Here is a 115,343-nt window from a genome sequence, read left to right on the forward strand (position 1 = left end):
CACACCGCCTTCCCGTAATGGGTTTCCCGGCGGGTGAAGTTGTGGTGGCAGTTGATCCGTTCCCGTTCCTGAACCTTTCCGCCTGTCCAGGTGCCGAACTGGCTGATCACGCGGTCCATCATTTCCTCACGGTTCAGCAGGGCGAACCGCTGGGCCCAGTGCAGCTCGTCGATGTACCGGCTGAACTCGGCCGTGCCCTCTTCCAGGTAGGCGAGGTCGTCGTCGGGAAGCGCGATCCGTTTCTCCCGCGTCATGCGCTGCGCGACGCTGATGTGGTGCTGCGCGATCTTGTTGCCAATACCTCGGGAGCCGGAGTGCAGGAACAACCAAATGGCATCCGTCTCGTCCGCGCAGACCTCGATGAAATGGTTGCCTGATCCGAGCGAGCCAAGCTGGAGCTCCCACTTCGCTACGTACTGGCCCGGATCAAACCTGGCCTTGGCGGCCAGCCTCCCCAGCTCGGCGATTCGCGCTTCGGCCGTGGCCGTGATCCTGCGGTTGTTGTGTCCGGCCGACAGCGGGATAACGCGTTCAATGGCCTCCCGCAGCCGTTTCCGGTCCGGCGGCAGATCCGTGAGGAAGTACTGCGTCCTGACTGCAATCATGCCGCAGCCGATGTCCACGCCCACCGCCGCCGGAATCACCGCGCCCAGGGTGGGGATGACGGACCCCACCGTGGCGCCCTTTCCCAGATGGGCGTCCGGCATCAGCGCCAGATGCGGATAAATGAAGGGCAGCCGGGACGTTCTGACGGCCTGCTCCCGCGTCTCGGCGTCCAGGATGGAAGCCCAGTTGATGAGCCGGCTGTTGATGCGTTCCACGATCTGCCCTCCCGCCGGGATAGGGCGAAAGTAAGGCCGCAGGGCTGCCGTGTCAACACCCCGCGGCAGCCATGCGGAACCCGGCAGCCATTGCTGACCGGGCGGCGGACTGCCATCCTTGCTGGACCGGCGCCCCCGGCACACCCACCACCAGTCACCGGGCCACCAGCCCCACCAAGAGGAAAGGACGAGGCGATGCCGCTCTACCTGTCGAGGTTCAGCTACACACCGGACACCTGGGCCAAACTGATCAGCAATCCCGAAGACCGCAGGAAGGCCGCCCAGACCTACATTGAATCCGTCGGCGGCAAGCTCCACGGCTTCTGGTACGCCTTCGGCTCGCACGACGGCTATAACTTGTGGGAGGCACCGGACAACGTGTCCATGGCCGCGGTTGCACTCGCGATCAGCGGAGGCGGCGCACTCAGCTCATTCGAAACGACGGTGCTCCTGAGCGTCGACGAAACACTGGAGGCGCTTCGCAAGGCCGATCAAATCAAGTACCGGCGTCCCGGCACCTGAGGAATGGATCCATAAAGGGCCTCAGTCCTGCATGCGCTCCAGCCGGTACGTCAGCTTCGCTTCCCGTTTGGGGTCGTCCCCCAAGGATTTGGTGCGCGCAATGTAGTCCACGCCCCACGTCTTCAGCAGGAAGTCGTCGGCAATGCGGACGTGGCCGGCGGGGAATTTGTAGTCCATCCGCTTGGCCACGCCGGACCAGTCGGCGGCACCGAAGAGTTCCTCGGCGTCGGCCACGGTCCGCACGCCGTTTGCCGCCAGCAGGTCCCCCAGCCAGCCGTATTGCCGGGCCTGGCTCCTGGGGTGTTCGGACAGCAACCGGGCGAGCATGTCCTGGAGGATGTCCCCGGTGAGCTCGGTAGCGGCAGGGTTCGCCGCGAACTCGGCTGTGCTTTCGGCCTGGCGGCGCTTGACGATGTCGTTGATGGCGGAGAACTGGGCGTCCGCGAGTTCGATCAGGGTTGACGCCATGGTGAACGCGCGGTCCACTTCCGCGTTGGCCTCGGCCAGGCCCTTGTAGCGGATGTCATGTTCGAAGGCGGCCCACGCGTGCTGCAGCACAGTCCGGATCTGGACCTCGAAGCGCTCCCCGATGAACGTCTGGCAGCCCACGGGAACGTTCTCGGCAGGGACTTCCAGGACCAGGTGCCGGCCGGCGTAGCCGATCTGGCCGTTCCGCCGCTGGGAGCTCGTTTTGTCGTCGTCCTCGCGGCACTGAATTGCCCCTTCAGGGCTGTTGCAACGTCGGCAATATCGGGCTCCAGGAACATGATGACCCTGACGCCGATGAGGTCGTCGAGCTGTTCGAGTCCACGTTCATACTTGAATCTGCCATCGGCGGTGAGCCGGTCCAGCTTTCCTTTGACCGAGCCGGGATCCTTGACCCGGGCCTGGACGGTGTGATGGTTGAGGCCGTCGTCGCGGAGCCGGGCACGGATGGCGTGCCCGATGGCGTCCGATGCCGCATTCAGCCGGGGCAGCAGCGCACTGTATTGCTCCAGGGAGCTGGCTACAACTGACTCATGATCTTCCAACCGGTCCCCCTCAGATCATCGCGCAGCGCATCTACCAGCAGGGTATCCAAGCCGGCCGCTTTCAGCTACTGCCGGATCTTCAGGTGCTACCGAAAAAACCGCGGCCTGTTCGCCGAACCGGTCGGTGAAGGTCCGGATCTGCGAACAAGCCGCGGTTTCGTAGTGCAGGGATCAGATGCTGTAGCGCTCGTCCTCGTGGTCGCCCGGGTGGTCATTGACCAGGCCGGCGGCCAGGGTGTTGCCGTCGAGCGGATCGATCACCAGGAACGCGCCGGTACGGCGGTGGTGGAGGTAGTTTTCCAGCGGCAGCGGGGCGGCGAGCCGGAGCTGCGCGTGGCCGATGTCGTTGAGCTCCAGGCTGGACGCGCCCTCAAGCTTGAAGGTGGCGAGGTCCAGTTTCCCGCTGACGCTGCGGACCAGCGCCTGCACGGTGCGCGTGCCGTGCTTGACCAGCACCTTGGCGCCCTCGCGGAGCGGCTTTGGGGACAGCCAGCAAAGCGCGGCGTAGAGGTCGGCGGAGGCTTCACGGACGGTGCCTGCGGCGGCGATCGTGTCACCGCGAGCCACATCGAATTCGTCAGCGAGGCGGATTGCCACCGACTGCGGTGCCACGGCTTCGGTGAGCTCGGCGCCCGCGAAGTCGATGCCCGTCACCGTGGTGGTGCGCGGGTCCTGGCCGGGGGTCAGCACGCTGACCTTGTCCCCCACCTGCACCGAGCCTTCGGTGATCTGCCCGGCGTAGGCACGGTAGTCACGGTATTTCTCGACGTCGAGTCCGCCGGCAACCGCGTCGGGAGCCAGCGCGCCCTGCGGCCGGATGACGAGCTGCACCGGGAAACGGAAGCTCTCCAGGTGGCTTTCCAGTTCGTCCGCGGCAGGAAGGGTTTCGAGGACTTCGAGCAGTGCCGGGCCCGTGTACCAGGGGGTGCGCTCCGAGCGCTCCACCACGTTGTCGCCGTCGAGCGCGGAAACCGGAACCACCAGCAGGTCGGTGATGCCATCGGCTCCGAGGCCCAGTTCGCGGCCAACCTTCTGCACGTCGGCCTCGATCCCGCGGAACACGTCCTCGCTGAAGTCCACCAGGTCGATCTTGTTCACGGCCACGATCACGTGGGCCACGCGCAGCAGCTGCAGCACGGAGAGGTGCCGGCGGGTCTGCTCCAGGACACCCTTGCGGGCGTCAATGAGTACGACGACGGCATCCGCGGTGGACGCGCCGGTCACCGTGTTCTTGGTGTACTGCACGTGCCCGGGGCAGTCAGCCAGGATGAAGCTGCGGCGGTCGGTGGCGAAGTAGCGGTAGGCGACGTCGATGGTGATGCCCTGCTCGCGCTCGGCACGCAGGCCGTCGGTCAGGAGGGCGAGGTCGATCGCTTTCGTGCCGGTGGCCCCGGCGCCGCCAAATCCGCGGTCCGCGGAGGTGCGGGCGACGGCGTCGAGCTGGTCGGCGAGGATTGCCTTGGAGTCGTGCAGGAGGCGGCCCACCAAAGTGGACTTGCCGTCGTCGACCGATCCTGCGGTGGCGAAGCGGAACAGCGACGCGTGCGCGAGGGGGGCCTCGTCAAGAAGGGCGGCCGCGCGGGCTGTATCGATTTCGGTGCTCATTAGAAATAGCCATCCTTCTTGCGGTCTTCCATGGCTGCCTCGGAGATGCGGTCATCCGCACGGGTGGCGCCACGTTCGGTGATGGTGGAGGCGGCAACTTCAATGACGACGTCGCGCACCGTGGCGGCGGCCGACTCAACGGCGCCGGTGCAGGACATGTCGCCGACGGTCCGGTAGCGGACGGTCTTGGTGATGACTTCCTCGTCGGGGCGGGGCTGGGAGACCTCGCCCACGGCGCGCCACATGCCGTCGCGGGCAAAGACCTCGCGGTCGTGGGCGTAGTACAGGCCGGGCAGTTCAATGTTTTCGCGCTCGATGTAGCGCCACACATCCAGCTCGGTCCAGTTGCTGATGGGGAACGCGCGGACGTGCTGGCCCACGGTGTGGCGGCCGTTGTACAGGTTCCAGAGCTCGGGGCGCTGGTTGCGCGGGTCCCACTGGCCGAATTCGTCGCGGAGGCTCAGGATGCGCTCCTTGGCGCGGGCCTTGTCCTCGTCGCGGCGGCCGCCGCCGAAGACGGCGTCGAACTTGTTGCGCTGGATCGCGTCCAGCAGCGGGACGGTCTGCAGCGGGTTGCGGGTGCCGTCGGCACGCTCGGCCAGTTCGCCGCTGTCGATGAACTCCTGCACGGAGCCGACAACCAGCTTCAGGCCCAGGCGTTCGACCGTGCGGTCTCGGAAGTCGATGACCTCGGGAAAGTTGTGGCCGGTGTCCACGTGCAGCACGGGGAAGGGGACCTTGCCCGGCCAGAACGCCTTGGTGGCAAGGTGCAGCATCACCACGGAGTCCTTGCCGCCGGAGAACAGCAGCGCAGGCTTCTCGAACTCGGCCACGACTTCGCGGATGATGTGGATGGCCTCGGACTCAAGGGTGTCCAGGCTGGAGAGGCGCGTGGAGGCAGCAGCGTCAGTCACCTGGGTGGGCTCCTCAGTTAGGAAAGTGCTCATACGTGTAGTCCGCATTCTGTCTTGTCGGTTCCTGCCCAGCGGCCGGCGCGGGGGTCATCGCCGGGCGCTACCTTGCGTGTGCAGGGCTGGCAGCCAATGGACGGGTAGCCCTGTGAAAGCAGCGGGTTGACGGGAAGGAGGTTGTCGTCGGAGTACTGCACCAGCTGGTCGAAACTCCACGCTGCCACCGGGTTGACCTTGACCAGGCCGTTGGCCTCGTCCCAGGTGATCAGCGGGGTGTTGGTGCGCGTGGGGGCTTCGTCGCGGCGCACGCCGGTGAACCACAGTTCATAGCGGGCCAGGGTGCGGCGCAGCGGGGCCACCTTGCGGAGGGCGCAGCACTGGGCGGCGTCGCGGGCGAACAGGTCCTTGCCCAGGAGCCGGTCCTGCTGCTCCACGGTGTTCTCAGGAAGCACGTCCACCACGTTGACGCGGAGGTTCGCGGCCACCTCGTCGCGCGTGGCGTAGGTCTCCGGGAAGTGGTATCCCGTCTCCAGGAACAGGACGTCGACGCCGGGAAGCTGGTCAGCCACGAGTGCCGGCAGGACGGCGTCGGCCATGGAGCAGGCGACGGCGACGGCGGGCAGCTCGAAGTTCCGCTCCACCCAGGCGATGACATCGCGGGCGGGCGCGTCCCACCCGAGCTCGGCGGCACCGGCTTCGGCGATGGCCTTCAGCTCGTCGTGCGAGCGGAGCTTGGGAGCGGCGGTCGCCACCGTCTCCTCAACCTGCGCGGCGGCCTCAGCCGGTGCAACCACGGGGTCTACCCCAAGGGCGTGCTTACTCACTGGAGGTCCTCCTCATCGGCCGCGTGGGCCCATTCGGCGAAGGTCTGGCCTTCGGCGTGTTCCGCCACGAACTTCCGGACCACGCGTTCCACGTAGTCGGGCAGGTCCTCGACGTAGACCTTCAAACCGCGGACGGTACGTCCGAGGCCGGCTTCTTCGCGCTCGTGGGAAGCCAGCCCGCCGCCCAGGTGGACCTGGAAGCCGGGGCTGGGATCGCCGTCGGGCGTTGGCAGCATCATGCCCTTGAGTCCGATGTCCGCGGTCTGGATGCGGGCGCAGGAGTTGGGGCAGCCGTTGATGTGCAGCGACAGGGCCTGCGGCAGTTGGCCGCTCTCGACGAGGTCGGCGAGGCGGCGTTCCAGCTCGGCCACGGCGGTTGCGGCGGTGACCTTGGTTTCCACGATGGCCAGCTTGCAGTATTCGATGCCGGTGCAGGCGATGGTGCCGCGGCGGAACACGGACGGCCGGGCGGAGAGGCCCAGGGCGTCGAGCTCGGCCACCAGCAGTTCAACCTCGTCCTTGGGGACGTCCAGCACAACCAGCTTCTGGTGCGGAGTGGTGCGCAGGCGGTAGGAACCGCGGGCTTCGAGGGTGTCTGCCAGCTTCACCAGCTGTGCGCCGGAGAGGCGGCCCGCAATCGGGGTGGCGCCGATGAAGAACTTGCCGTCCTTCTGTTCGTGCACGCCCACGTGGTCGCCCGGGGTGGACGGCTTGGGTGCCGCGGGACCGTCGGCCAGCTTGTAGCCAAGGTATTCGTCCTCGAGGATCTGGCGGAACTTCTCCGGGCCCCAGTCGGCCATCAGGAACTTCAGGCGTGCCTTGGTGCGCATCCGGCGGTAACCGTAGTCACGGAAGATGCTGGTGACGCCGAGCCACACGTCGGCTGCCTGCTCAGGCGTGACGAAGGCGCCCAGGCGCTTGCCGAGCATCGGGTTGGTGGACAGTGCGCCGCCGGCCCAGAGGTCATAGCCGATGCCGAGTTCGGGGTGTTTGACGCCCACCAGGGCGAAGTCGTTGATCTCGTGCACCACGTCCTGGCTGGGGTGGCCGGTGATGGCGGTCTTGTACTTGCGCGGCAGGTTGGACAGCAGCGGGTTGCCGATGAACCGCTCCCCCAGCTCTTCGATCAGGGGCGTGGGGTCGATGATCTCGTCCTTGGCGATGCCGGCCACGGGCGAACCGAGGATGACGCGGGGGACGTCGCCGCAGGCTTCGGTGGTGGACAGGCCCACGCCTTCCAGCCGGTTCCAGATCTCGGGGATATCCTCCACGCGGATCCAGTGCAGCTGGATGTTCTGGCGGTCGGTGAGGTCGGCCGAATCCCGGGCGAAATCCACGGAGATGTTGCCGATCACGCGCAGCTGCTCGGTGGTGAGCGCACCGCCGTCGATCCTTACCCGGAGCATGAAGTACTTGTCCTCAAGCTCGTGCGGCTCCAGCGTAGCGGTCTTGCCGCCGTCGATCCCGGGCTTGCGCTGCGTGTAGAGGCCCCACCAGCGGAAGCGGCCGTGCAGGTCCTGGCCGGGGATGGAGTCGAAGCCGTCCTTGGAGTAGATGGACTCGATACGCTCGCGGACGTTGAGGCCGTCGTCCTCCTGCTTCCAGGTTTCGTTGGCGTTGAGCGGGGTGGTGCCGTCAACCTTCCACTGGCCGTGCGGCTTCGCTGCCGGTCGGTTGGTGCGTGCGGGTCGCTTGGGGGCAGCGGAGTCCGCGGACGCTCCGGCTAGAGCTATATCAGTCATGCATCGACTGTAGGTGCCACCGGAAAGCCGTCACAAAGGGTCAGAAACGCGAGGTCACCTAGGGAAATATTTCGTCATGAATCGCCGGAAAGCCTTGAAGAAGCCCTTGGGCTGTGCATGGTTCGGGGTGGCTTCGGGGGCTGGTGCCGGGGTCTTTGCAGGCGCAGCGGCAGGCGCGTCGGCAGGCGCACTGGCAGGCGCAGCGGCAGGCGCGTCGGCAGGCGCAGCCGCGCTTTCGGCTGCGGCTTCGCCTGCCGCGCTCTCGGCTGCGGCTTCGCGGCCTCGGGCCACGGCGGCGTCGTAGCGGTCAAGCGCGATCTCCGCCATTAGCCGGGACGGCAGCAGCGGTTCCGTGACGACGTCCGCTCCTGCCTTGGCAAGCTGGTCGTGGAAGAACCCGTGGGCCAGGAGATAGGAGGCGATGATGACCCTCCCCTGCCCTTCCCCGCCGGGGTATTCGGCACGGAGGGAGGCGACGGCGTCGGGCACTGACGGCTTGGCGGCCGCACCGTAGGCGGGAACGATCCGGTTGCCCCGCAGCGCCCGGAGGTGTTCGGCGAGCTCTTCGACGCTGACCGCGGCCTTGGGATTGGTGGATCCGGCGGCCGCCAGCACCACGGCGTCGTGCTCGGTGGCGCCGGCCTCGCGCAGCCGCTGGTCGAGGATCTCCGCCAGCCGCGGGTCCGGGCCCAGCGGTTCGGAGGCAGTAGAACCTTCCCTGCTGCGCGCCGCCTTCGCGATGTCCACCTTGGTGTGGAAGCCAACACTGAGCAGCAGCGGGACGATGACGGCCTGCTCCCCTTCCGGCAGTCCGGCCATAACGTCCACCAGGTCCGGGTCCTGGACATCCACGTAGGCTTCCCGGACGTCAAGGCCGGGGCGCAGGGCGCTAATCTCGGCGCGCAGGCCGTTGACCTCGGCCCCGCCCAGCGGGCTGGACGTTCCGTGGGCACAGGCGATCATGATGGGGCTATTCATAGGGGCTAGCGTAACGTTGGAGCAGCCCCATCCGCCCCTTCCACCTTGACCGGGACGCCCATTGACCATCTCATTCGACGCCGTTCAGGTCTGGCTGGATCTGGCCGGCATCTTCTTCTTCGCGGTCTCCGGATCCCTGCTGGCGGCGCGGAAGCAGTTCGACATCCTCGGGTCCCTTCTCCTGGCCTCCCTGGTGTCCCTGGGCGGCGGCGTCATCCGCGACATCATCCTCAACAGCGGCCCTCCCGCGGCGTTCACCAACCCGGCCTACCTGGCTCCCCCGCTGCTGGCCACCGTACTGGTGTACTTCCTGTTTTCCAGCGTCCAGCGCTACACGTCGCTGCTCATCCTGTTCGACGCCGGCGGCCTGGCGCTGTTCTGCATCACCGGCACGCTCAAGGCCCTGGCTGCCGGGATGAACCCGGTGGCGGCGGTGCTGCTGGGGGTCACGACGGCGGTGGGCGGCGGCCTCCTGCGCGACATCACTGCCAATGAGGTGCCCCAGCTCTTCGACCCCAAGGACCTCTATGCCCTCCCCGCGTTCACCGGGGCAGCCCTCACCACCATCCTGTGGGTTTCGGGTTCCTTCAACGCGCTCACGGCCGGCGCCGTTGCCGCCGTCGTATTCGCCTTCCGGGTGACGGCCTGGCGCCGTTCCTGGTACGTTCCCCTGGCCGTCCGGGGGTGGCACCGGCTGGGCCTGGACACGGCGGATGGCGGGGCCAAGGATTAGCTAGGATAAGAACCATGACTGACATGTTCCTCGAGAAGTTCCGCGCGCTTGTTCCGAAGTATCTCGAAGACGAATGGCAGGAAGAGGACGGGCTGTCCCCCGAGGAACTCGACGAAGCCCTTTCCGAACACCAGTTCCAGATCCCGTTGGTGCTCCGGGAGTTCTACCAGGCACTGGGTGGCTGCGAGGACCTCATGGAGGCGTACCACTACTTCTGGGACCCCGAGGAACTCGAAGTTGATGACGAAGGCTTCCTCATGTTCCTTGAGGACGAGGAAGAACAGTTCACCTGGGGTTTCCGCGTGGGCGATCTTGGCGTCCCGGATCCCATTGTGTACCGCCGCAACAACGCCCGCGGCCAGTGGAAGAGCGAAGAAGGCACGTTCTCCGAGTTCGTGTTCGACATGTTCGAGTGGGCGTTCAACGACGAAGAGGACTAGGGTCCTCATGGGCCTCGGCGGCTCCCCGGCCTAAACGGGGCACTTCGACACGGACACGCCGCGGGCTGAGCCCGGTTCCGCGGTTCCTTCGCCCAATGTGCCCCACGACGGCGGTCAAAGTACGACGGCGGCAGTCACCTCGAGCCGAAAGCTCCCCGCCGGCGTAGCTCCAGTACCGCCACCACCTCGGCGACCATCCGCTCGGGGTGATTGACGACGTCGTCATAGCCGAACCTGAGCCCCAGGCGTCCGCCGATGACGGTGGCATTGTTGCGCTTCCGATCCTTCTTGGCCTGGCGCGGCTCCAGATGCGAACCGCCGTCGGTTTCCACCACCAGGCAGTCCTCAACGAGGAAGTCCACCTCGCCGACGCCCGGCAGCTCCACATGCCTGCGGACATGCAGCCCCGCCCTCCGGAAGTGGTAGTTGGCCAGGACCTCAAGGATGGAGTCCGCCCTAGGGATCACACTGTCCAGGACGGCCCGGGCGCGGGCATTGCGGTTTCCGGGAAGCTTACGGCGCAGGAATTCCACGGTGATGTCTCCTCTTTGGGCTGCGCACTGGACCATGACCAGCGATTCCACCTCAGGCAGGCAGCGCAGCGCGTGAATCAGTACGTCGGCCAGGCCGGCGACAGGCAGCCATGGGTGCCGCGGATGGACACATCTGCCGTGCGCAAGCGTTCCTGGCGGCGTCCTTTTGTGCGAGGGGGAAAGGTGCACGGTCCCCGCATCAAGCACGGTCCATAGCGCGTAAGTGGGCGCGGCCGAGAGACACGTCAGCAGGGCGTTGTGGTTTAGCGCCATCCCAACTGCCCCGGCCTCCGCGGGCAGGCTGTAGATGCCCCGTCGGATCCGCACAATGCGCCCCTCTGCCAGTGCTTTGTCCCGGGCAGTGTGCGTAAATCCCGCCGCGCGGAGCGCCGACGCCTTTGTTACGCCGGACCGGGCACGGAGGAAGGTCTCGATGTCCATGTTCCCAAGCTGCCCCTTGGCCGGCGGGGTGGGCAGACCCGGGCTGCGTCATGTGGACAACCCGTCCGCCCCGGGGCACTTCGACACGGACACGCCGACTCCCCAGCCCTGGAAGGCCCTTCCCAGGGCTCAATGTGCCCCACGACGGACGAGCTCCGACATCAAAGACCGGCCAAGGAACTGTGACATGCCGATTAACACACCGGCTCGCGTTTATGACAAAGCTGTCATAGACTGTTTCTCGGATCCACTAAATGCCTCCGGTGGATCTGATGCGAACGGAGAAACGGCCCCGGTTCGATGCAGCGTATGACTCGTATTGCTGCAAAGAACCGGGGCCGTTCCGTTTAAGCAGGACTTTAGATCCTTACTGCGGCCGCCCGAGGGCAGCCAAAAACTAGCTCGCGCGGTCCACCACGGCCAGCGCAAAGCTGGTGAGCGAGGACTTGACCACGCCTTCGGGCAGCGGCGCCAGTGCTGCGATGGCTTCATCGGCCCAGGCACGGGCCACGACCCACGACTCCGCGGTGACCCGGTGGTCGCGCAGGCCCGCCACGGCGGCGGCAAGTGCCTCGTCCGAGGAGAGGTCGCCGTCGATCAGTTTGAGGAGTTCGACGGCGGACTGGTCACCATCGGCTGCTGCATTGCGGAGGAGCAGCACCGGCAGGGTGGGCACGCCTTCACGCAAATCCGTTCCAGGGGACTTGCCGGACTTGACCTTGATGCCGGTGACGTCGATGACGTCGTCGGCCAGCTGGAAGGCTACGCCGATCTTCTCGCCGTACTCCACCAGGAGCGGCTCGTAGGCTTCATCGGCGCCGGCGAAGATGGCACCGAGCTGGCCGGAAGCGGCCACCAGGGAGCCGGTCTTGTCCGCGATGACGGACAGGTAGTGCTCCACGGGGTCCTCGTCGGGGCGGGGGCCCACGGTCTCATGCAGCTGGCCCAGGCAGAGCCGCTCGAACGTGCGGGCCTGGATCCCCAGCGCGCGGGAGCCGAGCTCGGACACCAGGATGGATGCGCGGGCGAAAATCAGGTCCCCGGTGAGCACGGCCACCGAGTTGCCCCAGACCTCGTGCGCGGTGGGGGCGCCGCGGCGGAACGGGGCCGAGTCCATGACGTCGTCGTGGTACAGCGTGGCGAGGTGGGTCAGCTCAACCACCACTGCAGCCTGCACCACGGCCGGACGCGAGGCGTCCCCGAGGTGGGCGCAGAGCAGGGCCAGCAGCGGGCGGATCCGCTTTCCGCCGGCTTCCACCAGGTGACGCGACGTTGCATCGGCCAGCGGATCGGAGTTGGCGATGGCCTCGCGGAGCTTCTTTTCCACCCGGGCAAGATTGGTGGTGATGGCGGGGCCCAGCTCGGGGTCGTCCGCGATGGCCGCGAAACCTGCCGGCAGCTGGAGTCCCGTGGCGATGGCGGTGGTGTTGGGCTCGGGCTCCCTGGCGTCCGGCAGGCCGTGTCCGGCGTGGGTCCAGCTGTGCTTGGCAGAGTTCGTCACGGGTTAACCCTAACTTTTTGTTGCGGAAACCGCGGATGTGTAGCTGGACGGGGACAGGGAGGTGTTGGAGGTGGCAGGCACCAGGGCCTCCAGAAGCCTGATCACCCTGTCCTCGAATCCCTTGGCTGATTCATCCGTGACGTTGGCCATCAGCCGGACTACGAACTTCATGAGTGCGGGCAACGGCATGCCGGTGCGGAGCGCGAGCTTCATCACGGACGGCTTGCCGATCACCGAGGCGAACGCGCGGCCCAGGGTGAAGTGGCTCCCCCACTGGCCGCGTACATAGTCCGCGTACCCCTTGAAGTGGAGGTCGGCGTCGTCGTGCGTCCACTTGGCGTAGCGGCTCTGCCAGGTGTTGGCGTCGATGATGTATTCGGCCGCAAAGCGGGCGGATTCCATGGCGTAGGAGATGCCCTCGCCGTTGAACGGGGACACCATGCCGCCGGCGTCGCCCAGGAGCAGCAGGCCCGGGTAGTAATGCGGGGTGCGGTTGAAGCCCATGGGCAGCGCGGCGCCGCGGATCTCGCCCACCTGGTTTTCCGGCGTGAAGCCCCATTCGGCGGGCATGCCGGCGGTCCATTCGCGGAGGACCTGCTTGTAGTCGAGCCTGCCGAATTCCTTGGAGGAGTTCAGGATGCCCAGGCCAACGTTGGAGGTGCCGTCACCCACGCCGAAGACCCAGCCGTAGCCGGGGAGCAGTCCGCCGTCGCGGCCGGGAAGTTCCAGCCAGCCCTCCATCCAGTCGTCGTCGTGGCGGGGGCTCCGGAAGTAGGTGCGAACGGCGACGCCGAGCGGGCGGTCGTCGCGCTTCTGGATACCGACTGACACGGCAGTCCGGGACGAATTTCCGTCTGCTGCGAGGACGACGTCGGCATGGAAGTCGCGCGTCTCCCCCGTCTTGCGTCCGGACTCGTCCAGCAGGGCGGCGCGGGCACCGATGACACGGCCGTCCGGCGCGCGGAGGGCTTCGGTGACGCTGTGGCCTTCGAGAATGGTGGCACCGGCGGCCTCGGCGTGCCGGGCCAGCTCCTCGTCGAAGCCGAGGCGCGTGCGGATCAGGCCGTAAGTGGGGAAATCGGAGACTTCCGGCCAGGGCAGCTCGATGGTGCGGCCGCCGGCGATCAGCCGAAGGCCCTTGTTGCGCCGCCAGCCACCCTCTTCGGAATGCGGCAGGCCAAGCTTTTGGATCTCGCGGACGGCACGCGGAGTGAGGCCGTCGCCGCAGACCTTTTCGCGCGGGAACCTGGTTTTTTCCAGCACCGTAACGGGGATGCCGGCCTTGGCGAGGTAGTAGGCGGCAGTGGACCCTGCAGGGCCGGCGCCGACGATCAGTACGTTCACGGCAGTTTCGGCTAGCCCGCGGGCCGGGTGATGTTGCGGCGGAGCTTGGCCACGGGGCCGGTGTGGTTGGCGATGGCCGCGGCGCTGCCGGACAGGGGCTTGTGCGCGCGGTGGACGGCCACGATGCCGCCGCTGAGGTTGCGGTAGGTGACCTTTTCCCAGCCGGATTCCTGCAGCCAGCCGGCCAGGTGGTCCTGGTCCGGCCACGCGCGGATGGACTCGGCGAGGTAGACGTAGGCGTCCGGGTTGGAGGAGACCTTCACGGCAATGGCCGGCAAGGCGCGCATGAGGTATTCGGTGTACATGGTGCGCCACAGCGGCACCACGGGCTGGGAGAACTCGGCGATGACGAGTTTTCCGCCGGGCTTAGTGACGCGCAGCATTTCGGCCAGGGCCTTCTTGGGCTCGTTGACGTTGCGGAGCCCGAAGGAGATGGTGGTGGCATCGAAGCTGTTGTCCGCGAACGGCAGGCGCGTGGCGTCACCAGCGATGAAGTTGATATCCGGGCGGCGGCGCTTGCCCACCTTGAGCATCCCCAGGGAGAAATCGCAGGCGATGACGTCGATCCCCGCATCCGCGTAGGGCTCGCTGGATGTACCCGTTCCGGCAGCGAGGTCCAGCACGCGCTGGCCCGCCTTCACGTCCATCGCTTCGACGACCACCCGGCGCCAGCGGCGCGTCTGTCCCATGGACAGGACATCATTCACGACGTCGTATTTGGGGGCGACGTCGTCAAACATCGTGGCTACTTCGTCCGGACGCTTATCCAAGGATGCTCGGTTCACCATGTCATTGTCTCAAATGTTGGGCGGACCCACGAACCACGGCGATTCTTTGGGCTGTGGGCTGAAAGCTGCACTGCGGCGTTTGCCCCAACAAGGTGCCGGCCGCTCTCGGGAGTACTGTTATCTCATCATGACGAGTACGTTCCGCACCTTGACAGTCCCTCTGGATGGAAGATCATTCTCCGGGGGGCTGCCGTCATTTCTGGTCCGGGACGATGTTCTCTGCTGGACCCGCCGCGAGGCCGGGCTGGTGGGCTTCGGCGAGATCGCCCGCTTCACCGCCACAGGGCCCGACCGCTTCCTGGAGGCCGACATCTGGTGGCGGCACCTGGTCCTCGAGGCGGACGTCACCGACTCCGTGGAGTGCCCCGGCACCGGTCCAGTGGCCTTCGGCTCCTTCGCCTTCTCCAAGGTCTCCACCCACCGCTCACGGCTGATTGTTCCGGAAATCGTTGTGGGGGTCAGGGACGGCCGCGCCTGGCTCACCCAGTTAACGTTCGACGACGGCGAACTCACCGAGGCGGGCGCCCTCGCCGCCCTGCAGCGCTGGCTCGAGACCGACCCGCTGGACGTGGACCCTGTATACGACACCGAACCCCGGGACACCGCCGTCGTGCTTTCACCGGGTGCGCGCCCCGGCGGCGGCATGACCGCAGATCCCGGCGCCGACGTCGTACCTAAACTTGAAACCGGATCGCTCAGCGAGCACGACTGGATGGCAGCGGTAGCCGCAGGCGTCGAGGAAATCCGGACCGGCAAGCTGGAGAAGCTGGTGCTGGCCCGGGACATCGTGGCCACGATTCCGGAGGGCGTGAACGCGGCGGAAATCCTGCGCCAGCTGGCCGTCCGCTACCGCGAATGCTGGACCTACGGCGTGGACGGCCTGGTGGGGTCGACCCCGGAAATGCTGATCCAGGTCGAGGGGCGGACCGCCCAGGCCCGCGTCCTGGCCGGAACCCTTGACCGGCGCGATGCCGAAGGGATGGACGGGCCGCCGCTGGAGTTCGCCGAGCGCGTGCTGGCCGGGTCCGAGAAGCAGCGGCACGAGCACGAGATCGCGATCCAGTCGCTCACCACCCAGCTGGCGCCGTTTTCCGAGGCCATGAACGCGCACAGCGAACCGTTCATCCTGGAGCTGCCAAACGTGTGGCACCTGGCGTCGGACGTGAAGGCCGAACTGACCGAGGTGGAGGGGCACGTGCCCACGTGCCTTGCGTTGATCAACGCGCTCCATCCCACGGCCGCCGTGTGCGGAACGCCCACCACCGTGGCCGGTGCGCTCATCCGCAAGCTGGAGCACATGGACCGCGGTCCCTACGCGGGACCGGTGGGCTGGCTGGATGCGGCGGGGAACGGCGAATGGGGCATCGCGCTGCGCGGCGCCGTCGTCGAGGCGCCGGACACGGTGCGGCTCTACGCCGGCTGCGGCATCGTGGAGGGCTCGCACCCTGAAGCTGAGCTCGCCGAGACCTGGGCGAAGTTCCGTCCGATGCTCGAGTCGCTGGGCATCAAGAGCTAGAGCCGCGGCCCACCGGCGTGGCCGGCGTGCCCGTTCGTGGCCGGCGGCGTGCCCGTCCGGGCCGGCGGCGTGCCCGGGCCGAGCGGGCCTGTCCGGGCCGAGGTGGCCACCTGGGCCGAGAGTCCCGAGCGGACCGCCTGGGCCGAGCGGGCAGCCTGGGCCGAGAGTCCGGAGCGGGCCGCCTGGGCCGAGAGTGCCGAGCGGGCCACCTGGGCCGAGAGTCCGGAGCGGGCCGCCTGGACCGAGAGTCCGGGATTTCAGACAATCCTCCGGCGCGGGGTCTTGCGCTAGCCTCGATATTAGTTATCCAATAGTGAAACTAAGTTTTCTGTGATGCACATCTCTTATTCGGCGATACACTATAAGCCGTTTTAGTCACGCATACCCCTGCAACAAAAGGTAAGAAACTATGCAGCCCATGTCCTCCGCCACGGCAAAGCTGGCCGCCAAGGCAGCCGCAATCCTCGCCGTCGGCGCCCTGTCCCTCACGGCCTGCGGCGGCAGCTCCACCCCCGCTGCGTCCTCCGCGGGCGGCGTCCAGCTCATCAACGCCGGCAAGCTGACCGTTTGCTCCGACGTCCCCTACGAGCCGTTCGAGTTCCAGAAGGACGGCAAGATTGTCGGCTTCGACATGGACATCGCCGCCGAGGTCGCCAAGGACCTGAAGGCCGAGCTCAGCGTGGTGGACAGCTCCTTCGAGGCCATCGAAACCGGCACCGCCCTCACCGGCTGCGACGTTTCCATCTCCTCGGTCTCCATCACGGACACCCGCAAGGCTGTCATGGATTTCTCCAACCCGTACATGGACGACGACCTCACCCTCGTGGCCAGCGAAGCGTCCGGCATCAAGGACATCGACAGCGCCAAGGGCAAGAAGGTGGGCGTGCAGCAGGCCACCACCGGCGCCAAGTACGCGCAGGAAAAGGGCATCGACGCCCAGCAGTTCGAAGATTCCGGACTCCTGGTCCAGGCTCTCCAGGCCGGCACCATCGACGCCGCCCTCGGCAACCAGTCCGTCCTGGCCTACGCCATCAAGGACGACCCCAAGTACAAGCGCGTGGAGAACTACGCCACGGGCGAGAAGCTGGGCATCTCCATCAAAAAGGGCAACACCGCCATGGCTGACCAGGTCAACTCCACGCTCAAGCGCCTGACCGACGACGGCTCCTTGAAGAAGTACGAGACCACCTGGTTCGGCGAAGCCGCCAAGTAGCACACGCTCCAGAGACCTACGCAGCCGGGGCCCCGTTCAGCACCTGTTCATCAGCCTGTACGGGGCCCTCACTGCGCAAACGAATGTGAGAACACCATGGCAATGACCGCACGTCAACGAGCCAAAGTCAGCCTGTACGTCCAGGCCGGAATCTTCGTTGTGGCTGTGGCCGCGCTGGTTCTGGCCACGGACTGGAAGACCATCGGCACCAGCGTCTTCAACTTCGCCAAGATCGGCCCGATGTTCCCGGACATCTTCTTCTCCGGCCTCAAGAACACCCTCATCTACACGGCCCTCGGCTTCATTGTGGGCCTGTCCGGCGGCCTGCTGCTGGCACTCATGAAGCTCTCCAGCTTCCCGCTGTACCGCTGGCTTGCCACCGGCTACATCGAGTTCTTCCGCGGCATCCCCGCCCTGCTGGTGTTCATCGCTTTCGGTTACGGCGTGCCCCTCGCATTCGGCGTGCAGTGGAACGTGACCATTGTGGTGATGATTTCCTTGGGCATGGTGGCCGCGGCCTACATCGCCGAAACGCTCCGTGCCGGCCTGCAGGCGGTGCCCAAGGGCCAGCTGGAAGCCGCCCGGTCGCTCGGCATGCCGCAGTGGCGCGCCATGGTGTCCATCGTGATCCCGCAGGCGTTCCGGATCGTGCTGCCGCCGCTGACCAACGAGGTCATCCTCCTGACCAAGGACTCCTCGCTGATCTACGTGCTGGGCCTCACCGCCTCGCAGTATGAGCTCACCAAGTTCGGCCGCGACGGCATCTCCAGCCTGGGCGCAGGGCTCACCCCGCTCCTCGTGGCCGGTGCCTTCTACCTGGTGATCACCATCCCGCTGAGCCTTTTGGCCCGGAAGTTCGAAAGCCGCTCCGCGCGGACGAAGCGATAGGCAGGATAGTCATGAACGACGTCGTACACTCCTCCGGCAGCGCCGGTACCAGCGGATCCGTCCATGCGGCCGGAGTTTCCCTGAAGGACCTCCGCAAGTCCTACGGCTCCAACGAAGTCCTCAAGGGCATCAGCCTGGACGTTGCCCCCGGCGAGGTTGTCTGCCTGATCGGCCCGTCCGGCTCCGGCAAGTCCACCCTGCTGCGGTGCGTGAACCTGCTCGAGCAGCCCAACGAGGGCACCATCCACGTGGGCGGCTTCGAGGCCACCGACCCGGACGTGGACATCGACAAGATGCGCCGCAAGGTGGGCATGGTGTTCCAGCAGTTCAACCTGTTCCCGCACTTGAACGCCCGGCAGAACTGCACCATCGCGCAGACCAAGGTGCTCAAGCGCGGGCAGGCCGAGGCGGACAAGGTGGCGCAGGCCAACCTGGACCGCGTGGGCCTTGGCCACCTGGCCGACCGCTTCCCGGACCAGCTCTCCGGCGGCCAGCAGCAGCGCGTGGCCATCGCCCGCGCGCTGAGCATGGACCCCGAGCTCATGCTTTTCGACGAGCCCACGTCGGCCCTCGACCCGGAGACCGTGGGCGACGTCCTGTCGGTCATGCGAAACCTTGCCAAGGAGGGCATGACCATGCTGGTGGTGACCCACGAGATGGGCTTCGCCCGCGAAGTGGCCGACCGCGTGGTCTTCATGGACGGCGGCGTTGTGGTCGAGGAAGGCATAGCCGAACAGGTCATCAGCGCCCCCACGCAGTCCCGCACCAAGGAATTCCTCAAGCGCGTCCTGGACCCGACGCACATCGACATCTCTAGTTAGGCTCCTGCTTTCGACGCGTAAGTGCCCCGGCGCTACGCAAATGCCCTGGCGCACCTGGAATCCCGGGTGCGCCAGGGCATTTGCGCGTCATGGGGCATTTCGCGCGTCGAGAATCGCTGAACGGGCACGACGGCGGGGCACGCCACCCGCTGCCAACATGCGTTCCAGCCTGCCGGGTTCCATCAGGTCGGCCCAGTCCCACCGCACCACCTTGAAGCCGGCGGCGCGGATACGGTTCTCACGGTACTTTTCGTCCACCACCGCCTGGGACGGCGTGCGCCCCTTGAGGTACTCCGGTTTGAGGTACTTGGCCACGCCGTCGAACTCCCCCACCACCTTTGCCTGTTTCCAATAGAAGTCCGCGTAGCCCACCAGGCCGTCAGAGTCGTAGACCGCCTGCTGCAGGACCGGTGGTTCGAAACCGGCCACGTGCATCAGCGAGCGGCTGTAGGACTCCCCCGCCGACCCGGAAAGAGGATCCGCGAACGACAGCGCCGCGCGGATCCTCCTTTGCGCTGCGCCGGTGTAATTCGACCCGATGCCGGCCGTCAGGTTATCCAAGGTCAGGGCCCGCAACCCGCCAGTGCGGTCCGGCTTGAGCACATGGTCCAAGGGCACGGCAGCCTCGGTGAACGGGGTGAACGCGGCAAGATCCAGAACGGTCCGGATGCGGTCCGTGACCAGCAGGCCCTCCCGCCGGACAACTGTCAGCCCTGACGGATCAGCGAAGTAGCGGCGGACACCGGCGCGGGACCGGCCGCCGTCGTTCTTCAGCGTCAGTGCCTGAACGGGATGGCGCACACCCATCGTGGGAATCTTCCACACGCTTGCCGCGGAGTGCCGGGCAAAAACGGTGGGGCTGTGGTGCGTTTCCGCAGCAGCCTGGACACGGAGCCGGTACTGTTCCCAGGGCACGAGTTCACGCCAGGCCGGCCCGTCTACGTACACCCCGTGCCGGATTCTCACGAGCGCACCCGACGCTGCACGCCGAGCCAGGTCCTTCGCTGTCAGTCCGTGCAGGAGGCGGTCACGGGCGAGGAGGAGCGTTGGGAGATCGTTCATACGTTCAAGATGCCAACGGCGCGGCCCGGGTGACAGCTGCGGACGCCAGCATGTGGATAAGGCGCCCATTTTCGACGCGTAAGTGCCCCTGCGCTACGCAAATGCCCTGGCGCACCAGGAATTCCGGGTGCGCCAGGGCATTTGCGCGTCGCCAGGGCATTTGCGCGTCGCCAGGCGTGAAGCGCGTCGCCAGGCAGTGTGCGCGTCGCCAGGCAGTGCGCCGCGGCGGGGTCAGCCTGCGAGCACGCTACGCGCGGCTTCCCCCACCGCGGCCTTGATGCGGCCGTGCAGCTTCCGGAGGCCTGCCCGGTCCGTGCGGACCTCAATAATGCTGCGCCCCGACGACGGCGCGGCGAGCGCCTTGGCGAGCTCCGCCGTCGTACTTACCGCGCAATGTTCGACGCCGTATGCTGCGGCGAGCGACGAAATGTCCACTTTGTGCGGGGTACCGAAGAGGCGTTCGACGGCGTTCCCGTACGTTCCGGATTCCTGCACGGCGCCGTGCTCCAGGAGGTTGAAGATGGCGCCCCCGGCGTCGTTCAGGACGACGATGCGCAGCAGCGGGTCGTTCTCGGCGAAGCCCAGGAGGAGGCCGCCGGCGTCGTGCAGGAACGTGACGTCGCCGAGCAGCAGCGTGGTTTCCTGCCGGCCGCCCCACGCGATGCCAGTCGCGGTGGAGATGGTGCCGTCGATCCCGGCGAGGCCGCGGTTGGCGAAGATGGTGGCGTGCGGCTCGGGTGCGGGCTGGCCGGCGAGGTCCACGTCGCGGATGCCGTTGGAGGAGCCCAGCATCAGCTGCCCGCGTGCGTGCTTCCACACCAGTGCCCCGACGGTCGGGCCCGTCGCGGCCGGTTCCTCGGACAGCGCCTGGTCGAGCGCATGCTGGGCGGCGGCACCGGCCAGCAGCCAGGCATCCAGCCACCCCGACGAGCCGCGGCCCGAGAAGTCGGCGAGGTCACTGAGGTTGTCCAGCGGAAGCTCGGTCCTGCGGCCCGGCTCGTACCAGGCCACGGGAAGCGGCTGGTAGAGGGCCGAGGGGACGTCGGCGCGGGCCAGCAGCGCAGAGACCGGGCGGGACAGGGTTGGCCGGCCGAACAGGACCACGCGCTCGATCGGCTGGGCGGAGTCCGGGCCGAAATGCTCCAGCAGTAGCCGGTAGGGACCCACGGCATTGGGCCCGAAGCGCGAGTTGGAGGATGGTTCGGCCAGTAGCGGCAGGCCGTGGGCGCGGGCGAAGGCCTCGGCGACCGGGCCGGCGTCGTGCCCTGCCAGCACCACGGTGCGCCGTTCCGCCAGCGTGGCCGGTGCGGGCGCGAGGGTGAGCGGCTCCGGTCCGCGTCCGATCTGCCACGTCCTTCGGCCGGTTGCCTCCGGCAGGTGGTCGGCAGGCGGCGGGACCAGCGGATCGCGGAAGGCCAGGTTCAGCTGCACCGGCCCGGGCGGGGTGTCCTCGAAGACTCCCGTCGCCGCGCTCAGCGCGGTCTCCACAGCACGCTGCGGGTTTGTGCCGGCGGGGACGTCGACGGCGAACCGGACGTGCTCGCCGAAGAGGTCCAGTTGGTCCGTGGTCTGGTTGGCGCCGGTCCCCCGCAGCTCGTCGGGCCGGTCGGCGGAGAGCACCACCAGCGGAACAGCGGCGTGGTTGGCCTCCATCACGGCCGGCAGCAGGTTCCCGACGGCGGTGCCGGACGTGGTGAGCACGGCCACCGGCGCCCCCGTGGACAGGGCCAGGCCCAGGGCTGTGAACCCGGCCGAGCGCTCGTCGATCCGGACCAGGAGTTCCACGCGGCCGGCAGCGTCGGCTTCGGCGAGCGCGTAGGCCATGGGCGCGGAACGGGAACCTGGCGAGACCACCACGTAGCGGACGCCGCCGTCGAGCAGGGTTTTGACAGCGACCCGGGCGGCCTGGATTGCAGTCAGGGTGTCGGATCCTGAGTCGGCCGGAGCACCCGTGGGGTCGCCTTCGGACAGCGGGGCATCATCGGCGGCGGCATAGGCGTTGTTCGGGTCCAGCGGGTTCTCAGAAGTCACCAATCAAGTCTCCCACCAACCCAAACGCTCTCTCACATCCTGCCGCCTCAACCCCAACGCTCTCTCACATCCTGCCGCCTCAACCCAAACGCTCTCTCACATCCTGCCGCCTCAACCCCAACGCTCTCTCACTGTCTTCGACGCAGTGAGAGAGCGTTCCAGGAAAACCGACCAGAAATGGGAGAGCGTCCCAGGAAAACCGACCAGAAGTGAGAGAGCGTCGCCACAAGGAGGGCGGGGCTCACACGAGTTAGGTAAACTGCAGCAAAGCAGTGATTACCCACCCGGAGGATCAGCCCATGAACCGCAAGGCCACCGCACTGGACGTCGCCAAGCTGGCGGGCGTCTCGCGCAGCGCAGTGTCGCTCGTGCTCAACGGGCGGGGCGACGGCAACGTGGCCCTCGAAAGCCAGCAGCGCATCCGGGAAGCCGCGGCAGCGCTGAACTACACGCCAAACGCCATCGCCCTGAGCCTGCGCAACCAGCGGTCGCGGGTCATCGGGATTGTCTCGGACGAAGTGGTCACCAGCCCGTTCGACGGCAACATCATCGCCGGAGCGGATGCCGTGGCCCGGTCCCAGGGCTTTGTGACTGTAGTGATGGATACGGAATCGGACGAGGCCCGGGACGAGGGCGCCGTGGCCACCCTTCTGGACCGCCAGGTGGACGGGCTGATGTACGTCACGGTGGGACTGCGCCCCCTGCACGTCCCGCTCAACATGTTGCAGGTGCCGTCGATCCTGGCCAACTGCTTTGATGACCGCCCAGGGGCCGGTGTTCCCGCCGTCATCCCCGATGAGGTCCGCGGCGGGCGGGAAGCCGCCGAACACGTGATGTCGCTGGGACATCGGGACATCGCCTTCCTCGCCGGCGACTCCCTTACCCCTGCGGCGCCCCGCCGGATCGAGGGCTACCGCGAAGCGTTTGGCGCCGCGGACATGCCCGTCAACGGGGACCGCGTCCTCCAGGTGGGCTGGGATATCGATGCCGGTTTCCACGGCGCCATTAAGCTCCTCGACGGCGTGGAGCCGGCCGCCCGTCCCACCGCGATCCTGTGCGCCAACGACCGCCTGGCCATCGGCGTCGTACTGGCCTGCTACCGGCTGGGGCTCAGCGTTCCGCATGACGTGTCGGTCATGGGTTACGACGACGAATTCCGCATCGCCAAGAACATGGTCCCGGCGCTCAGCACCATGGCCCTCCCGCTCCGGGAGATGGGCGCGGCAGCCATGACGGCGCTGCTCGCCGACGTGGGGTCCGCACCGAACGGAAAGCACGACGGCGGCGGCCCGGCTGCCGCCGCCGGCTCCGGTACCGGCGCTGGGACCGACGCCGTCCACCACGCGGTGACGATGGTTCCGTGCCGGCTGGTGGTCCGGGATTCCACGGGCCCCGTCCCGGCCGGCCGCTAAGGCCCGGCCGGGACGGCCAGACGCTAGGAAGGCTGCCCGAGTTCCCAGACCTCGGCCGTCGCACCGGCGGGAAGCAACAGCTGCCACTCTTCACCGGCAGCCGGGTAGGCGCGGAGCGTTGTGGCCACGGAACCGCTCCTGTACACCTCCACCAGTGAGGCATCCACGAACACGCGCAGTTCCTCCCCCGGCTCGACGGTTCCGCTGAACACGGTCTGGCGGGTACCGTCCCCCACAAGCAGGAGTTCGACGGCGGTGTCCCCGCCGCCTGCGCCGGACTCGCCCGGGCCTGCTGTCACCAGGGCCTCGGCAAACGGCGGCAGCTGGACGGTTCCTCCGGCCCGGCTGGCCGTATGCGCTCCGCGGTAGGCATCGATTTCGGGGGCGGGGCTGACCACCAGGGCGCCGTCCACGACTGAGAGCTCACGCGGGAACGTCAGGACCCCGGCCCAGCCGGCGGCGTCGATGTCGTCCTGGCTGCGGCCGCGGCGTCCGTCCCGGCCCGGGCCCTCGTTGGCCCAGCCCCACAGCAGGGCCCGGTCCTCCAGGGCCACCACCTGCGGAGCGTAGAAGTCGCGTCCGTGGTCTGACTTGCCGCCGCCCCGGGGCGTGAAGACGGGCAGCCCGGTAACCGGGTCCTCGGTCAGCGAACCGATCAGGTGGCCCACACCATTGGCGTGTTCGTGTGCGTCGCCGGAGAGCCACAGCGAGAACATCATCAGCCAGGTTCCGGAATCCCCGAACGAGTCAGCCGAGTCCCCCGCGGCGGCGAAAGACTCAGGCACGCGCACCAGCTGCGGGCACTCCCAGATCTCGGCCGGCGTGAACTTCGAGGCCACGGGGTTCTCCGAGGTCAGCCAGATGCCCTGGTATTTCCAGTCGGTCAAGTCCTCCACCGTGTACAGGAGCAGCGCGGCGTGCCCGTTGGCGAGGCCGGCACCCTGCATGGCGTACCGCTTGCCGTTGAACCTGAAGATGAACGGATCCCGCACCGCGGTCACCTGACCGTCGGCGGGCATCGTTGCCGCAACATGGCCGGTCTGCTCCCAGTAGACCAGGTCTGCCGAACCGCGGGCGATGACCACCTCTGAGTGGCCGCCGTCGCTGCGGACGCCGGAGTACGCGGCGGTGGGAACACCGCCGTCGTCCGTCACCACCCCGGTCCAGCAGCCGTACTCGTCCGGGCCGCCGCGTTGCGGGCGCAGCGCCACCGGGTGCTCCTCCCAGCGCACCAGGTCGGCGGAGCTGACGTGGCCCCAGGCGATCCGGTGGTGCCGGGCGGAGTCCGGGTTGTACTGGAAGAACACGTGGTAGCGGCCGTTGATGAAGCTGACGCCGTTGGGGTCGTTGATCCAGCCCTGTGCGGGACGCGGGTGGAACCGCGGGAAGGCGGGGTCGGGGTGGTGGGCGGCGACGTCGTCGAAACGGACGGCGGCGAGGTCCGGGGAGGGCATGGCGGGGCCTTTCGGTGGGTAGGTTATTTCCCGGTGCCGGCCGTGAGGCCGTCCTGGAGTGCGCGCTGGCCGAACATAAAGACCACCAGCGCCGGAATCATGGACAGGACAACGCCCGCGAGCACCACGGAGATGCTGCCGGTTCCCAGGTTGCCCTGGAGCGAGACGAGTCCCAGCGGGAGCGTGAAGTTTTGCTCGGAGATGGTCAGGATGAGCGGCCGGAAGAACTCGTTCCAGTGGAAGTTGAATGCGAGGATTCCCACGATCGCCATGCCGGGCATCGCCAGCGGCGCATACACGGAACGGAATGTACGCCAGGGCGAGGCGCCGTCGATCGAAGCCGCTTCGGCCAGCTCTGCCGGCAGCCCCATGAAGTACTGGCGCATCAGGAAGGTGCCGAACGCCGTCGGAATGGCCGGCAGGATCAGCGCGAGCAACGTGTCAGACAGGCCCATACCGCGGATCAGCATAAAGACCGGGACGATCGTGACCTGCACCGGCACCATCATGGTGGCGAGCACAATCGAGAAGAGGGCGCCGCGGCCGCGGAACTTCAGGTGCGCGAACGCATAGCCTGCCAGCGCCGCGGACACCATCTGGCCCACCGCGATCAGTCCCGTCACCAGGGCGCTGTTGAGGACGAGCAGGAAAATATTTAGCTGCTGGAATACTTCCCCGTAGGACGTGAAGTCGGGGTTCCAGGGGATGAACGACGGCGGGAGCTTGAAGGATTCCGACGGCGACCGCAGCGAGGTGGACAGGGTCCACAGCACCGGGCCCAGCGTCAGGGCGGCCGCGATCACCAGCAGGGCGATGCGGATGATAAAGGCCCAGTTGAACCGGCGCCGGTTGGCTGGCGTTGCCGGGAGGCCTTCGGACAGCCGGGGGGAATGTCCGGCCAGGCCGTGGTCTGTTGTGGTTGTCATGGCTGGCCTTACTGGTAGAAGACGAATCGTTTGCTGAGCCGGAACTGCGCGGCTGTGATGGCCATGATGATCAGGGTGAGCAGCACCCCGATGGCGGACGCCTGACCGAATTCGAGCCGCTGGAAGGCCGATTCGAAGATGACCATGACGGCTGTGCGGGTGGAGTCACCGGGGCCGCCGCGGGTCAGCACATAGGGCTGGTCGAACACCTGCAGGGCGCTGATGATGGCCATCACCGAGGCCACCAGCGTCGTGGGGCTCAGCAGCGGAAGCGTCACATGCAGGTGCTTGCGCCAGCCCGTGGCGCCGTCGATCGCTGCCGCTTCGTATGTCTCCACCGGAATGGAGGCCAGGCCGCCGATAAACAGCAGGAAGGAAAACCCGAAGTTCTGCCATACATAAACCAGAATCACGACGGCGGCGGACCCGCCCGGCGTGGTCAGCCACGGCACGGCGGGGATGCCCGCGAGGGACAGGAACCAGTTGACCACGCCGAACTGTTCGTTGAAGAGGTACCGCATGAAGATGGACACGGAGGCCGCCGACAGGATCAACGGGAAGAAGAAGGCGGAGCGGAAGAACACGCGCAGCCAGGCCGGCATTTTCTCCTGCACCATGATGGCCAGTGCCAGGGCGAGCCCCAACTGGAGGGCTACGGCCACCACCACGAACACGATGGTGTTCAGGAAGGACACCCGGACGGTGGGGTCCTGGACCACTTCGGAGAAGTTGTCGAAGCCCACGAACGTCGGCGCGGAAATGATGTCCCAGCGGAAGAAGGCGAGGACCACCGACGCCACAATCGGGATCAGGGTGAACAGGCCCATGCCGAGGATCGTGGGGCCCAGGAAGACCCAGGCCAGCCAGCGCTGGGTGTGCCTAGAGCCGGCGCCCGGTGCCGTGGCGTCTTTGGCGGACGGGGCATCCTGCGCTGCCGGCCCGGCGGCCCGCTTCGGCCGCTCCCGGTGCGGGGTGGTGGTGCTCATGACTGCCTCCTCAGGGCCAGTTCAAGGTCGCGCTGCATGGAGGCGAGGGCCTGTTTGAGCTGGCGCTCGTCGCCGCTGACTGCGAGCGATACGTTCTTCATCAGGGCCGTTTCGACGGCCGCCTGCTGGGGTGGTGCCGGAATGGGGCCGGTGGTGGGGAAACGGTCCAGGGTGTCGTAGAAGACCTTCCAATGGGCGGGCCCCTTGCCCGCGTAAAGCTGCTCGTTCACCATGGAGCGGCGCGCCGGCGTCGTAATCGGGTTGGGGAAAATCAGTTCCATGGCCTCGCGGCTGGAACTGAACTTGATCCATTCCCAGGCGGCGTCCTTGTCCTTCGCGGTCTTCATGATCGCGTAGCCCGCGGTGCCGAACTGGTGGCGCTGGCTCTTCCAGCGCGGGAAGAACTGCACGTCGAAATCGCTTTCGCCCATCCCGGCTTCGTGCAGGCCCTGCACCCAGTAGCCGCCGGCGGGGGTGGTCCCGATGCGGTTGGATGCGAACAGTCCCACCAGTGAGCTGCCGCCGCCTTCCTCGGGGCGGACGCCCAGCCCGTCCTTGACCAGTCCGCGGAGGTAGTCGAAGGACTCGAACACGCGGTCGTCATTGGCGTTGGGTTCCAGCCACTGGTAGCCGCCGGAGCGGAGGCCGCGGGAGGGATCGTTGGCGTAGAAGCCGTCCCAAAGCCACTCTCCACCGGCGGACCTGGTCTCCTTCAGGAAGCTGGTGTCGTTCGCGTAGAGCCACGGCACCACTCCGCCGAAGAGCCGGTTGGTCCAGTAGTAGGGCGTGAAGTCCGAGGTCCGGGCTTTCCGCATGGCGGCGAGGCTGTTGCGGAAGTCCATGTGGGTCCAGTCATCCGCCGGGCGCTCCAATCCTGCCTGCGCGAACGCGGTGGTGTTGTAGTACATGTTGGCGGCGTTCCAGTCCATCGGGAGCTGATACAGGCTGCCCTTGTACATGAAGGCCTCCACCAGGCTGGGGTGGACGTCGTCGAAGAACTCGGCCATGTCCGCGGCGTCGCGGCGCACGTACTCGTCCAGCGGGTGGGCAAGCTTTTCAGCGAACAGCTGGGCGCCTTCAGTGGCCACGTAGACCACATCCGGCGGGGTGCCCGCGGCCACCATGGTGAGGATCTTGGTGAAGAAGTCCTTCCAGTCGACGGCCTGGATGGCCTGGACTTTGACCCTGATCTCCGGGTGGAGGCGGGTGAAGGCGTCGATGGCGCGCTGGCGGGCGGCGGCGTCCGCGGCGGTGCCCATGATGGCGATACTGAGGCTGTTGTCCCCTCGGCCCGGAATGTCCGATCCGGAGAGCCGCGGCCAGGACGCCACGGTTGCTCCGATGATTCCCGCGCCCAGGGCACCAAGGGCGGTACGACGGGTGATTTCCCGCAGGTGCCCGTTTGTGGCTCCGGTCATGTCAATTTCCTTCCTAACACGTGTTAGGAACTGTAGATTGCCGACCTAACACGTGTCAAGCGTCACAATGCCACGATGCGTAATGCGACGCTCTCTCACTTCCGGCCGCTTTTCCCCGGACGCTCTCTCACTTCCCGCCTATCCAGCAAATGAGAGGTCCTGGAATCCTCGCGCACTCCACAGCGGGAGGCTAAGCGCATAGACTCGAGGGAAAGGAGAGATTGACATGGCAAAGGGTCCTACGGTTTATCACGTTGCTGAGCGGGCAGGCGTCTCCATCGCCACAGTGTCATTCACCTTCAGGCAGCCCGAGAAGGTAAAGGCATCTACGCGTGAGCTGGTCCTCGCCGCCGCCAAAGAACTTGGCTACGTGCCCAGCGCCAGCGCGCGGGGCCTGGCCCGCGGCCGGACGGGTGCGCTGGGGCTATTTGCCTACGACTTCCTGCTGGACCCGGCCGACAGCATCAGAGGACGGGACCCGCAGGGCCACGACCCCGCACAGGCAGACTCGGAACGCCAGAACGAGGATCTTCGGCTGTTTCCGCTGTATGTGGACGAGGTCCAGCGGGGAGTTGAGCTCGAATGCTGGCGCCGCGGGCAGGCACTGCTGGTCGGCGGCGGCAATCCGGAAAACAACGAGGCCGTGCTGTCCGACATCGCCGGCCGGGTCGACGGGCTGGCCGTTTTCCCCCGGTCGGTGCCCAGCGAAGCACTGGCGCGGATCGCCGGGCGCATTCCAGTCGTCGAAGTCTCTGAGAGTGCGCTTCACCCGGAGTTGGATCACGTCACCGTGGACAACGCTTCGGGCACGCGGGCGATTACCGAGCACCTAGTCACCGAGCACGGCATGAAGAGGCTGATGTTCCTGGGCGGGATGCCGTCCTCGGACAACGATGAACGGCTCGCGGCATTCCTCGCGGCGCTGCGCGATGCCGGGCTGACACCCGCACGCGAGCCGGACTATCCGTGCGGTGGCGAGCAGGCCGTTGCAGAGGTTATCGCGGCGGTATGCCGGGAAAACGCAGTGCCTGACGCCATCGTGTGCGCCACCGATCAGGACGCGCTTGTGGTGCTGGACGCGCTGGCAGCTGCCGGCGTCAAGGTCCCGATGGACGTTGCCGTGACCGGATTTGACGGCATCGCCGCCGGCAGGGTGGTCCGGCCTTCCCTGACCACCGTCCGGCAGCCCATGGAACAGATGGGCCGCGCCATGGTCGAACTGCTGCTGGACCGCCTGGACCACCCGGACAAGCCCCCGGCTTCGTTGCGACTGCCCGTCCGCGTCGTGCTGCGCGAGAGCTGCGGCTGCCGGCCGGACTAAGCCGGACACAGCCCAAACAAAGGGCGTAGTGGCGGCCGCCGCGCGCGGCCGCCGCGCGGGGCCGCCGGCCGCCGCGCGGGGCCGCCGGGTCCGCTGCGCCGCCGCGCGGCACTCCCCGCCGTCGCTTTGCTTTCTGAAGAACCATGCGCGGCGCCGCTTACTGCACCGCGGCGGGCGCCGCGGTTATGCCCCCTGCACCGGACTGTGCATCAAATTTCTTCGGCCAACTGTTGCCAAGGTCACATTCAATGCGCTTAGATTGACCCAGTAATAGAAATCAAAGCGCTTAGATGTTTGTATGGGTGGCCTCGCAGCCCCTGCCAGCACACAGCCCGCCGCGACGACAGTTCACGCGGGACCCACGAAAGGAACAATGATGATCCGTCCGAACGCAACGAAGGCAGCCGCCATAGGCCTCGCCGCAGCGCTGCTGATGACCGGCTGCGGCAGGGACACCGCGGGTTCGTCCCCAGCGTCATCGGCCAAGCCCATTGCCTCAGGCCAGGCATCCGGCACCATTACCCTGTGGGCCCAGGGCAGCGAAGGCGAAGCCCTTCCGGCACTGCTCAAGGAGTTCGAGGCCGAGAATCCCGGCGTCAAGGTCAACGTCACAGCCATCCCCTGGGACGCGGCCCTCAGTAAGTACCAGACCGCCATCGCCGGCGGGACGACGCCGGACGTCGCCCAGATGGGCACCACCTGGATGGGCGATTTCGCCAACTCGTTCGATGCCACGCCCAAAGAGATCGACGCAAGCGACTTCTTCCCCGGCTCGGTGAAGTCAACCGAAGTCGAAGGAACCACCTACGGGGTGCCGTGGTACGTCGACACCCGCGTGGTCTACTACCGCAGCGACCTCGCGGAGAAGGCCGGCATCACCAAGGCGCCCGAAACCTGGGATGACTTCAAGGCCCTTGCCAAGGGCCTTCAAGAGAAGGCCGGGGCAAAATACGGGGTTCAACTGCCTGCCGGGGTCGCCGGCTCCTACCTCGACACCCTCCCGTTCCAGTGGTCCAACGGAGCGAAGTTGATGAACGACGACGGCACCAAGTGGACCCTCGACACTCCGGAAGCGGCAGAGGCCCTGAAGTATTACTCCAGCTTCTTCGCTGATGGGCTCGCGTCCAAGGCTGTCTCCACGGGAACCACTGCCGAGGCGTCCTTCGTGGACGGTTCCGCCCCCATGATGATCAGCGGTCCCTGGCACGTCGGCCTGCTCAACAAGGCCGGCGGGGCAGGATTCGAGGACAAGTACAAGGTTGCCCCGATGCCCAAGGCGAAGACCTCAACGTCCTTCGTCGGCGGCTCCAACATGGTGGTGTTCAAGAAGTCAGAGAACCGCGATTCTTCCTGGAAGCTCCTGCAGTGGCTGTCCAAGCCCGAGGTCCAGCTCAAGTGGTACAAGGCCACCGGCGACCTCCCTTCGCAGCAGGGTGCCTGGAAGGACCAGTCCCTGGCAGGAGACAGCAAGCTCTCGGTCTTCGGCGACCAGCTCAAGACCACCAACAACCCGCCGGCCGTTTCCACCTGGACCCAGGTTGCCGCCGCCGCCGACAGCGAAATCGAACAGATCGTCAAGGCCGGCAAGGACCCCGCGGAGGCACTGAAGTCCCTGCAGCAGGCCGCAGATTCGATCGGCACCGGGAAGTAACAGTGGCCACCACGACAAACGCGATGCCTGCCGGCACCAAAAATGCCGGCAGGCCTCCGGCCCGTGCCAGGGTCCGTGCTGGGCAGACGCGGCGCCGCCGGAACGCGCTCACGGCGTGGCTGTTCGCGCTGCCGTTCGTGCTCATCTTCGGTGTGTTCATGCTGGGTCCGCTGGTCTCGTCGTTCCTGATGTCGTTCACGGACTTCACCAGCCGCGACATCGAAAACCCCTTCGCGGTGGGATTCGTCGGGCTCGAGCAGTATGCCGCCCTCTTCCGGAATCCGCAGTTCCTGCACTCGGTGCTCAACACGGCCTATTTCGTCGCTGCCGGGATCCCACTCACCACGGTCCTTGCCCTCGCGCTGGCAGTGGCCCTGAACAACGGCATCACCCGCTTCCGCACGGCCTTCCGTGTTGGCTTCTACACGCCCGTGGTCACCAGCATTGTGGCCGTCGCCGTCGTATGGCGGTTCATCCTCCAGCCTGACGGACTGCTGAACGTCATTCTCGGCTGGGTGGGCATCGCCGGCCCGGACTGGCTGAACAGCACCACGTGGTCCATGCCGGCCCTGATCCTGCTGGCCGTCTGGCGGAACCTGGGCACGCTCATGATCATCTTCCTGGCCGGGCTGCAGGCCGTCTCGGGCGACATCCTCGAGGCCGCCGAAGTGGACGGCGCCAACGCCTGGCAGCGGTTCATGCGGATCACCTTGCCCATGCTGCGCCCCACGCTCCTGCTGGGAACCGTCCTGCTTTCGGTCGGCTTCCTGCAGTTCTTCGAAGAACCGTTCGTGATGACAAAGGGCGGCCCGCTGGATTCGACCCTGTCCGTCAGCTACTTCACGTACAACCAGTTCGGGTTCGGCAAATACGGACTGGCCTCCGCGGCCAGCTATGTGCTCTTCGTGGCCATCGCGCTGTTGAGCCTGCTGCAATTCCGAGCCCTGCGATCCAAGGACTGAGGACCGATCCCCATGACGATCCCTGACACATCAGCACCGCTTCCCGTCACCGCAGCACCCGTTACGCCGGACCCGGAAAATGCGCCGCCCGCCAGTACCAAATCGAACGCACGACGGCGGTCCGGCCGCCGCGCGCCGGCGCGCCGCACGCTGACCTACGCCGTCCTGGTGGTCGGCGTGTCCGCCACCCTCCTGCCGTTCGCCTGGATGTTCCTCGGCGCGTTCAAGACCCAGGGCGAACTGCTCCGCCGGCCCATCACCTGGTGGCCCGAGCAGCCCACGCTGGACAACTTCCTGATGTGGTTTAACGAGCTGCACATCGGCACGTTCTTCCTGAACAGTGTGGTGGTGGCCGTGTTCACCGTCCTCGGCAACCTGCTGTTCTGCTCCATGGTGGGTTACGCATTGGCCAAGATGGACTTCCCGGGCAAGCGCTTCCTGTTCCTGCTGGTCATGGTCATGCTCATGGTCCCGGGCGTTGTCACGTTTGTGCCGCTGTTCGTGATGGTGAGCAAGCTGGGCCTGGTCAGCACCTACCCGGCACTGATCCTGCCGTTCCTGGCGGCCCCGATGGGCGTGTTCCTGATGCGCCAGTTCATCATGGGCATCCCGGACTCCCTGATCGAAGCTGCCCGGATCGACGGAGCCGGCGAACTCCGCACGTTCCTGCGGATCGTCATGCCCCTGTGCGGGCCGCCGCTGGCCACCCTCGGCATCCTGACCTTCCTCGGGTCCTGGAACAACTTCCTGTGGCCGCTGGTGGTGGCGCAGACCGAGGACATGTACACCCTGCCTGTGGCGCTGTCCCTGTATTCCACCGGCCAGAACGCCACCGACTACGGCCTGCTCCTGGCCGGATCGGTCCTGGTGATCACGCCCATCATCCTGCTGTTCGTTTCCCTGCAGCGCTACTTCATCCAGGGCGTCGCAGCCACCGGCATCAAGTAGGCCGCCTTCTCCCCTGCCCTTCCAGACTTCACCTGACGCAAGAGAGCACCCATTGACTTCACAGACCCGCACCAGCCCGCGCCCCGGAAACCCGCGCCCCGGAAACCCCCGTCCCGGAAACTCCGGCAACAGCACCCAAACCGCCGGCACCGGCCCCGCCACCTCCGTGGCGGCCGACGGCACACGGTACCGGGACCTCAACGGCAACGGGATCATGGATCCCTTCGAGAACCCTGGACTCAGCCCGCACGAACGCGCAGCCGACCTCGTGGCCCGGCTCAGCCTCGAAGAAAAGGCCGGGCTGATGTTCCACACCGTGATTGAGACCGGACCGGGCGGATCCCTGCTCGAGACTCCCGGAAACATCAGCAAGTCGCCCACCAGCACGGTGATCCTGGGCAAGTTCATGAACCACTTCAACATTCACGCCTTGGGCACTGCCCGGGAGGCCGCGATGTGGAGCAACGCCCTGCAACAGCTTGCGGCACAGACCCCGCACGGCATTCCGGTCACGATCTCCACGGACCCCCGCCACGCCTTCATCGAGAACTCCGGCGTATCGTTCACCGCCGCCCACTTTTCCCAGTGGCCCGAGCCGATCGGCCTGGCCGCCGTCGGCAGTGCCGAGCTAATCCGCCGCTTCGCCGAGATCGCCCGCACGGAGTACACCGCCGTCGGCATCCGTGCCGCCCTGCACCCGACCGTCGACCTCGCCACAGAGCCACGCTGGTGCCGGCAGGCCGGAACCTTCGGGCAGGACTCCGAGCTCAGCTCGAAGTACGTCGTCGAGTACCTTCAAGGATTCCAGGGCGACGAGCTGGGTCCGGACAGCGTTGCCTGCACCACCAAGCACTTCCCGGGCGGCGGTCCGCAGCGCGACGGCGAAGACGCACACTTCCCCTACGGCCGGGAACAGGTCTACCCCGGCGGCCGCTTCGACGAGCACCTGGCTCCGTTCCGGGCGGCCATCGCGGAAAAGACCAGCGCCATCATGCCCTATTACGGCATGCCGATCGGCGTCGAGCTGGACGGCGAGCCGGTGGAGGAAGTCGGCTTCGGCTACAACAGGCAGATCATCACCAACCTGCTCCGGGACAAGCTCGGCTACGACGGCGTGGTCCTCAGCGACTGGGAGCTGGTCAACGACAACATCGTTGGCGAGCAGGTGCTGCCGGCGAGGGCCTGGGGCGTTGAAGAGCTCACCGCGCCCGAGCGGATGCTGAAGATCCTCAACGCGGGCGTGGACCAGTTCGGCGGCGAGGAATGCACCGAGCTGCTCCTTGGCCTGGTCCGGGACGGCCTGGTCAGCGAGGAACGAATCGATGAGTCCGCGCGCCGCCTGCTGCTGGTCAAGTTCCAGCTCGGCCTGTTCGACAACCCCTTCGTGGACGAGGACGCAGCGGCCGAAATCGTTGGCAACCCCGAGTTCCGGCGGGAGGGCCACCGCGCGCAGGCAACGTCCGTCACGGTGCTGGCCAACGGAACGCACGACGGCGGGACGGCCCTGCCGCTGACCGGCTCACCCGCCGTCTACGTCGAAGGAATGGACCCGCTGAGTTTCGACGGTTTCGGGACTGTGGTGCAGGACCCGGATCAGGCCGATGTTGCCGTGATCCGGCTGCACTCCCCCTGGGACCACCGCGACGACCTGTTCCTGGAACAGCACTTCCACGCCGGAAGCCTGGACTTCCCGCCCGGGCTGGTCTCCCGGCTCCGGACCCTGGCCGCGAAGGTTCCGCTGATCATCGACGTGCGGTTGGACCGTCCAGCCATCCTCACCCCGTTGGCGGGGTTCGCTGCGGCCCTGGTGGGCACCTTCGGCGTCTCGGACACCGCCCTGCTCGATGCCCTGTTCGGACGCATTGAGCCGCAGGGCAGCCTTCCCTTCGATATTCCCAGGTCCATGGACGCCGTACGTGGTTCACGCTCGGATGTCCCCGGAGACACCGCCGATCCCCTCTTCCGGTTCGGGCACGGCCTGCGGCTACCCGCGGCGCCCAACGCCGGAACCGCCGCTGCTATCCAGTCAGGACTGAGCTCATGAACAAGCGCTTTGATGCCACCCCGGGATTCTCCATCGCCACCCGGCGCCAACTCCTCGCCGGTGCGGCTGCCTTTGCCGTCACCGGGCTCGCCGCCGCCACGGCGCAACCCGGCCTGGCAGCGCCCGGCGCGCAGTCGCCGTCGTACTTTTCACGCGCACGAAACCTGGGCGGAGTGGACCGCAAGGTCATCAAGCGGTGGGCGCAGGACACCTGGAAGTCCCTTGTGGCGATGACCGATCCAGCGACCGGACTGCCGGCCGACTACATCGGTGAGTCCATCACCGCACCGAAGCGGAGCGGCTTCACCTCGCCGACGAACATCGGCGGTTATATGTGGAGCACCGTGGTGGCCAGGGAGCTGAACATCATCAGCGCCAGCGAATGCCGAGAACGGCTGACACGAACCCTCACCACACTGGCCGGGCTCAAGCACCACGAGCCCAGCGGCATGCTCTACAACTGGTACGACGAAGCCACCGGTGAAGTCATCACTGTGTGGCCCGAGAACGGAAACCCCGTGGCGCCGTTCATGTCCAGCGTGGACAACGGCTGGTTCGCAGCGGCGCTCATGGTGGTCCGCAACGCCGAGCCGAAGGTCGCCGCCCTGGCCAACACCATCCTGGGCCGGATGGACTTCGGGATCTTCTACAACAAGGATGCCCGGCCCGGCGTGGCGGCCGGCCTGCTGCGCGGCGGCTTCTACGACGTCAAGCCACCGGTGGAAACGGTCCAGGGCAACTATCTGGGCAAGGGCGCAGACGTCTACTACACGATGAACCATTACGACGTCACCAACTCCGAGCCGCGGATCGCAACGTATATCGGTATCGCGTTGGGCCAGCTGCCGCCGGCGCATTATTTCGCCACCATGCGGGTCTTCCCGGACACGTGCGACTGGTCCTGGCAGGAGCAGAAGCCGGTGGGCGAGCACCGTATGTACATGGGCATCGATGTTTTCGAGGGCGCCTACACCTATCGCGGAATGCGGATCGTGCCCAGCTGGGGCGGGGACATGTTCGAGTCCCTGATGCCGGACCTGTTCGTTCCGGAGTCCGACTGGGCGCCGAAGGCGTGGGGCATCAACCACCCGCTCACCGTCCGTGCCCAGCGGGAGTTCGGCATGGACGACGCGAAGTACGGCTACTGGGGCTTCTCGCCCGCCAGCCACCCGAACGGCGGCTACTCCGAGTGGGGCGTCGACGCCCTGGGCATGAGCAGCGACGGTTACCCGTCCGACGTCGAACGCACCAGCGTGGACACCGGCTTCGACGGCTGCCGCCCGGCCGGCAACCCAACGCCAAGTTGGGGCGACGGCGTGGTGACTCCCCACGCCGCGTTCCTCGCGATGGAATACGAGCCCCGCGAAGCGTACGACAACCTGGTGAAGATCGAACGCGACCTCGCCGCCTATGGCGCCGGCGGCTTCTTCGACGCGGTTGCTGTGAAATCCGGCACCGTGGCCAGGAGGTACCTCTCGCTGGACCAGGCCATGGTCCTCGGAGCGATCGGCAACGTGTTCGGCGACAACGTGATCCGCCGCAACTTCGTGCAGGGCGACGTCGAGAGGGTCATCAAACCGCTCATCGCGGTGGAGGAGTTCGGCGCCGGACTCGTCGGCTAGGGCTCTCCCACCTCCCGCTGCAACTAGTGTGAGGGCGTCTCAGCTGGGGGGCGGGCTACATGTTCTCCGGCGTCTCGATGCCCAGCAGGTCCAGGCCCTCGGAGAGCCTGTGGAGGACGAGTGCGCACAGGGCGAGCCGTGACTGGCGGACGGATTCGTCCGCCTTCAGCACCGGGCACTGGTCGTAGAACGAGGTGAACAGCTGCGAGAGTTCGAACAGGTAGGCGCACAGCCGGTGAGGCTCCAGCAGTTCCCCGACCTTTCGGAGGGTCGCACCGTACTCCAGCAGGTGGAGCGCCAGGGCCCGCTCGGCAGGTTCGACGACGGCGATACTCACTGCCGCCGTCGGCTCCCCCGCCGCTTCGCCAGGCTCGCCCGCCGGCGAAGCCGCTGCTTCCGCCTTCCGCAGGATGGAGCGGATCCGGGCCGCAGCATACTGCACGTAAGGGCCCGTGTTGCCACTGAGGGCCAGCATCCGGTCGAAGTCGAAGACGTACTCGGTGTCGTGCCCCACGGCGAGGTCGGCGTACTTCACGGCGCCGATGCCCACCTGCCGGGCAGTCACAGCCCGTTCCTCATCCGAGAGGTCGGGGCGGCTCGAGTCCACCACGGCGCGGGCACGGTCCACTGCCTCCTCCAGCAGGGCCATAAGCTTCACCGGGGTGCCCGAGCGGGACTTCAGGATCTTGCCGTCTTCGCCCAGCACGTTGCCGATCTGCACGTGGGTGGCTTCCACTGTGTCCGGGAGCCACCCGGCCTCCCGCGCGGTCTCAAAGACCATCCGGAGGTGCACGTTCTGCGGGGCGCCCACCACGTAGAGGATGCGGTCGGCATGGAGTTCCTGGACCCGGTACCGGATGGTGGCAAGGTCGGTCGTGGCGTACCCGTAGCCGCCGTCGGATTTGCGGATGATCAGCGGCAGCGGTTCTCCGTCCCTGCCCTTGAAGCCCGCCGGGAAGGTGCACAGTGCCCCTTCGCTGACGCGGGCCAGGCCGCGCTCCTCCAGTTCCTGGCACAGTTGTGCTAGATGGGGATCGTAGGAGCTCTCGCCGGCGATGTGGTCGTCCTCGAGGCTGACTCCCAGCGTGGCGTAGATGGCATTGAAGTAGACCTTCGAGTGGTCCACTAGCCGCTGCCACACCTCCAGCGTTTCCTCGTGGGCCGACTGGAGGGACACCACGCGAAGGCGGGCCCGCGTCGCAAAGCTGTCAGGGCTGCCGTCGGAGCTGTCGAACTTTGCCCGTGCTGCCTGGTAGAACGCACTGGGGTCCTCCACCAGCAGGGCGGCTTCGGGCGAATCCTCGCCGATCTCCAGCCAGTGTTCAATCAGCATTCCGAACGGCGTGCCCCAATCGCCGATGTGGTTCTGCCGGATCACCGTATGGCCCAGCGCCTCAAGGACGCGGACCAGGCTGTCCCCCACCACGGTGGTGCGGAGGTGCCCCACGTGCATTTCCTTCGCAACGTTTGGGGAGGAATAGTCGACGACGACGCGACGGGCCTGCGTCTCCGGGCCGCCCTGCGGCTGGGACGCCTGGGCGTTGAGAAGCTCCTCGATCCAGGTGCCGTCGAACGTGAGGTTGATGAAGCCGGGGCCGGAAATTTCGACGGCGGTGCAGAGTCCGTCGAGCTCCAGCGCCTCGACGATCCGGGCGGCAGCATCGCGTGGCGGCAGGCCGACCTTCTTGGCGAGCGCCATGGCGGCGTTGACCTGGATGTCGGCGAACTGCGACGGCCGGACAACCGGGTCGGTGTCCCGGAACTCTTCGCCGAACGCTTGGGCAATAGCTGCCTGGACTCTGGGGACAACCATCTCGGCCGGATTATTCACAAACTCAAAATTATCAGTCCCCGCCCCTTCCGACGCTCTCTCACTTCCTGCACTTAAATCCGGAACGCTCTCTCACCTCCCTGCCATGGGGCCGTGAAGGTGAGAGAGCGTTGCCTGAAAAGCCGCCAAAAGGGAGAGAGCGTCCCGAAAAAACCCGCCAAAGGTGAGAGAGCGTCCCTACCGGGTGGGGCTAACCATGACTACGCGTCCGTGCGGAAGACCTGGACCACGGACGGGCGCGGGGCGCGGGCCTGGCCGCGCGCCGGCGTCGTGCCTGCCGGAACGTAGTCCGGGAAGTACGAGTTGGGCGCGTCGAACGTGCCATCTTCGCCCGGGTGCTGCACGGAGACGAAAACGGTGCGCTCGTCGTCGTGCACGATCGGTCCGCAGGTCTCGGCGTCGCGCGGCACGGCGAGGAACTGCTCCACCTTGCCGCGCTCGGCGCCGTCGAGCGTCACCTTGAACAGGCCGTCCGCGCGGCCGATGCCGGACGGGGCGCCGTCGGTGGAGATCCAGAGGTTGCCCACGGAGTCGAACGCGAGGTTGTCCGGGCAGGAGATCGGCGAGACCTGGTCCACCGGGAAGCCGGAGAAGTAGGTGACGTCGCCCTGGCCCGGGTCGCCGCAGACCATCAGCAGGTTCCACGCGAACTTGGTGGAGGTCTGGCCGCCGGTTTCGGTGATTTCCACGATGTGGCCGTCGCGGTTGGCGTTGCGCGGGTTGATCTCGGTGGCGCCTTCCTTGCCCGCCTTGCCGCGGTCCGAGTTGTTGGTGCAGGCCACGTAGATCTTGCCGGTGTGCAGGCTCGGCTGAACGTCCTCGCAGCGGTCCATCTTGGTGGGTCCCACCTTGTCCGCGGCCAGGCGGGTGTAGACCAGCACCTGTTCCACGGACATGCCGTCGACCTTGGAGACGCCGTCCACCACCAGGGGCAGCCATTCGCCGGTACCGTCGAACGAACCGTCGGCCGGCACGGCGCCGGTGCCGGTGATCTCGGCGGCCGGGGAGTTGCCGGTGAACTTGGCGACGTAGAGGTTGCCGGCGGAGAGGAGGGTCATGTTGTGCTTGCGGTCGCCCTCCCGGTACTTCTCGGCCGAGACAAACTTGTAGAGGTAGTCGAAGCGCTCGTCGTCGCCCATGTAGGCCACCACGTGACCGGATTCCGCCACGATCACGTTGGCGCCCTCGTGCTTGAAGCGGCCCAGGGAGGAGTGCTTCTTCGGCGTGGAGGTGGGGTCGAAGGGGTCCACTTCGACGATCCAGCCGAAGCGGTTGGCCTCGTTCTCATAGCCGGACTTGCGGGTGTCGAAGCGGTCGTCGTCCAGTTCCCACTGGCGGGCGGTGGCCTTGGAAGTCAGCCCGTAGCGGAGGTCCGAAGCGGACGTGCCCGGCGAGACAAAGTAGCCGTTGAAGTTCTCTTCGCCGGAGAGGATGGTGCCCCACGGGGTGGTGCCGCCGGCGCAGTTGCCCAGCGTGCCCTTGATGGCGCGGCCGGACGGGTCGTCGATGGTCTTCACCAGCGAGGATCCGGCAACCGGCCCGGTGAGTTCGTAAACCGTGCTGTTCAGGTAGCGGCGGTTGAGTCCCGCGCCCTTGACGTAGCTCCACGGCTTGTTCTTGTTCTTCCGCTCCAGCTCCACCACGGACAGGCCGTGTGCCGCCTGGCCCACAGCGCGGACCTCCGCGGCCGGCATGGTGGCCGGGAACATGATGTTCTCGTTGGTGTACTCGTGGTTCGCGAACAGCACGGCGCGGCGGCCCTTGCTGCCGGGAATCTCCAGGATGTCCGAGTAGTCGTTGTTGTAGCCGAACTGCTGTTCCTGGGCGGCGGCCGTCTGGTTGTTCAGGTCGAAGTCCGGAGCAGTGTTGAAGATGGGGTCGCCCCAGCGGATGACCGGCTGCCAGGTGAACCCTGCGGGCACGGTCAGCTTGTCCACGTCCGCTGCAACGGACGGGATAGCCGTGAACTGCAGCTTGGACTTGCCGAAGCCGTCCTTCGCGGCGGCGGCGAGGCCGGTGCCGCCGTCGGCCACTGCAGTTCCGGCGGACGTTACCGCGCTTCCGAGCACGACGGCGAGCGCACCGGCGGCGCCGAAGCCCAGGGCGGCGCGGCGGGACATCGTGGCAGAGGCGATGTCGCGGAAGTAGCTGTTGGAGCTCGTGTTGCAGACCTCGCCCGAGCAGGCGTTGTCGCACTTCAGCGCGCAGGTGACGGGGCTGCGCTTGCCTTTGGTGTGGCCAAGCATGGGGAGTAGGGCAAACTTGCGTCCGGTCGTTTCAGACATGGGGGCCTTCCAAGGGATGTGATGCGGTCCCGCCCACCCTTTCAGCCGATTCCAACCGGCAGCGGTCAGCCAGGTGAAGATCCGGTGAACAGCACTGCGTGGACGCGGCGGAGCCGGTCCAGCCACCAGTCCCGGCGCTCGGCGGGTGCCGCATATCGCTCCAGCAGCCCGGCGTCGGCGGTGACGTCGCGGACGCGGATGGCGCCGTCGTCGGCCACCAGCGGATCCAGCGTGATGTCCTGCTCAAACAGCGAGACTGTCCCCAGCCCGCACGCGTAGGGCAGTTCCGGGAGCGCCGCCGCCAGGGCCAGCCCGGCGCGGATCCCAACTGAGGTGTCCAGCGCGGAACTGACGACGGCGGGCAGTCCGGCCTGCGCCACGATGTCCAGGGCACGCCGCACTCCCCCGAGCGGCGCCACTTTCACCACGATGAGATCGGCCGCGCCTGCCCGCGCGACGCGGAGGGGGTCGTCTTCCTTGCGCACGCTTTCATCCGCAGCGATCAGCACGGGGATGCCGGCGGCCTGCAGCCGGCGGCGGACCTCGGCCAGGCCTTCGATGTCCGGGACCGGCTGTTCGGCGTATTCGAGCCCGACGGCGGACAGCCGGGTCAGTGCCTCGACGGCGGCGGGCACGTCCCAGCCGCCGTTCGCGTCCACCCGAATGGCGGCGTCCGGGAGGGCGCGGCGCACGGCCGCAACCCGGGCGGCGTCGTCGTCGAGCGTCTGGCCGCGTTCGGCCACCTTGATTTTGACGGCGTCCACGCGGCCAAAGCGGGCCAGGACTTCCGGAACCCGCTCCGCGGGGATGGCAGGAACGGTGGCGTTGACCGGAATCACTGACCGCAGCGGAGGCGGAAATCCTTGCCAGCCGGCTTCGACGGCGGAGGCAAGCCAGCGGGACGCCTCGGCGTCCCCGTACTCGGGGAAGGGGCAGAATTCCCCCCAGCCCAGCGTGCCGTCCAGCAGCAGGGCTTCGCGCTGTGTAATGCCGCGGAACTTGACGCGCATGGGCAGGCTCACCACGTGCGCGGAGGCCACAAGCTGCTCCACGGAAGGAAGGTTCACCGCAGGGAGGTTCACCGCAGGAAGGTTCCGGGGCTGGCGGGGTGCGTCGGCGGGCATGTTTTCACTCTACCGGCCACGTCTGACAGTCCTCCGGCCGGCCACTCCCCTGGTAGGGCCGACGGCGACTGGGGGCGAGCTTCACGTTTATGAGACTCGTCGCCGCCGGCCCAGCTCAAGGAGCCCGGGCATGCACTCCCTGCGGTTGCCGCAGGGAATGCTGCGGGGTTCGGCCGGTCCGCAACCCGGCCGTTAGTAAAATGCTAGGGTCCGGAAGACGGTGCCGCATGAGTACCTGCTACTCGTTTTTACCCCCGGAACGTACTCACGGAAGCGGCCACCACGCGCCGCAATCAGCGCATGATGGCCTGCTGGTTTCCGTCCGTTTACCGGTGCCCGTGATCGTCATCCTTGGCCCGGTCCAGCATCTTGCAGATGTCCTTCGCGTGCCGGACGCTGTTGTGCGTGATCTCGCCGGACACTACTTCCTTCTGGTCGGTGGAGGCGTACACCACGTTGCCTGCCAGCCGTCCTTCGGTGAAGTAGAACGCCTTGGGCAGGCCCTCGTCTTCAAAGGCCTTCTCCTCAGCAGCTCCCATGGCATAGATCAGGGCTGGCCCCCGGCCGGACAGGTGGGCGCTCAGCCCGTCCTCGGCAAGCCGCATGGTGAACGGCCCGGAGACGTCCAGCTCGTCGATCGTGGCGCCGTCGGAGGCGCGGGTCAGGTCGATCGTGGCGTCGCCGCGGTACTTGATCACCAGGGTCCCGTCATCCTTCTTCTCGCCCTTGTACGTGACTTCGCGCTCGTCCCCGGCAGACACCTTGATGGTGGTGTCGCAGGCTTCGAACTCGTAGTCGGCGTAGTACGCGTCGGGAACGGAAACGTACTTCCCGTCCGTGTCCTCCGGGGGCCATGGCCCCACCGCGCTTCCCCCGCCGTCGGACCCCGCAAACGCAGGGGCCGAAACTCCCGTTAGCAGCGCCAGCGACAGGGCGGCAGGCAGGCACAGGTTCCTCATTTTTCGGTTCATGGCAGCACTCCTGAAATGTGGCAGGAGGGGACGCATACGGACCTGTCCTGCCGATGTTAAACATCAAATACCCGCAAGGGGCGAACGAGACCAGATGTGATGCGGTGATATTGCGGCCCGTGTGTCCAGGGCGGCAATACGATCAAGCTAGCGCCGCCGTCGCCGGGGTGTCAACGGGTTTTTTGCGGATGCCAATGCCCTGCGTGTCACCGTCCGGGGACATTGGCATCCGCCACGGTCGCCGGCTTAGTGCTGATCGGCTGACGGCCGCTGTGCCAAGCGTAAGAAAAACGACCGCCGGCGGGCACGAGTATTTGCTACCTGTTTTGGCGCAGGATTGCCGCCAGTGGCGCCCGCCGTTACGGTGCCGAAAAGGCGGTATTCAGCCCCTGCAGCGCGGCCGGTGCCCGCAGACGGCTCCCAGCATTCTGTGGGACGCTGATGGTGATGAGTTCTCACCTTAAAGATTCCCGACGACGGCGGCCCGCCGGGCAGGTGCGTGGCGCAGTAGCACTGGCTGCCTTGTGCGTTCTCGCAACGCTGGCCTGTGTGGCAGGTTTGATGGCCACGTACTACTTCTTCGTGCGGACCACCACGGGACAGTACATTGACGAATCCGCCCTCGTGGAGGCCGTGGCCATCCACGGCCCGGCCGGCAAGGCCGCCACCAGGTTCCTGGACTGGCTGCCCACCGTCTCCCTGGTGGTTGCCGCCGTCGTGGTCCTGTTTGTCACGGTGATCCGGAAACGCTGGCGCGCCGCGGGCATTGCCGTGTCCGCGTGCATCGCCGCGAACATCGCCACACAGGTCCTGAAGGAGCTGCTGCCGGAGCGGCCGTTCCGCGGCGTGGAGACCCTGGAGCTGAATTCGCTGCCGTCCGGCCACACCACGCTGGCCGCCTCTGCCGCCGCGGCCGTGTTCCTTATGGCATCGCCGCGCTGGCGGCCGTTCGCAGGGTTCGCAGGCGGCAGCTTCGCCATAGTGTCCGGGATTTCGACGGTGGTGAACCAATGGCACCGCCCGGCCGACGTCATCGCAGCCTTCCTGCTGGTGGGCGCGTTCGCCATCCCTGCCGGCTGGCTGATCATCCGCACCGGCAACACCTGGAACGTATGGGACGGCTTCGGCGGGCACTGGGCGTCCTCACGCTGGTGGATCCGGCTGCCGGGCCTCCTCTGCCTGGCGTTCGCCGCCGCGGCCGCGTTCCTGCTTACCCGTTACGTCCCCGGTCAGGGCGGCAGCACCACGAGCTATTTTTGGGGCGGAATCTCGCTGATTGTGGTGGCCGGGTACCTGGCCACCGTGGCAACCACTGCTCTGTTTGCGTTTGCCGCACGACGGCGGGTGGCCGGCCGGGGCTAACGGCCCGCCGTCCAGTGGCGCATGGCGTATGACGCCATCTCATGGCTGCCCAGCCCTACTTCAGGAACGCGGCGTCGAAGGAATTCAGATCCACCGGGACGCCGTTGAGGCTGTGCTCGAACTTCTGTTGGATGCCGATCCGCATGGTGGCGGCCGTGTTCCAGCCGCCGTACTGCACCGGGGCGGGCGCGAGGTAGTCGGCCGTCCAGGTGGAGTAGGTGAGGTTGCTGGTGTTGGTGTCCCAGAGCGGAACGTCGGCGAAGGCCGTGCTGTTGCCCATCAGGTCCGGCCACATGCCGCTGCCGCTGTAAATCACGGGCCGCACACCCATGCTGCGGACTCCCTCCACCATGTCGCGGGTCACCGGAGGGCTGCCCGGTTCCACGTCCAGGGCGAAGAACTGGAGCTGCGCGGCGTAGGGACCCGCCGCGCTGATGCCGCCCTGCCAGCAGCTGGCGTCGCGTGTGTACACGGCAATCTTCAGGCCGGCGTCCAGCGCCATCTTGAGCTGGGGCTGGGTGCGGTACCAGGGCTCACAGGTACCCCACGCTGTGGAGTGCATGACGTACAGCCTGATCCCGGCGTCGTACGTTTTTTTGAACCACGCGGGGTCAGTGATCGCTGCGGTGGTGTCCACCACCTTGACCGAGGAGCTTGCTGTTGGCGGGAGGGCTTTCTTGGACTGCACCTTCGCCTCCTGAACTGGGATTTGCTGAGCCGGGTTGGGCAGCGCCGGCTTGGCTGCGGCCTGGTTGGCTGCGGCCGGATTCACTGACGCTGGCGCCGGCGCCGGTGCGGACGCCGGTGCGGTGCCGAGGCTCAGCAGCAGGGGTAGGGCGGCAAGGGCGGCGACAAGGTTGATCTGAAGCAAACGATACTCCTGGGTCTGGCCCGCCCGGAGTGGTCGGGGGCAGGCATGGCGCAGCTATGGCTGCGTTCGAGGGGGTGCGGAGTTGATCGAGCCCAGTTCCCGGTCAACCCGTGGGACGCGCACACGTAGTGCAGAGGTCCGCAGCCCACTTTACGGGTGTTGCGGCGGGTAGCGAAAACCGCAAAGACGAGTGTTGACTATCGAGGCCCGTGAATCTAGGGGGCTGTGGAAGGCGCATCCCATTTACATTGCTGCCGGCGAGGGCCAGAATAAATCGCACAACAGCCCCACTGGCTCAGCAGCGAGCTGACTTCCATGCTGCTTCAAACAGGGGGTTGCTCTGATGGCCGGTATCTATGATTCCAAGCTCTCCGCAAGGGTGGATTTCCCGGCGAGGGCACGGGCTGTTGCTTCCATTCCATCGCTGCTCAGGGTCCAGGGATTCCTGCGCACGCATGCCGGCCGCCAGGACAAGCCGGGGATCTGCGACTTCACCCTCGGGAACCCCCATCAAATGCCGCAGGAGGCATATGTTGCGGCGTTGCGGGACCAGCTCGAACCCAGGAACGAAGGCTGGTTCGCTTACAAGACCAACGGCGTCGAGGCGCAGAATGCCGCTGCGGTATCACTGCAACGCCTGTTGGAGATGCCGTTCGAACCCGATGACATCCACCTCACCACGGGCGGTTTCACGGCCATCGCGATGGCGTTGAAGGCGGTGGCCGATCCGGGCGACGAGGTGATCTACAGCCTGCCGCCCTGGTTCCTTTATGAACCGATCATCGTTGAAGCCGGGCTGGTACCGGTCAAGGTGCGCATCAACCCCGAGACGTTCGACCTGGACCTCATGGCCATTGCCTCGGCCGTCACGCCCCGGACCCGGGTGGTGATCGTCAACAGCCCCAACAACCCCACGGGCCGGATCTACCCGGAGACGCTGCTGGTGAAGCTGGCCGCCATGCTGGAGCTCGCCTCGGAAAGGAACGGACGCCGGATCTACTTGTTGTCCGATGAGGCATATAACCGGATTGTGTACGACGGTGCACGTTTCCACAGCCCGGCCGAGTACTACCCGTACACACTTCTCGCTTACTCCTACGGGAAAACACACCTGGCGCCGGGCCAGCGCATTGGGTATCTGGCGTTGCCGCCCACCATGCCGGACCGCGACGCCATGCGGGACATCCTGGGCGGACTGCAGGTTGCCATGGGCTGGATCTACCCCAACGCCCTGCTCCAGTACGCGTTGCCCGCGCTGGAAACGTTCAGCATCGACGTGGGGCAGCTGCAGCGGAAGAGGGACCGCCTCTTCGAGGAGCTCACCGGGATGGGCTACCAGCTGCACCGGCCGGAGGGCTCGTTCTACCTCTTCGTCCGCTCGCCAGTGGACGACGACGAAGCGTTCACCGAGTCCCTGGTTACCCATGACGTCTTTGTGTTACCGGGCGTCCTGTTCGAAACACCCGGGTTCTTCCGGATGTCGCTGACTGCCAACGAGGACATGGTAGAACGCAGCCTGCCCGCGTTCGCTGAGGCGATCCGGCTGGCGGGGATCGGGTAGGACGGGGCCGGCGCGCCGGACGCGGGGGCGGGGCCGGCGCGCTACCTGTTGCCCTGTCCGAGCCTGGCCACAATGGACGGGTGCACCAGCATGTTCCCGGACTTGGCATGGCGGAGCGTGTCCAGCAGGGTTGCCAGCGGACCTTCATTGGGTAGGAAGGCGCAGACTCCCATTGCCGCTGCTTCGCACAGCGCTTCCGCGGTGCAGCCGGCGGCGAGCATCACTATCCGCGCCGCCGGCAACACCTGCAGGATCTGCCGTGCAGCATCCAGTCCGGTCCCGTCGGGCAGCCGGTAAGCCACGACCAGGGCATCGGGCTTCAGGTCGCGCGACATGGCTATGGCCGAGTGAACGGATGTGGCCGCTCCGACGCTGCGCAGGCCCGGTTCGCGGTCCAGCGCATCAGTGAACTGGTCGACGAACTGCGCGGTGTGCCCGACCGTCAGGACCAGCCGCTCGGCCGCCCCGGACTCCGGCTGTATTGGTTCCGGGCGTGCCCCGACTGCCGAACGTCCCGCTGGTGCGCTCCCCGCAATCTCCAGCACCGACTCCGGTTGGTCCCCGGCGGCCGTGCCCTGCAGGAGGCGGGCGTGGGCCGCTTGCAGGACCGGGCCGGGCACGCATCCCATTTCCTGGTCCATCACGTACCGGCAGCGGTCGAACGCCCGGAGTGCCTCGGTCAGCTGTCCGGAGCGCTCAAGTCCAAGGACCAGCACCGTCCAGGCACGCTCGGCCAGGATGTCGTCCTCCAAAGCCGAGGTTGCCCATGCCATGGCGACCTCGGATTTCCCCTGCGCGCAGGCCGCCTGGGCCGCCAGGACTTTTGCCTCCACCACGCGTGCAGCGTGCATTGACCGTTCCTCCTCCGCCCAGGCGGGCAGGAGTTCCCCGCCCAACAAAGGCGCAGAAGCCAGTGCGAGTGCATCGGTCAGGAAACCGAGGGCCCTCCGGGGTTCCGCCTGCGCGGCCAAGCGGAACAGGGCATCGAACCGGTCCAGGTCCAGGTCCACGAGGGCCCGGTCCATGAGGTAGCCGCCCGTCACTGTTTTCAGTGGGCCGGCCTTTCCCGTGCCGGGTTGCAGGTGGCGGCGCAGCACGCTGACGTGGCTTTCCAGGGTCGGAAGCGCCAATACCGGGGCCCGCCCCTCCCATAGCAGGTCGACCAGCCGGCACTTGGACACCGGGGCACCCAGATGGAGCAGTAGGATTTCGAGGATCTGGCGCGGCTTGGGTCCGCCCAGGTCGTGCGCGCCCAGCGTCTGATTCCCCCGGCGGATTGTCAGCGGGCCCAGAATGCTGACGTCCAGCTTGGCGGACTGCACCCTGGACTTCGAGGCCGACGGCGCCCGGTGCGGTTCTGAAACCACCTCCACTTCCAGCATGCGGGTTACCCCCCAATTCCACACCGACGGCGATTAGGGACAATCTTTGCTCAGCAAGCTGATCATCCGCCTGAGTAGTCACTACTTGTTAATCGGCCGGGGCCCCCTCATGAACGATGCCCAGCTACGCATTGCGCTTCTGTCCCGTCAAAACGCCGTCACATGTGTTGACTCGCCGCAGGTCGCGGAGGAATATCGCAGTTGTCCGCACCGGCGCTGTAAGGGCTCTCCGCCGCCGTGCAGCGTGGGTGGCCCCAGCCGGAAGAAGGATCCCCCATGTCCATATTCGCCACCACTCCCGAAAGCCAGGCGTTCGGCCTGAAGGCGAAGATTTACGACGACGAACTGCGCTCCCGCGGTTATGTCGCCAAATTCACCAAGGACCTGTCGGTGAACCCGGAGGCGTACGTGGCGTTTGAAGCGCTCATCAGCGCCATCACCCAGAACATGGATCTGCGCCGCTACGAACTGGTCACCCTGGCCGCCGCGCAGGCGCTCGGATCGGCGCACTGCCGGCTTGCCCATGGAGTGAAAGCCCTGCGGGCAATTGACGAGGAGGAGCTGGTCCAGATCGCCCGGGACTACCACAATGCGGGATTGTCACCGGCGGAGGTGGCCATGATGGAGTACGCCGAGAGGCTCAGTACCGACGCCGTGACCATGACGGACGCGGACACGCTCGACCTGCGGGACCACGGCTTCACCGACCGTGAAATCCTGGACATCACGCTCGCGGCCGGTGCACGGAATTACATGAGCCGCGTGTTGCAGGCCATCGCGTCCGAAGTGGACGTCCCCACCAAGCTCTCCCCTCAACTCCGGAGCGCACTTCTGGCGCCCCTGGCACAGTACGGAGCAGAAGCGAAGCCGCGCCACCGCGGCGCCTGACCCCAGCCCAAACCCTCTCTCACTTCCGACAACAAAAGCCCAAACCCTCTCTCACTTTTTCAAGAAGAGTGAGAGAGGGTTTCAAAAGAACCTGCAGGTAGTGAGAGAGGGTCCAGCAGGCGGCGAGCGCGCGCTCCTAAACCAAAGCGGCGGCGAGCGCCTTGAGGATCCACTCCCGGTAGGCTTCGGGGGTCCATCCGGCGTCGTTCACCAGGGTGCGGTAGGCCTGCGGATGGCCGAGGGACCAGATGGCTGCGGCGGCGTCTTCGTCGGACATGCCCGAGGTCAGGCCGCCGCGCTCCCTGACCGCCGCGGCCGCTTCGTGATACCGCGTCAGCCGCTGCAGGGCGCGGGCCTTTTCCAGTTTCGCCACATCGGCATCCACGGCGGCCGCCTGTGCGATCACGCCCAACACTGTGGCGGTCCGCTGGTGCACCTCGGCGAACCAGTCCGCCAGCATGGCCAGCAGCGCTTCAAGATCGGGAGCCTGGCGGGTGCGTTCGCGCATGAACTCCAGCACCTGCGCCGGCGCGTTCGGCCCTGAGGCGGCGTCATCCAGCGCTGCCGAGAGCAGCGCCGCCTTGTTTCCTACGGAGTTGTAGACGGTCTGCACGGCCACGCCGCTCTCGGCTGCAACGCCTTCGATGGTGGTGCGCACGTAGCCGTTGGTAGCGAAGAGCCTGCTGGCAGTCGCCACGATGTGCAGCCGGGTGTCCGCCGCCTGGGCCGTCCTCCGCGTGATTCTGGGAGCTGTTGTTTTTGGTGCTGGCGCCATGAACTTAGACTATCCCTCCACTCACTGGAATGATATTCTAACGACATCGAAATACCGCAGTTGTTGGTCAAAGGAGCCAGTCATGGACCAGGGCATGCAGCAGTTTGATGTGGTGGTGCTCGGTGCCGGGCAGGCTGGCCTTGCCGCCGGATATCACCTTTCCAAGGCGGGGATGCGGTTCGTCATCCTGGAGCAAACACCCCGGATCGGGGACGTCTGGCGGGCCAGGTGGGATTCCCTCCGCCTCTTCACTCCGGCCCAGCACGACGCCCTCCCCGGCATTGCCTTCCCGGCGGCCCGGAACACGTTCCCCTCCACGGACGAGTTCGCGGATTACCTTGAGTGCTACGCCCAAAAGTTCAGCCTTCCCGTCCGCACCGGCGTGCAGGTGGCCAGCGTGGGCACAACCGGAAGCGGCTTTGCCGTGACCACCAGCGGTGGCGTGCTTCACTCGCGCAACGTGATTGCCGCCGTCGGCGCCAACGCTCTCCCCCGGATCCCGGCCGCGGCCGCGGGCCTGGATGCCGGGATCCTGCAACTCCACAGTTCGCAGTACAGGCGTCCGTCGGGCATCCCGGACGGAGACGTGCTGGTGGTGGGCGCCGGGACCTCTGGTGCCGAGATTGCGCTGGAGCTCGCCGCTACCCACCGCACATTTATCGCCGGCCGCCCCACTCCCCACGTTCCCGATCCCGTGTTGCGCTGGGCAGACCCGCTCTACTGGCGGTTCATCCATCTCGTCCTGACAACGGCCAACCCGCTGGGGCGGAAGGTGTCCGCCAACTTCCACCGGCGCGGGGCGCCGCTGATCCGAATCTCCGTCAAGGACCTGGACAGGGCGGGTGTGGTCCGGCTGCCGCGGTTTAGTGCCGCTGTGGGCGGACAGCCCGCGTTCGACGACGGCACGTCCCGGAACGTACGCACCGTCATCTGGGCGACGGGCTACAAACCAGCATTGGACTGGATTGAGGGCCTGCCCGTGACGGACTGGGGTTGGCCGAAAACCCGCCGCGGGGTCGTGCCGGAGCTGCCCGGGCTGTACTTTGTGGGCATGCCGTTCCAGTACTCGCTCACGTCGGGGCTGATCGGCGGGGTCGGCCGGGACGCGGCCTACGTCGTGGACGGCATCCTGGAGCGCAGCAAGAGCGGAGTCCCCGCGCCAACGAAGTAGTGCCCGCCCCAACCGGTACTGAGAGAGCGTCCCAGAAAAACGCGCCGGTAGTGAGAGAGCGTCCCCACAGGCTGCTGTTTAGTCGGGCGGGCCCGGGAGGGGGTGGTGCGCGGCGGGGTCGAACGCGTCGAACCTGGACGAGCCCATCATGAAGATCCCGCGCTGGGGAATCCAGAAGTCGCCCAGCCGGGTCTGCACCGGAAGTGCCCGCAGGGAGCCCAGGTTCTCGCCCTGCAATGTGGCGGTGCTGCCGGAGATGAACCACATCCGTTTCGGGTTGGCCCGGAAACCCTGGCCGTTCGGGACCCGGCCAACCAGCCCGATCCTGCCGGCCTGCAGCGCCGGCCCGGCCACGGCTCCCATGACCCGTAAGAAGGCCGGGCTCCCCCACAGTTTTGCCGGCAGCGCGGAGGCGAGCGCGGACATCGCACGGGTGACCGGTGTGGCGGCGAGGGTGACCTCCCAGTGGAGGCCGACGTCGTCCGCTATGTCCACCGTGAAGCGGTGGTCGTCGGCCCACGCGACGTCGATCCGGTGGACCGACGTGGACTCCAGGGCGCTGCCGAAGTAGCGGGGGCAGGACACCTCCGCGGGCACGTCCGTGTACATAATCCAGGAGCCCGAGGGGCGGCGCATCCATACGGCGGTGTAGCCGGGCCCCACTGAGGTGGTGGGAAACCGGCGCAGCGCGAGGAGGTAGCCGGAGCTGAACGGCTGGCCCATGATGCCGTAGCCGGTGAACCGTTCGTCCGCTCCTTCGGGGAGCCGGGAGTCGCGTTCCGCGGCGGCGATGAGTGACCTGATGGATTCCATGGCGCGCTCCTAGGCCTGCCTGCGGTAGGCGGCTTCGACCACCTGGTACGGATCGTGGCCCGGCACCACGTTGTGCATGGTGATGCGCCCGCCGTTGCCGTCGCCGGGTTCGATGTGGATCTGCCAGCCCCAGTCGGGTCCCTCCGGAGCCGGATAGGAGCCGGTCAGCCGGACCACGCCGTCGTCGCCGATGGTCCCGGTAAGGGTGAGCCACTCCGGCCCGGAGTGGAACGAATCCACCCACACCGCCGTGGCGTTTGTTCCGGAAGAAGCGTCCGACGGCGGTGCGTCGCCCGCCGCCCTAGCCCCACCTTCCGCGTCACCACGAGTGGCCGGCCCAGAGCCCAGGAGCAGCAGGCCGTTCTGCGGCTGGCCCTCGTGCGCCCATGTGTAGTCGATGGTCACGAAGTCCTTTGCCGTCACTGCCACCGTCGCGGCGGACACTGATTCCTGGTATTCGTCCGTGGGCATGATCCGCATCCGGTTGTGGCCCTGCCAGGTGCCCGTGAACGGTGCCAAACATTCGACAATTTTCATACCGGCAGTCTGGCCCTGATCCGCCCGCGCCGCCAGTGGGGGCGCCACCGGTACGGCCCGCCGATACCGCGCGGCTAGTAGTTCCGGCGGTGTTTGAGCCGCGGAATCGTGATGGCGAAGACGACGGCGGCGGCGAACCCCAGCACGCCGGTGGCCCACACGCCGGCCCCCAGTGAGACGGCGGCGGTGACGCCGGAGAGGAGCACCGGGCCGCCCGTGGCGCCGGCGTCGGCAATGAACCGCCAGAGTCCCAGGAACTGGCCGCGGCCGCGGTCCGGGGAGAAGTCCGCGCCGAGGGTCATGATCAGGCCGGAGCTGATGCCGTTGCCGAACCCGATCAGCAGCGCCGCCAGCAGCAGGCCCACGAAGGTGCCCGTGATCGGGATGAGCATCAGGGCGGTGCCCATGATTACCGTGGACGGGATGGCCACCCATTGCCGGCCCTTGCGGTCCATGAGCTTGCCGGCCGGGTAGAACACCAGCATGTCGATTGCCCCGGAGAGTCCGTAGATCAGCGAGGCGTGCGTGGCGTCCATGCCCAGGTTGTCCGCCCACAGCGGGATGACCACCTGGCGGGAGGCGCGCAGGGCGCTGAGCAGCAGGATCCCGGCGCCCACGGTAAGGAACACGCCGGCGTGGGACACGGCAATGCCCCGCATGGTGGGCTCCGGTCCGCGGTTCCCGTCGGCGGATCCCGGCGCGGGCGGCAGGTCCGGGATGGTGACGGACAGGATGGCGGCCGCTGCCATGGCCGCAACGCCCACCCAGTACGCGCCGCTGATCCCGGCAAACTGCATGACGCCGGCGCCCACGAACGGGCCGATGAAGATGCCGATCCTGCTCACGCCGCCCAGCGTGGACAGGGCGCGGGCGCGGAAGGCCACGGGCACCGCCTCGGTCAGGTATTTCTGCCGGGCCAGGCTGAAGACGCTGGCGGCCATCCCGACGACGACCATCGCCGCCGCGAGCAGCCACAGTCCGTCGGGAATCACCGAGGACAGCGCTGCCGCCGCCAGCGCCAGGGCACCGGCCGCGGCGGCCCCGACGATGGACCAGCGTTCGCCGAATTTGAGGGTGATCAGGGAGGCCGGCAGGTTGAAGAACCATGAGCCCAGGCCGATCAGAGTGACGATCAGCGCGGCCACCGCCACGGACGCGCCGAGGTCGCGCGCGGAAAGCGCCACTACCGGAAGCACCGCCCCTTCGCCGATGCAGAACAGCAGCGCCGGTCCGAACGCGGGGACGGCAATGCTGCGGAGGCTGAAGGGTTTGGTGGCTTGTGCGGAGGTCATCCCTTTCATCCTATGCAGGCCCGGGCAATACCGTTTTCCGTGGCGAAAATGGAAAGTGATTGTTTGACCGCATTTGCTGTGGCATTCTTTGGATGTCGCTGCGCTTCCGGGGCCGGCGAATACTGGGGGCTACCGGAGGTCTCATCGCTGCATCTTTTCCCCCGGGTCACATGTCCAAATGGGGGAACAATTGCATATCTTTCGCGGCGCTTTGTACCGCTCTCGTGAGCTCGTTTCAAGAGGAGCCAAATCAGCGCTTGGCGCGCTGATCTGCCTGTCATTGTTGTCAGCATCGTTGCTGGCGGGAATGCCGGCAGCGCAAGCTGCGGAGCTGGTGGGTGGCGAGACAATCGACCGGACCAATCAGGCCAAAATCGTCGAAGTTTTCAATGGCATCAACGACTTCCGGGCCTCCCAAGGGCTCAATCCGGTGAATTTCAATGCCACTGTCTCGGAGATGGCCGAAGACTGGTCCGACCATATGGCGGCTTCCGGTAATTTTGTCCACAACCCGAATTTCTACACCGATGCCAGGGTCACGGGCCGCTTCGCCGGCGCGGCCGAAATCATCGCAGCCCGTTCGGATGACTGGGCGCAGGGACTGGTGGAGCAGTGGATCGACTCACCCGGACACAACGCCGTCATGAGCGATCCCAAGCTCACCACCGTGGGCGTAGGGATCACCTATTTGGAGGGCAAACGCAGCGGCGAGCTGACGTTGTATGGCACGGTGAATTTCTTCACGTTCTGGAATCCGCCGGTTGGGATGTACACCACCGCCCAGGACTTCTTCGACGGCAAGCCCTCCATCGACACGGCACAGATAATCACCGTCGATACTGAAGATCCCGTCTTTGACGACGGGCTCAATAAAGTGACCATCCCTGATGCCCAGGGAGTGGACTACTTTGTGAACCAGGTTCCGACGCCGCCCGGAACCTACGACGCCGTGGTGGGCCGCATGCAGGTCACTGCGACCGCCAAGGCGGGCTACCGCGTCTTCGGGACACTGCGTTGGGAGCATGAGTTCCTGGCACCGCCCACGGAAATCGTCCCGATCGCTCCGACGTTTGATGGCGTAACCGGCCGGTTCACTGTTCCTTACATGGAAGGGGTCCAGTACTGGGTCAACGATTCCCTCTGGGGCTCCTCAACCTTCAGCAGCGAGTGGGACACAACGGTCTATATCCGGGCCGAGGCCCTCAAGGGCTACAAGCTCAGCGGCACCACGTCCTGGCAGTACTACTTCGCCAAGCCGGACCAGCCGGCTGATCCAGGCCCGGAGACGCCCGCAGAGCCGTCCGGCAGCTTTACCGATGTCCCTGCAGGAACGCAGTTCGCCACCGAGATCAACTGGCTCGCCAGCCGTGGCATCAGCACCGGCTGGGTAGAAGGCGACGGCTCTGCAACGTACCGGCCGCTGACTCCGGTCAACCGGGACGCCATGGCCGCCTTCATGTACCGCCTGCTGGGCGAGCCGCCCTTCAACGCCCCGGCCGCGTCTCCGTTCGCGGACATGTCCAGCAGCACCAAGTTCTACAAGGAGATCACCTGGCTCGCGGACAAGCGCATTTCCACTGGCTGGGAAGTCAACGGGGCGCGGACGTACCGCCCTGTGACGCCCGTCAACCGGGACGCCATGGCCGCCTTCCTTTACCGGCTCGCCGGCCAGCCCAGCTTCACGCCCCCGCTCGCCTCGCCGTTCATGGATGTGGATACGAGCAACCAGTTCTACAAGGAAATCACGTGGCTGGCCGCGCAGGGCATCTCCTCGGGCTGGAACGAAGGCAACGGCAAAGCCAGCTATCGGCCCTGGTCTGCCGTCAACCGCGACGCCATGGCCGCCTTCATGTACCGCTGGAACACAAAATTCGGCCGGCCATGAGGCCGCTCGCGTACCGCTCATCAACCTTCAGGGGGAACCAATTGCACCTACTCGTTACAAGCCTGCGCTCGTTGCGGAGTCCACGGACCGCACGGAAGGCGGCAGCCGCTCTCACCTGCACCATGCTGCTTTCCGCAACGTTCTTTGTTGGCGGTCCGGCCGCCACCGCGGCTCCCGTGGCGCCCGCAACCGAAGCGTCGGATACCCGCCAGGGTGAGCAAGTGGGAACTCCAGCGGTCGTACCGGCGCCCGCCGCCGCCCAGGCTCCGGCAGCCGGACCACTGCCCGGCGCGCCCACCACCGGAAGCGGACCCGTCACCGAAGGCACCACGACCGCCGGCGGAACCATCAACAGGGCCAACAGCCAGCAGCTCACCGATGTCTTCAACGCCATCAATGCCTTCCGGGCCACGAAGGGGCTGCAGGCCGTGACATTCAATGCCACGGTGTCCGAGATGGCCGAGGACTGGTCCGACTACATGGCCAGCAGCGGCAAATTCGAGCACAATCCCGGCTTCCACACCGATCCGCGTGTGGAAGGCCGCTGGACCTATGCAGGCGAAATCATCGCCGGCCGCCCGGACCACTCCGGAGCCGGTCTGGTGGACCAGTGGATCGCCTCGCCCGGCCACAACGCAATCATGAGTGACCCCAACTACACCACCATCGGCATCGGCATCGCCCGGCTTTCCGATCCCGACTACCTCCTGGGCACCGTGAACTTCTTCAATTTCGCGATGCCCCCGGCCGGCTCGTACGCCACAGCTGCGGAGTTCCTGAACGGTTCAGCAGAATCGACCCCGTTCGCGGATGTCCCTTCCGGCACCCAGTTCGCGGATGAGATCAACTGGCTCGCCAGCCAGGGCATCAGCACGGGCTGGAAGGAAGCGAACGGAACCACCACCTACCGTCCCGTGACGCCGGTCAACCGCGATGCCATGGCAGCGTTTATGTACCGCTTGGTGGGCGAACCCCCGTACAGCGCGCCGTACTACTCCTGGTTCGCAGACATCGCTCCCGGGACGCAGTTCTACAAGGAGATCAACTGGCTGGCGGAATACGGCATCTCCGGCGGCTGGGATGAAGGCAACGGCCAGTACACGTACCGTCCGCTGACGCCGGTGAAGCGCGACGCCATGGCCGCGTTCCTGTACCGGCTCATGGGCCAGCCCGCGTTCACCCCCCCGGCCACTTCGCCCTTCGTAGATGTGTCCACCAGCAACCAGTTCTACAAGGAGATCACCTGGCTGGCCTCCCTGAAGATCTCCACCGGCTGGGATGAAGGAAACGGAAAGTTCTCCTACCGGCCGCTGAACTCGGTCAACCGCGATGCCATGGCCGCCTTCATGTACCGCCTGGTCACCAGCCCGGCGAACGGCTAGCCGCATGGCTTTAATAAAACGCCCCGCCCGCACCCGCTACCTCGTTGTGGCAGCCCTCGTGGCCGGGGCGTCAACTCTGGCCGGTCCGGCAGTTCCGGCGCAGGCGTCAGAAGCCTGCGTCCTCGTTCCCAACGGGGCTTACACATGTTTCGACCGCGGCGACGAAGGTGCCGGCGAATGTCCCGGTGGCGCGTGGGTCGGCCCGGACAACGTGGTGCACTACGGTCCTCAACCGGAGCGGTTCCAGAACTGGCTGTTCGCCCCGTCACCGCTGATTGCGGGCCGTCCCGCCGTCGGAAGGACGCTTACGGTCCAGCCCTGCAACTGGGTTCCGGACCCCGTCACGCTGCACGTCCAGTGGAAGCGGAACGGGCGTGCCATTCCCGGAGCGACCGGACAGTCCTACACGCTGACCGAGTCGGACCAGGGCAAAGCCATAACGGTGACCGTGACCGGATCGAAGGCAGCCTTCGCCAGTCTGGCGCGGACCAGCGCACCCACGGCCGTTATTGCTCTCGCTGAGTCATACGTCGATCCGCCGGCGCCGGAAATCGTCGTCGGAAACTCCGTCACGAGCGTCGGCACGCGGCTGTACGCGACCAATACTTGGCGGTACACCGAGCTGTCATATTCCCACCAGTGGAAGCGCGACGGTGCAGCTGTGGACGGAGCCACTGGCGAAGAGTACGTCCTGACGACGGCGGACATCGGCCACAAAATGACGGTGACCCGGACGGGCTGGCGCCCTGGATGGGCCACGGTGACAAAGTCCAGCGCCCAGTCCGACGTCGTGGTGGCGGGTCCCCCGCCGTCGTTCACCCTGCCGCCGGACACCACGGCACCGGTGGTGGCTCCCTCCCTTGCCCAGGGAACGTACCTCTACGGCCAGGCACTTTCCCTCGCGGCAGATGAGACCGCTGACATCTTCTACACAACAGACGGTTCGACGCCGACGCAAAGCAGCGGCCGTTACAGCGGCCCCTTCTCCCTGGACAGGACCACCGAGCTTCGTTTCATCGGCATTGATCTGGCGGGAAATGTCTCGGCGGCCGCCACCCAGGTTTACTCGATCAAGCCCGAGCCGGTCGTGGACTCCGCCGCCCCCTCAATGTCCATGTCCCTCCAGAACGGGACCTACCTGACCGGGCAGCGGCTGGAGATTTCGACTGACGAGGTGGCAGCCGTCTACTACACCACTGATGGAAGCACTCCGACAACCGCCTCCTCCGAGTATTCGTCGCCGCTCAAATTGGAAGCAAGCGCGGCCTACCGGTTCATTGCCGTTGACACCAGCGGCAACTCGTCCGTTCCGGTGAGCCGAAGCTTCGTAGTACAAACGCCGGTGTTTGACGACATCGGGCCGGGAACCCAGTTCTTCGCCGAGATCAGCTGGCTCGCCAAGGAAGGCATTTCAACGGGCTGGGACGAACGGGGCTCCCGCACATACCGGCCCGTGCAGCCCGTGAACCGGGACGCGATGGCGGCGTTCATGTACCGGCTGGCCGGGTACCCGCCGTTTATCCCTCCGGCCGCATCCCCGTTTACTGACATCGCACCCGGGAACCAGTTCTACAAGGAAATTACCTGGCTGGCCTCAACGGGAATCTCCACCGGGTGGGACGAAGGCAACGGACGCCGGAGCTACCGTCCCCTGCAGCCCGTCAACCGGGATGCGATGGCAGCCTTCATGTACAGGTTCGCCGGCAGCCCCGATTTTGGCGCGTCACCCCTTTCGCAATTCACGGATGTCGCCGGCTCACCGTTCTACAAGGAGATCAGCTGGTTCGCTGACAAAGGCATATCCACGGGATACACGGAACCGAACTGGACGCGGACCTACCGCCCGCTGAAGCCGGTCAACCGCGACGCCATGGCTGCTTTCATGTACCGCCTCCACAGCGCCTTCGGCACTAAGTAGCCTTCATGGATGACGAGACAGCGGCGTCCGGCCAGCCGGTTCCCCCGGATGACCGGGCGCCGCTGTCGCCCCGCCAGCGGGTGCTCCTGTACTTCAACACCACCCGGCGGAAGTTCTGGGCCGGCGCCACCCTTGTGGCCGTCTGGCTGCTGCTGGAGTTTCTGCTCGACGGCCGGCCATACCTGGGGCCTGTTCCCAACCTGTTCCTGTACGCCGGCATCGCCGTGCTGTGGATCCTGTTCACACATGGAGCCGGGCTCGCCAAACCGCCGCCCATGCCTGCGGAGATCATGCGCCAGGATGCTCCGGGACGGTTTCCAATAAGGAGGAATGGGACTCGCCGCTGCCGCCGGACCAGGCGCTCGAAGCCCTGCAGGACACCTTCGAGCAGCCCGGAGTGCGCACCGAGGTGATGGACCGCAGCCTGTGGATTCAACTGGGCAAGGAATGGCAGGCCGCCGAATGGTGGCACCGTGACGCCGCCCGGGACATGAAGCGCCGGCCGGCGCTGCAGTTCTTCGTCGAAGCGGCCGACGCCGGGTCCCGTGTCTCCGCCTACAGCGTGGACCGCACACTCATGGGGCTGTACGACGTCGTGAAACTGTCGGACGAAATGTCCGGCACCGCCGTCGAACTCGCCCGGAAAGCCACCGGCGCACCGCCCAAAAGCAAGCCGCCGAAAGGCAAGCGGAACTAGCCATTGTTCGACTTGTTTATCCGGCCGGAATAGACTTCGCTCACTTGCACTTTTCCGGTGCCGTTTTGGATTCATTATCTGGGGGAACAATTGACACTGCTGGCGCGGCCCAAAACACTGGGTCCGGTAATCCTCGCGGCCGTTCTGTCGCTGCTGTTTATGACGGCGGCGCCGGCGGCCACAGCGGCAGCCGGAGCCACCATTAGCGGCACGGTATCAGTGCCCGCGGGCGCGGATGTAAAGAATGCGTTCGTCGCAATTTCGGGCACGAATTACTCCCGCCAGATCGGCGTTTCCGCGGACGGTTCCTACCGCTTTGATGAATTGGCTGCCGGGTCCTACACGGTCCGCTTTGATTACCAGTCCTGGCCCAGCCCGGACAGTATCCGCCCCGCACCGCAGTGGTACAAGGGCGGTGCCCGTTTCAGCCAGGCCACCAGCGTCACGCTTGCCGCCGGCCAGAGCCTCGCCGGCATCTCGGGAACGCTCGACGCCGGAGCCTTCATCAGCGGCCGGCTCACCCTGCCGTCCGGGGTGGACGCTGCGAAGGTCAGGATCGTTGCCAGCGAAACCGGCAATGCCAGCTACCTGCATTCCGCCACGGTGTACGCGCGGGCTGACGGCAGCTATGTGCTGAACGGGCTTCCGCCGGGCCGGTACCAGCTGTCCTTCTCCTCGCAGGACCGGGCCGGCGGCGGAATCGTCAGCAGCTATTACGGCGGTGCCACGGAGGCAGCCGCCACCGTCCTGGACGTGCCGCACCTTGGCGGGATCAACAATGTGGATCAGACGCTCACCGCCGCCGGGGCAGTCGGCGGGACGGTCACGGTTCCCGAGGGCATCTCGCCGGCCGGGATCTTCGTCAGCGCCTACCCGCAGGACGGGTCCACCAGCGTGCCCAGCGCCCGGACGGACGCCGGCGGCAACTTCGACATCGGCCATGTGAAGCCGGGCACCTACAAGCTCGCCTTTGAAGCATCCGGCCTCGAGCCGCAGTGGTACGGCCAGACCGGCAGCCCCGATGACTCGCCCGTGCTGACGGTTGACGCCGGTCAGGCGGTCGGAGGGCTGCAGCAGACCATCCAGCTCACTGCCTCCGCGTCGCCGCTGGTGTTCGCCGATGTTCCCCCGGGCACCCAGTTCGAGGCCGAGATCAACTGGCTGGCCGGCCAGGGCATCAGCACCGGCTGGGTTGAACCGAACGGCACCAAGACGTACCGCCCGCTGTGGCCCGTGAACCGCGACGCGATGGCGGCGTTTATGTACCGGCTGTCCGGCAAGCCGGATTTCTGGCCGCCGCCCGTCTCGCCGTTCGCGGACCTGGCCCCGAGCGACATGTACTTCAAGGAGATCATCTGGCTCACGGCCCGCAACGTTTCCACGGGCTGGGTTGACGGCAACGGCACCAGGACGTTCCGGCCCAGCCAGCCGGTCAATCGTGACGCGATGGCAGCGTTTATGTACCGCCTGGCAGGAAGGCCGGCCTTCGATCCGCCCGCCGTTTCCCCATTCGCAGATGTGACCACGGACAACGTCTATTATCACGAGATCACATGGCTGGCCGCGCAGGATATTTCCACGGGCTGGAAGGAAACGGACGGGACCAGGACGTTCCGGCCCTACCAGGCAGTGAACCGCGACGCCATGGCAGCCTTCATGTACCGCTTCGCTTCAAAGTTCACCCCGGTGTAGCGGCCGCCCGCGGTTCACCCGGTTCAACGGTCCGGGTCAGGGCGGGAACTTCCAGCAGCCCCTCACGCATCGCCCCGCCACGGGGCTAGGATCAGGTATCGCCGAAAAGCTTTCGTAACCCGGTTAGGGACAAGCCATGACATCGAAGTCCGCCAGCACTCGCGAACCTCTTGAACAGCCCCGGGCGGCCAGCGCCGGACTGGCTGGCCAGCTCAGCGATCTTGCCCGGGACCTGCAGCAGGAACAGGACACCGAAGTCATCCTGAAGATCATTGTCCACGCCGCCCTGGAACTGATCCCGCACGTCTCGGAGGCCTCCATCAGCCTGGTGACCGGCCGCCGCACGATCGAGTCCCGGGCTGCCTCGGGTGAACTTCCCGTCAAAATAGACGCGCTGCAAAGTGAGATGGGTCAGGGCCCCTGCCTGGAAGCAGCCTATGACGAACGCGTGGTGCGGGTTCCCGACCTGGCCAACGACAACCGATGGCCAGGCTTCGCGCAGGCGGCTTACAACCTTGGCGCCCGCAGCATGCTCTCCATCCAGCTCTTCGTGGAGGGAGACAAACTGGGTGCCTTGAACCTTTATGGCCAGGACGTGAACGTCTTCGACGACGAATCGGAACAGATCGCACTCCTGGTAGCTGCCCACGCCGCCATCGCCTTCTCCGACGCCAAGGAAATCGCGCAGCTGACCCAGGCCCTGGACACCCGGGACCTGATCGGCCAGGCCAAGGGAATTCTGATGGAGAGGTTCAAGATCACGCCCCAGCAGGCCTTCCTGGTACTGACCAAGGCGAGCTCGGAATCGAACATGAAGCTCAGGGACGTGGCCGAACATCTGGCCAGCAGCGGGGAGATTGTCACCCGCCGGAAGTGATCGGAGGCCCTGCAAGAACGCAGTCCCGGAGCAGGGACAGTCCCGGGGAGGGTTATGCTGGTTACGGACCCTTCCCGGTCCCGGCTCAGCAGGGGGCTTTTATCAGGACGTTCCGTACGTCCTGTGTAGAGAGCCCGTACGCATGCCCCAGGAACTCCCGCTTGATGAAATAACGCTCACCTTTGCCCGTATCAAGGGCCTGCTCCTGACCCGGGGGAAGGTGGACCGCGCCGTGCAGCTGCTCGCCGAAGGCATCCGCGACGCTTTTCCGGGGTGCTCCGGGGTGGGAGTTTCCCTGGTGGACGAAGACGGCGGCCTGTCCAGCGCGGGGTCCACGGACACCGTGGTGATCAACGCGGACGCGGCACAGTACGAACTCGGCCAGGGACCCTGCCTGCGCGCCTGGGAGTCCCAGCGCACCGTCCTGGTCAACGACGCCGGATCCGATGAGCGCTGGCCGCTCTGGTCCCGGGCCGCCAGGGATCTCTCCATAAAGTCCGTGGTCAGCTCTCCCCTTGTTGTGGCCAGCAGGTGCCTGGGGGCGTTGAAGGTCTACTCATCGCTACCCGGGGCTTTCGATAATGCCGCGGCCCTGTCGCTGGAAAAATTCGCGGTTCCCGCAGCCACGCTGTTGGACCACATTCAAGGTCCCGACACTCCGCGCCGCTTCACGGAAGTGGTTACCGCGGCCCTGCACAGCCGGGACACCACCCACCGTGCGCAGGGGATTCTGATGCAGCGGCACGGATTCACCCCGGAGCGCGCCCTTGAGGAACTGATGCACCTGTCCAGGACCAGCAAGCAGTCACTTGCCAGCGTCAGCGCGGAAATCCTTAAGATCTCCGCACGTCAGGGGCCGGCAGGCCCGTACTGGCGGTAGCCCGCAGCGCCTAGACGTACCCGTCCACAATCGCGGCAGCGATCTCTTTGTAGGCGCGCCGGGTCTCCGGCTTGAGCACATCCAGGGTGACCAGGTCGCCGTCGGCCACTCCGCGGTCGTGCGGAACGGCGATCAGCTGCCGGCAGATGCCGGAGAGGTGGTCCTCAATAGCGTCCTTGTCCACGCGGGAGGAGACCTCGTCCTTGTCCGTGATCACCACGATGGCGTTGCGGGCCAGGTCCTCGTAGCCGTGGCTGGCGAGCCACTGCAGGGTGCTGCGGGCGCGCTTGGCGCCACTCACCGCGTAGCCGGCGGCGATCACCAGGTTGTCCGCGGACTGCAGGATCCCGCTCATCGCATTGTGCGTGACGCCGGTGCCGCAGTCGGTCAGGGCCACGGAGTAATAGCCGGAGATGAGCTTGCGGATGCGGAGGTATTCCTCGGCCGTGAGCGAGTCGGACACTTCCGGGTCCTGCTCCCCCGCGATCAGGTGCAGGCGGCCGGCGTGGTGCATGTAGCGGGCCAGCGCCGTGAGGGAGTCCACGGAGTCGATGTTCTTGAGCAGGTCCGTGATGGTGCGCGGGCTGGACTGCTGGTAGATGCCTTCGCCCAGTGCCCGCTCCACGAGGTCGCCCGAGTCCGGGTTGGCGTCGATGGCGCAGGGGGCGTCGCCGCGGAATTCGGCGAGGGTCAGGCCCACGCCCACGGTGGTGGAGGTCTTGCCGATGCCGCCCTTGAGGCTGAGCACGGCGGTGTTGTAGCTGCCCTGCAACTGGCGGGAGATGCGCCGGCCCAGTTCGTCCTCTTCGCGCTGCCGGGGGCCGGGGCCCAAGTTGATGGCTCCGCCGGTCATGGCGTAGAGGGCGCCGCGGAACCCGCCGCGCGGGCGCGGCTTCTGTTCACGGACAAACGAACCCGGCGCGGTGATGAAGTCGGAGATGGGCGCGTCCGCTGCTGCCAGTTTGGCGGCCTGGCGGGAAACGTTCGACGGCGGCGCGCTGGGTTCCGCAGGGACGGCGCCCCTGCGGGAGGTGGCCGGGTTTGCCGCCGGCTGCACGGCTGGCCGGTCGGCCGGCTGCGCGGGAACCGAGGCAGGAACAGCGGCCGGCACCGGGGCGGGGGCCGCCGCCGGGGCCTCGGGAGTTGCTCCGGCTTGTGCCTGTGCGTCGGCGACGGCTGCCGCTTCGGCCCAGGAACTCCGCCGGGTGGGTGCGGTGCGGCTGTTGTTCGGGGTGGCAGCGGCGGGCATGGTTCCTGTCCGGGCGTCCGGAGACGCACCGGCCGGGCGACGGAGGTCGCGGCGGCGGCGCGGCTGGGGCTGCCCTGCATTGTGTGCAGTGGCGCGTGCGTTCTTATCGGCCGATTCGGGCATGTTCGTCCCCCCAGGACATTCGGCAAAGCGTGCAACGGCTCTTTACGGCTTCGGTCAAAGAGCAATTCTAGGCGCAATAGGCCAAAAGTCCCCCACGTACCCCGGAGAGAAAGCGCACACAGTTGCTCCGGCGGGGCGTGCGCTTTACATTGAGGCATGGCCAACTCTCCCGAGCACGAACGCGTCCTGGAACTTCAGGACATTATTGTGGGCACCCAGAATGTTGCCGAGTTCCTGGAGCGGCTGTCCGTCATGGCGGCTGGTGCCCTGAGCCGTGACACCTCAGCAAAGGTCGAATGCGGCGTGACCCTGAAACGGCGGCGCCGGACTTTTACCGTGGCCGGGAGCAGCCCGAAGGCGGTCCTCCTGGACGAGATCGAACAGCGCATCGGGGACGGCCCGTGCATCGAGGCGCTCAGGGTCAAGGAGCCGGTGCTGCTGGCCGATGTGGACAAGGATCCTCGCTGGCCGGAATACCGGAAAGCACTGGCGGACGAGGGCTGCCGCGCCACCCTGGGCGTGCCGCTGGAACTCGGCGAGGATGCCGCCGCAGCGCTGAACTTCTTCGCCTTCGAATCGGGCGTCTTCACCCCTGCCGTCATCCGGGAGGCCGTGGAGTTCGCGGACCTCGCCGGCGGTGCCGTGCGGCTGTCGGTGAAGCTGGGCACGGCGCAGTCGCTGGCGGATGACCTTGCCGCCGCCATGGAGAGCCGCACGTCCATCGACCTGGCGTGCGGTGTCATCATGGGCCAGAACCGCTGCACCCAGGCCGAGGCGATGGCCATCCTCACCAAGGTGTCCAGCAACCGCAACCAGAAACTCCGCACCGTGGCCGAGGAGATGCTGGCCAACCTCGCCGGCGGCGACGTCCGGACCCACTTCGACGCCTAGCCGGCCGGCGCTGCCTAGCCGACCGGTGCTGCCTTGCCTGACAGTCTCTCGGCGAGCCCGGAGAGCAGGATGCTGATGCCTTCGTCGAGTTCCGCCTCGCCGTCGTAGTCCGCCAGCACGGGCGCGAGCTCACGGAGGTGGGGGAAGTCCCGGGCAGGGAGACGGTGCAGGCCCAGCCGGAGCAGTGCAACGTTTTCATCGGCGTCCACGATGAACTCCTGAAGTTCGTTCAGGATGTGGCCGTAGAGGAAGCCGTAATACGCGCGGTACACGTGGAGGGCGTTGTTCGGCTCAAAGCCCGCCTCGATCAACAGCCCCAGGATCTGCTCCAGCGGCCGTAACGTCCCCAACGGCCGGAGACCCAGCGGCGTGGACAGCGGGCGCGTCACCAGCAGCGGCACAACGTTCGGGTGCCGGAGCGCCAGGAGCCGGAGGTCATGGGCGATCCGGCGCAGTTGGGCCTGCCAGTCAGGGTCCGTCGGGAAGATCGCCAGCTCGTTGAGGACAAGTTCGGTGATCCCGTCCAGGAGGTCGGCGCGGTTTGTCGCGTAGCGGTAGAGGCCCATGGGGTCCCGGTCCAGGGCTTGTCCCAGCCGGCGCATGCTCAAGGCTTCGAGCCCCTCGGAGTCCACCAGTTCGAGGGCAGTTTGAAGCACTAACTCACGGGTCAGCCGTCTTCTGGAATCTGTTTCCTGCGGGGCTGACATGACGGGGTTTCCTAACGTCGGAGATGGTTGGCAGATACAAGCATGTGGCTGTCTACTCTTGCTTAACACGTAGTCTACGCCTAGAGTCTACGGTGTAGAGCATTCGGTGGAGACTATTTATTAGCCCTACGGATGCGGCTCGTCACTGCTGCTAACCCAGGGCGTGGAACGCCTCAGGCCTTGTGCAGGGATATGAGGTTCAGCTGCTGTAGCCGAATGGCGGCACTTGACGCACACAGTACGGAAAAGAGCCAACCATGGGCGTTTCAAAAATTGACCGTTTCCTCAGCGAAGCCACCGCTCCGGATCAGGACGGCGACGCATCACTCAGGAAAGACCAGCTCTACGGGCTGTACACCAGCTGGTGCATGCTCAACCAGTGCATCCCGGCCGCCGCCGGGGAATTCTGGTCGGAAATGAAGACCCGCAGGATCAGGTCAACGGACAGCCGCCTCCGCATGACGGGGGCCGCCGCCGCGGACTACATCCTGGCCACCCGCCCGGCCCTGGTCTAAGGGGTCCTGGTCTAAAGGGTCCCGGCCTAAACACCGCAGGGAAGGCCGGGCGTCGGGAGAACGAAACGCACCTTCCAGCGGGGTACCGCCAGGAAAAGCACGACGACGATAGGCCGGTTCGCGGTCAGCCTTGGGGGGCTGACCCGGGAACCGGCCTTTTTCGCGCCCCGGCAAAGGTGCGGCTTCGCCCGGAGTACCCACGCTCCCCGGGTCCGCCCACCGCTCCCCTAACGCGGCAGCGCCTTCATCCCCTTCTTCGAGAGCGACGATTGCTGGCCGCAGTTGGAGCAAGTGATGCGGTACGCCCGGGACATGGTGAAGACCGGAATGAAGAAGAGCGTGAATTTGGATGCCCGTTCCTCGAGGTACTGCTCCACGTACTGGCCGCAGTAACGGCACGCTGAGTACCTTCCGGGCAATGCCCGCAGGACGGTCTTGAGGCCGAAGAGTAGAAGCATCTCTGCCTTTCTGGGTTTCTCGACCCAAGGGTGGCGAAACACCCGGTTCATCAGGGTGCTTACGATCTAATAGTAATCATGCTTAGTATTGGGTAGAGGTTTACAAGCAGAACCGTTACCGTGCCCCCAGCCGCGGTCTCCCGGAAGGCAGGCAACACGCTTATGGCTTTGGCCCAGCAGAACAGACCGGCAGGATGGTCCACCCACCGCTTATTGTCGACGGCGGCGCGGCTGGACGAGCGGAGAATCAACCGGCGGCTTGTTGGCCTGGGCCTCACGAAATCGTCCTTCGACGCCCTTGATTGCGTGGAGGAGCTTGGCCCCGCCACCCAGAACCGCCTGGCCGACGAGCTCGGAATCACCGCCCAAAGCCTGGGCAAGATCCTGGACCGGTTGAAGGACATGGGCCTCCTCAACAAAGAACGCGGCGCGGGTGACGCCAGGTGCCGCAGCGTCCGGCTGACGCCCCGGGGACGGTCCGTGCTGCGGACTGCCGAAGAGCTGGTGCGCGGACTCCCCCGTCCCGAGCGCGACGTAGAGGTGGACCTGCGCCGGAACCTGGAACAGCACATCGCACACCTTTCGGAGTCGCAGCAGGCCCAGGCACGGGCCGACTAAGCTCGCGAAGAAGCCTAGCCACACGCGGAAAGGGCCGGCCGCGGGTGCGATTGAACTGCACCCGCGGCCGGCCCTTTGAAACGCTAGTTAGTTCCGAACTTCGCGTTGTACCTGTACATGAACGCCGCCATGGCGTCCCGGTTCACGGCCTGGACCGGAGCATAGGTCCTGGACCCGTCCCCCGCCGTCCAGCCGGTGGTGATGCCGGTGGACGCCAACCAGGTGATCTCCTTGTAGAACTGGTTGCTGGTGGCCACGTCCGTGAACGGGGACACCGCCGGGGGCGTGAACGCGGGCTTGCCGGCCAGGCGGTACATGAAGGCCGCCATCGCGTCCCGGTTCACGGCCTGGACCGGAGCGTAGGTCCTGGACCCGTCCCCCGCCGTCCAGCCGGTGGTGATGCCGGTGGACGCCAACCAGGTGATCTCCTTGTAGAACTGGTTGCTGGTGGCCACGTCCGTGAACGGGGACACCGCCGGCGGGGTGAAGGCCGGCTTGCCGCGGAAGCGGTACATAAAGGCAGCCATTGCATCCCTGTTCACGGGCAGCACCGGCCCGAAGGTCTTGGTGCCGTCCGCGGCCGTCCAGCCGGTGCTGATGCCGCTGGACGCCAGCCAGGTGATCTCCTTGTAGAACTGGTTGCCCGTTGACACGTCAGTGAATGACGGCGCGGGAGCAACCGTGGCGTCCGGTGTGGTTGCCGAGGCCAGCAGCGTTCCCGTGCCCTTGCCGTCGCCGTAGATCCGCACCTGGACGGTGCTCTTGGCAGCCAGCGCGGTGAGTACGACGTCGGACTTCTGTCCCGCCGCAACCGTCACCTTCGGACGGGTCAGGTCCCCGTTGACAATCACGTGGTAATCAACGGAAACGGTCGACGCCGAGTTGTTCAGTGAGACCGCTGCCTCTGCCGGCTTGGCCGGATCCAGCGTGACGGTTGCCTTCGGATCAGTCACCGGCGCCACCGGGGCGTCCGGTGTGGTTGCCGAGGCCAGCAGCGTTCCCGTGCCCTTGCCGTCGCCGTAGATCCGCACCTGGACGGTGCTCTTGGCAGCCAGCGCGGTGAGTACGACGTCGGACTTCTGTCCCGCCGCAACCGTCACCTTCGGACGGGTCAGGTCCCCGTTGACAATCACGTGGTAATCAACGGAAACGGTCGACGCCGAGTTGTTCAGTGAGACCGCTGCCTCTGCCGGCTTGGCCGGATCCAGCGTGACGGTTGCCTTCGGATCAGTCACCGGCACGGGTGTTGCTGTCCCGTAGGTCAGTTCACCCGCCGGCTTGTCAGATCCAACCGTCGCGCTCACGGGAACTGCTGCGGTTTCCGTGGTGACGCTGCCGGAGTACAGCTTGCCCAGCTCGGCCTTGCCGTATGGCGGGGTGACAACCAGCAGGTACTTCCCGGTGGTCAGGCCCGTGACGCTGAACTTGCCCTGCGCATCGGTGAACCCCATGCGGGTGACCAGCGAGCCGTCCTTGGTGTATGCCTGGACCATCGCTGCGGCAAGCGGGGCCTTGAGCTTGTCCGTGACGGTGCCGCTGAGGCTGCCGCCCTTGACCAGCGTCCCGTCCTTGCCGGTGATGCTCTGCCCGGTGGTGACTGCAACGGAGCTGGCGGCGCCAACACCGGCGGACTCGGCCTTGTTCTGGAAGAACTGGGCCTCGGCCAGGGAGGGTCCGCTGGACCGGTTGAAGGCGACTTTGTACGTTCCGGCCGCCAGACCGGTGACGCTGTAGGAGCCGGTGGTGTCGGAGTAGCCTTCCTTGACCGGGGTTCCGGCACTGTCCAGCACGGTCACGGGGTGCTGCTCGCCGACGGAGAGTCCGGCCACCTTGCCGCTGATGGTCGCGCCCTTGACCAGCGTGGCGTTGATACCTGTCAGGTCCTGTCCCGCAGTGAGGGGCAGTGCATTCGCAGTAGCTGCAGTCGCCGCGTTGTTGTACCACTGGTCCACGGCACCGCTGCTGTTGCCGGCGAACCTCACTTTGTAGGAGCCCGTAGGGAGTCCCACCAATTTGTAGCTGCCGTCCGTGGCCACGCCGGAAAATGCCATGTAGATGGATTTGCCGTCTGCGCTGTCAGCGTTGACGCTGATGTTCCACAGGTTGATACCTGCAGGTACGGTGACCTTGCCGCTGATGGTGGCACCCTTGGCCAGCAATGCATTGACGCCGGTAAGGTCCTGCCCCGCCGTGACGGCCACGGGGCTGGCTGCGTCCTCGGTTGCCGCGTTGCTGTACCACTGGGTGAGGGCGCCGCTGCTGTTGGCCGAAAACTGGAGCTTGTAGGACCCGGCCGCCAGGCCCACCAGCTTGTAGGAGCCGTCAGCCGATACCCACGTGTTGGCCGCGGGGGCCGCCGCAGTACCTGAGGCGGCTGGGTAGGCGGTCACGCTGGTGCTCGAGGCACTGATGCCGGCCGGTGCGGTGACCTTTCCGCTGATGGTTGCCCCTTTCAGCAGTGTGGCGTTGATATTTGCAACGTCCTGGGCCGCCGTCACGGCAACGGCTGCGGCTGCGTCGAACGTCGCCGCATTGGTGTACCACTGGCTCAGTGCTCCGCTGTTGTAGGCGGAGAACTGGATCTTGTAGGAGCCGGCCTCAAGGCCCAGGAGGCGGTAGGTTCCGTCCGCGGCCACGGCGCCCGAGAGCACATAGCCCGACTGGGACGCGGCGGTGTAGGCCGAAACGTAGATCTGCGTGGCGTCAATGCCGGCGGGCACGGTGAGCTTGCCGCGGATGGACGCACCCTTGACGAGTGTGGCGTTGATGCTGCCCACGTCCTGGCCCGCGGTGACGGTGACAGCGGCGGCTGTTTCAATCGTGGCTGAGTTGTTGTACCACTGGGCCAGCGCCCCGCTGTTGGATCCGGAGAACTGGAGCTTGTAGGACCCGGCGGGAAGCCCGTACAGCTGGTATTTGCCGTCGGCGCCCACCTGGGTGCTGGCGGAATACCTGGCAATGTTGTCGCCCGAGTACGCCGTCACGGTGACGCCGGTGAGGGTGACCCCTGCGGGAGCGCTGACAGTTCCGCTGATGGTGGCGCCCTTCGCCAGGGTGGCGTTGATGCCGGTCAGGTCCTGCGCGGCTGCCACGTCCACGGCGGTCGCTGTCGCGAAGGTCTCCGCGTTGTTGTACCACTGCGGGAGGGCTCCGGTGTTTCCGGCGGAGAACTGGAGCTTGTAGGAACCAGCTTTCAAGCCGGCCACTTTGTAGCTGCCATCCGCAAACACCTGGGCACCCGAGCTCTGCAGCGATTGCGAGTCTGCGCTGTAGAGGTTGACGTAGGTCCGGGCGGGGTCGACTCCTGCCGGTACGGTGACCTTGCCGCTGATGGAGGCGCCCTTCACCAGCGTGGCGTCGATGCCGGTAAGGTCCTGCCCTGCCGTGACGGTCAGCGCGTTGGCGGCAGCAAGCGAGTCGGCGTTGTTGTACCACTGCGGCAGCGCACCGCTGTTGAAGCCACTGAATTCCATTTTGTAGGCTCCGGCGGGCAGGCCGGCCGCCCGGTATGTGCCATCAGCCGCCAATTGCACGAAGGAGGTGGACATGCCGCTCTGCGGCTCTGTGGGCATCACGTTGACGTACACCGAGCGCAGGTTGATGCCGGCCGGGGCGGTCACTTTGCCGCTGATGGTTGCGCCCTTGACCAGGGTGGCGTTGATGCCGGTCAGATCCTGGCCTGCGGTGATGCCGACGGCGCTCGCATCGCTGAAGGACGATGCGTTGCTGTACCACTGGGTGAGGGCGCCGCTCTGGTACCCGTCGAACTTCAGCTTGTAGGAGCCCGCGGCCAGCCCGGACAGGCGGTAGGTGCCGTCCGCGGCCACCTGGGTGCTGCCGGTCTCATTGGACTGGGAATCGGCCGCGTAATAGGCCACGCGCATGTTCGTCATGTCGATCCCGGCGGGCGCGGTCACTTTGCCGCTGATGCTGGCACCCTTGACCAGGGTCGCATTGATGCCGCTGAGGTCCTGGCCCTTTGCGAGAACGAGCGTTTCTGCTGCGGCGAAAGTCCCGGCGTTGTTGTACCACTGGCTAATCGCACCGCTGTTGTAACCGGAGAACTTGAGTTTGTAGGAACCCGCGGCCAGTCCGGCGAGCCGGTAGCTGCCGTCTGAGGCCACTGAAACGCTCGAGCTCTGGCTGTACTCGGAGTCGGGAGAGGAAGCGGTCGCCTGCATGTTGGTCATGTCCACCCCGGCAGGCACGGTGACTTTTCCGCTGATGCTGGCACCCTTGACCAGGGTGGCATTGATCCCGGTCAGGTTCTGGCCCACAGCCAGGGTCACTGCGGTCGCGGCCTCCTGGGTCGCAGCGTTGTTGTACCACTGGGTTTCGGCGCCGCTGTTATTGCCGGAGAACACCAGCTTGTAGGACCCTGCCGCCAGGCCCTCCATCCGGTAGGTGCCGTCTGACGCCACGCTGGCCCAGCCCCACGACGGCGATTGCGGGTCCGAAGGCTGCGCGTTCACGTAGACCGACGTCAACACAACGCCGGCAGGCGCCGTCACGGTGCCGCTGATGGTGGCTGTGTTGGTATCCACGGCCAGTGCCGGGACGTTTCCGATGAGCAATGTTGCAGCCAGAACCGCTGCAATCGTGGCGATAATCCGCCTGAAAATGTGCGTGCGCAAGCGCATTTAGATGATTCCCCCAATAAATGATGCGACGAACACCGCCCCCGCAAGTGAACCCTGCTAGTGGCAGGTGATCGCACTATATAGGTACGAAATCAATTTTCCAGTCGTTTTATCCTCAAGATTGTCATAAACGGGATTACCTCCCGGCATTTCCTATCCGGGCGATACAAGTTGACGTCAAGAAAGCGCAATAATGATGAGCGTTGCCCAATCTTTGACTTGGAGATTTGTGAAGAATCCTGTCGGCTCACGGACGTTCACCTCGGCGCCGGCGCTTTCCATTTATGTCATGGCGGGCTCCCTGCTCGCATTCCTGCCCGGCGGCCTGTTCAGGTTTGCCTGGGCCAAGGTGATCGTGGTGCTTCTTGCCGTGGGTGCAGCCTTATGGGCCGGAAGGGCGAACCCGGCTGCGGGCGGCCGCCTGCCGCGGTCCACTGTGATTCTCCTGGGCGCCGGCTCGGCAGTTCTGTTGCTGGCCGCATTGCTCTCCCCCAGCCCGGCAGCTGCGCTCCTCGGCAGGTGGCCCCGTTACGAAGGGGCCGTGGTCCTCGCGGTCTACGCTGCCGCCCTGGTGCTCGGGGCGAAACTCCTCGGCGGTCCGGACGGCACCTCCGGATGGCATGCCTTTCACCGCGCACTGGCGGTAGTGGCACTGCCCCTGGCCGCGATCTGCATCCTGGAGTCGGCAGGCCTGCGGCCACTGGGCGGTGCAGCTGACCTCAGGCCGGGCGCCACGCTGGGAAACGCGTCGGATCAGGGCCTGGTCGGAGTGATGATCGCCGCCGTCCTGGCGCTGCCGTCGCTGCAGCGGCGCAGGACATCCTGGCTGCTGCGGACGGGGTGTGCCGCAGGAGTGCTGATTGCGGTGCTGTCCGGATCGCGTGCGGCACTGCTGGCATTGCTGGCGGTGGTCCTGGTCAATGCCCTCGGCGCCTTCCTCACAGGTGGCGGACCGCAGCGAGGAAACAAGCTCACGTGGAAGGCGTCAGCAGCCGCGGCCGGCTCGCTGGCAGGGCTGGCGCTCCTTGTCTTCCTGATCCCGGGTGCACGGGACCGCTTGTTCTACGGCGAAACCGTGACCGGCCGCTGGCTCCTGTGGCAGCAAACGGCGCAAATGGCGCAGCAACACCCATGGTTGGGCGTGGGTCCCAGCGGGTTCGTGGATGCATTTCCGGGCTACCAGACCCAGCAGTGGGCGGTACAGACGGGCGGCGATTTCCCACCGGATTCCCCGCACTCCTGGCTGCTCCAGGCGCTGCTCGCCGGAGGCATCCCGCTCCTGCTCCTTGCCCTCCTGCTGGCTGCCTCCACCCTCCGCACGGCCGTGGTCCGGATCCGTTCCGCCGATGGAGCCCGCCGGACCGCCCTGGTCGGTGCGCTTGCCGCCGTGGTGGGTTACGGCGTCGGGCTGCTGACCGGATTTACGTCCCCGGGGACCACGCCGCTGGCCGCCTTCATCTGCGGCGGACTCCTCGCAACAACCATCGTCGTTTCGAAGGAAAGCCGGACTTCCAGGCTGCGCGGGTGGTCCGTCACTCCCCCGGCCCGGAAAGCGGCAGCGGCCGCCGGGGCACTCGCCGTCGTCGGGGGCCTGGTACTTGCCGTACCGGCGGCTGCTGCGGAGTGGCCCATGGCGGCCGGTGTAGGCGCCGCCGGGAGCGGAGACATCGCCGGGGCACAGCGGCATTTCCAGGCGGCGCAGGCGCTTCGGCCGTGGGACAGCGACACGGCGCTGCTGGCCGCCCAGGCCTTCGCCGGTCCGGCCGCCGAGGGTGACCCGGCAGCGGCGGAGCGGGCTGTGGAGTGGGCCATGGTGTCGCTGGCCAGGACGCCGGAGTCCGTCGAAGCCGGACTGGCGTTGTCCATCGGCTACCTCAACAGCGGGGACGTTCCGGCGGCCAAGGAACGCCTGGACGAACTCATCGTCCGCGCCCCGTACACCTCCCAGCTGTATGTTCAGCGCGGCATCGCGGCGTTCGGCCTCGGCCAGCCGGAGCAGAGCATTGCGGACCTGCAGACCGCGGCCAGCCAGTCGCCGGAGTCGCCGGTTCCCTGGCAGGTGCTGGCCCGCGTGTACCAGCGCGTCGGCCAGGACGGCAATGCCATCATGGCGCAGGAAAGGGCCGACCGGCTCGCCTCACCGTAAGCCGGGCCGGCTGTTACAGGAGTTACCAAAGTGACAGAAATAAGCTTTAGTGAATCTTGATCATTTCTTTGAACCGACTTGATGCTGCTCCCGGAGACTCGATTTATCGGAGCCGGACAGGCCTCGAAGGTCTGCGGATAAGCCGCACAAGTTCAAGGGGAACTGCAATGAGCAAAGTAGCTGGACGCAAGAAGCGCATCATCATCACCACCGCTGCCATGGTGGCAATCGGCGGCGGCGCGGCCTTCGCCTACTGGTCCGCAGTTGGTGTCGGCACCGGCGCGGCTTCCACCGGCGAGACGGTGGCGTTCAAGGTTGTCAGCACCCCCGCCACCGGCGACGCCCTGAGCCCCGGAGGCCCCATCCAGACCGTTGCCTTCACGGTCAAGAACGAAAACACCGGTTCGCAGAACCTGGCCAGCGTTACCGCCAAGGTGGCCAAGACTGACGGTACGGAGTGGGTTTCCGGAACCTGCTCAGCCACCGACTTCGCTGTCACTGCGCCCGCCATCGCTACCGGCCAGCTCGCACCGGGCGCTACGGCCAACGGCACGGTCACCGTCCAGATGGTCAACAAGGCCACCAACCAGGACGATTGCCAGGGCGTCACGGTGCCGCTGTACTTCGAAGCAAAGTGAAGGGGTAGCGCGCTGACGCTCCTTCTCAATTCCGTCAGGTTCATTCCCCAATGGTGAACGTGGCACCCCCACCACCCCCAGAGCCAATGTCGAGAAGGTGCGTATGTCCGGCAGGCACAACACCAGCTCCCCCGGAAGCCCCCGCGGCTTCCGGCGGGGGCTGGTGTCGTTTCAGCACCTGATCCGTCGTGGCATTGCGGTCTGCGTCGCACTGGTCCTTGCCATACTTTTGGGCGCTCCGGCGGCGTCCGCTTCCTGGTCGGCGATCGGAAAGGGAAGTACGACGGCGGCAGTCGCCACCCTGGCGCCGCCCACCAATGTGACGGTCCCTTCAAGCAGCAACTCGAACGTGTCCGTGTCCTGGACAGGGTCGGCCGGGACGCCGGCGGCGACGGGTTACTACGTCAGCCGCATCACCGGCTCCACCTCCGTTTTGGCCTGCGGCAGCAGCCCGGCTGCGCCGATTACGGGAACCGCCTGCACGGACTCCTCCGTTCCGGAAGGTACGCACAAGTACGTGGTCACGGCACTGCACCGCTCCTGGACTGCCACTAGCGCGGCCAGCGGCAACGTCACTGTGTCCAGCATTAATGATCTTCGCTTCGGCGTTCAGCCGGCGGCATCCGTATTGGCGGGCAACGCGCTGCCGGCATTCACTGTTGAACTACGGACCGCCTTCGGATGGCCCCTCTGGAAATCCGACGTCCCGGTGACCATCGGCCTGGCGAGCAATCCCGGCGGCGGAACCCTCGCGGGAACACTGACTGTTTACACCAACGGCTGGGGCGAGGCCACGTTCAGCGGCCTGTCCATGACAAAGGCCGGTGTGTACACCCTGATTACGTCCAGCCCGGGATACGCCGGCGTGGTGAGCTCAGCGTTCACCGTCACACCAGCGGCTCCCACCCAGCTTGTGATCACAGGACCGGCCTCCGGTGCCGCTTCCGCCACCGCCACCACCGGGCCCTTCACCGTCCAGCGCCTGGACGCTTACGGGAATCCAGTGACCGCCGGCAGCACCGAAGTCACCCTGGCCTCAAACTCCACCGGCACCAAGGTGTTCGCCGCAACATCCGGCGGCGCAACCCTCACGAAGGTGACCATCCCGGCTGGGGCCGCATCGGCGTCGTTCTTCTATGGCGACACCAAAGCCGGAGCGCACAGCGTCACTGTGGCCGCAACGGGCCTGACTCCGGCCACGGCGCAGGTCACCGTGACGGCCGCAGCGGCGGTCAAGCTGGCTTTCGGGTCCGCAACAATCGCGCCGGTCAAGAACACCGTCATCGATCCGCCGGTAACGGTCAGCATCCTGGACACCTTCGGCAATCTGACGGCCAGCACGGCGACGGTCACGGTGTCGTCCCAGTGCAACCTGAAGGGCACCTTGAGCGTTTCCGCCGCCGCCGGCGTGGCCTCGTTCTCGAACCTGACATTCAACGGCAACGGATTCGGCTGCACATTGGTCGCCACCGGAACGTCGCTCCAGCCAGTGACGAGCAACTCCTTCACCTACGGGTGATCCCGGGCAGTACCGGTTGACACGGGTGATCGGGAAGGATGCGTATGGGGCTGGTGATACGAGTGTTTGCCGGGCGGGAAAACGGGTAGCTGACACTCGTGCGGGACAGTACCGGCGATTTCTAGGCTGGTTCCATCGCAACGGTTCGGAAGCGGCCGCCAACAGGCCCAGGTGGCCCGGCCTTCCGGCTGCGATACACGAAGGGTCCGCCCCTAGGTCGTGCAGGAGCTGAGCACCCTGCACATGCGGAGGCGGGCCCTTTGTCTTGTGGTCCCGCCGATGCCGAGGAAGCGGATTAGACCCGGAACAGCGCCGCTGCCACGACGGCACCGGTGAGCACCAGGAGGATACCGAGCAGCACATAGCCGCGCCATTTGGGGCCGGAGCGGTGGGGATTGATGTCTACGTAGGGCATTACCGGCGGACCTTAACGGGAACGGGCTTCGCTGCGGCGCCGCGCTTGAGGCGGAGCATCAGGTATAAAGCGGAAAACGGAATGAACAGGGTTCCCATCAATGCGCACAGCGCAAAGACATAATCGGTCAGGGCCACGGAATTACCTCCAGGATGCGTCGTTGCACTCGAGGCTGGCACGCTACGTGGAAAGCTCTCCGCGTTAAAGGCCTGCAACGAACGGTGGGATCCCCCATGTCGGATCGATCATCACCCTACGTGGGCCACGCCTGATTTGTCCAACGCAGTATAGGCGCCCGACAAATCCTGTCAACTGCATACCGGATTTAGATGCCTGTTATAGGGACCACCCGTTGGCGTCCCGCATGGGTGGCGGGAAAGTGGTCCGGGTTTCCGGGGGCATGTTCTGCTGGTCCAGCCAGGATCGGACGGGGTACGGATCATCAGCGACGATGTTCCTCGCCACAAAGCGGCGGATCGCTTCCTTGATGGCTCTAATCATGCACTTACGCTACGGGCCGGTAACTCTTCTAGACAGAGTGGTCTGTACTCGTCTTTTACGGCATTCAACACTCGTTTAAGCCTGAGAGTGGTACTTGTTTTTCGACCCGTCCGCCCATTGCTGTTAGTGGCCTTTTTTAGCGGACCGATCACCGCAAAATCGCCGGTAAATAAACAATTCCGCACACCCTAGCGCCGCTTTCCGCCGGAGGCGCATACTTTTAACGCCGCCCCAATCGATGGATGATTTCCACCCGGGCGGCTCATTCACCGGCAGTACCCATCGGGGCCGGCCGGCATCCTGGCGAAGAGGAGCAACTCGCACCCCTGCTTCGCGTCCCTTACCGAACAAGGAAATCTCGGGTCTCAGAGGGTTGGAAGAAAAAAATGAGGAATCGCACCAAAACAGGACTGATGTCCATGGCCGCCGCCGCCGTCCTGGCCGTGGGCATGGCCCCCGGAACCGCCGTCGCGCATGAAGGCTCAGGGCACGGTGGCGGCTCGGACAAGAGTGATGACTGGAAGTCCAGTTCCGAACAGCGCAGGCTGGTGAAAACGCTGCGGAATGTTACTGACGATTACCGGTGGCTGGATAACGCAATCGAGGACGGGTACAAGAAGATCACCGAATGCATCGACAAGCCCGGCGTCGGGGCAATGGGTTTCCACTATGCCAAGGAGTCATTGATCGATGACAAGACGCAGGCCCGCAAGCCTGAGATTCTGGTGTACATGCCCAACGAACGCGGGCGCATGAAGCTGGTGGCGGTGGAGTTCCTGTCCACGGCAGCAGAACGGCCGGAACTCGCCGGCGTGGATTTCGACGACGGGCCGTTCCCGGGCACGTTCGCCCTGCACGCCTGGGTGTGGAAGGACAATCCGGACGGCATGTTCGCCGCGTACAACCCTGCTCACAGCTGCCCGAAATAGCCGAACAACGCGTGAGGGGTGACCGGCAATCACCCCTTCGCGGTGATCAGGGCCTTCTGCAGGAGGGGAACAAGCTTGGTGTTCCGGCCCCAGACGGGGTCGAAGATCTGCAGCTCCCAGCATTCGGCCAATGATTTGGCCAGCGTCTCGTTGGTCCAGTCCGTGTAGGTTTCGTGGGCGTAGGAGGGGCCGCCGGAGCTGCCCAGCCAGGTGAACTCCCGGGCGCCGTCCAGGGTCACGCAGATCTGCCCGGTGCCCGATTCGCCCGGAGGGAACACCAGCACCACCAGGTCCGTTTCCACCAGCACCGCGGAAATAATCGCCGCCGACTGCTCGGTGCAGCGCCCGGTCACAAAGGCGCGCTGCCCGTGGCCGCCGGACATCTCGGCCCCGGGCTGGGAGTCGTCGGTGAGGAAGCCCAGCCGGTTGATCGCGGCCAGGGCCTCGCTCATGGGGCCGTTCTCTCCGGCGTACTGCGGCGCGGCGTAGCCGGGCACGTAGCTGAGGGTGCCCTCAAGCCAGCGTGCAGTCAGTTCGCAAGCGCCTTCGAGCGTGGTGCAGTTGCGCCACGCGTCCTCGTCGGGGACACCTTCAAACATGCACTGTCTCCTTTAGTTCCCCCAATGGTCACTAGCAGAATGTATCACTGCTCACACTCGTTGCGCCCTGTCACTTGCGTAACACAGCGGTGGGCAGGGGACCGGGCCGGAAAACGCGAGGAGCCCCGGCACGCTCGCGCCAGGGCTCCTGCTGTCATGACATTCGGTTACCTAGTGGATCAGGCCGTCCAGCCGGAAGAGGAAGGCCGCCATCGCATCGCGGCTGATGGGCTGCAGCGGCCGGTAGGACCGTGCTCCCCCGGCTTCGGTCCAGCCGGTGGAAATGCCGTTCTCGGCCAGCCAGGACATCTCCTTGTAGAACTGCTGCCCGGTGGAAACATCGGCGAACGGTGACACGGCCGGCGGGGTGTATTGCGGTGATCCCGCCATCCGGTACAGGAACGCCGCCATCGCATCGCGGCTGATTGGCTGCAGCGGCCGGTAGGTTCGGCTCCCGTCTGCCTCGGTCCAGCCTGTGGAGATCCTTTGTTCAGCCAGCCAGGCCATCTCTTTGTAGAACTGCTGGCCGGTCAGGACGTCGGCAAAGGGCGATACCGCAGGCGGCGTGTAGTCCGGTGATCCTGCCATCCGGTAGAGGAAGGCGGCCATGGCATCGCGGCTGATCGGCTGGAGCGCCCGGTAGCTCCGGCTCCCGTCCGCTTCCGTCCAGCCTGTGGAGATCTTCCGTTCAGCCAGCCAGGCCATCTCTTTGTAGAACTGCTGGCCCGTTGAAACGTCCGCGAACGGTGAGACGGCCGGAGGCTCGTAGGCTGCCGCGGTGGTTTTGAACGTGGCTGTCCATTCCGCTGCGGCCCCTTCGGCCCGGATGTAGTCCGCCTTCGCCCGCGCGGTAACCGTGACTGTTCCGGTGCCTGGATGGGTCCCGGCTGTCACGACGTTACCGCCCACGAGATAGTCGACGCCCTCCGTCGAGGGCACAGTGTAGGTGTCGTCTGCAGTGCCGTCCCTGTCGGAGAAGACGACGGCGGCAGGTGTCACCGAATAAGGGGTCGCCTTGAAGGTGGTGCTCCATTCGGCGATAGCGGCTTCGGCAAAGACGTAGTCGGGCTTGGCGCGAGCGGTGACGGTGACCGTCCCGGTGCCCGGGTAGTCGCCCGCACCGGTGAGGATGCCGGCCACGAGGTACTCGACACCGACGGTGGTCGGAACCCTGTAGGTGTCCTCGGCAGTGCCATCCTTGTCGGTGAACACGGCGGCGGCAGGCGTCACCGAGTAGGGCGTCGCCTTGAACGTGACAGACCATTCGGCTGTGACACCCTCAGCCAGGACATAATCAGCCTTGGCCCGAGCCTTCACCGTGACCGTCCCCGAACCTGGGTAGGTTCCGGCTTCGACTGTATTGTCCCCGAGCAGGTATTCGACGCCCTCGGTCGCCGGAACTGTATAGGTGTCCTCGGCGGTGCCGTCCTTATCGACAAATACGACGGCGGCGGGAGTCGCCAAATAGGGCGTCGCCTTGAAGGTGAAGGACCACTCCGCGGTCGCGCCCTCGGCCAGGACGAAATCCGTCTTGGCCCGCGCCCTCACAGTGACTGTCCCGGATCCCTGGTGCGTTCCTGCTTCGACGACGGTGTCCCCGAGGAGGTATTCGATGCCTTCCATCGACGGAACCGCGTAGGTGTCCTCGGCAGTGCCGTCCTTATCGACAAATACGACGGCGGCAGGGGTCACCGCATAGGGCGTCGCCTTGAACGTGGCGCTCCACTCCGCGGTCGCGCCCTCAGCCAGGACGTAATCGGTCTTTGCCCGAGCCTTGACTGTCACAGTTCCCGACCCAGGATGAGTCCCAGCCTCAACGACCGCTTCGTCGAGCAGGTACTCAACACCCCCGGTCGCAGGAACTGTGTAGGTGTCCTCGGCAGTGCCGTCCTTATCGACAAATACGACGGCGGCAGGGGTCACCGAGTAGGGCGTCGCCTTGAACGTGGTGCTCCACTCCGCGGTCGCGCCCTCAGCCAGGACGTAATCGGCCTTGGCTCGTGCTCGCACGGTAACTGTGCCGGTGCCCGGATGAGCCCCAGCCTCAACGACCGCGTCGCCGAGCAGGTACTCAACACCCTCGGTCGCAGGAACCGTGTAGGTGTCCTCGGCAGTGCCGTCCTTATCGACAAATACGACGGCGGCAGGGGTCACCGAGTAGGGCGTCGCCTTGAACGTGGCGCTCCACTCCGCGGTCGCGCCCTCAGCCAGGACGTAATCGGCCTTGGCTCGTGCTCGCACGGTAACTGTGCCGGTGCCCGGATGAGCCCCAGCCTCAACGACCGCGTCGCCGAGCAGGTACTCAACACCCTCGGTCGCAGGAACCGTGTAGGTGTCCTCGGCAGTGCCGTCCTTATCCGTGAACACGACGCCGGCAGGCGTCACCGCATACGGAGTCGCTTTGAAGTTGAAGGACCACTCCGCCGCGGCGCCCTCGGCTAGAACGTAATCCGTCTTGGCCCGGGCCTTCACCGTGACCGTCCCCGACCCCGGATGCGTCCCAGCCTCAACGACCGCATCGCCGAGCAGGTACTCAACACCCTCGGTCGCAGGAACCGTGTAGGTGTCCTCGGCAGTTCCGTCCTTATCGACAATTACGACGGCGGCAGGGGTCACCGCATACGGAGTCGCTTTGAAGTTGAAGGACCACTCCGCCGTGGCGCCCTCGGCCAAGACATAATCAGCAGTGGCCCGAGCCCTCACGGTGACGGTCCCCGACCCCTGATGCGTCCCAGCATCGACGACCGCGTCGGCCACCAGGTACTCAACGCCGTCCGTCACCGGGACCGTGTAGGTGTCCTCGGCAGTCCCGTCCTTATCGGTAAACGTGACGTCAGCCGGCGTAGCGCGATTCAACCGGACCACATCAACAGTTCCAATGGTCTGGAACCCCGTGGACGTATTGCCCAGCGTGTCATCCAGGGGATACAGGTTGGCCTTCCATTGACCTGTCGCCGCATCCTGCGGGATCGTGATCGACCGCTCCCAGACACCATCCTTGGCATCCCCCGAAACAAGCGCCAAAGCACCAAAGCCTTGGGTCTGACCCGACGCATCGTGCCGCAGCAGCGCATACGGAGCCTCCGCCCCCGTCTGATCCGTCAGTCGCACGGAGACGACCACGGTCGCCGGGCCTTCATCCAAATTGAACGACGTCGGAGACACTGACGAACTCGCCAAAACCGGTCCGGTCATATCGGCAGGGGTGCCGGCCACATCAACAGTTCCAATGGTCTGGAACCCCGTGGACGTGTTGCCCAGCACGTCATCCAAGGGATACAGGTTGGCCTTCCACTGACCTGTCGCCGCACCCTGCGGGATCGTGATCGACCGCTCCCAGACACCATCCTTGGCATCCCCCGAAACAAGCGCCAAAGCACCAAAGCCCTGAGTCTGACCCGACGCATCGTGCCGCAGCAGCACATACGGAGCCTCCGCCCCCGTCTGATCCGTCAGCCGCACGGACACAGTCACCGTCCCGGGCCCATCATCCAAATTGAACGACGTCGGAGACACTGACGAACTCGCCAACACCGGACCGGTAATGTCCGGGTCAGCGGTCGAAGTGTCAAACGAGTGGGCCCACTCCGTCTGTGCGCCGGACGCCAGCATGAAACCAGCCTGGGCTTTCGCCGTGACAGTCAAAGTGCCTTGGCCGGGGTATGTGCCAGCTCTAACCAGTAAGCCGTCGACGACATAGTCAACGCCTTCCGTGGAGGGAATCGTATAGGTGTCGCCAGCGGTACCATCGGGATCCGCGAATACCACCGGAGCCGGTGTAGCCACGGCGACGATCTCGTGAACGGGTACCCCCAATGCGTTTGCTGCGTCCGCAAGGCCGGCTCCACATCCTCCGCTACAGCTTCCCGGCATAACCCGCGCGGTGCCCTTGATTCTGTCTTCAACGCTCTTGGGGGTCACCTGACTCCCACCAGCAGCCATCAGGAGCGCAGCGAGCCCCGAAACGTGGGGAGCCGCCATGGAGGTTCCCTGTGAGTAGAAGTAGCCTTCAGCAACAGCGCTGTAGGCACCGTTGTTCTTGGTAGACGCGATCCCATCCTGCGCCGACCAAGTCATGTCACCGCCGGGAGCGGTCACATCCACGGCGTCTCCGTAGTTGGAGTATGGTGCGCGGCTTCCGGAGCGTCCGCTGGCGGCCACCGTGATGACGTTCTGGCAGTTCGCCGGCGCGGAATCGGCCGCCGGGCGGTTTTCGTTGCCAGCCGCGACCACAACAGCTGCTCCAGCGCCGTATGCGAAATCAATGGCCGTCTGATACGCAGTGGAGCAGGCCCGGTTCCCGCCGAGGCTCATGTTGATCACCCGGGCAGGGGTCGGGTTGACGGGGGCACCGGGAACGAGCCCGCCGGCCGCCCATACGATCGAATCCACAATGTCGGAGGTGTAGCCTCCACATGCCCCTAACGCGCGAACGGGAAGGATCCTCGACTCGGGTGCGACACCGGTCACGCCTTGGCCGTTGTTCGCGATGGCAGCCACAGTTCCTGCCACATGTGTGCCGTGCCAGGAGGAGTAGCTACCCGTAGTGCCGGCCCCGCAGGTTCCATCCAAGGTCCAGTCCCCTTCGTCCCTTGGGTTGGCATCCCGTGCATCACCGTCGCGGGCTATGGCGGAACTTGAAATCATGTCGTATCCGGGAAGGACGTTGGCGTTCAGGTCGCTGTGGTCGGTGATGCCGGTGTCAATGACGGCCACAACGACACCGCTGCCCTTGGTAACGGACCACGCGCGCGGCATGCGCATCCCACCAGTTTGTTCAAACATGTCCCACTGCAGCGAGTAATACGTGTCGTCTGGGTCGGCCAAGGGGTACATCCGGGCGTCCGGCTCAGCGAATTCGACGTCGGGGTCAGCTCGCAGGCTCGCCAGTACCTTGTCCGATGCGGGCCCCGCGAGCGCCGTGCCGGTCTGCAAGACCCGCGCTCCAGTGGCGGTCTCCCGGACGTCGGTTACCGGAATCCCCAAATCCCGGGTGACGCGTCCGTATGCTTCATTTCGGTCGGCCGAACTCGCGTTAGCTTTCTCCTTGAACTTGACGATGAATTGGTCCGTCAATACATCGGAGGGGTGCAACGGCCCTGTCACGTTCCCGGGAGGAAGCGCCAATTCGTCGTCAGCGACGGCGGGTGTGGAGACCAGTGACGCGCTGACAAGGGAAACAACACCGGCCAAGACAATACGTCCGGCTAAACGTGCGCACAGCGCATCCAACATTCGTGCATCCTAGGGGAAGCGCGTCGCCCCCCAAGAGACGGAACGCGGAATCAAAGACAGCGAACCGCATGTCCCGCTTGATTGTAACAACAAGTTTATTTATTACTTGCCGACCACACACTCGCCTGAGAGTGCGGGCACAGCGTCCGTGATCCCCTCGGGTCGAGCGTTATCCGCCTCCCCTCACGACTGGTTGCGCACCTGTACATGAACGCTGCCATCTGGTCGCGCAGGACGGCCGTGCCCGGCCGGAAGGTCTGCGTGATGCCATTGGCGTTGTTGGCGACGGCCGCCACCGTGCCGGCGCCCCTGCTGACCGGCCATGCGGCGGGCAACCGGAGGCCGACGACGGCTCCCCCAGTCCGCTCAGTGCCTGGCCCGCGGCTCCTCCCACTGCACGAGAGAGTCCGCGTCTCAATGTGGCTCAGTGTTGTTTTCACGGCCGGAAAGCCTTTTAGTTGGTCTTCTGGGTAGTCCGTTTTTTGGGGGTAGCGGTGTTTTCTCGCGGTGTCGCGCGTTTGTTGGCTGTGGTCTTGTTTGTTGTCGCACCGGCTTTGGGGGTGTTGCCAGCGGCTATAGCGGCCGATCCTGTGGTGGAGGATGTGGTGTCGTTCGCTGATGTGCCGGACTCGTCCCAGTTCCACAAAGAGATCGCATGGCTGGCTTCGGAAGGCATTTCCACCGGGTGGGATGTCGGCGGCGGAGTGCGGCAGTACCGTCCACTGGACAGTATCGCCAGGGATGCGATGGCGGCGTTCCTTTACCGGAAGGCCGGATCGCCGGCGTTCACCCCGCCGAATCCGTCTCCGTTCACAGACGTGGCGCCCGGGGCGGCGTTTTATAAGGAGATCACCTGGCTCGCCTCGAAGGGCATTTCCACCGGATGGGACGTCGGGGGCGGCAAGCGCGAGTACCGGCCGTGGAACCCGATCGCCCGCGATGCGATGGCGGCGTTCCTGTACCGCTTTGACCAGTCCCCGCCGTTCACCACCCCGGCACAGTCCCCGTTTGTGGATGTCGTCGCCGGCGGCGCGTTCTATCGGGAAATCACCTGGCTGGCGTCCTCCGGGATCTCCACGGGCTGGGACGTCGGAGGCGGCGCGCGCCAGTACCGGCCGCTTAGCGGGATCGCCCGGGACGCGATGGCCGCATTCCTGTACCGGTACTCCTCGGACAAGGTCCCGGCGGACCCTGCCGCGCCGGCGGCCGGGACAATGACGGTGGCCCCGGACGTTGAGATCCTCGACGCGGCACAGCTGGACACGGCACAGCTCTCGGCCGGTGTCCTGACGCTCCCCTGGGACAAGGCCTCGGAGATCCGACCCAACGATGTGCTTGTGGCCGGTGTCACGACGGGAACCCCGGAGGGATTGCTGGTTCGTGTGGTCCAGGTCGTCCGGGACCCGGGCGGGGTGACGGTCGTGAAAACCAGGCCCGCCACCTTGACGGAGGCTGTGGTGTCCACCTCGGGACTCCTTGAGCTCAGCGGGTCCCCGGAGTGGTCCACGTTCACTCCGGAACCGGACGTCACCGTCACCACACCGCCGGCCGGCGCGGCTCCTACTTCCGGAATCCCACAGCCGGAGGCCACGGTCGAAGGAGAAGTGTTCTCCCAGTCGTTCTCGGTGAAGAAGACGCTCAAGGCCGAACTTGGGACCGACCAGCTCCATGGCGGCGGCTCCATCACCGTGGAGTCCACCATTAAGGCCGCGGCGAGAGCAAAGATGACCTTCGAGGCCGGGTTCCTCCAGCTCAAAGAAGCATCTGTGGTGCTCACGCCGTCCTTCACGGCCCAGCATTCCGTGAGCGTGAGCGGCAGCCTGGAAGGCAAAGCCAGCGCCAAACTGGGCGTACTGAAGGCCATCTTTGTTTACCCCGGGGCGGTCCCCGTGGTGGTCACTGCGGAGGCGGAAGTTGCATTGAACCTCACCGCCACCGGTGAAGCGGAAATCTCCTTCGTCACCGCCCAAAGCATTTCGTCGGATGTCGGAATCAAGTACCGCGACGGCTCCTTCAACTTGATCAACACCAAGCCGCAGACGGCGGGCGTGCAAAACGACGTCAAGGCGACCGCTTCCCTGACCGCTGCCCTGTCCCTGGACTTCGATGCCACCATCAAGCTTTACGGCGTTGCGGGGATCACCTTCGGCGCCGGCCCGTACGTCTCAGCAGAGATCGCGGTCACCACCAGCAACGGAAATCAGACATGGTCCTGCCCCATCGAAATCGGCTTCGCCTCCCGCCTCGGAGCCGTCGCCGGCATCGAAGTGATGGGATTCAAACTTGGCGAATGGAGAGACGTCAACACGCTCACGTGGAATCTCGCAGAACCGAACCCCTGCGAAGGAACGCCCGTCCAAGCACCGGGAACATCGACGGCACCGCTTGCCATCACAACCGCCGAACTACCCACAGGAACGGTAGGGCAAGCCTACTCGGCAAGCCTGAACGGGTCCGGCGGCACGAAACCCTACACGTGGACCATTACATCCGGGTCCCTTCCCCCGGGGCTTCGCCTCGAGCCCTCCAACGGCAGCATCACGGGCACGCCCACTACCGCAGGCGTGCAGCCCCTGGTGGTCGCCCTGACTGACAGCCACGGTTCTAGGACAGCCCTCAGTGCACCCCTTACCGTCGCACCAGCCGGACTCGCAGGCATCAAAGCTGTAAGTGCAAGTCATTCAGCGGCATATGCCCTACGGAACGACGGCACAGTCTGGGCGTGGGGGCGGAACAATGCAGGGCAACTCGGAAACGGCGCCACCACCGACTCTGCCGCGCCCGTCCAGGTCACGGGAATTACTGACGTGGAAAGCGTCGCCACCACAAGCGGCGGGGCCGTTTACGCGAAGAGGACAGACGGAACCGTCTGGGCGTGGGGAAACAACGCCTACGGTCAGCTGGGCAACCGAACCACCACAAATTCCGCTGTCCCCGTTCAGGTGACGGGACTGAGCGATGTTCAAACTGTTACTGCCAGCGAGGAAGAATCAGCTTTTGCAATCAAAGCGGACGGCACCGTGTGGGCTTGGGGCGCCAACTGGGGCGGCCAGCTGGGAGCCGGCCACTACGCGAACCAGTCGTCCCCAGCTCAGATCCCGGAACTCACGGGTGCCAAGAGCATTACGACTGGAAGCGGAGTCTACGTGGCTTATGCGGTCATGGCGGACGGTTCCGTCCGGGCGTGGGGGGACAACTCCTCAGGCAAGCTTGGCAATGGCAGCACCGCAACTACTTCCCCCGTGCCGGTCCAGGTCGTCGGACTCACTGACATTACGAGCGTCAAGAGTTCCGGCGGAGCGGCGATTGCGCTGAAACTTGATGGCACGGTCTGGGCATGGGGTTCCAATGGCTGGGGAGAGCTAGGAAACGGCTCCTACGGAAGCTACTCCTCGGTACCCGTCAGGGTGAACGGGCTCTCAGACGTGGCCAGCATTGAAGCGAAACGCTCCGCATCCATTTACGCGCTAAGGAAGGACGGCACAACCTGGGCCTGGGGAGCAAACCTGCAAGGTGAGCTAGGGATCGGGAGCACCACGCCTTCGCCAACCCCTGTTCAGGTCACGGGCCTGTCCCAAACCCTGAGCATCATCACGAACGGCTATTCCTCAGTCCATGCCCTGCAAAAAGACGGCACGGTGTGGGCCTGGGGATGGAACGGCTATGGTCAGCTGGGCAACGCCACGACAACGGATTCATGGGTTCCTGGGAGAGCCCAAGGGATCAGCGACGTCCGCCAACTCATGACGACAGATGGTTCGGCGTACGCCCTAAAAGCCGACGGAAGTCTCCTCGCCTGGGGTAACAATGAGTTCGGCCAACTTGGCATCGGCACAACCACAAACGCAACAGTCCCGGTCCTGGTCGGCAGGCAGTCCGGCTAATCGGGGCTGCCCAAGAGAGTGGTCACAACACGCTGGCGGCAGCCAACCACCTCAGGGGTCAGTGCCCCGCCTGCGTCTCCTGCAGCCGCTTGATGAACCAGCGGGACTGTTCCGGTCCGTACGGCAGCACCGGGATCGCCTTGGTGGCGTCGCTGGGGGTGTCGCGGATGGACTGGATGGCCTGGCGGACGGCGGTGGACATGGTGTTGGCCATGGTCTTCACGAACTGGTCGCTGCAGGGGTCGCCGTGGCCCGGGATGAGGAATTCGTAGCGGTGCCTCAGGGCGGAGATGTGCCGCAGGGCATCTGCCCATTCCTCCGGGAAGGCGTCCTCAAACGACGGGTGTGAACCCTGCTCCACCAAGTCGCCGGCGTACAACGTGGTGGACGTGCCCACCAGCAGGTCGCCATCGGTGTGGCCGCGGCCCAAGTAGAAAAGGGTGACGGTCTGGCCGCCGAGGTCTACCAGGACGGGCTGGTCCTTCACGATTGCATTGGGGACCACCAGTTCGGCGTCGGCACCTTCGCCTGCTGCCATCTCGGGTTCCAGAGTGGCGACCGAGCGGCGCTGCCGGTCCCCGTTTTCCTCAATCTCGCGTGCGCAGTTCTCGTGGGCATAGAACTCGGTAACCCCCTCGTCGGCGAAGATGGCGTTGCCGAAGAAGTGGTCGTAGTGGGCGTGGGTGTTCACCACTACCAGCGGCAGCTGGGTTTTTTCGCGCACGGCAGCCAGGATCTCCCGGCCCTGCCGGGGTCCGCCGCCGGTGTCGATCACCATGGCGCGTTCGGCGCCGACTATGAGTCCGGTATTGAGCTTCGAGCCTTCGGTGGTCAGCACGTAGTTGTCCTGGCCGACCTCCATCCATCGCGACATTCTGTTCTCCGTATTCATGCGTTCCGGCGATCGTAGGCCTCGATTCTACCCACGCCTTGCTGTTGGAAGGCCGATGAAATGCACGCGGCGGCGGAGCAATAAGAGTCTGCGGAGCAATAACGGAGCCTCCTTACGCTTCCTGGTCGTCAGGAGACGCACGACGCCGGTACGCACCGTTCCAGCGCCGGGGCCAAGGGGCTCGTCTGAGTCGGAGCGTCGACCGTCCGGGCCTGTCTTGCCCCCTTTTTCGGCAGAGGCATGAGGCGCCCTGACTCTAATTCTTTTCACACTGGTAACCAACGGGAAACCTCCGCCTGCCTACGATCTGGATATGGCTACCAAACAACAAAAGGCGCACTGCGACCCGTGTGGGGTCACCACGAACCACGTCACATCTTACGGGCCGCCTGACGGCAGCAACGGAACATCAGTTGTTAGCCTCACGTGTAGCGAGCACTCTGATCTGCGGCCCTAGAACGAGGTCTCGGACTGCGCCGAACCAGGCTCTTCGGTTTGGCGCACTGCGCGGCGGCCGCACCCTTCGTACTTCAGCTGAAATATTTCCGTATGTCAGGAAGGTCGCACCACCGCCTGGCCGTCGGAACCATTGAAAAAGGCTTGCCCCTCAGGGTACAAAATCTCACTTATGCCGGACTGATCCAGCTCGCTAAAAACCCGGACACACTCATTGCCGGGGCCGTCACCGTGGACGGCAGCAACCTTGTCGCGTCCGCCGTCGTGCTGTGGCCTGACGGTTCGCCGGGAACGCTCACGATCACGAGCCGCGACACCCTCGGCGGCGTCCTTGCGTACAACATCACCTACGGCTCGCCCGTCACTAAGACATGCACGCAGCCGACCATCACCCGGAACGCTGCTGGCGCGGCAACCAACGTCCCCCAGATTGTGGTGAGCTAATTGGGTATCCTCGACGCCCCCGCAGTACAGCCATCCAAGGTTGGCCTGGAAGCCCTCTATGCGAAGACCTCGGCATCACTCGGGCTCTTCCATACCTCACTGGCCGGGCGGCATTTCGCGCCCTGCAAGATCCTCGTGGTGGGCGACTCCATCAGTGAAGGCGCAGGCGCGACCCTGAACATTCGGAACCGCTGGCAGGACCGCCTGAAAGAGAACCTGCGAAGCCGGTTCCCCACGGACGGGAGCCCCGGAACGACACTCCACTACGTGCCCGCCATGAACGTCGTGAACATGCCCGGCGATATGGCTGTCCGCTCGGCAGGCGTCACTACGGGAACCAGCTTCGGCTTTGGTGCCCGGCACGCACAGCTCACCGCAGCGGGTCACACTGTGACGTTCACGGTCACCGGCACATCCGCCAAGGTGGTCTATCCCAAGTCGTCGGGCGGCGGGTCATTCACCTGGCAGGTTGATGGCGGCACCGTGTCGTCGGCTGTCTCGCAGTCGGCGGGATCCCTGACGGACGGTTTCACCACGGATATTCCGCTCGGCGCGTCCGGCTCGCACACCGTCGTTATCGCATGGGTGAGCGGTGGCAGCGTGTTCATTGACGGTCTGCTCGTCTACAACGGTGACGAGACCAAGGGTATCCACGTCATCGACGGCGCGCACTCCGGCTGGGGCGCACAGAACTTCCAGCTCAACGGCATCCAGTTCTATCAGGGATCGCTCACGACGATGCTGCAACCATCGCTCGTGATTATCGCGCTGGGCATCAATGACTTTGCGTTCGGCTCGCTCTCCATCGCCAACTACAAAATCCACATGCAGTCGAACATTGACCGCTACCGGGGTGCGATCCCCACCAAACCGCCGTCCATTCTGCTGGTAGCCATGCACCGCCGCTCCCCGGTCAGCGCCGTGGCAACGTGGGCCGAGTACGTCCAAGCCATGAAGGAACTTGCGCAGGCAAACGACGGGGTAGCTTTCCTGGACCTCTCAGCCCGCCTCCCGCAGGTGTCCGGCGACACTCGTGGACTCTACGCTGACGAAGTCCACCCGGCCAATCTCGGCCACTCGGCCATCGCCGACAACGTAACCAGCTTCATCGTTCCGCGATGAACATGACGGATGCGCAAGCCCAACTGCGCGAGATTATGGATGGGTGTGACCGATCAGACGGAAGTGAGAACGCCTGGTGGGAGACGGATGCTGGAGCAGGCTTTGGATCTGGACGCCTCGCGCTACTAGAAGCACTGGTCGCTGACCTCACGCGGGGCGGCTAGGCAATGTTGTCGGCGTACTCTTTCCCGCACTCGTCCGAACAGAACGAGTGATCGGGCGAGGGTACGCCGCACGTCCAGCACGTGCGCGGATGGTTGAACCACATCAGCAGACGGTCGAGGGGCGTTGACATGCGGCAAGTCTAGGGCAAGAGGGCGCGAGGAGTCCAAGCATCAGCTAAGAAGCCGCCCGGTAAGCACCGTGCGACTTCGACAACCATTAGATCCGCTAGTTGCGGATACCAGCGAAAGACATGCGTTTCTGAAGGTATGTCGTCAGGGAGCGCGCGTACGTCGTAGTCATATGATTGCCGTCCCGATAGACGAGGACGCTCCCTGCTACTGCGGGGCACTTGGATTCAATACAAAACAGGTCGTTCATGTCGAGGTAATCGACTAGGTCCATGTCCTCGGCTGCCTCTTTCTGAGGATCGCTTGATAGCGCTTCCGCCCTGTCGAATGAGCATCCATCCACTCCTTTGGCCTCGACGCATGAAGGAGGATCGGCGACGCCGGCAGAGCTGGCCCGGGGCGTGTCGGCAATGGCAATGATCTTGGCGCCGCCGTCATTGAGGCCTTGCCACGTCCTTCGGAAGCCTTCTACACCAGCGGTGTAACCGCCTACGTAGTCAGTTGTGGCCACATTGGAAGTAATAATCACATCGAATCCACCGTCTGCAAGGCTCAATCTGACGGAGGAATTCCATTCGGCACAGCTCTTATGGCCAGAAGGCGCCATATTAAACGCGCATCCTGACTTGAAATAGGTAGTCAGGGTCCAACCTTTGTCCTCGGCGATTTTTGCGACGGCCGGAAACCACTGGTTGGCATGCGAGTCGCCCACCATAGCAACTTTCAGTTTTCCAGAATTGCCGTACATGCAGCTGATGACAGCTGCCCTCGTGACGCGTTGCTGGCACCCCTGGTCGGCAGCGCTTGCGGAGGCAATCAGCGGATCCGGGAAGACCGTCTGGCTTTGAGTAGATCCACATATGATCGCCTCGGACGGGTCGAGCGCTCTAGCGCCACGACACTCTGTCGGCCCCGACTCGAATTCAGCCAGCTCGGCGGTTGCCTCCGCGACTCTACTATGGCTGACCGCGGCCGCAGAGCCTCCCACCAGTCCGACAAGCATCATCCCAGCCAGCGCGGACGCTAGAACAGTCCTGGACCTCGGGCCGCCGCTGACCCGACGCCGTGATCGTTCAGGGCGACGGCGGTATCTGTCTTCGATTTGCACCTTCGTGGTCCAGGCTAAGACGACACTTGCGACAATGATTCCCACCTTGGCCGCACTAGTAAGCGTTGATCCGATGCCAGAGACGGCGATGGGGACAATAACGATGAGCGGCCAGTGCCATAGGTAGAGCGAGTAGGAAATGTCACCGAGAAATTGGACTGGGCGTAAGGAGAAAAGCCTTGTTGGCGCCCACGCAGTATCGACACTGCCAGCAGCAATCACCGCGGCCGTGGACAGCACTGGCAGCAGCGCGGCATAACCCGGGAACGGGGTTGAACCCGTGTAGATGACCGCTGACGCGAGAACACCCACAACGCCTACCCAAGAGAGGGCGGACCTGAATGGCTTCGATCCGACCTGCCTCGTCATGCAGATCGCCAACAGTGCGCCCACCCCGAATTCCCATATCCGCGTCGGAGTAACGAAATATGCGTCTTGGGGGCTTGAGGCAGTAGAGATCAAAGAAACTGCGAACGAGACAACAGTGGCAGTGGCAACACCCAAAGAAACTGTCAATCGGCGGCTGCCGCCGAGTCGTTTGACAATCCACAGCAGCGAGATCAAGAAGAGTGGCCACACAAGGTAGAACTGCTCCTCCACCGACAGCGACCAATAATGCTGGACAGGGCTTGCGCCAGCGCCGGCGGCGAGATAATCGACTGAGTCGGCGGCAAGCACCCAGTTTTGGACGTAGAACGCACTGGCAAGCACCTGTCTCCCTACTGTGCCCCACAGGGTTTGCGGCAAGAGGACGAAAGTGGAGATTCCGACCACAGCCAGGACAAACAGTGACGCGGGCAGGAGACGTCGAATGCGGGCGCTGTAAAAGTCACTAAGCCGCAGGCGTGGAGACTCCGCAAAACCCTTGAGTAAGTGCATCGTGATGAGATATCCGGAGATGACGAGAAAGACGTCAACGCCTACGTAGCCGCCTTCGATCCGAGTCGGCCACAGGTGATACACGACAACGAGGGAAACGGCCAAAGCACGAAGAGCCTGAATTTCAGGTCTGAATTGATCCTTGGTCTTATGTCCTCGCGTTAGAGCCAGGCCCACTTGTCCCCCTCGGTTGTGGTGACTACCACACAGAAATTGTGGGGGGCATAATCCAGCTCAAGGCTGTGGACCCTCCCCCATCTTTGGTCCTCGTCCCGAAGCTTACAGCTCTCGGGTTTCTGCCCGCTAAATGGGGGCCGATAAGTCGCCAGTTTTGGCACGTCGGGCGACAGATCGTTCACAAGATGCCGGCCACCGACAGTCCTGCGGGTGCATCCCAACCTCTTATGCGATGGACTGAATCTCTCCGTCCAAATTAGCGCAGTCTTCCGAGCAGTAACGGTTGTCGCCGTCTGCCGCAGTTACCTTCGGGTTCTTGTGGCAGACGGTGCACAGGCTGGCCCGGTGCTGAAACCAAGCGAGTAGGTGGAAGATCGGCGGTGCTTTCAGAGTGTTCCCCATGGCCGCAATTGTAGGGCACTGCCGGTGATTAGGTGCGGGCGGCTTCGGTGACAGCCTGCGTCTCGGTTGCCCGGCCTGCGTGGAAGCGGTGCTTGTAGCGGTCCTGAATGGGCTTCTCGAAGTACTTGAACGAGGCCCAGGCAAGCAGTGCTGAGGCCGCGAGTAGGGGCAGAGTCATCTTGAGCCCCTCGACTTGAAGGCCGAATGGCTGGACCTTGAAGAAGATCTGATGCCAGATGTACCAGCCGTAGGAGATTGTGCCGGCGAACAGCAGCGGCTTGATCGTGAGCAGCTTCAACTTGGGTGCCGCCGCCACCGCCACGACGGCGAAGAGTGCAGCCGCCGCGCCGACGTAGAGGGTGACTGTCCGGTCAATCCCGTCCACCTCAATGCTCGGGATGGCAGCCAGCACACCGAGCACGGCGACCGCTGAATATCCGGCCCAGCGCGGAACTTCGACCGATCCACGAGGCAGTAGCGCGAGCGTGCATCCGATGAGCAGCGCATAGAACACCGTGTCGGGACCGTAGTAGGTCCGCTCCCAGTCGCTGAACACCATCGGCGCGGCCAGCCGCCACGCCAGCGCCAGCAGCGCGGCGCCAGCCACGATCCAGACGGCATGCTTCCGGCTCTTGGCTACCGCCATGGTGCCCACGAGGGCCAGCGGCCACACAAGATAGAACTGCTCCTCGATGGACAGTGACCATGTGTGTCCCAGTACCTGCATGTCGGCGACGCCGGCCATGAAGAAGTCGCTGGTGTAGGTCAGGGTCGAGACGACCTGAAGCCAGTAGTTCCCCGCGAGCTGCGGGTCACGAGTCACCAGCATGAATATGGTGGTCAGGATAACGGCGGCGACAATGGCCGGGCCCAGGCGAAGGAATCGGCGCATGTAGAACTTGACCAGCGCGACGCGGCCAGTCTGCGACAGCTCGCGGTCCAAAATGCTGGTGATCAGGTAGCCCGACAGGACAAAGAAAATGGTCACGCCGACCACGCCCGAATATCGGAGCGGCAACCCGGAGTGATAGGCAACGACGGCAAGAATTGCAAGACCTCGGATGCCGTCAAGCGCGGCGACCCTATCCCCAGTTTTAGTCATAGTCCCGAACTTTACCGGCACCCAGTTTCCGAACGGTAAACAGCGGCCCGAAAGACCGGCTAACTGCCCTTGACGTTTCTGTCCAATGGCACCAGCGGAATTTCAGTCAGAGCTGCAGGGGCGTCCGAAGTAAATGCCGAACACCCAAAACGCATGTAGTTCCTGTCCCGTCATACCTACATATCTGCCAGCACGGACCCCGGGTTCTCGATCGCATCAGCCACGTACCGCAGGAAGCCGCCCGCCGTTCCGCCGTCGCACACGCGGTGATCGAAGGTGAGTGTTAGCTCCGTGACCTTGCGGACGGCCAGCTCGCCGTTGACCACCCAAGGCTTGTCGATGATGCGCCCTACGCCCAAGATTCCAACCTCCGGGTGATTGATGATCGCTGCTGAGCCGTCCACTCCGAAGACCCCATAGTTGTTCAGAGTGAAGGTGCCACTTCCCAGCTCTGAAGGTGTCGCCTTGCCTTCACGCACGACCGCTGTGAGCCTGCGAATCTCAGCGTCCAACTCACGGGCGCTCATCTTGCCCGCATTGCGCACCGATGGCACCATAAGTCCCCGGTCCGTCTGCGCGGCGAAGCCCAGGTTTATACCGTCGAACGCGACGATTTCCTGGCTCTCCCCACCTGCGGCGTCCTCTGTGGTGACAATTCTGGTATTCAGCTCCGGATACTTCTTCAGTCCCGCCGTCACAAACCGTGCGATGAATGCCAGCAGCCCCGGGGTGTTGTGCGGATCGGACTTCTTAAGCGCCGCACGCATTTCCACAAGCGCTGTGGCATCCACATCGACCCATACAGTGGCTTCTGGGATCTCGGAGCGGCTTCGCGTCATGTTCGCGGCCACTGCCTTGCGGACTCCTCGGACCGGCGTTCGTGCTGTGATGCCGAGGCCTGTTCGTGGGTCGGTTTCACGATGGCGGGTTTCGACAGGCTCAACCACCGAACGTCGGTCATCCACCGAACGCGCCGCGGCCACGGGGCGGCGGGTTTCGACTGGCTCAACCACCGAAGGCGGCTTTACCTCGGGCGCGGGAGCTATGGCCGCCTCGACGTCCTTGCGCATGATCAGCCCGCTTGCGCCTGATCCTTGGAGTCCTCCCAGGTCAACTCCGTGGTCACGGGCCATCCGGCGGACGAGCGGCGAAATCACCGCCCCCAATTTTCCCGGCACGCGTGTGCGCAGGAGCAGGACATCGTCGGCGGACTTTTCCGCACTTGTGGTTTCGACAGGCTCAACCACCGAACGGAAAGGCTCAACTACCGGGGTGTGAGTTGCGACAGAACCGGTCTCGACAGGCTCGACGACCGGCTGCTTCCGCGCGCGCGTGCGGCGGGCTACACCGTGGCCGCCGGGTGTTCCGTAGCCGATGAGGACGTTGCCGGAGCCGGCTTTTTCCTCTTCCCGGTAAGTTTCGGCGGCGGCGGTTTCGACAGGCTTGGTCTCGACGGGCTTGGTCTCGACAGGCTCGACCACCAAGGTGCCAGTGGGCGCGACCGAAATCAGCGGCTTGCCGACGTCCAGGGTCTGGCCTGGCTCTCCGTGAAGCACGGCAACTGTGCCGGCGTACGGGGACGGGACTTCCACCATGGACTTCGCGGTCTCGACCTCGGCGATGGGCTGGTCCACCCGGATTTCGTCGCCCACGGCCACGAGCCAGTTCACAAGCTCGGCTTCGGTGAGGCCTTCGCCCAGGTCCGGCAGCAGGAATACTTTCGTTTCGCTCATCTGTTCAGTCTTCCCACTGGAGGTCGTCAACGGCGTCGAGGATGCGGTCCACGCCGGGCAGGTAGTAGTGCTCGAGCTTCGGCGCCGGGTACGGCACGTCGAAGCCGGTGACGCGCCGGATCGGCGCGGCCAGGTAGTGGAAGCAGCGCTCCTGGACCCTGGCCACAATCTCCGAAGACACGGAGGCAAACCCATGGGCTTCGGCGATCACCACTGCACGGCCGGTCTTGCGGACCGACGCGCAGACGGTCTCGTCGTCGAAGGGCACGATGGAACGAACGTCGATCACTTCCAGCGAGCGGCCTTCCTCGGCCGCCGCGGCAGCTGCGGCCAGCGCTGTGGGCACGGACGGACCGTAAGCAATCAGCGTGGCATCGGTGCCGGGACGGGCGACGACGGCGCGGCCTTCCGACGAGGTTCCCCGTTCGGTGTTGGCCGCATGCTCGGCGCGTAGTCCGTCCAGGTCCACCAGGTCCTTGGACCAGTAGAGCTTCTTGGGCTCCATGAACATCACGGGGTCGTCGGAGTCGATGGCTTCACGGAGCATGCGATACCCGTCGGCCACGGTGGCCGGGGTGAAGACTTTCAAGCCGGCGGTGTGCGCGTAGTAGGACTCGGAGGAGTCGCAGTGGTGCTCCACGCCCCCGATTCCCCCGGCGTACGGGACACGGATGACCATGGGAAGCTTCACCGCACCCTTGGTCCGGTTGTGCATCTTGGCCACGTGGCTGACGATCTGCTCAAAGGCCGGGTAGGCGAAAGCATCGAACTGCATCTCGATCACCGGACGCATGCCGTTCATGGCCATCCCCACGGCCATGCCGACGATCCCGGACTCTGCCAGCGGGGTGTCAAAGCAGCGTGACTCGCCAAAGGTCTTGGTGAGGCCGTCGGTGATCCGGAAGACGCCGCCGAGCATGCCGACGTCCTCGCCGAAGACGAGCACTGAGGGGTCTGCGTGCATGGCGTCGGCCATGGCGGTGTTCAGGGCCTTGGCGAGGGTGATGGTCTGCGGGCCGGTTGATTCAGCAGTGGCTGCCGCCTTGGCGGCGGCGCGGGCCGTGGCGGCACTGACGTTGCCGTTGACCTCGGAGGACGTGGTGACGGTGGGGCTCATTTTGCGGCCCCGTCCCGGGAGATTTCGTCAGCAAGCATGGCGGACTGCTCCTTTAGCTGTGGGGTGGGTGTGGAGAAGACATACCGGAAGAGGTCCTGCGGGTCGACGGGGACGTCCTCCCCTAGGCCTTCGCGGAGCTGCGTGGCAACTGCCTCCGCCTTGTCCGCGATCCTAGCGGCGCCGTCGTCGTCCAGCAGTCCGCGGGCCGTCAGGTACGTCTGCATCCGCTTCAGCGGATCCTTGGCCACCCACTGGGCCACTTCGCTGTCCTGGCGGTAGCGGGTGGCGTCATCGGCATTGGTGTGCGCCTGCATCCGGTAGGTATGGGCCTCCACCAGGAGGGGCCCGGAGCCTTCGCGGGCCAGCTTGACCGCGCGGCCCAGCACGGCGAGGAGCGCGACGACGTCGTTGCCGTCCACGCGTTCGCCGGCCATGCCGTAGCCCACGGCCTTGTGGGCCAGCGACGGCGCCACGGACTGGTGGGCCAGCGGCACCGAGATGGCGTACTGGTTGTTCTGCACGAAGAAAATGACGGGCAGGTGGAAGACGGCCGCGAAGTTGAGGGCCTCATGGAAGTCGCCTTCACTGGTGGCGCCGTCGCCGCACATGGCCAGGACAACGGTGTCCTCGCCTCGGAGTTTGGCCGCGTGGGCAACGCCGACGGCGTGGAGCAGTTGGGTGGTGAGCGGAGTGCACTGGATGCCCACCTTGTGCTTGAGCGGGTCGTAGCCGCTGTGCCAGTCGCCGCGGAAGAGGGTCATGGTCTGGACGGGGTCCACGCCGCGGGCCATTACGGCCACGGAGTCGCGGTAGGTGGGGAAGATCCAGTCGCCGTCCGCGAGGCAGAGGGCGGCCGCCACCTGGCAGGCTTCCTGCCCGTGGCTGGAGGGGTAGACGGCCATGCGGCCCTGGCGGACCAGGGCTGAGTTCTGGTCATTGACGCGGCGGCCTACGACCAGCTGTTCGTACGCGGCCAGCAGTTCTGCGTCGCCCGGCAGCGAATACTCGTGTCCGGGCTGGGCGCCCTGCTCGGTGTGCGGGTTCAGGGTGCCGTCCTGGTCCACCATCTGGATCTGGTGGCGGGCCGGCAGCATGTAGTCCTCCACCGTGATGCCGAACTTGCGCACAGCCTCGGCTGCGGCGTCTTCAGTCACATGGTTCCCGGCCGGCTGTTCCGGCGCGTCCTGCCCGAGGGCGGTGTGGTCCGCGGAGATCGTCATTGGTCCGTCCTTCTGTAGCCACTATTCGCTTCCAGTATCGTCCTGAAGGAACTTTCGTATCCAGTCCTGGCCGGAATCGTGGAGAAGTACGGAATTCTGGCCTAATCTGAAAGACGAATCGTAAGTGTGAGCCGCGTTACCCGTGGGAGTTGTGGACAAATGGCAGAAACTGAGGCGGACCAGGTGCCGGTGCCGCTGGATGATGTGGACCGGAACATCATTGCTGAGCTCACCCGGGACGGGCGGATGTCCGTGACGCAGGTGGCTGAAAACGTGCACATCTCACGGGCGCACGCCTATACGCGGATAGCAAGGCTGACCGGCGAGGGGGTGCTGACCAAGTTCACAGCCCTCGTTGACCCTATTAAGGCCGGGCTCAAATCCTCCGCCTACGTGACACTCAAAGTCAGGCAGCATTCGTGGCGCGAACTGCGCGAGCTACTTCGCGCCATCCCGGAGGTGCACCACATAGCCCTGGTGGGCGGCGACTTCGACGTCATCCTGCTGGTGCGGGCCGTGGACAATGTGGACCTGCGCCGCGTGATCTTCGACCAGCTGCAGTCGATGCCGGGAGTGCTGGACACGCAGACGTTTCTGGTGTTTGAGGATGTGGATACGCGTTAGCGGATGGGTCGCTCTCGCTGCACGGGACAGTCACGAGGCGGCTGCACCAGCTGTAACCCGGCAAGTCAGATGCGCTTCAAAATCAAGTGCACCTTTCCGGTCTTGTGATTCCGAGCATTGAATAGGGCCCAAACGGCATGATTTATTCGCTTTGAGGTCAGCCGTGCAATCTCTGCGCCGGCCCTTTATACCGCCTAATTGGATTGCCTCCGTGGACAGGACGGTGCCTGAACTGCCGCCGAATCGCGGACCGTGACATGTCAATGGAAGCGTCCGTTGCGTGAGTGACGCACTCGGGTTGTTACTCGTTCACCAGCGCGGGCAGACGCCTCCGCACCGCCAATAACAGGTACAATTGGCGTGACCGCAGGAATATTGCCGTTCTGGTGGCATGCCAGCTGGCAGGTCCCAGACATCGACACAGGGGGACCCGGTTTGGATCTACACGACAGCTTGCGGATTTTGCGCCGTAATTGGATTCTCATCGTGGCCGCTACCCTTGCTGGCCTCCTCATGAGCGGTGGCGCATCCGTCCTCACCAAGCCGACGTATCGGGCTGACACTCAGTTATTTGTGGCAATTCAGAGTTCTGGTTCGGTCCAGGAGCTCCAGCAGGGCAACACCTTCAGCCAGGCCAGAGTCCAGTCATACGTAAAGACGGTGGCGTCGCCCATAGTATTGCAGCCAGTTATCGATACGCTCGGCCTCCCCAGCACGGCTGAGGAATTAGCAGGGCGAGTGAAGGCCAGCACGGACCTAAACACTGTGTTGATAAACATCTCCGTCGAGGACAACTCCCCAGTTCAGGCGGCCGCAACAGCTCAAGCCGTTGCCGATAGCCTTATCAGGGTCGTTGACACGTTAGAAAAGCCGAAAACGGGAGGAACCTCGCCGGTCAGCCTTTCGATCACAAAACCTGCAAAAGCGCCTTCTGTGCCATCAGCTCCTGATACGCGTCTTAACCTAATGGTTGGCCTCCTTTTGGGCCTTGCCGCCGGGGTGGGCGCCGCCCTACTCCGGACGTCACTCGACAACAGAATTAGAGGGGAGGCTGACTTGCGACGAGTCACTGAGTTGCCGCTCCTCGGTGGGATTTCATTTGACCAGGATGCGACGCGCAAGCCTTTGCTCACCCAAACTGCTGCGCAGAGTCCCCGATCAGAGTCGTTCAGGCAATTGCGGACCAATCTCCAATTTGCAAATGTTTCAGGACGTGCCAGCACCGTAGTCGTAACTTCTTCGCTCCCGGGGGAGGGCAAGAGCACGACTGCAACAAACTTGGCCATTTCCCTTGCGCAGGCTGGCCAGAAGGTTTGCCTTATCGACGCAGACTTGCGTCGTCCTATGATCAACGAATATCTCGGACTCGACCGAAGCGCCGGGTTGACTACAGCTCTGGTCGGGTTGGCCGACGTCAGTGATCTCCTCCAGCCGTGGGGTGATGACAGTCTCTACGTACTGGCTTCGGGACAGATACCACCAAACCCAAGTGAACTCCTCGGGTCGGATGAGATGAAACAACTAATCACGCGGTTAGAAGACGCTTTCGATACGGTCGTAATTGACGCACCTCCCCTTCTACCCGTCACAGACGCTGCAGTCTTGTCTCAACACGTAGGCGGAGTTGTCGTCGTCGTGGGATCTCAGAAGCTTCGCCAAAACGATCTGGAGAAATCCCTCGGCGCCCTGAACATGGTCGGCGCTAACGTTTTGGGAATCGTCCTGAACCGACTTCCGGTGAAGGGACCCGACTCATATGCCTACACCTACTACAGCCACGACGGTGCGACAGCCACCGCAAAGAGGCCCAAGGCCAACGCTCAAGAGCGCGGACAACAAACAAATGCTGGCGAGCCAGACCTTCACTACGGTGACTTCGATCGGCAAATTCTGGAAACGCAATCTCAGCCCGCACACGTGTTTCCTCGGACTAGCGCGGAGCGGTAGTCCGAGGAAACAAATCCATGGATGGCAGCCGTAGCGGGCGGGGTTCTACGTCGGCGAAGCTGCCCCACATATCCAAGGCAGAGCCACCGCCTGCGCCAGGATGGTCGGATTGGTGCCACTACCAGCAAGACTCTGTGCCGGCTGCCTGACCCCCCAAGAGCGGACCGGCCACAGGATGGGTTGAAGCGACGGTTATTCTGGCCTCATGTTTGATTCAGAATTGATTTCGTATCGTAACAAAATACGGGCCCATGGCCATGCTGCGATGAGGGTGCCCAGCACTAGATCAGTTAAAGGACCATAAGCCTTGCTGATCTTACCGTCGTGGCGGCCGACCTGCGACAAGCACTTCCAGCCTGCCGACTACGGTGTCATCTCCGTGTCCGTTCTGGACGCAGGGGGGTGTGGATCATTGGTGAAACCGACCAAACAGTCGGCAGCCCCAGCTGAGGTTTGTCGCGATGCGGCAGAGGACTTTACTGAGGCGGCCCGCAAGGGGCGAGGCGCCGCTTGCGCAGATTGCGAAGGACTACGGGCGTTCCGTCAAGACACTGACGAGCCGGGATAGCCGAATGGACCCGAAGAACACTCCGATGGCAACTTCGAGAATGCCTCCTAGCTGAAGCCGTTCCGTCTGTCAAAATTCGTGCTCGAGGCTGTGCGCCTGCAGCACTTGCCGAAGCAGCCGCCGCGAAAGAGCACTTGACGGCCCGGACGGGCTTACTCCAAACAGAAAAACCGCATCTAGCGAGCCGGCCTCGGTGGAGGCCCCGACTGGAGTCGTCATCGTTAGCGAGCCTCGACGCAGACGTGCGCGAACGCCCGCTACTCCCGGACCCGTCATGGCCGTCCGGTCGAGCTTTTCATCTGGGACCGAAGTGCGATGCGGCCGGTGGCGCCCGAGTTCGCCTTCCGCAGCAGCGTCCGGCTGCCATGGGACTACTACGTGCGGGTCTTCTCCAACGCCTATTCCGTGGACCCGGGCGCGATCGGGCGGATCGTGAACGTCGAAGCAGACCTGGAAAGGTGACTGTGAGCGCAGACGGCCGCTGCTGGCCAGGCACGAGCGGCAATGGGCCCGGCACCAGATCTTCACCGACCCCGGGCACGTGGACAAGGCCGTCCCTCCGACGGATCCACCGCAGCCTCAAGACCGGACGGTCATGGGTGGTGGAGGAACGGGACCTGGCGGTCTATGACGAACTGTTCGGTGTCGCCATCCCCGACGATGCCCGCGAGCTCTCCGGGGCAGGACGGTGAACGGGGCAGTGAAGGACATCGAGTACTACGGCCGCGCACTGTCCGCCCCGCGGATCGCCGACGGCTACCGGTCCCCCGGGGAACGCTCGGGCTCGGGAGGCAGGCTGGTCACACGAGGAATACCTCGCTGCCGTCCTCTCCCGCGAGGTCGCCGAACGCGAGGCCTCAGGGGCTGCCCTGCGGATCAGGGCCGCGAGGTTCCCCGGAAACGATCTGCTGGAAGAGTTCAACTTCGACCACCAGACTGCCGCGGACCGAAACCTCGTCGCGTATCTCGGCACTGGAGTCTTCCTGGAAGAAGCCAAGAACGTGGCCCTGCTCGGCCCGCCTTGGACCGGCACAACCCATCTGGCCGTCGGTATCGGGATCAGGGCCGCGCGCGCGGGGCCGACTTCATCAACGATGAGCAGCTTGTATCGGCGCAACTTGGCCAGCTCCTGGGGCAGGCGGCCGCGGTCGTGAGCTCCGTACATCCCCTTCGACATGGACTCGGCCAACCTGTTGTTCCAGCTGGTCTCATCCCGCTATGAACACGCCTCCCTGATGCTTACCAGCTTCAGCGACGCGACAGTGGCCTCGGCGATGATCGACCGGATCGTTCACCACGCAGAAGTCCTGAACCTCACCGGCAGCAGCTAGCTGCTCCGGAACAACACAAGAACCCAGCTTCATCCACAATAGAACAGCAACCCGTGGCCCTGTTTTCAGTTGGTAAGATTGCCCCTATTTTCGGTTGGCGTTAACACCAGTCGATCCTTGCCCATATCGGTGACATTGTTGACCTCTCGCCAGGTGTTCGAGTGTACCCTTGACTGGCAGCCACGCCGGCACATCCTTACGCAACGGACTAGACTGGTATCACCACTGACAGATTCATAAACCGTTGCAACGACCGCTGAAATCCGACGCCGTTACAATGGCTCAGTTTGCGACCGTCACCGACAAGCCGGCCCATTCGTAGCCCGAATGGATTGTTGATCAGGCCATAATGCCGTCAATGGTGCCCTTTGCGGCAGCGAGAAATTTACCCATCCGCCCCGACCTCTCCCGTATCAGAGGACGGGCAATGAGCTTAAGCGACTCGAAAATTCCTCTGAAGAAGACGATGTCGTATTTAGCGGCCAAGGTAGAACAGACAATTATTCTGTTTCTTGCAATGTAGTAATAGTAAGTCTTGCTCCGAAGCGAACCGTCGTTGACGGACGATCCGCCTTCCCTATGCCACACCTGCGCTTGGGGGATGATGCCCAACTTCATCTGGAGCGCACTAGCGCGAAGGCAGAGATCGGCATCTTCCCAATAGAGAAACAAATCCTCTCGAAAGCCACCAAGAACATCCCATGTTGATCGCTTCATCATGAGTGATGCACCGCTCAGAAATGACGAGGGTAACGCTAGAGTCTCAGAAAACTCGCTTATGCTAACGCCATATCCGACGTGAGAACAAGCACCCTTAGCAGGCTCGATAACACCCCCGGCGAACCACACTTTCCGGTCTGTCGAAACGCCACTTGTTATCAGTGGAGAAACAATATCATAAGAGTCTAGCGCTTCCATCAGTTTTGATGTGGCACCAGTCTCCACCTCGCAATCCGGATTAAGAAGCCAAATTATCCCATCGGGTTCAAAATTTGGTATGCGCGAAATTGCGTTCATTCCGCCCCCGAACCCTAGGTTCGTTTCCATTTTCACGAAACGTGCATTTTCAAACTTGGAAACTATCTCATGGGCAGCGATTACTTCATTCTCTTGCGACCCATTATCAAGGATAATAACTTCATCAACGGGCTCATGCATGAGCGAGGAAAGACACCGATCCAAATACTGACTGGAATTATAGTTTACAATCCAGACGCTAATTCTATTTTTGGGACCATTTATTTTATTCGAACTATCCATTGACTTCCCATACTCCACGACATCAGGCTACATTTTTCGCTGTTCAACGGCTGGACTAAGAACTTTCAATCCCGCCACATTGGGTTCTTGCGCTAATTGACCGGAACCCCAAGCTAGAGCACCAAAGAGAAATGCTTGATCCATACTAAAGACGGACGTGTAGTAAGTACTGCTTACAACTATCAGAGAAATTCCGACAACAAACCGACTTCCGAAACCGACGGAGGCACTGCTAATCGCATTCTTTATTACTGCCGAATAAAGGGCTACCACAACCAAGACACCTATAACACCTAAATGCACCGCCGCTATTCCTACTAGGTTTTTTGGTGATAGCGTTGCATCGCTGACGGCGCGAGACTGATTGATCATCTCCGAGAGGTCCCGAAGCGAAAACTGGCCCACCGCTGAAAGTGTCGAGTTCTCAATCAACTTTGGCAACCAGGCAAGGTAGGCTGCATAGCCCATACCGAAAGGATACTGCGCCAGAGCAGATAACGAAGCGTCTGCCCACATGCTCCTGCTTGCATCGGAAGTACCTTCCGTCTTGAGTCCAAGGGCCGACCATAATGGACTTCCCAAAAAGTAGTCCAAGCGAAAGGAAAGGATAATAGCCAGGACCCCAATGCCGGATGAGTAAAATCGAGTGGTTACAGTGGCCAGTCCCGCCTTGCGTAACTGCATCCAAATGGCGAACGGCACGGCCAGCAACGTCACAAATACTGTGAGGGTCGTCCCCCTGCTTTCTGAAATTTGACCAATGAGCACAAGCCCCAAAGAGAAGCCAATGACGGCCAGTTTGCGTGGAGAATGAATCGCTATAAGACCCAGGCATACGATCATTCCTGAGCCGAGAGAAGATGCTTCAAATCGGGTGCTGCGAACGCGCTGTTGAAAATTAGGGTAGGAGTGAAGTAAATCGATTTGGTCTACAAGCGGGAACCCACCATGGTACAGAATAGCTCCGATAGTCATCCCAGCGAGGGCGATTGCGCAGCCTAGCTGGATGGCCTTAGGAACCAACCGCGAGAGTATGGCACCAGAAACCAATAGCAGCATCCATACGCCCACGGAAACCATAAACTTTATACTCTTATTTATTGGGCTTTCGCCCAATAACTCACTGGCCAGAAACGGCAGAGTCAAAAGCGTAACAAGTACACCATAGGAGTAGATTGCTCCCAAAACTCGACTTAGTCGGAGCCTACGAAAACGGGAATCCCTCGCAGCAATCCATCCTGCGACCAAGATCGGTATCCATCCAGGTGATGCCAAAAGGCCGCCCCCGAGACTCCGAAGGGTGCTAACGTCATCGACCGCGAAGAGAGCGCACCCGAACACGGTGAGCCACCAGACCAGGCTACTTACTCTGACTTCAGCTGCAGCCGCATTGGTGGCGCTACTAGTCAATGGATTGCCTTCGAGGTCCGATCGGCTGCACACAGCAACGAGATCTTGTAGGCATCTAGACCCTCGTTTCGTCGAACAGTTCAAGAAGCCCGCGGGCGATGGAGGGACTCGAAATTAGTCCCGCCCTAGTAGATAGGTCACCTGATTTTTGGCTCCACATGTCGTTGTCCTCAAGCAGTCTTATACAACCAGCAGCGAATTCCTCTTCATCATCCGCGATGACGAATCCTGGAGCCAAATGCGACAGGCCCCTTGCCCCAGTCGTGGTCGTCACAACGGGAATACCGCGAACTGCTGGCGGACCCACTTTCATGTTGACTCCGCTGCCGCTAAACACGGGGTTAACAAATATTCGTGTAGCGGCGTACAGCGGCTCGAGACTAGAAACTTCCCCATGAAACTCCACGCCGTCCATGGCGGACAGCAATTGGGCTATTTCCCTGTTCGGTCTGCGCCCAGCGACATGAAGCTCGGCGTGCGGTACAGCCGCACGGACGAGGGGTAAAACACGGCTGCAGAACCATTTGAGGCCCTCCACGGCTTGCGGCATGTCTAGGGCACCAACGAACAGTAATCGTGCGCTTTCTGGTGGGATGTTTGCAGCGCTTCCATTCGCGTCATGGTCACGAAAGAGGACAGCGGGCACGAACGTGGGAGTGAGACCGAATGGCCTATACGAGTCCGAGTCTCCTTCGGAGAGAACCGCAACAGCCGCAATGTCTCGATACAACTCTTTCAGCATGATTCGCAGCCGGACGGCTTCCGCCCAGCAATATGCTCGCCGCAGGCCGGAGGCACTCCTGGCAAGGGCCTGCATGTACGCTACCTCGTCATTGTGACTGCGCAGCGCAACCCGGAGCCCAAGGGGCCCGGCTATGCTCTTAGCCAACGGGATCGTCCACTCATGAGACGCAATGACTCCCACCGTGTCTTCACGCCCTAGACCTAAAGCCATCTCCCTTAGGACCGTCTTTCGGCTCTGCATTTGAAAAGGACGAAGTGGGTGAGCCATGGTGGTCGCCGCAAACCCAGATCTCTGGATGAAGACCACTCGGGAAGCCAATTTCTCGTGTTGGCTGACTTCATGCGCTGAGAGTTTGTTCCTATGGGACACAACCAGCGTCAACTCACAGCCGGCAGCCACTAGTGCTTCGCACTCGCCGAGAAGCGCTGAACGCCCGCCACTATTCGTGGGGTAGAGAACATCATCGGTGACAACAATTACGTGCATTGTGGCCTAACTGCTTGAGGCGGATGGTATGACGTTCTGAGGCCCTGTAGCAACGCGGTCATCTTCGCCGTGGCTCTCACAGTTTCTTCCTTTGAATTGAGCGCCTCGATTTAGCCATAGCGAGCAACGCCACAACTTGAACGCCCAACACTGAGAGCTCAGTAGTGGCGATGGCCCAGGCTACGCCGACCGCACCGTATGCCGCACCGAGAACGAGAACCATTGGTACCGAAATCAATAATCCCACAACCGTAGAACTGGCTGTCGTCCAGGTTTTTCCCAATACGGCCAGGCACTGGATACCTGTACATCGGCTGAGCACAACCGCACCGACTGCCAGGCTGAAGGAAAAAATGGCGGTATTGTCGGGCAATATTTCGCCTGCGAATAAGAAACCAATTACCCAAGGCGCCAGCAACCAGAACGCAATGAAGCTCAGAATGGCCAGAACTGAACTCAACCAGAGTGCTATGTACATGCGCCGTCGTCGCTCATGGCCATCGGCTGCAGGGATCCAACCTTGCAGAGCGAGGTTAAAAGGCGAGAGTGCGGCCAACGCTGTACGCCCTACCCTATCTACGGCGGCGTACGACGCCACTTGGGCGACAGGAGCCACCGAAGCCATCAGGGCCGTTGGCAGCGCCACATAGGCACTTGAGGCGACGCGCGTCACGAAGGCGGCACCTTGAGCTTTCCACGTGAACGCCAGTTCCGACCGCAGACCAAGGCTTTTGTCCTGCCTCTGCACCCTTGGCAACCAGAACAGCGGAACGAAAGGCAAAAAAACCGAGGCGGTGAGTTGCGTCAGCGGCAGCGCAATCAGTGGGGCGCCGTTCATCAGCATCACCGCGCCACCTACGGAGGTAGCAACCCTGGGAAGTGAGTCCATCAACAACATCTTCAGAGACGCGCCTGTGCCTACATAAAACCACGCCGCAGACATGCCGCCCAACGCCATTGCCGTTGCTGTGAGAAAGGCCTCCAGGTCATAGTCGGGGTTAACAAGCTGGATAAGTACACCGACCACAGGCAATGAAAGCAAGGACACACATCCGCGCTCAAGAAGGCTTCGACGGAACGCTGAGGCTTGACCGTTATGGTCCGCACGGGCTACTTGGAGAGGACCCGCCACGGTCCAACCGAGTTCGATTACAATCGCAGCGGCGATCCCTAAAGACTGGCCGACGGCGATGCTCGCCCACCCGCTGTGGCCGAAATTGGTGCTAATGGCCGGCAAGGTAAGGATTGGTACAATAATTGAAAAAAGAGGACCCAGCGTAAAAAAGGCGATGCGAACAGGCAATAGACCCTGCCAATTGGATTTTGTGGCGTTACCCAACGGCTGGATTCTCTTTTTCACTATGGATGAAAGCAAATCCATCGTTCAGTCGACTCTCAGCCACTAATTCAATAAATCCTCTGCGGCGCGGCGACTTGGTGACGGCGGCCCACACGGCCTTAATAAGAATGCCGAGGAAGGCAATCTTATTAGGAGCGGCCTGAAACTGCGATCTGATCGATCCCCGTAATTGCCTCACGAGGACTCTAACATCGTAAGATTTGTTGCCCCGGGCCTCAATAATCCACCAAATGATGTTACGAACGTTGTAGAAATTTCTTCCTGCGTTGTAGCTACGAGGCCCTGGATTTGTTACGAAGTGGATCATCTGCGCGCTGGGAACGCTGTAAGCCGTTCCATATTGAGCAAGCCGTGCCGTGTATTCCATGTCATCGTGCCAGATGAAGAAATCTTCCAGGGGCAAATGGGTCTTTCGTGCAATGTCGAGTGATATCAACGGCCCAACAAACGTTGCAGCTTTTACCGGAAGTAACCCCTTCGAAACTGCAGGGTAAACTTCGTCAAAGCTTTGAGATATTAGTGGGAAGTTACGAGGCCCCACTTTTCCTGCCGCGTCGTTGACTCGCGGGCAAGTAAATGCAACAGGCCTCGCAAGTCCTTGATCAAATGGCTGTAGTAGGAGTGCCAGTGCGTCATCATGAGGAACAGCATCATCATCCATTAACCACACAAAGTCATAGTCGAGCTCCATAGCCCAGGCTATTCCCTTGGCGAAACCACCAGCGCCTCCGCCGTTTGTTGACGACGATATGAGACCAATTTCCCCATGCAGACTCGAAACTAATTCTCGAGACCCATCTGACGATCCATTATCGACAACGATTATCTTGTCAACAGGCCTTGTCTGACTTCTAATTCCATTAATGACTTCCGTCAAAGTCCCAATTCGATTGTAGCTGACAACAACCACGGCGACTCGCGCATTATTCTTCAAAACTTCCCCTAACTCAGAAATCAATTGTCAATCAACTGAATTCGTTTTTAGCCACCAACGCCGATGATCTTTTCCACCATACGCGAAACAGTTCTCCCCGAATTCCCAAATTCCCCGCTGTCAGCGCGGAGGGACCGGCACTGCGAATGGAGGTCATTCAGAAGGTTGGGGTCTTCCGCTAATGAAACTAGGACATTTGCTAGGTCTGTAGATGTCGGTTTGCAGGAAATTCCGCCACCAGCCCTAAGGATTTCCGTTGTACCACCGAGTTCGTAGCCCACAACGGGTACCCCCATTAGTAGCGACTCCGCCGTCACCCTTCCGTAAGCCTCATTTTTGGAACAAACCAGCGACACATCCGCCGAACCGTAGGCCTCTTTAGGATCATCGATGAAACCTTTGTGTCTGATTCGATCACTCAAACCATGGCGGTCGCACCACTCCTGCAATTTTAAAATTTCGCTTTCGTGCGCATAGCCATACAGTGAGAGGTCGATTTGAACTCCGGCTGCCCGCGCTAAAGCCACCGCCTGAATGGCATCATCTTGGCCCTTTTCCGGCGAGAACGAGCCCAGCATCACGGCGCGAAGCGCTCGTGCCCGAGTGGGTTTCGCCTCATTGTCTGTGGGCCAAAGGGACTCTATGCCCAAGTCGCGCCTAACATCTGGGAAATCAACCGTGCACGGTTGATTCAACTGGTCCGCAACGTAATGTGAAACCGCAAAGCGGAAGGTAGACATTCCTTCAATCAATCGTATTAAAATGCTCTTGGGTACTATAGAAAATAGTTGAGTATTTGTCCTGATAGATTCTCTAACCATTACTATCGACGGTATTCGACAAAGCGCAGCAGCTATCATTGGCGCTGGGATAACGGATGAGTTGATGACGATAAAATCAGGCGATATTTGACGATAAAGCCTGGCGTGAACGATTGACTCCAATATCGAAGTCAAAGTCCTCGGAACCGACTTGAAAGTGAATCTTGAACCGTGCATCCAAGAGTGCGTCGGAATTTCGATGACCTGCACGTCGGGAAACGTCACATTTATTTTTGATTGCAGAGCACCCTGCTGTGGGACAGTGACGACGACCTCGTGTCCAGCCTCAAGGGCTGCGGCTACAATGGCGAAAAGAGAACGTTCGGCACCGGCGAGCCTCTCACTGTGGGATGCGATGACAAACTTCATGCTGGTTCCAGGTCCTCCCGTTTGATCAGTACGTTTAGAGTACCGAGTTCGATTTTCAATCAGATTCAAACTTTCGACATGCATCTTCGCGAGATGTAATCTTCGTCCGAAGGATTTCTGGTTTTCGCTCTGTGACTAACCGGGCGGATCGGCCGACCACAGGCCCGCATCCTCCCGCCGCCCGAAGATCGGCCTGAGGAGACCCCGCCTCAGCAGGCCGGAAGTGCTGCCTTCACTCGTGAAACGTACTCTCTCGTGTCACGTGATCCTCCACCCATCGGGCAACTTCGTCGTCGAATCTCTGTCGGGAAAACCTGCTTGCTTGTCCGCTAATCTTTGTGCGATCCAAGCTCAGCGATCTGCCAATTGCGTGCAGCAACGACTCGTCGTCGTCTGGAACAAAGTGAGATCCGGTGAGTCCTTCGACAACCGATTCACTCGCACCTCCATGTCCATTGGCCACCACCGGCGTTCCCGCCGCAATCGACTCCACTGGCATGATTCCAAAATCCTCGACGGGGGGAAAGATATACAGGGCAGCCCTCTGATAAAGAGCCCGCAAAAGCCGATTAGACGGGCTGATAACGAAGTGCACCGGAACGGTGTTCTGTGCTGCCAAAGCGCGCAGTCGCGCTTCCTCCGGTCCAGCGCCGGCGACCACGACCGGCATGCCACTCAGTTCTCCGGCGCGGATAGCAAGATCCAGCCGCTTATAGGGGATGAATCGCGACGCCCCCAAGACGAAGTCAATGGGTAATTCGTTCAGCGCCGCTTTCTCAGCATGGCTTAGCCCAAGAGACCAATCAGCCGTAGCACGAATCTCATCGACATCAACTGGGGGGTAGATAACACGCGAGTCCCTTCCCCAGGTCCTTTTAATGCGGGCCCTCACGAACTCGCTGTTGGCGGCTAGCTCAGTGGCTTCTGATGCGCGCCATCTGTCCAACGGCTTCAGAAGAGACGAAGCAATCCGAATTAGGGGATTTTGTCCTCGATTGTCGAAGTCGGGCTCCCAGATGTAGCGCGCCGGCGTGTGTACGTACACCAATTTCGGCGTCCCGCGAGGGACGGCGACGTGATGCGCAAATAGGTGCGAACTCACAATAACAACCTCTGCACCGTGTGTTCGCGCACTCGTCCATCGCCAAATGAGCGGCATGAGCGGAAGGCATAAGATCTTACGTCCACGAAACGGCCGTGCCGAGAGTAGCGTCTGCGTCACTTTGCCGGCTCCTGGAATAGAAACGTGCTCATCCCTCCACAGGCACAACAAGTCGGAACCTTCGAAGTGCTGCCGGAGTGCATTGGCGACATTCTCAGAACCACCTATTGATGCGAACCATTCGTGTACGACTAGCGCACGAGGCCCTTCGCCTCGCTGACTATCACTGGACATGGTCTGCTTCCCCCCTTAGATGCCATGATAAAGGGAGGCATCGCCCTCCTACCGCGCTAAGTTGTATCACACACGATTGTCCCGGTTATTGGCAAACGCCCCTATTTCGACGAGACCGGGCACGGGCTGGGCCTTCAACAGCCGCACGGTCGACGGCGAGACACAGTACATGCTGACAGCGCCTGAGGGCTAGTGCAACGTGAGGTTGATCTCATTCGGTGACACACCATGTGGCTCAGGAACCCAGTAATATACAGTCCGTTACTGGGACTGTTCAGCGCATGGGGGAATTGTGGAAGAGACGCACGCGCATGACGCTTGGCGGCGCAGGTACTCTCGGCGGTTGAAACTTGTTGATGCTTTTGTAATCGTTTGGGCAGTAGCTGGGGCGTTCGCGGTCCGTTTCGGTTTATCTGAGGTCCCTAACGGCAATGATCGCGACATCGATTACGCGGTGCTGTCGGGGGCACTCATTGTCGCTTGGTGGTTCATGCTTGAGTTCTGGGGCTCCCGCGATTCTCGGGTATTAGGCTCCGGTTCCGAAGAATACAAAAGAGTCCTAGCCAGTTCAGCTTGGCTGTTTGGGTTTGTAGCCGTGGTGTCATACGCCCTAAGAATCGATACGGCGCGAGGATTTGTGGGTCTGGCCTTTCCAGCCGGGGCGCTTGGCCTGCTAGCAGCGCGGTGGCTGGTCCGCCAGCACCTGAGCCTCGAACGCAAGCACGGCAAGAGTAACTCCCGTGTGCTGATTATTGGGGGACCGCACTCGGCTTCGCACTTAGTGCGTTCCCTAAGCAGTGCACCAGCTGCAGGATATATGCCTGTTGCGGCACACTTGCCAGGAGCGACAGGAACAGCAGGGCTTTCCGGGCTCACAGTGCCCGTGACGGGTTTAGACGCCGACTTTGACAGTATTCTTGGCGTGATATTGGCCACGAACGTTGATGCCGTTGCCATCTCGGCTGGCGTCAACATGCATCCGCAAGATCTTCGAAGGCTAGGGTGGGAACTAGCCGCGCGAGACATCGGCATGATCTTGGCGCCTGCCCTGACCGACATTGCTGGACCTCGTATCCATACCCAGCCTGTCGCAGGTTTACCTCTGATCCATGTGTCCACGCCTAAGCTCACAGGCGGGAAGAAAGTGGCCAAGCGGGCGTTCGATATAGTAGTTGCGGGTCTGCTGGTTGCCTGCCTCGCTCCGCTGTTTCTCGTGTTGGCTGTACTCGTCCGCTTTACGGATCCTGGCCCTGTGTTCTATCGCCAAGAACGAATTGGTCTCCGCGGCACGACTTTCCACATGCTGAAGTTCCGGTCTATGAAAGTGGACGCTGACGCCCAGTTGGGCGAGTTACTAGCAGCACAAGGCTCCGCTGATACACCTCTTTTCAAGGTTGAAAATGACCCGAGGATCACACCCCTGGGACGGGTCTTGCGAAAGTACTCTCTGGATGAACTGCCCCAGCTACTCAATGTGCTGGGCGGCAGCATGAGCCTTGTCGGCCCGAGGCCGCAGCGCGAAGGCGAAGTTGCCCTCTATGACGACGCGGCCCATCGGCGGCTCTACGTTAGTCCTGGCATGAGCGGCCTTTGGCAGGTCAGTGGGCGCTCCAATCTTAGCTGGGAGGAGAGCATCCGGCTCGACCTCTACTATGTGGAAAACTGGTCGCTCATGGGTGACGTAGTCATTCTCTTCAAGACTTTCAAAGCCGTATTTGCAAGCACGGGCGCGGTTTGAAAAGCTCCGCTCCCTTTTCAACGGCAACAACCGCCCATTCTCTTGGGGAAGGCAACAAAATGCGTATATCAGTAATCGGCTGCGGGTATCTCGGAGCTGTCCATGCAGCTTGCATGGCCAAACTTGGACACGATGTCGTTGGCATAGACGTTGACGACCAAAAAATTGCTGCACTCTCAGCGGCCAAGGCGCCGTTTTACGAACCGGGACTTGAAGAGCTTCTCGAAGAGGTACAGACAACCGGGCGGTTGTCCTTCACAACTGACATGTCGGCGGCTGCCGGCAGTCGTGTGCACTTCGTCTGTGTGGGCACTCCACAGAAGAAAGGCGAGAACGGCGCGGACCTGACCTACGTCGATGCCGCAGTCAATGGCCTTTTGCCGTACTTGGCGCCGGGGGACATCGTCGTAGGAAAATCGACGGTCCCCGTGGGCACAGCCTCGCGGCTCTCCGATCTGGTGAGAGCTCACGAGGCGGATGCCCATCTGGTATGGAACCCCGAGTTTCTTCGCGAAGGCCACGCAGTAACCGACACGCTCCGTCCTGACCGGTTCGTATACGGCGTTGCCGGTGGCTCCGAAGACCACCCGGCTGTCTCTTTCCTGGACGAGGTCTACTCTGTTCCGCTCTCCTCTGGAACTCCTCGGCTCGTCACTGATCACCCAACCGCCGAATTGGTCAAAACCGCCGCCAACTCATTCCTTGCGACCAAGATCTCCTTCATCAATGCAATGGCAGAACTTTGTGAGGCCGCCGGCGCGGACGTCACACGCCTTGCCGATGCCATCGGCATGGACGATCGCATCGGCCGAAAATTCCTCAATGCAGGCATCGGTTTTGGCGGAGGCTGCTTGCCGAAGGACATTCGAGCGTTCATGGCGCGAGCCGGCGAATTGGGTGCTGACCAAGCCCTTACTTTCCTTAGGGAAGTCGACTCCATCAACATGCGGCGCCGCACACGCGTGGTGGAGCTTAGTCGCGAACTGTGCGGCGGGACACTGCTGGGCAAGCGAATCACAGTTCTGGGAGCAGCGTTCAAGCCGGAAAGTGACGACGTTCGAGACTCCCCCGCACTCAGTATTGCTGCGCAACTACAGCTGCAGGGTGCCGTTGTGACCGTGACAGATCCCAAAGCCCTTGCGAACGCGGCCAAGAGGTTTCCGGAGCTTCATTACGAGACCGAGACAAACGTTTCAGTAGAAAAGGCCGACGCCCTGTTGCTACTTACGGAGTGGCAGGAATACCGCAGTCTTGACCCATACGAGCTCGGCCGGCGCGTCTCATCCCTCCGCATCCTTGACGGACGCAACGTTCTGGACTCGGAAAAGTGGCGAGCGGCTGGATGGATTTATCGCGGCTTGGGACGCCCCTGACGATGGGTCACATGAATGAAGACCAAAACCCGGCCGAAAGGGGCCCTGGTCGCCCTAACGGTCTGGCGAGAAGCAAGCGGCGCCGTCGCCTCCTTATTTCGGCGGTGGTTCTTACATCGATTGGGCTCCTGCTGCTGGCTGCTGGCGCATGGTTGAGTACAAGAGCGAACATCGTCAAGAACGACCTTGAGGCAGCGGCTCAGCTAATACCTGTCCTAAAGGCGGATATGGCTGACAACAAGCCCGAACAGGCGGCTGCTAGAGTTGAGCAGCTCCGTGCCCATAC

93 protein-coding genes and 1 pseudogene (2 of these 94 cut by a window edge) are annotated in these 115,343 nt (G+C 64.3%); 45 read left to right on the forward strand and 49 right to left on the reverse strand.

Translation table 11 applies throughout. The annotated features are described in order from the left end of the window. A protein-coding gene (locus ARTH_RS15850) for an RtcB family protein (RefSeq protein WP_011692949.1) crosses the window boundary here: on the reverse strand, positions 1-821 show its 5' portion. It extends 346 nt beyond the left edge of the window; 821 of the gene's 1,167 nt are visible here — the first part of the coding sequence; the start codon lies at positions 819-821; its stop codon lies off the left edge, out of view. A 195-nt stretch (positions 822-1,016) separates the two neighbouring features. Here ARTH_RS15850 and ARTH_RS15855 point away from each other — a divergent pair, with 195 nt between their 5' ends. Further along, entirely contained in the window at positions 1,017-1,343 is a 327-nt protein-coding gene (locus ARTH_RS15855; RefSeq protein WP_011692950.1) for a GYD domain-containing protein, read from the forward strand. Between the two features lie 21 nt (positions 1,344-1,364). Here ARTH_RS15855 and ARTH_RS15860 read toward each other — a convergent pair whose 3' ends face one another. Continuing rightward, complete coding sequence (locus ARTH_RS15860; RefSeq protein ID WP_052309708.1) at positions 1,365-1,952, reverse strand: hypothetical protein; 588 nt, start codon at positions 1,950-1,952, stop codon at positions 1,365-1,367. Positions 1,953-2,059: 107 nt separating this feature from the next. Between ARTH_RS15860 and ARTH_RS24430 the strand changes: the two genes are divergently transcribed. Further along, positions 2,060-2,359 carry a hypothetical protein gene (locus ARTH_RS24430; protein ID WP_052309709.1) on the forward strand — a complete coding sequence of 100 codons (300 nt, stop codon included), beginning with the start codon at positions 2,060-2,062 and terminating at the stop codon, positions 2,357-2,359. Positions 2,360-2,545: 186 nt separating this feature from the next. Here the strand turns inward: ARTH_RS24430 and ARTH_RS15865 are convergent, their stop codons facing one another. Genes ARTH_RS15865 through ARTH_RS15885 form a run of 5 tightly spaced genes read right to left on the reverse strand, consistent with a single transcriptional unit; the run spans position 2,546 to position 8,434 of the window. Beyond that, positions 2,546-3,979, reverse strand: a complete 1,434-nt coding sequence (locus tag ARTH_RS15865; RefSeq protein WP_011692951.1) for a sulfate adenylyltransferase subunit 1 — start codon at positions 3,977-3,979, stop codon at positions 2,546-2,548. Further along, the gene (gene cysD / locus ARTH_RS15870; RefSeq protein WP_011692952.1) at positions 3,979-4,926 is read right to left on the reverse strand and encodes a sulfate adenylyltransferase subunit CysD; all 948 of its coding nucleotides are present in this window, start codon (positions 4,924-4,926) and stop codon (positions 3,979-3,981) included. Before cysD ends, ARTH_RS15865 begins: the two co-directional genes overlap by 1 nt. Further along, entirely contained in the window at positions 4,923-5,714 is a 792-nt protein-coding gene (locus ARTH_RS15875; RefSeq protein ID WP_011692953.1) for a phosphoadenylyl-sulfate reductase, read from the reverse strand. Before ARTH_RS15875 ends, cysD begins: the two co-directional genes overlap by 4 nt. Further along, positions 5,711-7,456, reverse strand: a complete 1,746-nt coding sequence (locus ARTH_RS15880; RefSeq protein ID WP_011692954.1) for a nitrite/sulfite reductase — start codon at positions 7,454-7,456, stop codon at positions 5,711-5,713. The genes ARTH_RS15875 and ARTH_RS15880 overlap by 4 nt, the downstream gene beginning before the upstream one ends. Before the next feature lie 54 nt (positions 7,457-7,510). Continuing rightward, a complete protein-coding gene (locus ARTH_RS15885; RefSeq protein ID WP_011692955.1) occupies positions 7,511-8,434 on the reverse strand; it encodes a sirohydrochlorin chelatase in 924 nt (307 codons plus the stop codon). 61 nt (positions 8,435-8,495) lie between these two features. On the opposite strand from ARTH_RS15885, the gene ARTH_RS15890 reads away from it, so the two are divergent. Further along, positions 8,496-9,167, forward strand: a complete 672-nt coding sequence (locus ARTH_RS15890) for a trimeric intracellular cation channel family protein (protein ID WP_011692956.1) — start codon at positions 8,496-8,498, stop codon at positions 9,165-9,167. Positions 9,168-9,181: 14 nt separating this feature from the next. Next, positions 9,182-9,607, forward strand: coding sequence for a hypothetical protein (locus ARTH_RS15895; protein ID WP_011692957.1), 426 nt, complete (start codon positions 9,182-9,184; stop codon positions 9,605-9,607). A gap of 134 nt (positions 9,608-9,741) precedes the next feature. On the opposite strand, the gene ARTH_RS15900 is transcribed toward ARTH_RS15895, so the two are convergent. The 4 genes from ARTH_RS15900 to ARTH_RS15915 form a co-directional block, all read right to left on the reverse strand. Beyond that, positions 9,742-10,581 (reverse strand): DUF559 domain-containing protein, encoded by an 840-nt coding sequence (locus ARTH_RS15900; RefSeq protein ID WP_011692958.1) that lies wholly within the window; start codon positions 10,579-10,581, stop codon positions 9,742-9,744. 397 nt (positions 10,582-10,978) lie between these two features. Continuing rightward, the gene (locus ARTH_RS15905; protein ID WP_011692959.1) at positions 10,979-12,082 is read right to left on the reverse strand and encodes a polyprenyl synthetase family protein; all 1,104 of its coding nucleotides are present in this window, start codon (positions 12,080-12,082) and stop codon (positions 10,979-10,981) included. 9 nt (positions 12,083-12,091) lie between these two features. Beyond that, positions 12,092-13,426, reverse strand: a complete 1,335-nt coding sequence (locus ARTH_RS15910; RefSeq protein WP_011692960.1) for a geranylgeranyl reductase family protein — start codon at positions 13,424-13,426, stop codon at positions 12,092-12,094. A gap of 11 nt (positions 13,427-13,437) precedes the next feature. Further along, entirely contained in the window at positions 13,438-14,211 is a 774-nt protein-coding gene (locus ARTH_RS15915) for a demethylmenaquinone methyltransferase (protein WP_232223664.1), read from the reverse strand. Between the two features lie 130 nt (positions 14,212-14,341). On the opposite strand from ARTH_RS15915, the gene ARTH_RS15920 reads away from it, so the two are divergent. Continuing rightward, a complete protein-coding gene (locus tag ARTH_RS15920; protein WP_011692962.1) occupies positions 14,342-15,730 on the forward strand; it encodes an isochorismate synthase in 1,389 nt (462 codons plus the stop codon). Here the strand turns inward: ARTH_RS15920 and ARTH_RS23180 are convergent. Continuing rightward, positions 15,727-15,939: a hypothetical protein gene (locus tag ARTH_RS23180; RefSeq protein WP_052309710.1), complete on the reverse strand. Its 213-nt coding sequence runs from the start codon at positions 15,937-15,939 to the stop codon at positions 15,727-15,729. The two genes, ARTH_RS15920 and ARTH_RS23180, sit on opposite strands and share 4 nt — an antisense overlap. 200 nt (positions 15,940-16,139) lie before the next feature. Here ARTH_RS23180 and ARTH_RS15925 point away from each other — a divergent pair, with 200 nt between their 5' ends. From ARTH_RS15925 to ARTH_RS15935, 3 genes are all read left to right on the forward strand, one after another. Continuing rightward, positions 16,140-16,943: an ABC transporter substrate-binding protein gene (locus tag ARTH_RS15925; protein WP_011692963.1), complete on the forward strand. Its 804-nt coding sequence runs from the start codon at positions 16,140-16,142 to the stop codon at positions 16,941-16,943. Positions 16,944-17,039: 96 nt separating this feature from the next. Further along, positions 17,040-17,831, forward strand: coding sequence for an amino acid ABC transporter permease (locus tag ARTH_RS15930; RefSeq protein WP_011692964.1), 792 nt, complete (start codon positions 17,040-17,042; stop codon positions 17,829-17,831). An 11-nt stretch (positions 17,832-17,842) separates the two neighbouring features. Continuing rightward, positions 17,843-18,652 carry an amino acid ABC transporter ATP-binding protein gene (locus ARTH_RS15935; protein WP_011692965.1) on the forward strand — a complete coding sequence of 270 codons (810 nt, stop codon included), beginning with the start codon at positions 17,843-17,845 and terminating at the stop codon, positions 18,650-18,652. Positions 18,653-18,739: 87 nt separating this feature from the next. On the opposite strand, the gene ARTH_RS15940 is transcribed toward ARTH_RS15935, so the two are convergent. Next, positions 18,740-19,714 carry a type IV toxin-antitoxin system AbiEi family antitoxin domain-containing protein gene (locus ARTH_RS15940; RefSeq protein WP_043429969.1) on the reverse strand — a complete coding sequence of 325 codons (975 nt, stop codon included), beginning with the start codon at positions 19,712-19,714 and terminating at the stop codon, positions 18,740-18,742. Between the two features lie 231 nt (positions 19,715-19,945). Further along, a complete protein-coding gene (gene menD / locus ARTH_RS15945; protein ID WP_011692967.1) occupies positions 19,946-21,745 on the reverse strand; it encodes a 2-succinyl-5-enolpyruvyl-6-hydroxy-3-cyclohexene-1-carboxylic-acid synthase in 1,800 nt (599 codons plus the stop codon). 299 nt (positions 21,746-22,044) lie between these two features. Between menD and ARTH_RS15950 the strand changes: the two genes are divergently transcribed. Then, complete coding sequence (locus tag ARTH_RS15950) at positions 22,045-23,157, forward strand: LacI family DNA-binding transcriptional regulator (protein ID WP_011692968.1); 1,113 nt, start codon at positions 22,045-22,047, stop codon at positions 23,155-23,157. Positions 23,158-23,180: 23 nt separating this feature from the next. On the opposite strand, the gene ARTH_RS15955 is transcribed toward ARTH_RS15950, so the two are convergent. The 4 genes from ARTH_RS15955 to ARTH_RS15970 are packed head-to-tail and all read right to left on the reverse strand — an operon-like array spanning position 23,181 to position 27,941. Next, entirely contained in the window at positions 23,181-24,611 is a 1,431-nt protein-coding gene (locus ARTH_RS15955; RefSeq protein ID WP_011692969.1) for a glycoside hydrolase family 32 protein, read from the reverse strand. A gap of 23 nt (positions 24,612-24,634) precedes the next feature. Next, complete coding sequence (locus ARTH_RS15960) at positions 24,635-25,537, reverse strand: carbohydrate ABC transporter permease (RefSeq protein WP_011692970.1); 903 nt, start codon at positions 25,535-25,537, stop codon at positions 24,635-24,637. Between the two features lie 8 nt (positions 25,538-25,545). Continuing rightward, complete coding sequence (locus ARTH_RS15965) at positions 25,546-26,523, reverse strand: carbohydrate ABC transporter permease (RefSeq protein ID WP_011692971.1); 978 nt, start codon at positions 26,521-26,523, stop codon at positions 25,546-25,548. Next, complete coding sequence (locus ARTH_RS15970; protein ID WP_011692972.1) at positions 26,520-27,941, reverse strand: extracellular solute-binding protein; 1,422 nt, start codon at positions 27,939-27,941, stop codon at positions 26,520-26,522. The genes ARTH_RS15965 and ARTH_RS15970 overlap by 4 nt, the downstream gene beginning before the upstream one ends. Positions 27,942-28,167: 226 nt before the next feature. On the opposite strand from ARTH_RS15970, the gene ARTH_RS15975 reads away from it, so the two are divergent. From ARTH_RS15975 to ARTH_RS16000, 6 genes are all read left to right on the forward strand, one after another. After that, the gene (locus ARTH_RS15975; RefSeq protein WP_011692973.1) at positions 28,168-29,262 is read left to right on the forward strand and encodes a LacI family DNA-binding transcriptional regulator; all 1,095 of its coding nucleotides are present in this window, start codon (positions 28,168-28,170) and stop codon (positions 29,260-29,262) included. 376 nt (positions 29,263-29,638) lie between these two features. Continuing rightward, complete coding sequence (locus ARTH_RS15980; protein ID WP_011692975.1) at positions 29,639-30,913, forward strand: sugar ABC transporter substrate-binding protein; 1,275 nt, start codon at positions 29,639-29,641, stop codon at positions 30,911-30,913. 23 nt (positions 30,914-30,936) lie between these two features. Further along, a complete protein-coding gene (locus tag ARTH_RS15985; RefSeq protein ID WP_043430931.1) occupies positions 30,937-31,875 on the forward strand; it encodes a carbohydrate ABC transporter permease in 939 nt (312 codons plus the stop codon). A 12-nt stretch (positions 31,876-31,887) separates the two neighbouring features. Continuing rightward, positions 31,888-32,823 (forward strand): carbohydrate ABC transporter permease, encoded by a 936-nt coding sequence (locus ARTH_RS15990; protein WP_011692977.1) that lies wholly within the window; start codon positions 31,888-31,890, stop codon positions 32,821-32,823. A 214-nt stretch (positions 32,824-33,037) separates the two neighbouring features. Then, positions 33,038-34,867 (forward strand): glycoside hydrolase family 3 protein, encoded by a 1,830-nt coding sequence (locus ARTH_RS15995; protein WP_156810834.1) that lies wholly within the window; start codon positions 33,038-33,040, stop codon positions 34,865-34,867. Beyond that, entirely contained in the window at positions 34,864-36,489 is a 1,626-nt protein-coding gene (locus ARTH_RS16000) for a glucoamylase family protein (RefSeq protein WP_011692979.1), read from the forward strand. The genes ARTH_RS15995 and ARTH_RS16000 overlap by 4 nt, the downstream gene beginning before the upstream one ends. 55 nt (positions 36,490-36,544) lie before the next feature. On the opposite strand, the gene argS is transcribed toward ARTH_RS16000, so the two are convergent. The 4 genes from argS to ARTH_RS16020 form a co-directional block, all read right to left on the reverse strand. Beyond that, complete coding sequence (argS, locus tag ARTH_RS16005) at positions 36,545-38,302, reverse strand: arginine--tRNA ligase (protein WP_011692980.1); 1,758 nt, start codon at positions 38,300-38,302, stop codon at positions 36,545-36,547. A 218-nt stretch (positions 38,303-38,520) separates the two neighbouring features. Further along, positions 38,521-40,605, reverse strand: a complete 2,085-nt coding sequence (locus ARTH_RS16010; RefSeq protein ID WP_011692981.1) for a PhoX family protein — start codon at positions 40,603-40,605, stop codon at positions 38,521-38,523. Positions 40,606-40,670: 65 nt separating this feature from the next. Beyond that, positions 40,671-41,729, reverse strand: coding sequence for an o-succinylbenzoate synthase (locus tag ARTH_RS16015; RefSeq protein ID WP_011692982.1), 1,059 nt, complete (start codon positions 41,727-41,729; stop codon positions 40,671-40,673). Positions 41,730-42,055: 326 nt separating this feature from the next. After that, positions 42,056-42,700 (reverse strand): hypothetical protein, encoded by a 645-nt coding sequence (locus ARTH_RS16020; protein WP_011692983.1) that lies wholly within the window; start codon positions 42,698-42,700, stop codon positions 42,056-42,058. 549 nt (positions 42,701-43,249) lie between these two features. On the opposite strand from ARTH_RS16020, the gene ARTH_RS16025 reads away from it, so the two are divergent. Further along, positions 43,250-44,062 (forward strand): phosphatase PAP2 family protein, encoded by an 813-nt coding sequence (locus ARTH_RS16025; protein WP_232223530.1) that lies wholly within the window; start codon positions 43,250-43,252, stop codon positions 44,060-44,062. Between the two features lie 55 nt (positions 44,063-44,117). Here the strand turns inward: ARTH_RS16025 and ARTH_RS16030 are convergent, their stop codons facing one another. Continuing rightward, positions 44,118-44,933 (reverse strand): hypothetical protein, encoded by an 816-nt coding sequence (locus ARTH_RS16030; protein WP_011692985.1) that lies wholly within the window; start codon positions 44,931-44,933, stop codon positions 44,118-44,120. Positions 44,934-45,276: 343 nt separating this feature from the next. On the opposite strand from ARTH_RS16030, the gene ARTH_RS16035 reads away from it, so the two are divergent. Continuing rightward, positions 45,277-46,494 (forward strand): aminotransferase class I/II-fold pyridoxal phosphate-dependent enzyme, encoded by a 1,218-nt coding sequence (locus ARTH_RS16035; RefSeq protein ID WP_011692986.1) that lies wholly within the window; start codon positions 45,277-45,279, stop codon positions 46,492-46,494. Between the two features lie 41 nt (positions 46,495-46,535). Here ARTH_RS16035 and ARTH_RS16040 read toward each other — a convergent pair whose 3' ends face one another. Beyond that, positions 46,536-47,876: a BTAD domain-containing putative transcriptional regulator gene (locus ARTH_RS16040; RefSeq protein WP_011692987.1), complete on the reverse strand. Its 1,341-nt coding sequence runs from the start codon at positions 47,874-47,876 to the stop codon at positions 46,536-46,538. Positions 47,877-48,152: 276 nt separating this feature from the next. Here ARTH_RS16040 and ARTH_RS16045 point away from each other — a divergent pair, with 276 nt between their 5' ends. Further along, positions 48,153-48,764, forward strand: coding sequence for a carboxymuconolactone decarboxylase family protein (locus ARTH_RS16045; RefSeq protein ID WP_011692988.1), 612 nt, complete (start codon positions 48,153-48,155; stop codon positions 48,762-48,764). Between the two features lie 136 nt (positions 48,765-48,900). Here ARTH_RS16045 and ARTH_RS16050 read toward each other — a convergent pair whose 3' ends face one another. Next, positions 48,901-49,539 (reverse strand): TetR/AcrR family transcriptional regulator, encoded by a 639-nt coding sequence (locus ARTH_RS16050; protein WP_011692989.1) that lies wholly within the window; start codon positions 49,537-49,539, stop codon positions 48,901-48,903. An 82-nt stretch (positions 49,540-49,621) separates the two neighbouring features. Between ARTH_RS16050 and ARTH_RS16055 the strand changes: the two genes are divergently transcribed. After that, positions 49,622-50,710: a flavin-containing monooxygenase gene (locus ARTH_RS16055; protein WP_198011515.1), complete on the forward strand. Its 1,089-nt coding sequence runs from the start codon at positions 49,622-49,624 to the stop codon at positions 50,708-50,710. A gap of 78 nt (positions 50,711-50,788) precedes the next feature. Here the strand turns inward: ARTH_RS16055 and ARTH_RS16060 are convergent, their stop codons facing one another. The 3 genes from ARTH_RS16060 to ARTH_RS16070 all read right to left on the reverse strand — a co-directional run bounded on the left by ARTH_RS16060 (position 50,789) and on the right by ARTH_RS16070 (position 53,352). Continuing rightward, on the reverse strand, positions 50,789-51,523 hold the full coding sequence (locus tag ARTH_RS16060) for a hypothetical protein (protein ID WP_011692991.1): 735 nt from the start codon (positions 51,521-51,523) through the stop codon (positions 50,789-50,791). A gap of 9 nt (positions 51,524-51,532) precedes the next feature. Next, positions 51,533-52,060, reverse strand: a complete 528-nt coding sequence (locus ARTH_RS16065; protein WP_156810685.1) for a DUF1579 family protein — start codon at positions 52,058-52,060, stop codon at positions 51,533-51,535. Between the two features lie 74 nt (positions 52,061-52,134). Next, a complete protein-coding gene (locus ARTH_RS16070; protein ID WP_011692993.1) occupies positions 52,135-53,352 on the reverse strand; it encodes an MFS transporter in 1,218 nt (405 codons plus the stop codon). A 283-nt stretch (positions 53,353-53,635) separates the two neighbouring features. Between ARTH_RS16070 and ARTH_RS23185 the strand changes: the two genes are divergently transcribed. The 8 genes from ARTH_RS23185 (at position 53,636) to ARTH_RS16110 (ending at position 62,683) form a co-directional block, all read left to right on the forward strand. Further along, positions 53,636-55,237 (forward strand): CAP domain-containing protein, encoded by a 1,602-nt coding sequence (locus ARTH_RS23185; RefSeq protein WP_232223531.1) that lies wholly within the window; start codon positions 53,636-53,638, stop codon positions 55,235-55,237. Between the two features lie 122 nt (positions 55,238-55,359). Continuing rightward, on the forward strand, positions 55,360-56,619 hold the full coding sequence (locus ARTH_RS24300; RefSeq protein WP_052309712.1) for a CAP domain-containing protein: 1,260 nt from the start codon (positions 55,360-55,362) through the stop codon (positions 56,617-56,619). A 4-nt stretch (positions 56,620-56,623) separates the two neighbouring features. Further along, positions 56,624-58,537, forward strand: a complete 1,914-nt coding sequence (locus tag ARTH_RS23195; protein WP_011692996.1) for a chitobiase/beta-hexosaminidase C-terminal domain-containing protein — start codon at positions 56,624-56,626, stop codon at positions 58,535-58,537. 5 nt (positions 58,538-58,542) lie between these two features. Next, the gene (locus tag ARTH_RS16090) at positions 58,543-58,950 is read left to right on the forward strand and encodes a hypothetical protein (protein WP_043429972.1); all 408 of its coding nucleotides are present in this window, start codon (positions 58,543-58,545) and stop codon (positions 58,948-58,950) included. Next, positions 58,935-59,234: a hypothetical protein gene (locus ARTH_RS16095; protein WP_043429974.1), complete on the forward strand. Its 300-nt coding sequence runs from the start codon at positions 58,935-58,937 to the stop codon at positions 59,232-59,234. Before ARTH_RS16090 ends, ARTH_RS16095 begins: the two co-directional genes overlap by 16 nt. Positions 59,235-59,324: 90 nt before the next feature. Further along, positions 59,325-60,926 carry a carboxypeptidase regulatory-like domain-containing protein gene (locus ARTH_RS23200; RefSeq protein ID WP_011692998.1) on the forward strand — a complete coding sequence of 534 codons (1,602 nt, stop codon included), beginning with the start codon at positions 59,325-59,327 and terminating at the stop codon, positions 60,924-60,926. A gap of 136 nt (positions 60,927-61,062) precedes the next feature. Beyond that, positions 61,063-61,803, forward strand: coding sequence for a GAF and ANTAR domain-containing protein (locus tag ARTH_RS16105; protein WP_011692999.1), 741 nt, complete (start codon positions 61,063-61,065; stop codon positions 61,801-61,803). A 142-nt stretch (positions 61,804-61,945) separates the two neighbouring features. Next, complete coding sequence (locus ARTH_RS16110; protein WP_011693000.1) at positions 61,946-62,683, forward strand: GAF and ANTAR domain-containing protein; 738 nt, start codon at positions 61,946-61,948, stop codon at positions 62,681-62,683. Positions 62,684-62,693: 10 nt separating this feature from the next. Here the strand turns inward: ARTH_RS16110 and ARTH_RS16115 are convergent, their stop codons facing one another. After that, positions 62,694-64,055: a MinD/ParA family ATP-binding protein gene (locus tag ARTH_RS16115; RefSeq protein ID WP_011693001.1), complete on the reverse strand. Its 1,362-nt coding sequence runs from the start codon at positions 64,053-64,055 to the stop codon at positions 62,694-62,696. Positions 64,056-64,211: 156 nt separating this feature from the next. Here ARTH_RS16115 and ARTH_RS16120 point away from each other — a divergent pair, with 156 nt between their 5' ends. Beyond that, positions 64,212-64,946, forward strand: coding sequence for a GAF and ANTAR domain-containing protein (locus ARTH_RS16120; RefSeq protein WP_011693002.1), 735 nt, complete (start codon positions 64,212-64,214; stop codon positions 64,944-64,946). A 14-nt stretch (positions 64,947-64,960) separates the two neighbouring features. Here ARTH_RS16120 and ARTH_RS16125 read toward each other — a convergent pair whose 3' ends face one another. Continuing rightward, complete coding sequence (locus ARTH_RS16125; RefSeq protein WP_011693003.1) at positions 64,961-65,653, reverse strand: TetR/AcrR family transcriptional regulator C-terminal domain-containing protein; 693 nt, start codon at positions 65,651-65,653, stop codon at positions 64,961-64,963. Positions 65,654-65,910: 257 nt separating this feature from the next. On the opposite strand from ARTH_RS16125, the gene ARTH_RS16130 reads away from it, so the two are divergent. Then, entirely contained in the window at positions 65,911-66,168 is a 258-nt protein-coding gene (locus ARTH_RS16130; RefSeq protein WP_011693004.1) for a hypothetical protein, read from the forward strand. Positions 66,169-66,395: 227 nt separating this feature from the next. On the opposite strand, the gene ARTH_RS16135 is transcribed toward ARTH_RS16130, so the two are convergent. Continuing rightward, complete coding sequence (locus tag ARTH_RS16135) at positions 66,396-66,626, reverse strand: zinc-ribbon domain-containing protein (protein ID WP_043429976.1); 231 nt, start codon at positions 66,624-66,626, stop codon at positions 66,396-66,398. 120 nt (positions 66,627-66,746) lie between these two features. Between ARTH_RS16135 and ARTH_RS23205 the strand changes: the two genes are divergently transcribed. Beyond that, entirely contained in the window at positions 66,747-67,244 is a 498-nt protein-coding gene (locus ARTH_RS23205) for a MarR family winged helix-turn-helix transcriptional regulator (RefSeq protein WP_156810686.1), read from the forward strand. 83 nt (positions 67,245-67,327) lie between these two features. Here the strand turns inward: ARTH_RS23205 and ARTH_RS16145 are convergent, their stop codons facing one another. Beyond that, complete coding sequence (locus ARTH_RS16145; protein WP_198011516.1) at positions 67,328-71,878, reverse strand: carboxypeptidase regulatory-like domain-containing protein; 4,551 nt, start codon at positions 71,876-71,878, stop codon at positions 67,328-67,330. A gap of 235 nt (positions 71,879-72,113) precedes the next feature. On the opposite strand from ARTH_RS16145, the gene ARTH_RS16150 reads away from it, so the two are divergent. From ARTH_RS16150 to ARTH_RS16160, 3 genes are all read left to right on the forward strand, one after another. Next, positions 72,114-74,030: an O-antigen ligase family protein gene (locus ARTH_RS16150; RefSeq protein ID WP_011693008.1), complete on the forward strand. Its 1,917-nt coding sequence runs from the start codon at positions 72,114-72,116 to the stop codon at positions 74,028-74,030. A 167-nt stretch (positions 74,031-74,197) separates the two neighbouring features. Next, complete coding sequence (locus ARTH_RS16155) at positions 74,198-74,668, forward strand: hypothetical protein (protein ID WP_011693009.1); 471 nt, start codon at positions 74,198-74,200, stop codon at positions 74,666-74,668. 103 nt (positions 74,669-74,771) lie between these two features. Next, complete coding sequence (locus ARTH_RS16160) at positions 74,772-76,187, forward strand: hypothetical protein (protein ID WP_071067496.1); 1,416 nt, start codon at positions 74,772-74,774, stop codon at positions 76,185-76,187. 414 nt (positions 76,188-76,601) lie between these two features. On the opposite strand, the gene ARTH_RS23925 is transcribed toward ARTH_RS16160, so the two are convergent. Continuing rightward, positions 76,602-76,739 (reverse strand): hypothetical protein, encoded by a 138-nt coding sequence (locus ARTH_RS23925; RefSeq protein WP_156810687.1) that lies wholly within the window; start codon positions 76,737-76,739, stop codon positions 76,602-76,604. A gap of 199 nt (positions 76,740-76,938) precedes the next feature. Next, positions 76,939-77,103 (reverse strand): hypothetical protein, encoded by a 165-nt coding sequence (locus ARTH_RS23930; protein WP_156810688.1) that lies wholly within the window; start codon positions 77,101-77,103, stop codon positions 76,939-76,941. Positions 77,104-77,489: 386 nt separating this feature from the next. Between ARTH_RS23930 and ARTH_RS16165 the strand changes: the two genes are divergently transcribed. Beyond that, a complete protein-coding gene (locus ARTH_RS16165) occupies positions 77,490-78,032 on the forward strand; it encodes a hypothetical protein (RefSeq protein ID WP_011693011.1) in 543 nt (180 codons plus the stop codon). Positions 78,033-78,061: 29 nt separating this feature from the next. Here ARTH_RS16165 and ARTH_RS16170 read toward each other — a convergent pair whose 3' ends face one another. Next, positions 78,062-78,631, reverse strand: a complete 570-nt coding sequence (locus tag ARTH_RS16170; protein ID WP_011693012.1) for a DUF6919 domain-containing protein — start codon at positions 78,629-78,631, stop codon at positions 78,062-78,064. 171 nt (positions 78,632-78,802) lie between these two features. Continuing rightward, the gene (locus ARTH_RS23210) at positions 78,803-83,866 is read right to left on the reverse strand and encodes a S8 family peptidase (protein ID WP_011693013.1); all 5,064 of its coding nucleotides are present in this window, start codon (positions 83,864-83,866) and stop codon (positions 78,803-78,805) included. Between the two features lie 494 nt (positions 83,867-84,360). On the opposite strand from ARTH_RS23210, the gene ARTH_RS16180 reads away from it, so the two are divergent. Next, positions 84,361-87,750 (forward strand): putative Ig domain-containing protein, encoded by a 3,390-nt coding sequence (locus tag ARTH_RS16180; RefSeq protein WP_011693014.1) that lies wholly within the window; start codon positions 84,361-84,363, stop codon positions 87,748-87,750. Between the two features lie 58 nt (positions 87,751-87,808). Here the strand turns inward: ARTH_RS16180 and ARTH_RS16185 are convergent, their stop codons facing one another. After that, the gene (locus ARTH_RS16185) at positions 87,809-88,624 is read right to left on the reverse strand and encodes an MBL fold metallo-hydrolase (RefSeq protein ID WP_011693015.1); all 816 of its coding nucleotides are present in this window, start codon (positions 88,622-88,624) and stop codon (positions 87,809-87,811) included. Between the two features lie 567 nt (positions 88,625-89,191). Here ARTH_RS16185 and ARTH_RS16190 point away from each other — a divergent pair. After that, positions 89,192-89,542, forward strand: coding sequence for a hypothetical protein (locus ARTH_RS16190; protein WP_011693016.1), 351 nt, complete (start codon positions 89,192-89,194; stop codon positions 89,540-89,542). Continuing rightward, the gene (locus ARTH_RS16195; protein WP_011693017.1) at positions 89,543-90,664 is read left to right on the forward strand and encodes an SGNH/GDSL hydrolase family protein; all 1,122 of its coding nucleotides are present in this window, start codon (positions 89,543-89,545) and stop codon (positions 90,662-90,664) included. 390 nt (positions 90,665-91,054) lie between these two features. Here ARTH_RS16195 and ARTH_RS16200 read toward each other — a convergent pair whose 3' ends face one another. The 5 genes from ARTH_RS16200 to pdhA form a co-directional block, all read right to left on the reverse strand. Next, positions 91,055-93,121 (reverse strand): acyltransferase family protein, encoded by a 2,067-nt coding sequence (locus ARTH_RS16200; protein WP_011693018.1) that lies wholly within the window; start codon positions 93,119-93,121, stop codon positions 91,055-91,057. Positions 93,122-93,551: 430 nt separating this feature from the next. Then, positions 93,552-94,625, reverse strand: coding sequence for an acyltransferase family protein (locus tag ARTH_RS23215; protein WP_011693019.1), 1,074 nt, complete (start codon positions 94,623-94,625; stop codon positions 93,552-93,554). Between the two features lie 176 nt (positions 94,626-94,801). Then, positions 94,802-96,358 carry a dihydrolipoamide acetyltransferase family protein gene (locus ARTH_RS16210; RefSeq protein ID WP_011693020.1) on the reverse strand — a complete coding sequence of 519 codons (1,557 nt, stop codon included), beginning with the start codon at positions 96,356-96,358 and terminating at the stop codon, positions 94,802-94,804. A gap of 4 nt (positions 96,359-96,362) precedes the next feature. Then, positions 96,363-97,475: an alpha-ketoacid dehydrogenase subunit beta gene (locus tag ARTH_RS16215; RefSeq protein ID WP_011693021.1), complete on the reverse strand. Its 1,113-nt coding sequence runs from the start codon at positions 97,473-97,475 to the stop codon at positions 96,363-96,365. Further along, the gene (pdhA, locus tag ARTH_RS16220) at positions 97,472-98,695 is read right to left on the reverse strand and encodes a pyruvate dehydrogenase (acetyl-transferring) E1 component subunit alpha (protein WP_011693022.1); all 1,224 of its coding nucleotides are present in this window, start codon (positions 98,693-98,695) and stop codon (positions 97,472-97,474) included. The genes ARTH_RS16215 and pdhA overlap by 4 nt, the downstream gene beginning before the upstream one ends. A gap of 159 nt (positions 98,696-98,854) precedes the next feature. Between pdhA and ARTH_RS16225 the strand changes: the two genes are divergently transcribed. The 5 genes and pseudogenes from ARTH_RS16225 to ARTH_RS23565 all read left to right on the forward strand — a co-directional run. Beyond that, positions 98,855-99,319: an Lrp/AsnC family transcriptional regulator gene (locus ARTH_RS16225; protein WP_011693023.1), complete on the forward strand. Its 465-nt coding sequence runs from the start codon at positions 98,855-98,857 to the stop codon at positions 99,317-99,319. Between the two features lie 435 nt (positions 99,320-99,754). Further along, positions 99,755-101,266, forward strand: coding sequence for a polysaccharide biosynthesis tyrosine autokinase (locus ARTH_RS16230; protein WP_011693024.1), 1,512 nt, complete (start codon positions 99,755-99,757; stop codon positions 101,264-101,266). A gap of 892 nt (positions 101,267-102,158) precedes the next feature. Next, complete coding sequence (locus ARTH_RS23940; RefSeq protein WP_156810690.1) at positions 102,159-102,296, forward strand: Mu transposase domain-containing protein; 138 nt, start codon at positions 102,159-102,161, stop codon at positions 102,294-102,296. Between the two features lie 2 nt (positions 102,297-102,298). Beyond that, positions 102,299-102,526: a hypothetical protein gene (locus ARTH_RS23945; RefSeq protein ID WP_198011517.1), complete on the forward strand. Its 228-nt coding sequence runs from the start codon at positions 102,299-102,301 to the stop codon at positions 102,524-102,526. A gap of 144 nt (positions 102,527-102,670) precedes the next feature. After that, positions 102,671-103,165, forward strand: a pseudogene (locus tag ARTH_RS23565) (ATP-binding protein); the annotation flags it as partial. A 339-nt stretch (positions 103,166-103,504) separates the two neighbouring features. On the opposite strand, the gene ARTH_RS23570 reads toward ARTH_RS23565, so the two are convergent. The 7 genes from ARTH_RS23570 to ARTH_RS16265 form a co-directional block, all read right to left on the reverse strand. After that, a complete protein-coding gene (locus tag ARTH_RS23570) occupies positions 103,505-104,443 on the reverse strand; it encodes a glycosyltransferase family 2 protein (protein ID WP_011693026.1) in 939 nt (312 codons plus the stop codon). A gap of 9 nt (positions 104,444-104,452) precedes the next feature. After that, positions 104,453-105,610 (reverse strand): hypothetical protein, encoded by a 1,158-nt coding sequence (locus tag ARTH_RS23950; RefSeq protein WP_156810692.1) that lies wholly within the window; start codon positions 105,608-105,610, stop codon positions 104,453-104,455. A 280-nt stretch (positions 105,611-105,890) separates the two neighbouring features. After that, positions 105,891-107,066, reverse strand: a complete 1,176-nt coding sequence (locus ARTH_RS24555) for a glycosyltransferase (protein WP_011693028.1) — start codon at positions 107,064-107,066, stop codon at positions 105,891-105,893. Positions 107,067-107,142: 76 nt separating this feature from the next. Further along, positions 107,143-108,447 (reverse strand): hypothetical protein, encoded by a 1,305-nt coding sequence (locus ARTH_RS16255; RefSeq protein WP_043429980.1) that lies wholly within the window; start codon positions 108,445-108,447, stop codon positions 107,143-107,145. Beyond that, positions 108,398-109,336, reverse strand: coding sequence for a glycosyltransferase family 2 protein (locus ARTH_RS23575; RefSeq protein ID WP_269534827.1), 939 nt, complete (start codon positions 109,334-109,336; stop codon positions 108,398-108,400). Before ARTH_RS23575 ends, ARTH_RS16255 begins: the two co-directional genes overlap by 50 nt. Before the next feature lie 71 nt (positions 109,337-109,407). Next, entirely contained in the window at positions 109,408-110,550 is a 1,143-nt protein-coding gene (locus ARTH_RS23580; RefSeq protein ID WP_198011520.1) for a glycosyltransferase family 4 protein, read from the reverse strand. A 232-nt stretch (positions 110,551-110,782) separates the two neighbouring features. Next, complete coding sequence (locus ARTH_RS16265; RefSeq protein ID WP_011693032.1) at positions 110,783-111,946, reverse strand: glycosyltransferase; 1,164 nt, start codon at positions 111,944-111,946, stop codon at positions 110,783-110,785. A gap of 343 nt (positions 111,947-112,289) precedes the next feature. Between ARTH_RS16265 and ARTH_RS16270 the strand changes: the two genes are divergently transcribed. The 3 genes in view from ARTH_RS16270 to ARTH_RS16280 are tightly spaced (at most 59 nt apart) and all read left to right on the forward strand, a layout consistent with a single transcriptional unit that may run on beyond the window. Beyond that, on the forward strand, positions 112,290-113,684 hold the full coding sequence (locus ARTH_RS16270; RefSeq protein WP_232223534.1) for a sugar transferase: 1,395 nt from the start codon (positions 112,290-112,292) through the stop codon (positions 113,682-113,684). Between the two features lie 59 nt (positions 113,685-113,743). After that, on the forward strand, positions 113,744-115,057 hold the full coding sequence (locus ARTH_RS16275; protein ID WP_043429983.1) for a UDP-glucose dehydrogenase family protein: 1,314 nt from the start codon (positions 113,744-113,746) through the stop codon (positions 115,055-115,057). 11 nt (positions 115,058-115,068) lie between these two features. Then, positions 115,069-115,343, forward strand: the 5' portion of a protein-coding gene (locus ARTH_RS16280; RefSeq protein ID WP_156810694.1) for a DUF4012 domain-containing protein. 1,591 nt of this gene lie beyond the right edge of the window; only the first 275 of its 1,866 coding nucleotides appear in the window; it begins with the start codon at positions 115,069-115,071; its stop codon lies beyond the right edge, outside the window.

Origin of the sequence: Arthrobacter sp. FB24 (assembly GCF_000196235.1) — a bacterium.
Lineage (GTDB): Bacteria > Actinomycetota > Actinomycetes > Actinomycetales > Micrococcaceae > Arthrobacter.

Bases quoted from the DNA above. Each gene is read 5' to 3' on its own strand.
- ARTH_RS15855 (WP_011692950.1), top strand. From the start codon at position 1,017: ATGCCGCTCTACCTGTCGAGGTTCAGCTACACACCGGACACCTGGGCC.
- ARTH_RS15865 (WP_011692951.1), bottom strand. From the start codon at position 3,979: ATGAGCACCGAAATCGATACAGCCCGCGCGGCCGCCCTTCTTGACGAG.
- cysD (WP_011692952.1), bottom strand. From the start codon at position 4,926: ATGAGCACTTTCCTAACTGAGGAGCCCACCCAGGTGACTGACGCTGCT.
- ARTH_RS15880 (WP_011692954.1), bottom strand. From the start codon at position 7,456: ATGACTGATATAGCTCTAGCCGGAGCGTCCGCGGACTCCGCTGCCCCC.
- ARTH_RS15885 (WP_011692955.1), bottom strand. From the start codon at position 8,434: ATGAATAGCCCCATCATGATCGCCTGTGCCCACGGAACGTCCAGCCCG.
- ARTH_RS15895 (WP_011692957.1), top strand. From the start codon at position 9,182: ATGACTGACATGTTCCTCGAGAAGTTCCGCGCGCTTGTTCCGAAGTAT.
- ARTH_RS15900 (WP_011692958.1), bottom strand. From the start codon at position 10,581: ATGGACATCGAGACCTTCCTCCGTGCCCGGTCCGGCGTAACAAAGGCG.
- ARTH_RS15920 (WP_011692962.1), top strand. From the start codon at position 14,342: ATGACGAGTACGTTCCGCACCTTGACAGTCCCTCTGGATGGAAGATCA.
- ARTH_RS15925 (WP_011692963.1), top strand. From the start codon at position 16,140: ATGCAGCCCATGTCCTCCGCCACGGCAAAGCTGGCCGCCAAGGCAGCC.
- ARTH_RS15930 (WP_011692964.1), top strand. From the start codon at position 17,040: ATGGCAATGACCGCACGTCAACGAGCCAAAGTCAGCCTGTACGTCCAG.
- ARTH_RS15935 (WP_011692965.1), top strand. From the start codon at position 17,843: ATGAACGACGTCGTACACTCCTCCGGCAGCGCCGGTACCAGCGGATCC.
- ARTH_RS15940 (WP_043429969.1), bottom strand. From the start codon at position 19,714: ATGAACGATCTCCCAACGCTCCTCCTCGCCCGTGACCGCCTCCTGCAC.
- ARTH_RS15950 (WP_011692968.1), top strand. From the start codon at position 22,045: ATGAACCGCAAGGCCACCGCACTGGACGTCGCCAAGCTGGCGGGCGTC.
- ARTH_RS15955 (WP_011692969.1), bottom strand. From the start codon at position 24,611: ATGCCCTCCCCGGACCTCGCCGCCGTCCGTTTCGACGACGTCGCCGCC.
- ARTH_RS15960 (WP_011692970.1), bottom strand. From the start codon at position 25,537: ATGACAACCACAACAGACCACGGCCTGGCCGGACATTCCCCCCGGCTG.
- ARTH_RS15965 (WP_011692971.1), bottom strand. From the start codon at position 26,523: ATGAGCACCACCACCCCGCACCGGGAGCGGCCGAAGCGGGCCGCCGGG.
- ARTH_RS15970 (WP_011692972.1), bottom strand. From the start codon at position 27,941: ATGACCGGAGCCACAAACGGGCACCTGCGGGAAATCACCCGTCGTACC.
- ARTH_RS15975 (WP_011692973.1), top strand. From the start codon at position 28,168: ATGGCAAAGGGTCCTACGGTTTATCACGTTGCTGAGCGGGCAGGCGTC.
- ARTH_RS15980 (WP_011692975.1), top strand. From the start codon at position 29,639: ATGATCCGTCCGAACGCAACGAAGGCAGCCGCCATAGGCCTCGCCGCA.
- ARTH_RS15985 (WP_043430931.1), top strand. From the start codon at position 30,937: ATGCCTGCCGGCACCAAAAATGCCGGCAGGCCTCCGGCCCGTGCCAGG.
- ARTH_RS15990 (WP_011692977.1), top strand. From the start codon at position 31,888: ATGACGATCCCTGACACATCAGCACCGCTTCCCGTCACCGCAGCACCC.
- ARTH_RS15995 (WP_156810834.1), top strand. From the start codon at position 33,038: ATGGATCCCTTCGAGAACCCTGGACTCAGCCCGCACGAACGCGCAGCC.
- ARTH_RS16000 (WP_011692979.1), top strand. From the start codon at position 34,864: ATGAACAAGCGCTTTGATGCCACCCCGGGATTCTCCATCGCCACCCGG.
- argS (WP_011692980.1), bottom strand. From the start codon at position 38,302: ATGGTTGTCCCCAGAGTCCAGGCAGCTATTGCCCAAGCGTTCGGCGAA.
- ARTH_RS16010 (WP_011692981.1), bottom strand. From the start codon at position 40,605: ATGTCTGAAACGACCGGACGCAAGTTTGCCCTACTCCCCATGCTTGGC.
- ARTH_RS16015 (WP_011692982.1), bottom strand. From the start codon at position 41,729: ATGCCCGCCGACGCACCCCGCCAGCCCCGGAACCTTCCTGCGGTGAAC.
- ARTH_RS16020 (WP_011692983.1), bottom strand. From the start codon at position 42,700: ATGAACCGAAAAATGAGGAACCTGTGCCTGCCTGCCGCCCTGTCGCTG.
- ARTH_RS16035 (WP_011692986.1), top strand. From the start codon at position 45,277: ATGGCCGGTATCTATGATTCCAAGCTCTCCGCAAGGGTGGATTTCCCG.
- ARTH_RS16040 (WP_011692987.1), bottom strand. From the start codon at position 47,876: ATGCTGGAAGTGGAGGTGGTTTCAGAACCGCACCGGGCGCCGTCGGCC.
- ARTH_RS16045 (WP_011692988.1), top strand. From the start codon at position 48,153: ATGTCCATATTCGCCACCACTCCCGAAAGCCAGGCGTTCGGCCTGAAG.
- ARTH_RS16050 (WP_011692989.1), bottom strand. From the start codon at position 49,539: ATGGCGCCAGCACCAAAAACAACAGCTCCCAGAATCACGCGGAGGACG.
- ARTH_RS16055 (WP_198011515.1), top strand. From the start codon at position 49,622: ATGGACCAGGGCATGCAGCAGTTTGATGTGGTGGTGCTCGGTGCCGGG.
- ARTH_RS16060 (WP_011692991.1), bottom strand. From the start codon at position 51,523: ATGGAATCCATCAGGTCACTCATCGCCGCCGCGGAACGCGACTCCCGG.
- ARTH_RS16065 (WP_156810685.1), bottom strand. From the start codon at position 52,060: ATGAAAATTGTCGAATGTTTGGCACCGTTCACGGGCACCTGGCAGGGC.
- ARTH_RS16070 (WP_011692993.1), bottom strand. From the start codon at position 53,352: ATGACCTCCGCACAAGCCACCAAACCCTTCAGCCTCCGCAGCATTGCC.
- ARTH_RS24300 (WP_052309712.1), top strand. From the start codon at position 55,360: ATGCTGCTTTCCGCAACGTTCTTTGTTGGCGGTCCGGCCGCCACCGCG.
- ARTH_RS23195 (WP_011692996.1), top strand. From the start codon at position 56,624: ATGGCTTTAATAAAACGCCCCGCCCGCACCCGCTACCTCGTTGTGGCA.
- ARTH_RS16090 (WP_043429972.1), top strand. From the start codon at position 58,543: ATGGATGACGAGACAGCGGCGTCCGGCCAGCCGGTTCCCCCGGATGAC.
- ARTH_RS16105 (WP_011692999.1), top strand. From the start codon at position 61,063: ATGACATCGAAGTCCGCCAGCACTCGCGAACCTCTTGAACAGCCCCGG.
- ARTH_RS16110 (WP_011693000.1), top strand. From the start codon at position 61,946: ATGCCCCAGGAACTCCCGCTTGATGAAATAACGCTCACCTTTGCCCGT.
- ARTH_RS16115 (WP_011693001.1), bottom strand. From the start codon at position 64,055: ATGCCCGAATCGGCCGATAAGAACGCACGCGCCACTGCACACAATGCA.
- ARTH_RS16120 (WP_011693002.1), top strand. From the start codon at position 64,212: ATGGCCAACTCTCCCGAGCACGAACGCGTCCTGGAACTTCAGGACATT.
- ARTH_RS16125 (WP_011693003.1), bottom strand. From the start codon at position 65,653: ATGTCAGCCCCGCAGGAAACAGATTCCAGAAGACGGCTGACCCGTGAG.
- ARTH_RS16130 (WP_011693004.1), top strand. From the start codon at position 65,911: ATGGGCGTTTCAAAAATTGACCGTTTCCTCAGCGAAGCCACCGCTCCG.
- ARTH_RS16135 (WP_043429976.1), bottom strand. From the start codon at position 66,626: ATGCTTCTACTCTTCGGCCTCAAGACCGTCCTGCGGGCATTGCCCGGA.
- ARTH_RS16155 (WP_011693009.1), top strand. From the start codon at position 74,198: ATGAGCAAAGTAGCTGGACGCAAGAAGCGCATCATCATCACCACCGCT.
- ARTH_RS16160 (WP_071067496.1), top strand. From the start codon at position 74,772: ATGTCCGGCAGGCACAACACCAGCTCCCCCGGAAGCCCCCGCGGCTTC.
- ARTH_RS23930 (WP_156810688.1), bottom strand. From the start codon at position 77,103: ATGATTAGAGCCATCAAGGAAGCGATCCGCCGCTTTGTGGCGAGGAAC.
- ARTH_RS16165 (WP_011693011.1), top strand. From the start codon at position 77,490: ATGAGGAATCGCACCAAAACAGGACTGATGTCCATGGCCGCCGCCGCC.
- ARTH_RS16170 (WP_011693012.1), bottom strand. From the start codon at position 78,631: ATGTTTGAAGGTGTCCCCGACGAGGACGCGTGGCGCAACTGCACCACG.
- ARTH_RS23210 (WP_011693013.1), bottom strand. From the start codon at position 83,866: ATGTTGGATGCGCTGTGCGCACGTTTAGCCGGACGTATTGTCTTGGCC.
- ARTH_RS16185 (WP_011693015.1), bottom strand. From the start codon at position 88,624: ATGTCGCGATGGATGGAGGTCGGCCAGGACAACTACGTGCTGACCACC.
- ARTH_RS16190 (WP_011693016.1), top strand. From the start codon at position 89,192: ATGTCAGGAAGGTCGCACCACCGCCTGGCCGTCGGAACCATTGAAAAA.
- ARTH_RS23215 (WP_011693019.1), bottom strand. From the start codon at position 94,625: ATGACTAAAACTGGGGATAGGGTCGCCGCGCTTGACGGCATCCGAGGT.
- ARTH_RS16210 (WP_011693020.1), bottom strand. From the start codon at position 96,358: ATGAGCGAAACGAAAGTATTCCTGCTGCCGGACCTGGGCGAAGGCCTC.
- ARTH_RS16215 (WP_011693021.1), bottom strand. From the start codon at position 97,475: ATGAGCCCCACCGTCACCACGTCCTCCGAGGTCAACGGCAACGTCAGT.
- pdhA (WP_011693022.1), bottom strand. From the start codon at position 98,695: ATGACGATCTCCGCGGACCACACCGCCCTCGGGCAGGACGCGCCGGAA.
- ARTH_RS16225 (WP_011693023.1), top strand. From the start codon at position 98,855: ATGGCAGAAACTGAGGCGGACCAGGTGCCGGTGCCGCTGGATGATGTG.
- ARTH_RS24555 (WP_011693028.1), bottom strand. From the start codon at position 107,066: ATGCACGTAATTGTTGTCACCGATGATGTTCTCTACCCCACGAATAGT.
- ARTH_RS16255 (WP_043429980.1), bottom strand. From the start codon at position 108,447: ATGGATTTGCTTTCATCCATAGTGAAAAAGAGAATCCAGCCGTTGGGT.
- ARTH_RS23580 (WP_198011520.1), bottom strand. From the start codon at position 110,550: ATGAAGTTTGTCATCGCATCCCACAGTGAGAGGCTCGCCGGTGCCGAA.
- ARTH_RS16265 (WP_011693032.1), bottom strand. From the start codon at position 111,946: ATGTCCAGTGATAGTCAGCGAGGCGAAGGGCCTCGTGCGCTAGTCGTA.
- ARTH_RS16275 (WP_043429983.1), top strand. From the start codon at position 113,744: ATGCGTATATCAGTAATCGGCTGCGGGTATCTCGGAGCTGTCCATGCA.